This window comes from uncultured Microbacterium sp., assembly GCF_963524805.1.
Taxonomy (GTDB): Bacteria; Actinomycetota; Actinomycetes; order Actinomycetales; family Microbacteriaceae; genus Microbacterium.
On sequence record NZ_CAURGG010000001.1, the window covers coordinates 566,208 to 677,773 of the forward strand.

Consider the following 111,566-nt stretch of genomic DNA (forward strand, 5'->3'; position numbering starts at 1 on the left):
GACCGGCACCGCGGATGTCGCCGGTCTCGATCTCCAGGTTCGGGATCGATTCCGCCCGGGCGCCATCGGTCAGCACCAGGTTGCGGTTCGCCTCGTACGAGTCCGTCCCCACCGCCTCGGGACCGATCAGCACATCGCCGATCCAGACGCTGCGGGCGCCCACGCCCTGCAGCGCGCCCTTGTAGAGCACGTCGCCGCGGGTGTCGGGCCCCTTGTGGAAGAGGTAGACCTGACTCTCGAGATGCTGGCCGGCGTCGGAGTACGACAGGCCGTACAGCTGACCCTGCGCTCCGGCGCCCGAAAGCTCCACGCTGGGGTTCACCCGGACGACGGCGCCGCCGAAGCTGACGACGAAGTGCCGCAGGGTCGCGTCGCGATCGACGCGGGCCTGGTGGGATGCCGCGTGCACGGCGTCATCGTCCCACTGCTGCACCGACACCACGGTGAGGTGGGCGCCGTCGCGCACGAGGATCTCGATGTTCTGCGCGTGCGCGGCAGTGCCGGAGTGGCGGAGCACCACGGTGCCGCGCGAATTGGGCATCGCCTCCAGGACGACGTGCGCGTGCGCAAGCCCGCCGGTGCCGACCAGATCGATCAGGACCGGGGCGTCGAGCTCCACGTCCTGCGGGATCCGCAGCAGCGGTGCGAGCTCCTCGTGCTTCCACGCGATCGCGCTCGGCAGGTCTTCGGGGGTGAAGAACTCGCCGCGCGGGGCATCGCCGACCCGCAGCGTGAGCTGTTCGACCTCGTCGGGCGCGGACACCGTGACATCGATCACGCCCGAGGGTGCTGTCTCGTCGCGCAGCAGCGCATCGATGCGATCGATCGGGGTGTGCTTCCAGTTCACCTCGCGGCCCGATGGGCGCTCGAACGCGGACGGGTCGTAGGAGCGCGGACGCTCGGAGCGGGTCTGGATCGGAGCCCAGTTGCCGTCGGTGTGCGCGGTGGAACCCGGCACGGTCGTAGGAGGCACCGTGGCAGGTGCCTGAGTGGCCGCCGTCATCTAGCCGACCGATCCTTCCATGCCCATTTCGATGAGCTTGTTCAGCTCCATGGCGTACTCCATGGGCAGCTCGCGGGCGATGGGCTCGATGAAGCCGCGAACGATCATCGCCATGGCCTCGTCTTCGGGCATCCCGCGACTCATGAGGTAGAACAGCTGCTCTTCGCTGACCTTCGACACCGTGGCCTCATGGCCGAGCTGCACGTCGTCGACGCGGATGTCGATCGACGGGTAGGTGTCGGACCGCGAGATCGTGTCGACCAGGAGCGCGTCGCAGCGCACGGTGTTGGCGGAGTGGTGGGCATTGGCGTCCACGCGCACCTCGCCGCGGTAGCCGGCGCGACCGCCACCACGGGCGATGGACTTGGAGACGATGGAGGACTGCGTGTACGGCGCCATGTGGATCATCTTGGCGCCGGCATCCTGGTGCTGGCCGGGGCCGGCGAACGCGACGGAGAGGGTCTCACCCTTGGCGTGCTCGCCGACGAGGAAGATCGACGGGTATTTCATCGTGACCTTCGAGCCGATGTTGCCGTCGATCCATTCCATCGTCGCGCCCTCGTGCGCGATCGCGCGCTTGGTGACGAGGTTGTAGACGTTGTTCGACCAGTTCTGGATGGTCGTGTAGCGGACTCGGGCGTTCTTCTTCACGATGATCTCGACGACCGCCGAGTGCAGCGAATCGCTCTTGTAGATCGGAGCCGTGCAGCCCTCGATGTAGTGCACGTACGAGCCCTCGTCGGCGATGATGAGCGTCCGCTCGAACTGGCCCATGTTCTCGGTGTTGATGCGGAAGTACGCCTGCAGCGGGATATCGACGTGCACTCCGGGCGGCACGTAGACGAACGATCCGCCCGACCACACCGATGTGTTCAGCGCCGCGAACTTGTTGTCGCCCGCGGGGATGACCGTGCCGAAGTACTCCTCGAAGAACTCCGGGTGCTCGCGCAGCGCCGTGTCGGTGTCCATGAAGATGACACCCTGCGCCTCGAGCTGCTCGTTGATCTGGTGGTAGACGACCTCGGACTCGTACTGCGCGGCGACGCCCGCGACGAGGCGCTGACGCTCGGCCTCGGGGATGCCCAGGCGCTCGTACGTGTTGCGGATCTCTTCCGGAAGCTCTTCCCAGGTGCCGGCCTGCTTCTCGGTCGATCGCACGAAGTACTTGATGTTGTCGAAGTCGATCTCGCTGAGGTCAGCGCCCCACGTCGGCATCGGCTTGCGCTCGAACAGCTGCAGACCCTTCAGCCGGGTCTTGAGCATCCATTCGGGCTCGTTCTTCAGCGTCGAGATCCCGCGCACGACGGACTCGCTCAGACCCCGCTGCGCAGCGGCCCCGGCGGCGTCCTCGTCGTGCCATCCGAACTCGTACTGTCCCAGGCTGGCAAGCTCCGGGCGGTCGATCAGAACATCCGACATCGTCACACTCTCCTCCGGGCCACAACGGTGTCATCCGCCCCGGCATTCCTGCTCCTCCGGTGGAGTTCCGAAGAGGGATGCCGCTCGGTGGGCCCAATCGCTGGCGCCGTCTTGCGCGCCTAGACTTGTCAGTGATGCTGAGCGCGACGCGCCCGCATCCGACCCTTTGATTCTACAGGGTTCCGCCGGCTCACCGTATGGCGGTGCTCTCGCCCGGACGCGTCCGGAGCGCATTCCCAGGAGGCGACACCCGATGCCCGTGGACTCCGCGACCCGTTCCCGGCCCGGGATTCTCGGACGGCTGTGGCAGTGGCTCCCCGCCACGGTCGACCGCCGCGTCATCGGGGCAGCGTGGGCGACGCTCGTCGTGCAGATCGGCATCGTCGGAACCGGCGGCCTCGTGCGTCTGACCGGGTCGGGCCTCGGGTGCCCCACCTGGCCCCGGTGCACCCCGGACTCGCTCGTGAACACGCCGGAGATGGGCATCCACGGCGTGATCGAATTCGGCAATCGGCTTCTGACGTTCGTCCTGGTCGTCGTGGCGATCGTGACGTTCCTGTTCGTCGTGCGGATGCGTCGCGAGCGCGGTGATCTGTTCTGGCTGGCGCTCGTGATCGGACTCTACGTGCCGGTTCAGGCGATCATCGGGGGCATCACGGTGCTGACGAACCTCAACCCGTACGTCGTCGGGCTGCACTTCTTCGCCTCCGTCGTGCTGGTCGCACTGTCCGCTGTCCTGGTGGCCCGCGTTTACGCGGTGCCCGGTCCCCGGGTGCGCGCCGTGCCCCGTTGGTACGCCGCGGTGTCGCACGCGACCAGCGCGCTCGTGCTCGTCGCAGTCGTCGTGGGCGTGCTGGTCACCGGGTCGGGTCCGCACGCCGGTGATGGCGGCGCGGCGCGCAACGGGCTGAACCCGGAGTTCATGCAGCACGTCCACTCCTGGCCGGCCTACGCCCTGCTGGCGGCGACGCTCGTCCTGGTGATCGGAGCGCGAGGCACGCCGGCGGCGCTGCGGCTGCGCCTGTGGACCGGTTTGCTCCTGGCGGTCGAGCTCGCCCAGGTCGGGGTGGGCCTGTGGCAGGCGCGCACCGGCCTGCCGATCGTGCTCGTGAACATCCACATGGTGCTGGCGGTGCTTCTCGTGGCCGCGATGACGGCTGTCGTGATGCATCTGACGCAGCCTGCAGGCATCGTCCAGGAAGACCCCGCGTACGCTGGTTCGGTTGAGTCCGCACCGGCGATGCGCTGATCGGCACTCATAGCGCACTCATCGGAATCGCACACGTGCGACTCGGGAGCGCGCGGGATGCTGGTGCAAGCCGCGTCCCACCATCGCGTCCCGCAGCCCGTGTCCGGACCGACTTCACCCCGATCGAGGAGTTCTCGTATGACCGTTCGTCCCAGCCTTGTCCGCAGCATCCCGTTCTGGATCCTTCTCGTCGGCTCCGTGGCCACGATCGCCTTCGGCGCGTGGCTGTCCGTCACGACCCTGGGCACCATGTCGACGGCGCTGACCGCCGGCACCGCCACCCCGGTCGACGTGTACGTCGGCCAGGTCTGGGCGATCGTCGGAGGCATCCTCATCGCGACGGGCATCCTGGGTCTCGGCCTGGTGCTCGTGCTCGGCGTCCTGCGCTCCTTCGTGCCGGTCACCGACGTCGAGATCATCGAGGCCATGGACTGGTCCTCCGACGACGACGCAGCCGCAGACCTCGACCAGCCGGTCGCGGCCGCTGAGCCGACCGTCGTGACCGAGGATGAGCCCGTCGTGGTCGCGGAGTCCGCACCGCAGCGCTGATCCACGGCCCGCCGGTCCGGCGGGCGATCGAAGAGGGCGGGGGCCGTGTGCTCCCGCCCTCTTCGCGCGCTGGGTGCGGGTGCGGGCCGGTCGACCGAAGATACTTGCTGGATGGACCCGGTCGGAACGATCACCTGGATCGTGCTCTTCGTCATCACCACCGTCGCCGTCACCGGCGTGGTGGGGCGCCTCGGGTGGTCGGCACCGGTCGCGCTCGTGATCGTGGGCGGCGCCGTCTCGTTCATTCCGGCCGTGCCCGAAGTCGAAGTGCAGCCCGAGCTGATCCTGTACGGCATCCTGCCGCCCCTGCTGTTCGCCGCGGCGATCCGCACGTCGATCATCGACGTCCGCGCCCGCCGCGACAGCATCCTGCTCCTGTCCGTCGGGCTCGTCGCCTTCAGCGTCGTCACGGTGGGGTTGGCCGCCTTCGCGCTCATTCCCTCGATCACGCTGGCCGCCGCCTTCGCGCTGGCGGCCGTGATCGCCCCCACCGACGCGATCGCCGTCACGGCGATCGCCGGGCGCCTCGGACTGCCGCGGCGCGTGGTGACGATCCTCGAGGGTGAGAGCCTGCTCAACGACGCGACGGCCCTGGTCGCGCTCAACGCGTCGATCGCGGCCATCGTGAGCGTCGTCACCCCCGCCGAGATCGGACTGGACTTCGTGATCGCGGTCGTGGTGGGCGTGGGCGTGGGCGTGCTGACGGGTTTCGTCGTGTCGTGGGTCCGTTCGCGGCTGCACTCCCCCGTGCTGGATACGAGCCTGACGCTGGTCACGCCCTTCGCGGCGTTCCTGCTGGGACAGGTGCTGCACGGCTCGGGCGTTCTCTCGGTCGTCTTCGCGGGCCTCTACCTCGGCTACCGCGCGCCGACCGTGGCCTCGGCGGAGGCGCGGGTCGCGGAGCGGCTCAACTGGCGCACCGTGCAGTTCCTGCTCGAGAACGCGGTCTTCCTGTTCATCGGACTGAACCTGAAGGGCATCCTGCAGGGAGCCATCCAGACGGGGCCGGGGCTGTGGCAGACGGTCGGAATCTGCGCCGGCATCCTGCTGGCCCTCGTGCTGTCGCGCTTCGCGTGGGTCATGGCGACGACCCTCCTGTACCGCAAGGGTCCGCAGCGCCTGCGCGAGCGCAGCTGGCCGTGGCGCAACGGCGTCGCGGTCTCCGCCGCGGGGGTTCGCGGCGTCGTGACCCTCGCCGCGGTCTTCCTGCTGCCCGCCGAGACGCCCGAGCGCGAGTACCTTCAGTTCCTCGCGTTCGTGGTCGTCGTGGCGAGCCTCCTCGGGGGCCTTGCGCTTCCGAGCATCATCCGCTGGCTGAAGCTGCCCAAGCCGAGCTTCTCGCAGGAGCTGATCGAACGCCGACTGCTGATGGCCGAAGCGCGCCAGGCGGGCATCGACCTGCTCGACGCCCAGCCGGTCTCGGACGACGAGAAGCGGGTCGCCGATCTGCTGCGCACGGACGCCGGCTTCCTGGGCGAGACCCTCGACACGTACGGCCCGGATGCCTCGATCCCCCAGCTGGAGGTCAAGTACCGGCTGCGCCGCCGCATGCTGGAGGCCGAGCGCACCGCCGTGCTGACCGCCCGCAGAGAGGGCCGCTACCAGGAGCCGGCGATCGTCGCGGCGCTGCAGGCGATCGATGCCGAGGAGACGGCGCTGCGGGCGCAGTTCCCGCGCGAGCGCTGAGTCGCCGGCTCTCGATCAGAACGGCAGCAGCGGGTCGATCGCGATCGCGACGAACAGCAGCGTCAGGTAGGTGATCGATGCGTGGAAGACGCGCATCGGCCGCGGCTCGGTGCCGCGCACGGCGCGGGTGTAGAGCCGGTGCGACTCGTAGATGAACCAGCCGCCGAACACGAGCGCCGAAGCGGTGTAGACCAGGCCCATGCCGGCGACCGGGATCAGCAGCAGAGAGCACGCCACCGTCGCCCAGGAGTACAGGATGACCTGCAGCCCCACTTGCGACCCGGAGCGCGTCGCGCCGAGCATCGGCACGTCGACTTCGTCGTACTGCTCCTTGTACTTCATCGACAGCGGCCAGTAGTGCGGCGGTGTCCACAGGAACACCAGCGCGAACAGGATCATCGGTGTCCACGAGAGCGAGCCGGTCACCGCAGACCACCCGATCAGCACGGGGAAGCAGCCGGCGATCCCGCCCCACACGATGTTCTGCTCCGTGCGGCGCTTGAGGATCATCGTGTAGATCACGACGTAGAAGAAGATCGCGCCGGCCGACAGCACGGCTGCGAGCCAGTTGGTGGTCAGCCAGAGCCAGACGGTGGATGCCGCAGCCAGCGTCCAGGCGAACACCAGCGCGCCGCGCGGCGAGACTTCGCCGGTCACGAGCGGCCGGTTCACCGTGCGCTGCATGTGCGCGTCGATGTCGCGATCGAGGTACATGTTGAACGCCGCAGCGGAGCCGGCGCTCAGGGATCCGCCCAGCACGGTCGCGAGCACCAGCCAGATGTCGGGGAAGCCGCCCTCCGCCAGGATCATCACCGGGACGGTCGTCACCAGCAGCAGCTCGAGCACGCGGGGCTTGGTCAGCGCGACGTACGCGCGGATCGTGCGGCCGAGGGAGTGCGGGCGAGCCTCGGGGGCGGCGGATGCAGCGCCCGCCGTCATCGTGGTGTCCATCGCTCCCCGTTGTGAACTGCTCGACAGCTGGAATTCTGCCTTCGAGTCTATGGCATCGCCGCGGCGCGACTCCCTCGAGGATCGGATGTCAAGGGCCGTAACGCATCAACGGCGGCGAAGGCCGCTTCGGTATGCTGGGGACACGCGCGCCCCGCGCCGGCTGCTCCTCCCGAATTGCGACGCGGTCTGCGAAGTCGGGTGCACTCCCTCTGAGAAAGGCGGCCCGGTGTCGGAACTGCGTTGGGATGAAATCGATCGGCGCGCGGTGGACACCGCTCGCGTGCTGGCAGCGGACGCGGTCGAGAAAGTGGGCAACGGGCATCCCGGTACGGCGATGAGCCTCGCTCCGGCCGCCTATCTGCTGTACCAGCGCGTGCTGAACCACGACCCGGCCGACGTGCACTGGCCCGGACGCGACAGGTTCATCCTGTCCGCCGGCCATTCCTCGCTCACGCAGTACGTGCAGCTGTACCTCGGCGGGTTCGGGCTGGAACTGGACGATCTCAAGGCTCTGCGGACCTGGGGCTCGAAGACCCCGGGGCACCCCGAGTACGGCCACACCGACGGCGTCGAGATCACGACCGGCCCGCTGGGTCAGGGACTGGCCTCGTCGGTCGGGTTCGCGTATGCGGCGCGGTACGAGCGCGGCCTGTTCGACCCCGAGAGCCCGGCCGGGCAGTCGCCGTTCGACCACTTCATCTACGTGATCGCCGGCGACGGCGACCTGCAGGAGGGCGTGACCTCGGAAGCCTCCTCGCTCGCGGGTCACCAGGCGCTGGGCAATCTGATCGCGATCTACGACTCGAACCAGATCTCGATCGAGGACGACACGGACGTCGCCTTCACCGAAGACGTCGCGAAGCGCTACGAGGCCTACGGCTGGCAGGTGCAGGTCGTGGACTGGAAGAAGACAGGTCAGTACGTCGAGGACGCGGCCGAGCTGTTCGCCGCCCTCGAGGCAGCGAAGGGCGAGACCTCCCGGCCGTCGCTGATCATCCTGCGGACGATCATCGGCTGGCCTTCCCCGGGCAAGCAGAACACCGGAAAGATCCACGGCTCGGCCCTCGGCGCTGACGAGCTGAAGGCGACGAAGGAGGTGCTCGGCTTCGATCCCGAGCAGAGCTTCGTCGTCGCCGACGACGTGCTCGCGCACACCCGCGCACTGGGTGAGCGCGGCGCCGCCGTCCACGCGGCATGGCAGGAGCGGTTCGACGCGTGGGCGCAGGCCCACCCCGAGCGCAAGGCGCTGTGGGACCGCATCACGGCGCGAGAGCTGCCCGAGGGCATCGCGGAGGCGCTTCCGATCTTCGAGGCCGGCAAGGAGGTCTCCACCCGCGCCGCTTCCGGCACGGTGATCAACGCGCTGGCCGCTGAGCTGCCCGAGCTGTGGGGAGGCTCCGCCGACCTCGCCGAGTCCAACCTCACGACGATCAAGGATGCGAAGTCCTTCATCCCCGAGCAATGGTCCACGCACGAATGGTCCGGAGATCCGTACGGCCGGGTGCTGCACTTCGGCATCCGCGAGCACGCGATGGGCGCGATCGTCAACGGCATCGTGCTGCACGGCCCGACCCGGGCGTTCGGGGGCACCTTCCTGATCTTCAGCGACTACATGCGCCCCCCCGTGCGGCTCGCGGCCCTCATGAACATCCCGTCGATCTTCGTGTGGACCCACGACTCGGTGGCGCTCGGCGAAGACGGCCCGACGCACCAGCCGATCGAACAGCTGGCCGCTCTGCGCGCGATCCCCAACTTCACGGTCGTGCGTCCCGGCGACGCGGCAGAGACGGCCGTGGTGTGGCTGGAGATGCTGCGCCGTCACGCCGGTCCCGCCGGCATCGCGCTGACCCGTCAGAACATCCCCGTCTTCGCACGCGGAGACGGCGAGGCCGACGGCGAGACCTTCGCCACGGCCGACCTTGCGGTCAAGGGCGCCTACGTGCTGGCGGAAGCCCCGAACGGCACACCCGATGTGATCCTCATCGCGACCGGCTCCGAAGTGCAGCTGGCCGTCGCGGCGCGCGAGACGCTCGCCGCCGAGGGCGTGAATGCGCGCGTCGTCTCGGCGCCGTCGCTGGAGTGGTTCGACGAACAGGATGCCGCCTACCGCGAGTCGGTGCTGCCCAGGGCGGTCACCGCCCGCGTGTCCGTCGAGGCGGGAATCGCCCTTCCCTGGCGCGGCCTCATCGGCGACCGGGGGCGCAGCGTCTCGATCGAGCACTTCGGCGCGTCGGCCGACTACAAGACCCTGTTCCAGAAGTTCGGCGTGACAGCCGAGGCCGTCGTCGAGGCGGCCCGTGAGACTCTCAAGGAGAACGCATGAGCACCCCCACCGCCCACCTCGTCGCTGAGGGCGTCAGCATCTGGCTCGACGACCTCTCCCGCCAGCGCATCATCACCGGAAACCTCGCCGACCTCATCGTGACCCGCAACGTGAGCGGAGTCACGACGAACCCGACGATCTTCGCCGGCGCCATCGGCTCCGGCTCCGATTCGTACGCCGGTCAGATCCACGAACTCGCCGCGCACGGCGCGAGCGCCGACGAGGCGATCTTCGCGATCACCACCGACGACGTGCGGGCCGCAGCCGACGTCTTCCGCCCCGTCTACGACGCGACCGACGGCGTGGACGGCCGGGTCTCGATCGAGGTCTCCCCCGATCTCGCGCACGACACCGAGGCGACGATCGCCCAGGCCAAGGAACTGTGGGCGACGGTCGACCGCCCCAACGTCCACATCAAGATCCCGGCCACCAAGGCGGGGCTTCCCGCGATCACCGAGGTGATCGGTTCGGGGATCTCGGTCAACGTGACCCTCATCTTCAGCCTCGAACGCTACGCCGCCGTCATCGACGCGTACCTCGCGGGCATCGAGCAGGCTCAGGCTGCCGGCCTGGACGTGTCGAAGATCCACTCTGTCGCCTCGTTCTTCGTCTCGCGCGTGGACACCGAGGTCGACAAGCGCATCGCCGCGATCGACTCCGACGCCGCCGCCACCCTCAAGGGCCTCGCGGGCATCGCCAACGCGCGCCTGGCATACGAGCTGTTCGAGAAGGAATTCGCGACGGCGCGCGCCACGGCCCTCACGGACGCCGGTGCCCGGGTGCAGCGGCCCCTCTGGGCGTCGACCGGCGTCAAGGACCCGGCCCTGCCGGACACGCTCTACGTCACCGAGCTCGTCGCACCCGGGACCGTCAACACGATGCCCGAGAAGACCCTCGAGGCGACCTTCGACCACGGCGTCATCGCGGGCGACACGGTCACCGGTGCCTACGCCGGCGCGCACGAGGTGTTCGACCGCCTCGCCGCCGCGGGGATCGACATCGCCGATGTGACGCAGGTGCTCGAAGACGAGGGAGTCGAGAAGTTCATCGGCTCCTGGCACGAGCTGCAGGAGACCGTCGCCACCGCCCTGAAGACTGCCGCCTCCGGCGCAGCCTCGGGGTCGGACCGGTGACCTTCGACATCCATCTGACCGGTCACGTCAAGGCGGTCGTCGAAGAGACGCTGCCCGGCCTGATCGCCGACCTCGTGGCCTCGGGGATCACCGCGGGCGACGCGTCGCTGTGGGGTCCCGCGGCCGAGGACGAGGCATCCCGTCGTCTCGGATGGGTCCAGGCGGTCTCGGTGTCCGCTCCGCTCGTGCCCGAGATCGAGGCGCTGCGCGCTGAGCTCGTCGCCCGCGGAGTCACGCGTGTCGTGCTGGCGGGGATGGGCGGATCGTCCCTCGCGCCCGAGGTGATCGCCCAGACCTCCGGCGTGCCGCTGGTGATCCTCGACTCGACTTCTCCGAGCCAGGTGCTCGCGGCACTCGACGGCGACGCGGAGGCCGGAGGCCTGGAGCAGACCGTCCTGGTCGTCTCGTCCAAGTCCGGGTCGACCGTCGAGACCGACTCCGCCAAACGCGCGTTCGAGGCGGCGTTCCGCGACCTCGGGATCGATCCGCTCGAGCGGATCGTCGTGGTCACCGACCCGGACTCCCCGTTGGATCAGGGCGCCCGCGCGGACGGCTACCGCGTCTTCAACGCCGATCCGACAGTCGGCGGCCGCTACTCCGCCCTCACCGCGTTCGGTCTCGTCCCCGCCGGGCTCGCCGGTGTCGACATCGCCGAACTGCTCGACGAGGCGGAAGCCACGCTGCTCGAGGTCGCCATCGACAGTCCCGACAATCCCGCCCTCGTCCTGGCTGCGGCGATCGCCGGCCACTCCGGCACAGACCCTGCCGCCGCTCGGCGCGACAAGCTCGGTCTGGTCACCGACGGCACGCATATCGTGGGCCTTCCGGACTGGATCGAGCAGCTGGTCGCCGAGTCCACGGGCAAGGAGGGCACCGGCATCCTGCCCGTCGTGCTGCTGCCCGTCTCCCCCGAGGTCGAGAACCCGCCCGCCGATCTGCAGATCGTCCGCTTCGTCGACGAGGCGAACGCCTTCCACTTCCGCGAGCACCACCAGGGCGAGGTCCTCGTGAGCGGGTCGCTCGGAGCCCAGCTCGTCGTCTGGGAGTACGCCACGGCGATCGCCGGACGGATGCTGGGCATCAATCCCTTCGACCAGCCCGATGTCGAATCCGCCAAGGTCGCCACGCGGGGTCTGCTGGACGCGCGCCCCGAGCCTGCACCTCCCGCCTTCGCGGTCGACGGCGTCGAGGTGCGTGTCTCGGATGCCGCCCTCGCTGCCTCCGGGACGGTGGCCGGCGTCCTCGATGCCCTCTGGGCGCGGCTGCCGGAGAACGGATACGTGTCGATCCAGGCATACGCCGACCGGACGCGCCTGCCGCAGCTGCAGGGCCTGCGCGAGCTCGTGGCCGCCGACTCCGGTCGGCCGACCACCTTCGGCTGGGGACCCCGGTTCCTGCACTCGACCGGTCAGTTCCACAAGGGCGGTCCTGCCGTCGGCGTGTTCCTGCAGATCCTCGAGCAGACCGACGTCGACCTGGAGATCCCCGGTCGGCCGTTCACCTTCGGACAGCTGATCCAGGCGCAGGCCGCCGGCGACGCCGCGGTGCTCGCCGACCACGGACGGCCGGTCGTCACCCTCACCCTCACCGACCCCCAGGCCGAGGTGCTCACGCTCTTCGAAGCCGCCCAGTAGGAGCTTCCGCATGATGGTGCACTTCCGATGACCGTCCAGATCTCGCGCGGACACAACCCCCTGCGCGACGCCGACGACCACCGCCTCAACCGGATCGCCGGCCCGAGTGCGCTCGTGATCTTCGGCGTCACCGGCGACCTCTCCCGCAAGAAGCTCATGCCCGCGGTGTACGACCTCGCCAATCGCGGTCTGCTGCCGCCCGGGTTCGCGCTCGTGGGGTTCGCGCGTCGGGACTGGGAGGACCAGGACTTCGCGCAGGTCGTGAAGGACGCCGTCAAAGACCACTCGCGCACGGAGTTCCGCGAGGACACCTGGGAGCAGCTGCTGCAGGGGATCCGGTTCGTCTCCGGCGAGTTCGGCGATCCCGACGCGTTCCGCCGCTTGCGCGAGACCGTCGACAAGCTCGACGTCGAGCGCGGCACCATGGGAAACCACGCGTTCTACCTGTCGATCCCGCCGAAGGACTTCCCGATCGTCGCGGAGCAGCTGAAGGCTTCCGGACTCGTCGATGACACCGCCGACTCGGTCGAGCGCTGGCGTCGTGTCGTGATCGAGAAGCCGTTCGGACACGACCTCGCCTCGGCCCGGGAGCTGAACGACGCCCTGCGCTCCGCGTTCCCGACCGACTCGATCTTCCGCATCGACCACTATCTGGGCAAGGAGACGGTCCAGAACATCCTGGCCCTGCGTTTCGCGAACGAGCTGTACGAGCCGATCTGGAACGCCAACTACGTCGACCACGTCCAGATCACGATGGCCGAGGACATCGGGGTGGGCGGCCGCGCCGGCTATTACGACGGCATCGGCGCCGCACGCGACGTCATCCAGAACCATCTCCTGCAGCTGCTCGCCCTCACCGCGATGGAGGAGCCGATCTCGTTCGACGCGAAGAACCTGCGCGCCGAGAAGGAGAAGGTGCTCGCCGCCGTCAGTGTGCCGAAGGATCTCGCCCGGTCCACCGCGCGCGGGCAGTATGCCGGCGGCTGGCAGGGCGGCGAGAAGGTGCTCGGCTTCCTCGAGGAGGACGGGATGAACCCGGAATCCACGACCGAGACCTACGCGGCCATCACGCTGGAGATCAACACCCGCCGGTGGGCGGGCGTGCCGTTCTACCTGCGGACCGGAAAGCGGCTCGGACGCCGCGTCACCGAGATCGCCGTGATCTTCAAGACCGCCCCCGAGCAGCTGTTCTCCCGCAGCCAGACTTCCGGTCAAGGACAGAACGCGCTCGTGATCCGGGTGCAGCCCGACGAAGGCGTGACGATCAGGTTCGGCTCCAAGGTGCCCGGCGCCGGCGCCCAGGTGCGGGATGTGACGATGGACTTCGGCTACGGGCACGCCTTCACCGAGGCGAGCCCGGAGGCCTACGAGCGGCTCATCCTCGACGTCCTCCTCGGCGACCCGCCGCTTTTCCCCCGGCACGAAGAGGTCGAGCTGTCGTGGAAGATCCTCGACCCGATCGAGGAGTTCTGGACCTCCCAGGGCGGTCCCCTCGAGCAGTACGACCCGGGCTCCTGGGGTCCGGCATCCGCGGATGAGATGCTCTCCCGCGATGGACGCACCTGGAGGCGACCGTGATCGTCGATCTGCCCGACACGACAGTGAGCAAGATCTCCCGCTCGCTGGTCAGCGTGCGCGAGGAGGGCGGCGCTGTCGCGCTCGGGCGCGTGCTCACCCTGATCATCCTCACGCGCGAGGATGCGCTCGAAGAAGTCATCGAAGCGGCCAACGACGCTTCCCGCGAACACCCGATGCGGGTCATCGTGCTGATGATCGACGGCGTCGACGCCGACTCCCGGCTCGATGCGCAGATCCGCGTCGGCGGTGACGCCGGGGCGAGCGAGGTCGTGACGCTGCGGGCCTTCGGCGAAGCTGCCACCTCGAACCTCGAGAGCCTCGTGACGGGGCTGCTGCTGCCCGACGCCCCCGTGGTCGTCTGGTGGCCGAACGAGACGCCGGACTCCCCGTCGACGACCTCGATCGGCCGGATCGCTCAGCGCCGGATCACGGATGCCGCGACCAAGCCGGATCCCTCGGCCTGGGTTGCCGCCCTGGGAGAGAACCACGCCCCGGGCGACACCGATCTGGCTTGGACCCGTCTGACGCATTGGCGTGAGCAGCTGGCCGCCGTCTTGGACCAGCCTCCCTTCGACGCCGTCAGCGCTGTCGAAGTGCGCGGCGCTGCCACCTCGCCCTCGACCGCCCTGCTCGCGGCGTGGCTGCGGCTCATGCTCGACGTGCCGGTCGACTGGCGCTACCTGCCGTCGGACGAGTGGACGGACGGCATCAAGTCCGTGCGCCTGAAGCGCGACAGCGGGGACATCCTGCTGGAGCGCTCGTCGCCCGCGATCGCCTGCCTGACCCAGCCCGGTCAGCCCCAGCACGACCTGGTTCTCGCCCGGCGCACCCTGCGCGAATGCCTCGCGGAGGAGCTTCGGCGCCTCGATCCGGACGTCCTGTATGGTCGAGTGATCACCGAGGGCTGGGAGCTCTTGGAACCGGCGACGCAGGAGACGCATGGCTGAATCCACCATCGAGAAGCGCGTCGTGATCAGCACGGATCCGGCGTCGCTCGCCGAATCCGTCGCGGCACGCCTGCTCAATCGGATCGCCAAGTGCGGGTCCGACGGGAGCCTCGTGCACATCTCGCTCACGGGCGGTTCGATGGGCTCCGCGGTCCTCGCCGCCGCCGCGCGGCACCCCCGCCTGGGCCGGGTCGACTGGTCCCGCGTGCACGTGTGGTGGAGCGATGAGCGCTTCGTCTCGCGCGAGGACGCGGACCGCAATGAGAAGCAGGCGCGCGAGGCGCTGCTGGACGCGATCGACATCCCCGCGGAGAACATCCACGCGATGTCCGCGACCGACGACGGCCACGATCTGGATGCCGCCGCCGAGCGCTACGCCGCGGAATTGGCGCACTTCCCGCAGGAGGACGGCACTCCGTGGCCGTCCTTCGACATCTGCTTCCTCGGGGTCGGTCCCGATGGCCACATCGCGTCGCTCTTCCCGGATCGGCCCGAGATCCTGATCACCGATCGGGTCGCCGTCGCCGTCCGCGACTCCCCCAAGCCGCCGCCCGAGCGGATCTCGCTGACGCGCCCGGTCATCAACGGATCACGCCGAGTGTGGCTCGTGCTCTCCGGTGCCGACAAGGCTGGAGCGCTGGGACTGGCTCTAGCCGGCGCCAGCTATGCGAGCGTGCCGGTCGCGGGCGCCAAAGGCCGCCGGCGGACGATCTTCTTCGTCGACGAGGCCGCCGCCTCGCAGGTACCGCCGGAACTCATCGACCGGGAGTATTGAGTCTTCGCCTCAGCACTCCTGACCGACGCGCTCACTCGAGGCCGCGGCGCTCCCGCAGCTGCTTGAGAGCGTCGTCGAGGAGCTGTTCGGCTTCCTCTTCGGTGCGCCGTTCCTTCACGTACGCGAGGTGCGTCTTGTAGGGCTCCGTCTTGGCCAACGCGGGCGGGTTCTCCTTGTCGCGCCCGGCCGGGAGACCGGAGTGCGGGGAGTCGATCGTGTCGGGGATCTCCTCTTCGGGGATGCCGGCCGCGAAGTACCGCACGGTCTCGTTGCCCAGTGCGTCCCAGTACGAGATCGCGATGCGCTCGGCGTGGAAGCCGTGGTCCTGCTCGCCCATGGGGCCCGCACCGACGCGCGTGCCCCGGATCGCATTTCCGCCGGTCGCCATCAGACGGCCTGGAACTTCGTGATCAGGCCGAGGGCGACGATCGAAACGAACCACGCCAGCGCCAGGATGACGGTGAACCGGTTGAGGTTGCGCTCCGCCAGCCCGGAGGAGCCCAGCGCAGAGGTCATGCCGCCGCCGAACATGTCGGACAGGCCGCCACCGCGCCCCTTGTGGAGCAGGATGAGAAGGGTCAGCAGCAGGCTGGTGATGCCGAGGAGCACCTGCAGGACGAACTCGAGGATCTGCACAGATCTAAGCCTTTCACCGCGCCCGGACCGGGCGCACGATCTCCCAGTATAAGCGGGGTCAGACGCCGACGTGTTTCTGGAATCTGATGATCGCCGCGAATTCGTCAACCACGAGGCTGGCACCGCCGACGAGCGCTCCGTCGACGTCGGGCTCGCGCATGAAGCTGGCGATGTTGCCCGACTTCACCGAGCCGCCGTACAGCACGCGGGTTCTCTCGGCGGCATCCTGCCCCGACGTGGACGCGATGACAGCGCGCAGTGCAGCGCAGACCTCCTGCGCCTGCTCGGGTGACGCCACCTGACCGGTGCCGATCGCCCACACGGGCTCGTACGCCACGACGATCTCGGCGCTCGCGGGCACTCCCTCGAGCGCGACTTCCAACTGCCCGACAGAGATGGCAGTGGGTCCGGACGCTTCACGCTGCTCCAGCGTCTCCCCCACGCAGATGACGGGGACGAGGCCGTGGCGGAGCGCTGCCTGGACCTTCGCCGCGACCACCTCGTCGGTTTCGGCGTGGTACTGCCTCCGCTCGGAGTGCCCGATGATCACGTACGCGCAGTTGAGCTTCTTGAGGAACGCACCCGAGACTTCGCCCGTATAGGCGCCGGAGTCCTTGGTCGACAGATCCTGCGCTCCCAGCGCGAAGGGGATCTTGTCGGCGTCCAGCAGCGTCTGCACGGTCCGCAGGTCGGTGAACGGCGGGAAGAGCCCCACCTCCACGCTGTCATCCAGGTGCTTGGCCTCTTTGAGCGCCCAGTGCAGCTTCTGAACGAATGCGATCGCCTGCTGGTGGTCGAGGTTCATCTTCCAGTTGCCGGCGATGAACGGGATACGACCTTTTACTGCCATCCGAGGACCTCCAGTCCGGGGAGCTTCTTGCCCTCGAGGAATTCCAGGCTCGCTCCGCCGCCCGTCGAGATGTGTCCGAACTGGTCGTCGCGGAAACCGAGCTGGCGGACGGCCGCTGCCGAGTCCCCGCCGCCGACGACGCTCAGTCCGCCGACCTCGGTGAGCGCCTGAGCGACCGCCTTCGTGCCTGCGGCGAACGGCGCGAGCTCGAAGACTCCCATCGGGCCGTTCCAGAACACGGTGCGACTGTCGCGGATGACCTCGGCGAAGCGCGTCGCGGTGTCGGGTCCGATGTCCAGCCCGAGGCCGGAGGCGCCGAACGGGGTCTCCTCGATCGCATCGGCGGCAGTCACGACGTGCTCTGCGTCCGCGCCGAACTTCGAGGCCACGACGACATCGGTGGGAAGCACGATCTCGACGCCCGATTCCTCGGCCGTCGCCATGTACCGGCGGACCGTGTCGAGCTGGTCGGCCTCGAGCAGGCTCGCGCCGACTTTGTGACCCTGCGCGGCGAGGAAGGTGAACAGCATCCCGCCGCCGACGAGGAGCCGGTCCACGCGCGGCAGCAGATGCGAGATCACTCCGAGCTTGTCGCTGACCTTCGAGCCGCCCAGGACGACCGTGTACGGTCGCTCGGGATTCTCCGTCAGGCGGTCGAGCACGTCGAGCTCGGCGGCGATCAGCAGACCTGCCGCCGACGGGAGGATCTCCGCCAGGTCGTACACGCTCGCCTGCTCGCGATGCACCACGCCGAAGCCGTCCGAGACCAGGACGTCGCCCAGCTCGGCGAGCTCCTGGGCGAAGGCGCCGCGCTCCGCATCGTCCTTCGAGGTCTCTCCGGGATTGAACCGCAGGTTCTCGATGACGGCGACGTCCCCGTCCTCGAGGGCGGCGACCGCATCGTGCGCGGACTCCCCCACGGTGTCCAGCGCGAAGGCGACCGGCGTGCCGAGCAGCTCGGAGAGGCGCTGGGCGACCGGGCTCAGGCTGTACTTCGCATCCGGGGCGCCGTCGGGGCGGCCCAGGTGCGAGCAGACCACGACGCGGGCACCCTGGTGGATGAGGGCGTTGAGGGTGGGAAGCGACGCTCGCACGCGGCCATCGTCCGTGATGACGCCGTCCTTGAGGGGGACGTTGAGATCACAGCGGACGATGACCCGCTTGCCGGCGAGCGAACCCAGCGAGTCGAGGGTGCGCAGTGGCATGGTGAGCGCCTACAGGCGTTCGCCGACGTACTCGGTCAGGTCGACGAGGCGGTTCGAGTAGCCCCACTCGTTGTCATACCACGCGGAGACCTTGACCAGATTGCCGCTGACGTTGGTCAGCTCCGAGTCGAAGATCGACGAGTGGGGGTTGCCCTGGATGTCGCTCGAGACGATCGGGTCCTCGGTGTACTCGAGGTACCCGGCGAGCGCGCCTTCGGCGGCCGCGGTCTTGTAGACGGCGTTGACCTGGTCGGCGGTCAGTCCCTCGGTCGGCGTGACGATCGTCAGGTCGACGATGGAGCCGGTGGGCACGGGCACGCGGTAGGACGAGCCGCTCAGCTTGCCGTTCAGCTCAGGCAGCACGTGGCCGATCGCCTTGGCGGCACCGGTCGAGGCGGGCACGATGTTGATGGCGGCGCCGCGCGCGCGACGCAGGTCGCTGTGCGGGCCGTCCTGCAGGTTCTGGTCAGCCGTGTAGGCGTGCGCGGTCATCATGAAGCCGCGCTCGATGCCGAAGGCGTCGTTGAAGACCTTGGCGAGCGGGGCGAGGCAGTTCGTGGTGCACGACGCGTTCGAGATGATGACGTCGGTCTCGGGGTTGTAGTCGCCCTCGTTCACGCCCATGACGATCGTGACGTCATCGCCGGTGGCGGGTGCGGAGATCAGGACCTTCTTCGCGCCGCCGGCGACGTGCTTCTTCGCGTCCTCGGCCTTGGTGAAGCGGCCGGTGGATTCGATCACGATGTCGACGCCGAGCTCGCCCCAGGGGAGGTTCGCGGGGTCGCGCTCTTCGAAGACCTTGATCTTCTTGCCGCCCACGGTGATCGAGTCCTCGTCGTACGAGACGTCCTCGGTGAGCACGCCGCCCACGGAGTCGTACTTGAGCAGGTGCGCGAGGGTCTTGTTGTCGGTGAGGTCGTTCACCGCCACGATGTCGATGTCCGCACCCTGCGCGAGAGCCGCGCGAAGGAAGTTGCGTCCGATGCGGCCGAAGCCGTTGATTCCGATCTTGACAGCCACCGAAGTTCTCCTGAGATGTGTCGTGCGCGCGAGCGCGCTAATTGCGGTTGCAGACGATGGACAACGGCGTCCCGGCGGGGCTGTCCCGCCGGGACGCCACACTCGCTATGACAGTACCAGCAGGCCCGAAGTCTTCTCGCGGGCCACCTGGAGCCGCTGGGCGACGTTCTGCCAGTTGGCGATGTTCCAGACGGCGGTGACGTAGTCGGCCTTGACGTTGAGATAGTCGAGGTAGAAGGCGTGCTCCCACATGTCCAGCTGGAACACCGGCACGGTGCCCTGAGCGGTGTTGCTCTGCTGGTCGAACAGCTGCTGGATGATCAGCTGCTGCCCGATCGGGTCCCAGCTGAGCACCGCCCAGCCCGATCCCTGGATGCCCGTCGCGGCCGCGGTGAAGTGAGCCTTGAACTTGGCGAAGTCGCCGAAGAACTCGTCGATGGCCGCCTTCAGCTCGCCCTCGGGCTCGCCGCCTCCCTCGGGAGAGAGGTTCGTCCAGAAGATCGAGTGGTTGACGTGGCCGCCGAGGTTGAACGCGAGGTCCTTCTCGAGCTTGTTCACGTTCGCGAGGTTGCCGCTCTCACGCGCCTCGGCGAGCTGCTCCAGTGCCGTGTTCGCACCGGTGACGTAGGCCTGATGGTGCTTGTCGTGGTGCAGCTGCATGATCTTGCCGCTGATGTGCGGCTCCAGAGCCGCGAAGTCGTAGGGGAGGTCGGGCAACGTGTACTTCGCCATGTTCTCTTCTTCCTGTCGGCGCTGAGCCGATACTCCTCGGCGCAGCGAGAATGACGTGTCTCATCCTAGTAATCGGCAACGCGCAGCGCCTGGGGTTGCTTCCCGCGATGACGTGCCGTAGCGCCGGGTGCGCTCAGTCCTCGACACCGACCGGCACAGCCGCTTCCGTGTCGGGGATGCCGTCGGTCTCGGCCTTCTTGTCGGCCATCGCGAGCAGGCGGCGGATGCGGCCGGCCACGGCGTCTTTCGTCAGGGGCGGGTCGGCGTGGTGGCCGAGTTCGTCGAGGCTCGCATCCCGGTGCGCCAAGCGCAGCTCGCCGGCTTCGCGGAGGTGCTCGGGGACCTCCGGGCCGAGGATCTCGAGGGCGCGCTCGACGCGAGCGCATGCGGCGACCGCGGCCTGGGCCGAGCGGCGCAGATTCGCGTCGTCGAAGTTCACGAGCCGGTTCACTCCGGCACGCACCTCGCGGCGCTGGCGCATCTGGTCCCAGTCGCCTGCCGCGCGCTCGGCGCCCATCTGCGCCAGCGCGACGCGGATCGCCTCACCCTCCCGGACGACGACACGCGGGACGCCGCGCACTTCGCGCGCCTTGGCGGGGATGCCGAGCCGGTGCGCCGCGCCGACGAGTGCCATCGCCGCCTCCGGCGCGGGGCAGGTGATCTCCAGTGCGGCGGAGCGGCCCGGCTCGCTGAGCGTTCCGGCAGCGAGGAAGGCGCCACGCCAGATCGCCGCCAGGTCACCGCGCGACCCGGTGGTGAGCTTGTTCGGAAGACCGCGCACCGGCCGGCGCCGCTGGTCCAGCAGGCCGGTCTGACGCGCGAGGGTCTCCCCGCCCTCGATCACGCGGACGGCGTAATGACTGCCGTTGCGGGCGCCCGATCCCTGCACGTGCACCAGCTCAGGGCGCACGCCGTAGATCTCCATGAGGTCGCGGGCCACCCGGCGAGCGAGGAGGTCTGAGTCCAGTTCCGCTTCGACGGCGACGCGATTGGCGATCGAGTGGAGGCCACCGGAGAAACGAAGGAGAGAGGTCAGCTCGGCGACGCGAGCAGTGGGGCTCGGATCGCGCACGGCCGTCAGTTCAGCCTTCACGTCAGCGGTCAGCGACACGGGTCTCCTCGTCTGTGGGGGTGGAAGCAAGGGGTGGAACGAGCGTCCAGCCTACTCGCGAGCCCCGCTCACTCTCGACCCAGATCGCGGTGCTTGACGCGCACGGCGACACCCGGAAGGCTCGACAGCCGCGCGCTGAGCTCCCGGGCCATCACGACCGATCGATGCTTTCCCCCGGTGCAGCCGACGGCGACGACCGAGTGGCCCTTGTTCTCTCGCTGGTAGCCCGCGAGCACCGGCTCGAGCGCGGCGGCGTAGGAATCCAGGAACTCGGGCGCGCCCTCCTGGTTCAGGACGTAGTCGCGCACACGGGGGTCTTCGCCCGTCAGGGCGCGCAGTTCGTCGTTCCAGAACGGGTTCGGCAGGAATCGCATGTCGGCGACGAGATCCGCATCGGGCGGAAGGCCGTACTTGAAGCCGAAGCTCATGATCGTCACCGTGTGCCGAGCCGACCCTTCGGCCGAAAACATCTCGATCACCCGCGTCGCAAGCTGGTGGATGTTGAAGGACGACGTGTCGATCAGGACGTCGGCGCTCTCACGCACGGCTCGCAGCGCGTGTCGCTCGAGGAGGATGCCGTCGAGGATCGTACCGTCGCCCTGCAGCGGATGCGGACGGCGCACCGCCTCGAATCGGCGTACCAGGACCTCGTCCGAGGCGTCCAGGAACATGACGCGCAAGGGACGCCCCCGGCGGAGTGCGCGCGTGACCTCGGGCAGCTCGGCGAACAGGTCGCGGCCGCGAACGTCCACCACCACCGCGACGCGCGGGAGGGCGCTGGCCGCGAGGGCAGTGAGGTCCAGCAGCGGTCGCAGCATCTGCGGCGGCAGGTTGTCGACGACGTACCAGCCGAGATCCTCCAGGGCATCGGCGGCCGTCGATCGGCCCGCACCGGACATGCCCGTGACGATGAGCACCTCACCGGATTCGGCGCTCACCGTGGCACTCGCTGCGGCGCTCTCGTCGACGTTCGTCATCGCCACCCCCGTGTCGGTTTCAGCCTACCCACTGGTGAGGTGCGCATGAATCGCCGCGGCGAGCTTCGGCCCCACGCCGGGCAGCTCCGTGATCTCCTCGGGAGTCGCCCGCTTCAGCGCAGCGACGGAGCCGAAGTGACGGAGCAGCGCGCGGATGCGCGCCTCACCCAGCCCGGGGATCTCCGCGAGGACGCTCTGGATGTCGCGCCGCCGCCGGCGACGCTGGTGCGTGATCGCAAAGCGGTGGGCCTCATCGCGAAGGCGTTGCAGCAGATAGAGCGCCTCGCTCGTCCGCGGAAGGATCACCGGGTACTCCTCCCCCGGCATCCACACCTCCTCGAGGCGCTTCGCGATGCCGCACAGGGCGACCTCCTCGTGACCGGCGTCCGCCAGTGCGCGCGCCGCCGCCTCGACCTGCGGCTTGCCGCCGTCCACGACGAGCAGCTGCGGCGGATACGCGAAGCGCGGGCGTTTGCGGGTCGTCGTGACGGTGCCGTCCTCGGTGGGCTCGGGCTCCGGCTCGTCCTGCTCCTCGGGTCGGTCGAGGTACGCCAAGCGCCGTGTCAGCACCTGGTACAGCGAGTCGGTGTCATCGGTGGTCTCGGGCACGCCGAAGCTGCGGTACTGGTCCTTGCGCGGCAGGCCGTCCTCGAAGACCACCATGGATGCCACGACGTTCGTGCCACTGAGGTGCGACACATCGAAGCATTCGATCCGCAGGGGCGCCTCGGCGAGCCCCAGCGCCTCCTGCAGATCGGTGAGGGCCTGGGTGCGAGCGACGTAGTCGCTGGTGCGCCGGGTCTTGTGGATCATGAGCGCCTGCTGCGCATTCAGCGTCGCCGTCTTGAGCAGCTCGGCCTTCCGGCCGCGCTGGGCGACCTGGATCGAGACGAGCTTGCCGCGCCTCTCGCGCAGCCACTCCTCCAGGTCGGCCCCATCCTCCGGCATTGCCGGAACGAGCACCTGCCGCGGGATGTCGGCGGGTGGGGCATCACCGTAGGCCCGCTGCAGAACCTGGTCGACCAGGTCGCCGCCGGTGATGTCGAGCTCCTTCTCGATCGTGGTCGCCCGGACGCCGCGCACGCGGCCGCCCCGGATCACGAACTGCTGCACCGCAGCGCTGAGCTCGTCTTCGGCGATGCCGAACAGGTCGGCATCCGTGTCCTCCGCCAGGACGAGCGCGCTGCGGTTCAGCACGGCATCGATCGCCTGCAGCCGGTCGCGGTAGACCGCTGCCGCCTCGTAGTCCATGGCGGCGGACGCCTCGCGCATCCGCGCGTTCAGCTCCTTGGCAAAGCGCTGGTCTCCGCCGGACATGAACGCGACGAAGTCATCCACGATCGCACGGTGCTCCTCGATCGAGACCCGCATGGAGCAGGGGCCGCCGCAGCGACCGATCTGACCCGGGAAGCAGGGGCGGCCGCTGGCCATCGCCTTCTTGTACGACGCGTCACTGCAGGTGCGGATCGGGAAGACCTTGATCATCAGGTCGATCGTGTCGTGCACGGCCCACACCTTGGGGTACGGACCGAAGTACTTCGCTCCCGGGATGCGCCGGTTGCGGGTGACGATGACGCGCGGCGCCTCGTCGGCCAGCGTGATCGCCATGAACGGGTACGACTTGTCGTCCTTATAGCGGACGTTGAACGGCGGATCGAACTCCTTGATCCACATGTACTCCAGCTGCAGCGAGTCGACGTCGCTGCTGACGACGGTCCACTCGACGGATGCGGCGCTGGTCACCATGCGGCGGGTGCGCTCGTGGAGGGTGTGCAGCGGCGCGAAGTAGTTCGACAGTCGGGCCCGCAGGTTCTTCGCCTTGCCGACGTACAGCACGCGCCCCGCAGCATCCCGGAAGCGATAGACGCCCGGGTTGGTGGGGATCTCCCCCGGCCGCGGCTTGTAGGCGACGGTCGGGCGTGAGCTGATCTTCACCACCGGCGCTCAGCCGGCCTTGCGCACCGCGGCGACGCCGAGCACCTCCGCGAGGAACGCACCGGTGAAGCTGCCTTCGACCCGTGCGACCTGCTCCGGGGTTCCGGTGGCGACGATCTCGCCACCGCCGGATCCGCCCTCGGGGCCGAGGTCGATGATCCAGTCCGAGGATTTGATCACGTCGAGGTTGTGCTCGATGACGATGACGGTGTTGCCCTTCTCGACGAGGCTGTTCAACACCTCGAGCAAGCGGGCGACGTCCTCGAAGTGCAGGCCGGTCGTGGGCTCGTCGAGCACGTAGATGCTGCGGCCGTTGCTCCGGCGCTGAAGCTCGGTCGCGAGCTTCACTCGCTGTGCCTCGCCGCCGCTCAGGGTCGTCGCGGACTGACCGAGCCGGACATACCCGAGTCCGACGTCGACCAGGGTCTTGAGGTAGCGATGGATCGCCTGGATCGGCTCGAAGAACTCCGCGGCCTCGGCGATGGGCATCTCGAGCACCTCGGCGATGTTCTTGCCCTTGTAGTGCACCGACAGGGTGTCGCGGTTGTACCGCTTGCCGTGGCAGACCTCGCAGTCGACGTACACGTCCGGCAGGAAGTTCATCTCGATCTTGATCGTGCCGTCTCCGGAGCACGCCTCGCAGCGGCCGCCCTTGACGTTGAAGCTGAACCTGCCGGGCTGGTAGCCGCGCGCCTTCGCTTCGGGCGTCTCGCTGAACAGGGTCCGGACGCGGTCGAACACGCCCGTGTAGGTGGCCGGGTTCGACCGCGGCGTCCGACCGATCGGCGCCTGGTCGACGTGCACGACCTTGTCGAGGTTGTCCAGACCGGTGACGCGCGTGTGCTTGCCGGCGATGCGGCGGGCTCCGTTCAGGCGCGTGGCGAGGACTTCGTACAGGATGCCGTTCACGAGCGACGACTTGCCCGAGCCACTGACGCCGGTCACCGCCGTCATCACCCCGAGCGGGAAGTCGACGGTGACGTTGCGCAGGTTGTTCTCCCGAGCCCCGACGACGGTCAGCATCCGCTTCTTGTCGATGCGGCGGCGCTTCGTGGGGGTCGGGATCGAGCGACGGCCGGCGAGGTAGTCCCCCGTGATCGATCGCGTGTCGGTGAGCAGCTCCGACAGGGGGCCGGAGTGGACGACGTGGCCGCCGTCGACGCCGGCACGAGGTCCGATGTCCACGACCCAGTCGGCCGCGTGGATCGTCTCCTCGTCGTGTTCGACGACGATGAGCGTGTTACCGAGGTCGCGCAGGGTGAGCAGCGTCTCGATCAGGCGCCGGTTGTCGCGCTGGTGCAGTCCGATCGACGGCTCGTCGAGCACGTACAGCACGCCGGTCAGGCCTGAGCCGATCTGGGTCGCCAGGCGGATGCGCTGGGCCTCACCGCCGGACAGCGAGCCGGCCGAGCGGCTGAGACTCAGATAGTTCAGCCCGACCTGAAGCAGGAAGTTCAGACGCGCCCGAATCTCCCGCAGCACCTGTGCGGCGATCTTCGCCTCGCGGTCGGTCAGCTGCAGCTGAGCGAAGTACTCCTGCGCGTCGGCGAGGCTGAGGCGCGATGCGTCGGCGATCGAGTGCCCGTGCACGAGCACCGCGAGGACTTCGGGCTTGAGGCGGTCGCCGTTGCAGGCCAGGCACGGGACCTCCCGCAGGTACTCCGACCAGCGCTGCCGCTGCGAATCCGAATCGGCCTGGATGTACTGGCGCTCGATGTAGGGCACCACACCCTCGAACCCGGACGAGTACCGCATCTCGCGTCCGTAGCGGTTCTTCCACTTGACCGTGACCTTGTAGTTCTCGCCGCGCAGCACGGCATCCTGCACGTCGACCCGCAGGTCGCGCCACGGGGTGTCGAGCGAGAAGTTCAGATCGGCCGCGAGGCCCTCGAGCAGTCGCTCGTAGTACTGGAAGAGTCCCTTGCCCTGCGTCGTCCACGGGATGAGCACGCCCTCGCGGATCGATGCGTCCTCGTCGCCGAGCATCAGGTCCACGTCGACCGACATGCGGGTGCCCAGGCCGGAGCACGTGGGGCACGCCCCGAAGGGCGCGTTGAACGAGAACGTCCGTGGCTCGATCTCGGTCAGCTGCAGCGGGTGGCCGTTCGGGCACGCCAGCTTCTCGGAGAAGGACTGCCACGCGGCATCCCCCTCCTCGTCGACGAAATTCACCTGGACGATGCCGCCTGCGAGACCGATGGCCGTCTCGACCGAGTCGGTCACTCGGCTGAGGATCTCGTCGCTGGCGACGAGACGGTCGACGACCACGGCGATGTCGTGCTTGTAGCTCTTCTTCAGCACGGGCGGTTCGGCGAGCTGGATCAGCTCGCCGTCGACGACGGCGCGGGCGTAGCCCTTGGCCGACAGCTCCTTGAAGAGGTCGACGAACTCGCCCTTCTTCTGCGACACGACCGGGGCGACGATCTGGTACCGCGTCTTCTCGGGCAGTTCCATGAGCTGATCGGCGATCTGCTGGACGGTCTGACGCTGGATGACCTCACCGCATACGGGGCAGTGCGGCACACCGATCCGCGCCCAGAGCAGGCGCATGTAGTCGTGGATCTCGGTGATCGTGCCGACCGTCGAGCGCGGGTTGCGGTTCGTCGATTTCTGGTCGATGCTGACGGCCGGACTCAGACCCTCGATGAAGTCGACATCGGGCCGGTCGACCTGGCCGAGGAACTGGCGCGCATAGGCGCTGAGCGATTCGACGTATCGCCGCTGACCCTCGGCGAAGATCGTGTCGAACGCGAGGCTGGACTTTCCCGAGCCGCTCAGACCGGTGAAGACGACGAGGGAATCGCGCGGAATGTCGAGGTCGACGTTCTTCAGATTGTGGACCCGCGCACCCCGAACACTGAGTTTTCCGCTGTTGTTTCCGGGCAGGGCGACAGGGACGATAGGCACTACTCGATTGTAGGCGCGCCCTCAGACACGAGTCGCGGGGTTCGCCCGGAGCGCACGCCGTGGTAGGCCAGAACGAGGGATGCCGCGGGCACGAGCACCCGCGGCATACCTCGTTGCGTCCGGACTACTTGACGGTGACCTGCACTGTGTCGCTCTGCGACGGGCGGACGGTGTCGCTGCCCGAGTAGGACGCGCTCAGCTGGTGCACCCCGCTCGTGAGGCCGGAGAGCTTCACCTTGACTCGGCCTTCGTCATCGGCCGCGAGCGTCTCGGTCGCGACGACCTTGGTGCCGTCGTAGATCTTGACCTCACCGGTGACCGGGACGCCGCCCTCGGCACTGACGCGAACCGTGTACTGCACCGGCTGCTTCTTGTTCACCGTGGCCTTGTTGATGCTGCCCGTGATCGTGCTGTCGGCGCGATCGAAGGTCGTGATCGGCACCGTGACCGTGGTTCCGGTCGCCGCACCCGTGAGGATCAGTTCGGTCGCGCCGACCGGGGCGTCCGCCGGCAGCACCACCGAGACGGAGGCGGTGCCGTAGTCGTCGTAGATCGCGGTTCCGATGGTGTTGTCGACCGCGAAGCTGCCGAGCGTCTGACCACCGAGCGAGACGACGAGCTCGGCGTCCTTCACGTCTTCCGGAGTCGACATCGTCCATGACTTCACGGAGAACGCGACGGTCGATCCCAGCTCGTACGATGCCGGAGCTCCGCCGGGGAAGCTCACCTCCACCGCGCGCTGCGAGTAATCGACCGGCAGCGGTTCCGAGGACGCGAACGTGTCCATGTAGTCGACCATCGCCTGCAGATCAACCTTGCCGGTGTCGCGGCGGTTCGATCCGTTGGCGAATTCCCTGAAGTTGTCCCCGCCAGAGGCGAGGAAGGCGTTCACGCTTACGGAGTAGGTCGCCGCAAGGTCGATCGGAACGTCGTTCAGCCACATGCCTGTCACGGTTCCCCGCGGCGCGGTGTACGACGTCAGCGACTCATCCACGTTCGGCGTCGCCGGGTTGTCCAGCGGGGACTCCGTGACCGGTACCTGCGTGTACGTGTACTCGAATCCCTCGGAAGCGCCGAGGCGCAGGAACGGGCGGGTGGGAACGCGGTTGAGCGCGTCCCGCTGCCACTGCTGCTCGAGCACCGTCTTGATCTGCGCGCCCGTGAGCTGCAGATTGACGAGCGTGTTCGCGAACGGCTGCACATTGGCGGCCTGCCGATACGTCAGCGTGCGCGGATAGCTTCCGTCGCCGTCGTCCACGCCCCGCATGTCGTCACGCAGGCCACCAGGATTCATGAACGCGATCTGTGCCGCCCCCGACTCCGGCGCCTCTGTCGCCCACTGTTGGACTTCTGCGACAAGGTTGCCGAGAGTCGATTCGCCGCCGCGGTTGATCGTGGCCACGCCGGTTGCAGGGTCGATCACGGGGATCTGAGCGCGGTTGAACGCACCGCCGATCTCGCCCAGCGGGACCGCTCCGAGGACTTCGGCGTCGTCTTTGGCCTTCTGCACGATCTCAGCGACGCCGGCGTCCGGGGGGTAGATTCCCGTGGTGAGCGGCAGGATGCCCTGCGACTTCGCCGACACCACGCCGGTTGCCCCGTCGACGGTGAAGAGGAGCTGGTTGAGATTCGTCCCGTACTGACCCGCCGACACGACCGGGCGGTCGGTCACGGCACGACCCTCAGTCGCCCACTGCGCGACGGGGAACGAGCAGTTGTACGCGAGATGCGTGTGCCCGGAGACGATCGCATCCACATCAGGCGAGACGTTGTTGATGATGTCGGCCCAGGCGCCCGAATCGTCCATGGTTTCGCAGGTCGTCGAAGGCGCGCCTTCGTGCACCAGCATCACGACCAGATCGGCGCCACCGGCGACCAGAGCGGCCGCTTCCGCGTTGACGGACTGAACGATACCGGCGACGTCCAGCTCGGCGATTCCCGCAGGACTCACGAGGGCAGGCAGTTCCTCGGTCACTGCACCCACGAACCCGACCTTCACGTCGCCGAACTCCTTGATCCAGCTGGGCGCGACAGCCGGCTGTGGTGTCCCCTTGAGCTTGAGGTTCGCGGCGATGTACTCCCATTGCGCACCTCCATAGGGATTCGTGACCGCGTCGTACGGTGCCATGACGCGGTTGACGAGGTCGTCATAGCCCTGGTCGAGCTCGTGGTTGCCGACCGCGGACACTTCGAGGCCCGCTTCGTTGAGGGCGTCGATCGTCGGCTTGTCCGACTGGATGAAGGACTCGAAGGTCGAGGCGCCGATCAGGTCGCCGGCAGCGGCGAACACGGTGTTCGGATTCGCCGCGCGAAGCTGCTTGACCGCACCGGAGAGCACCGCCGCGCCGGCCGCGTTCGCGCCGTCCGCAAGAATCCGACCGTGGAAGTCGTTCGTGGCGATGATCTGGATCTGCGTGGGCGCGGCCTGCGCCGCCGGGGCGGCCACGGCGCCGGCGCCGAGCGCGATGACGATTGCGGCGGCGCCGAGAGCGAGCCGGCGACGGGTGGGGGGTGTTGCTGACCGAGATCGCATGAAGCATCCTCTGTGATCGGACCGATGGGGGAACGGCGATGCAGTGCTCGAGGTCGCGGCCGCCGGTTCGGCTACCGCATCGGGGGAATTGCGTCGCACTGCGATCGAGCCTATGAGCCCGCCGTGAGTATGCCAAGGGGTTGGCGCAGAGTTCACGCCTCCGCAATGAAACCGACACCGAGTCCGCTGCGCCCTGGAACTCAGTCCGGCATCCGACCTGCGAAGCGCACGAGTGCAGTGCGCAGGTCGCCGATCTCGGCGGCATCCATTCCGACGCGCTGCATGACGAGCCCCGGGACCTTCAGCGCGTCCTGCCGGAGCGCGACCCCCTCCTCGGTGAGCGAGATGTCCAGCACCCTCTCGTCGGTCGGTCGGCGCGTCCGCACCACGCGCCCCTGCGCCTCCAGCCTCTTGACCAGCGGCGAGAGCGTCGCGGGCTCCATGGCGAGCTCGCCCGCGAGCTCTCCCAGGGATCGCGGCGATCGCTCCCAGAGGGCGAGCATGACCAGGTACTGGGGGTGGGTCAGACCGAGCGGCTCGAGCACCGGCCGGTAGACGGCGACGACGTTGCGCGCCGCGGTGACCACGGCGAAGCAGAGCTGGTTCTCAAGGGCCAGGATGTCATCGGTCATGCGATCGATCATACCTGCACGAATATTTAGTACACTAATCACATGACCGAGAACAGGATGCCTCTCCGCGAGCGCGTGCGCGAGGCCGGCGGCTGGTACGCATGGATCAACACGAGGCTCATCCGGCTGGCCGGTCCGGCGGCGGTCGGCCCCTATGAGACGACTCCCCCGCCGACGGTCGCCGAGCGGGCGGAACGGGCGTGCCCGCTGTGCGGTGCGCCGATGACCGCGCACACTTTCGACCGATCGGGGCCGAAGCCCCTCATGCACTGCCCCTGACGCCGGACTCTTCTCGCTAGGCGTGCCCGGCGCGCTCCATGGCGCGCAGCTCCTTCTTCATGTCCTGCACCTCGTCGCGCAGCCGGGCGGCGAGCTCGAACTTGAGCTCCCCCGCGGCGGCCAGCATCTGGTTGGACAGGTCGAGGATCGTCGACTCGAGCTGCTCGGCCCCTTCGGCCGCGATGCCCTCGCGACGAAGCCGGGGCGTCGGGGACTTTCCCTTCCCCGACTTGAGCTTCGCGGCATCCCGCTTCGACATCATCGCCGCCGTGTCGGCGCCCTCGCGGGCGAGCACGTCGGTGATGTCTGCGATGCGCTTGCGCAGCGGCGTGGGATCGATGCCGTTCTCGAGGTTGTAGGCCACCTGCTTCTCGCGCCGCCGATCGGTCTCGCCGATCGCGGCCTTCATGGAGTCGGTGATCGTGTCGGCGTACATGTGCACTTCGCCGGACACGTTGCGGGCGGCTCGCCCGATGGTCTGGATGAGCGAGGTGCCCGAGCGCAAGAACCCCTCCTTGTCGGCGTCGAGGATCGCGACCAGCGACACTTCGGGCAGGTCGAGCCCCTCGCGCAGCAGGTTGATGCCCACCAGCACGTCGTAGACACCCGCTCGAAGCTCGGTCAGCAGTTCGACGCGCCGGAGCGTGTCGACGTCGGAGTGCAGATAGCGCACCCGAACGCCGTGCTCTCCGAGGAAGTCGGTGAGCTCCTCGGCCATCTTCTTGGTCAGGGTCGTGACGAGCACGCGCTCGTTGCGCTCGGCACGGACGCGGATCTCCTCGAGCAGGTCGTCGATCTGGCCCTTGGAGGGCTTGACGATGATCTGCGGATCGACCAGTCCGGTCGGACGGATGATCTGCTCGACCACTCCGTCGGCGATGCCCATCTCGTAGCGCCCCGGCGTGGCCGAAAGGTACACCGTCTGCCCGACACGGTCTTTGAACTCATCCCAGCGCAGCGGCCGGTTGTCCATCGCGCTCGGCAGGCGGAAGCCGTGCTCGACGAGCGTGCGCTTGCGCGACGCGTCGCCCTCGTACATCGCGCCGATCTGCGGCACCGTCGCGTGCGACTCGTCGATGACCACGAGGAAATCGTCGGGGAAGAAGTCCAGCAGGCAGTGCGGCGCCTCACCGGGCGCGCGTCCGTCGAGGTGGCGCGAGTAGTTCTCGATGCCCGAGCAGAAGCCCAGCTGCTGCAGCATCTCGAGGTCGAACGACGTGCGCATGCGCAGGCGCTGCGCCTCGAGCAGCTTGCCCTGCGACTCGAGCTCCTTCAGGCGCACCTCCAGCTCGGCCTCGATCGTTCCGATGGCCCGCTGCACGGTATCGGTGCCGGCGACGTAGTGCGATGCGGGGAAGATCGGAACCGAGTCCAGCTTCTGCACGACATCGCCGGTGAGCGGATGCAGCATGTACAGCGCCTCGATCTCGTCACCGAACAGCTCGATGCGGATCGCGTACTCCTCGTAGACGGGGATGATCTCGATCGTGTCGCCGCGGACTCGGAAGTTGCCGCGCGAGAAGTCGACGTCATTGCGGTTGTACTGCATCGCGATGAACTTGCGGATGAGGGCATCGCGGTCGTAGCGCTCGCCGACCTGCAGAGCGACCATGGCCCGCAGATACTCCTCGGGCGCGCCCAGACCGTAGATGCACGAGACGGTGGAGACCACCACCACATCGCGTCTGCTCAGCAGCGAGTTCGTCGTCGAGTGCCGCAGCCGCTCCACCTCGGCGTTGACCGAGGAGTCCTTCTCGATGAAGGTGTCGGTCTGGGGCACGTACGCCTCGGGCTGGTAGTAGTCGTAATACGAGACGAAGTACTCCACCGCATTGTGCGGCATGAGGTCGCGGAACTCGTTGGCCAGCTGGGCGGCGAGCGTCTTGTTGTGGGCGAGCACGAGCGTCGGTCGCTGCACCTGCTCGATGAGCCACGCCGTCGTCGCCGACTTGCCCGTTCCGGTGGCGCCGAGCAGCACGACGTCGGTCTCGCCCGCGTTGATGCGAGCCGCGAGATCGGCGATCGCCTGGGGCTGATCACCCGAGGGAACGTACTCGCTGACGACCTCGAACGGTCGCACGGATCGTGTCGTCTGCATCCCTCCAGATTAGGCGGGGGCTCCGACATCGAGGCCGGCGTTCGCGCTCAGCCGAAGCCGCCTCCGCCGTCGAAGCCGCCGCCGAACCCCCCGCCGTCGAAGCCGCCGCCGAAGGAGCCGCCGTCGTATCCGCCGCCGTCGAAGCCGCCGCCGAACCCGGACGCGTCGATGCCTCCCGCCGACCCCGGGTCGAAGGTGTCGCCGACCCAGCCCGGCTGATCGCCGATCATGAGCGAGCCGGCGCCGACCGTGAAATAGGCCGAGACCGAGCTGGTCAGCAGGAACTGATAGGCCACCAGGCTCATGACGCCCGTCTGCATCATCACGGCGCGGGGGTCGACATAGTTCGGGTCGGCGGTCGCGGTGGCCGTCCGCACGGAGGCCTCGGCCTCGGCATCCGGAGTTTCCGCGGACCCCCGGGCAGCGCGACGCTCCTCGGCCCGACGCACGAGCTTGGCCAGCAGACCGGGGTCGTCCTCGGATGCCGTGCGCTCGGCATCCGACATGAACGGGCGCAGTCGATCGAGCATCTCGCGGCGCTGCGACGCCGACAGGTCCGCGAACGCGCTCGCGTGCGCGCTCTCGATCACGCTTGCCGGCAGGGTGTTCAGCAGGTAGACGTACCGCGCGATCTGCTCTTCCTCGCTCGCGGCCGCGTAGGGGTTCTTCCGCCGTCGGAACTTCGTGAAGATTCCCACATCGCCCTCCCTCGCTGGTGGGGCCAGTTTACGTCCGCCGGGATGCTCTGGCCTGGATCAGTTCGGGCAAGCTGCCCCAGACGGCATCGGTTTGCGCGACGGTTCTCTCGAGTGGCCCGTCGGTGTCGATCACGACGTCGGCGATCCGCAGCCGCTCGTCGTCCGGGACCTGCGAGGCGATGCGTGCCCGCGCATCCGCATCGCTCATTCCGCGCAGCGAGACCAGCCGCGCGGCCCGCACGTCGGCCGGAGCGTGAGCGACGAGGATCAGATCCCACGGATCTTCGAGGCGGGCTTCGGCAAGGAGAGGGACGTCGTAGACGACGACGGCGTCCGCGTCCGCGGCGAACGCGTCGTGGAACCGGCGCTGAGACTCGACTCGGACGGCGGGGTGGACGATCGCGTTCAGCCGCTTCACGGCGGCAGCGTCGCCGAACACACGACCGCCGAGGCGCGCGCGATCGAGCGACCCGTCCGCGCCGAGCATGTCCGCTCCGAACTCCGCCGCGATCGCCTTCAGAACCGGTGAACCCGGGCCCTGCACGTCACGGACGACCCGATCGGCATCCACCACGACCGCCCCGTGCTCCGCGAGTCGACGCGCGATCGTGGACTTTCCCGAGGCGATGCCTCCGGTGAGTGCGACGAGTGGCATGCATCGAGGATGCCACGGACATGAGACGGCGAGAACCTCAGGCAGTCCTGAGCCCGGCCTGAGCCGGGCTTGAGCGGCCCGACCTACATTCGTATCAACCCGATGAAAGCGGATCCTCGGACGGCGTCTGAGGAAGGACGTGCGATGGCAGGCTCTGCTTCCGGTGCGGCGGGATGGCGATCGTGGGGGCGATCGCCATCCCACATCCCGCCCGGGGCGGCATGAGCGAGCCCGACCGCAGATTCCAGACCGCGTTCTGGGATATCCTTACCGACGTTCGGGCGCCGGCGATCCCCTCCGTCGCGCCGGAAGGTGCAACGGTGGAAGAAGAACGCGTCGCGGTCGTGGTCGAGGACGAAGCCGACATCCGATCGCTGCTGTCCGCCGTCCTGGCTCAGGCCGGTTTCACCGTTCACGGCGCCGCGAACGGCGAAGACGGCCTCGAACTCGTGCGGCTTCATCAGCCGCTGGTCACGACCCTCGATGTCAACATGCCCGGCATGGACGGCTTCGAGACGGCGAAGCGCATCCGCGCGATCAGCGCGACGTACATCGTCATGCTGAGCGCCCGCACCGAGGAGATCGACGCCCTCCAGGGCCTCGAGGCCGGCGCCGACGACTACGTCGCGAAGCCGTTCCGCCCGCGCGAGCTGCGTGCGCGGATCGACGCGATGCTCCGCCGCCCCCGACAGCACATCGCAACGGTCCCGACGACGCCCTCAGCCGTCGACCAGCCCGCCTCGACCGGGTGGCTCGAGCACCAGGGTGTGCGGCTGAACCCCGCCACCCGTATCGTCACGGTGGACGGGGCGGACCTGGACCTGACGCGCAGCGAGTTCGAGATCCTGGCCGATCTGCTGGGCTCGGGCCGCCGTGTACGAGCCAAGTCGGATCTGGCCCTCATGCTGCGCGGCGAGCAGTACACGGGGGTCGAATACGTCAGCGACAGCGACGCCCGTGCGATCGAGGTGCACGTGGCGAACCTCCGGCGCAAGCTCGGAGAGTCCCCCTCGCAGCCACGATGGATCGAGACGGTCCGGGGAGTCGGCTATCGCCTGACCGCCTGACTCCGGGATGCCGCTACTCGGCGTCCGCGATCAGCACCGAGGTGTCCACGTCCGTGGCCGCGCGTGTGGCCGCTTCGCGAGCGACCTCGGCGAGGCGCCCGGCGTCGTAGCCGACAGTGTCGCTGAGTGCCACGCCGACGCCGACCACGGGGATCACGGCGCCCGAGCCCATCACCATGCCGAAGTCGTCGAACAGACCGCGATAGATGACGGCAGCCTGGCGGCGCGCTTCGCGGGGCGTATCCACGAGCACGCCGACCAGCAGACCGCTCGGCCCGTCCTCGGCGACGAACGAGTTCGAGGGAGCGTGCCGGCGAGCACCCGTGCGCCAGGTCTCGGTGATGGCGCGCGCGACCTCGCTTCCGAACGCGGTGGAGATCTGCTCCAGATCTTCGACGCGCACGGCGATGACGCCGACGAGTTCCGATCGCCTCTGCGCGCGAGCGCACAGGTCGGCCATCGTGCTGTCGAAGACGTCGCTGGCGAGGATGCCGTCGCCCGAGCCGCCGGATGCAGAGGAGCTCAGATGACCGCGCATCGGAGCGCGCGACGCACGCAGGACGGAGGTGACCACGACGGCGACGATCGTCAGCACGATCGTCACGAAACTGGTGGCGATCGTGCCGAAGGCTTCCGTGAACAGAGCGCTGTCGGGGCCGGAGGTCAGGAAGGCGGTCGTGCGGGACACGTAGTAGAGCGACTGGAAGGCGAGCACGGCTGCGAGCACCCACGCCGTGCGGGACTCGCGCAGCTCGCCCCGCAGGCACTCGACCGCCCCGGCACCGGCGAACGCGAGCAGTGGGATGAACATCCACAGCGCCCCCGCCCAGTCGCCGCCGCCCGGTCCGGCGATGAAGACGGATGCCGCCGCCCCGGCGACCGCCGCAGCGACCAGGGCCGACGACCAGGCCATCGCACGGCCGTTGAACCGCCGGCATCCCAGCCACATGCATCCGGTGCCGGTGACGAACGCGGCGTTGCCGACCGCGACCGCCCACCAGGCCGCCTCGGGCGACTGGACCCAGATGATGTAGGCGAGCGTGGTCAGCATGCCGCCGAGGAACGCCAGGGCCCAGATGCGCCCCGCGCCCTCGTCACGCCGCAGCATCGTCTCGACGATGAAGAGGACTCCGCTGACGTTCACCACCACCGCGGTCGCCACCAGCACGCTGAACAGATCGAGCTCGAGCATCATGGTGCGTCCTGTCCTGCGGAATGAGCGGTCGCGGCGGATGCCGGCAGTTTGACGATGAACGTCGAGCCGACGCCCGGTGAGCTGTGCAGTCCGAGCTCTCCCCCGTGCGCGCGGACGATGTCGCGGCTGATGGCCAGGCCCAGGCCCGTCCCCGCGCGGCGCGTCGGACCCGCCTTGTAGAACCTCTGGAAGAGCTGCGCCCGCTCGTCCTCGTTCATCCCCACACCGGTGTCCCGAACGAGGATCCAGCTCGAGATGCCATCGCTCGTCGTTCCGAGGAAGACGGTGCCTCCGTCGCGGTTGTAGGTGATCGCGTTCGAGAGCAGATTGTCGACGACCTGGCGGATCCGCAGCGGATCGGCCCAGATCGTCGCCTCTTCCAGTCCCGTCGTGTCGATCGTGATCGCCCGACCCGCGGCGCGCGGTGCGAGGGCCTCGACCGAGGTCCGCACGATTTCACGTGCGTCCATCGAGATCGGGGTCAGGGAGGCCTGGACCGAGCGCGAAGAGCTCGACGCGGCCAGGATGTCGCCGATGATTCCGAGCAGTCGCTCGGCGTTGCGCTCCGCGATGTCCAGATCGGCGCGCAGGTGACCAGGCAGAGCGGGATCTTCGATCGCGAGGTCGAGGTAGCCGAGGATCGACGTCAGCGGTGTGCGCAGTTCGTGCGACACGGAGGCGACGAGCTCGTCGCGCGCCCGGAGCGCCGTGAGCTCCGCGGTCACGTCGCGCGAGACGACGACGGCGCCGGCATCGTGCCCCGACGAGTCGGTGAGGCGGCGAGCGGTGATGCTGAGGGCCCGCCGCGGGGCGGATTCCCTGCCGAACCACACCACCTGATCATCGAACGCCTCGCCTCGAAGGGCGCGATGCAGGGGCAGCTCGTCGGATGGGAGGGGTGTGATGCCGTCATCGCGGTACGCCGGGAGCTCGTCCGGGGATCCGCGCTCGAGCGCCGGATGCAGACGTCCGTCCGCGTCGTTGGCCACGGCGACCGTGCCGTCGGGCGCGATGCGGATGACGCCGAAATCGACGGCATCCAGCACTTCGGTCACCTCCTGCTCCTGGCGCCGGGTGCGTTCGAGCACCTGCCTCAGCAACTGGGCCTGCTTGGCCAGGAGCGTGCGCTGCGCATCGGAGCGGCGGGCCGCCAGATGACTCGTGGTCGCGACGGCGATCAGGACGAGCGGCATGAGCACCGTCGCGTAGGTGATCGACTGCTGGTTCACTGCGAGCAGGACGCCCACGATCCCGGCGACGGCGACGATGACCGCCGAGAGCCCCAGCAGACCGAACCCGGCGGCGAGCCAGATGGTCGGGAAGATCCACAGCAGACCGAGGGCCGATCCCGGAGCCGCCAGCTGCATCAGGGTGATCGCGACGATGTCGATCGCGGGAACCACCGCGACCCACCCGAAAGCCATGCGGTTCCACGGGATCACCAGCGTCGCGCCGGTGAGCACCAGGATCACCACGACCCCGGCGAACAGCATCACGGCGTCGCCGGGGAACGGCCCGATCGCGATCAGGATGCCGAGCACGAAGACGACCGAACCCAGCAGCAGCTGATTCAGCGTCGCCGTCCGCGCCCGCGTGCGGTCGCCCACCAGCACATTCGGCGTGGGTTCTGCGGCGGCCATACCGTGACGCTAATGGATGCCGCGCGCCGGCGCCCCTCTCGGCCCGGCGTCAGCTCGCCTGCAGCGCGACGGCCTCACTGATCCAGCGGGCGTGGAGGTCCCACGGCGCGAGGTCGCCGGCACGGACGGCGTCGATGTGAGCGAGGAGCCGGGGCGAGACGCGGAACCACTCCGTGCGATCGAACCGCTCCTGCGCGAACTGCTCGTGCCGGCGGTGCTCGAGGCGGCGGTCACCGCGTTCGAAGGCCAGAAGCTCGTCATGCCAGATGGCCGCGAGCCGCTGGCGCGGGTTCGCCGACGTGCCGATCTTCACGCGGTCGCCGTAGCGCACGTAGTACACGACGTCCACGCGGGGCGGGGGCAGCTCATGGTCGATGATCTCGCCATGGCGCCATTCGCAGACCGCGCACACCCACGCCGTCGGATATCGGATGCCGGTCCGGGATCCGCACAGCCGGCACGGCATGGGCAGAACGTCCGTCACGCCGAACATGCGGTCCGCCCACTCTCCTGCGACGGCCAGGTGACGCTCGCAGAGCGGCAGGGGGGCGTCCGCGGGCACCTCGTCGCGGCATCCGTCATCGGCTCGGCACGCTCGATCGGTAGGCACCCGCGAATACTACGGGCCGGCACCGACCTCCCCGCAGCAGGCGAAAGGCCGCCACCCGAAGGTGACGGCCTCTCGCTCTGTCAGAACAGTGTCAGGACAGTGTCAGATCAGCGACCCGAGAGCTTCTCGCGAAGCGCGGCGAGCGCCTCGTCGTCGGCAAGGGTACCGGCGGAGGAGCTGTCGGACGCGAACGAGCTCGACGCGGAGCTGGTCTCGGTCGGGGCGTTCGCCTCGGCCTCGATCGCCTTCGCGACGGCAGCCTTGTGCTGCTCCCAGCGAGCCTGGGCAGCGGCGTACTCCTGCTCCCACTTCTCGCGCTCGGCGTCGGAGCCTTCCTTCCACGCCTGGGTCTCGACGTCGAAGCCCTCGGGGTACTTGTACTCCCCGTTCTCGTCGTACTCGGTGACCATGCCGTACAGGGCCGGGTCGAACTCGGTGCCGTTGGGGTCGACCGACTCATTGGCCTGCTTGAGCGACAGCGAGATGCGACGGCGCTCCAGGTCGATGTCGATGACCTTGACGAAGACCTCTTCGCCGACCGAGACGACCTGCTCCGCGAGCTCGACGTGCTTGCCGGAGAGCTCCGAGATGTGCACGAGGCCCTCGATGCCGTCCGCCACGCGAACGAACGCACCGAACGGAACGAGCTTCGTGACCTTGCCCGGGGTGACCTGGCCGATGGCGTGCGTGCGGGCGAAGACCTGCCACGGGTCCTCCTGGGTCGCCTTGAGCGAGAGCGACACGCGCTCGCGATCCAGGTCGACCTCGAGGATCTCGACGGTGACTTCCTGACCGACCTCGACGACCTCGGAGGCGTGCTCGATGTGCTTCCAGGACAGCTCGGAGACGTGCACGAGGCCGTCCACGCCGCCCAGGTCGACGAACGCGCCGAAGTTGACGATCGAGGAGACCGTGCCCTTGCGGACCTGACCCTTGTGCAGGTTGTTCAGGAACGACGTGCGCGACTCGGACTGCGTCTGCTCGAGCAGCGCGCGGCGCGACAGGACCACGTTGTTGCGGTTCTTGTCGAGCTCCAGGATCTTCGCCTCGATCTCCTGGCCGAGGTACGGCGTGAGGTCGCGGACACGGCGCAGCTCGATGAGCGACGCGGGCAGGAAGCCACGCAGGCCGATGTCGACGATGAGGCCACCCTTGACGACCTCGATCACGGAGCCGGTGACGACACCGTCGGTCTCCTTGATCTTCTCGACGTCACCCCAGGCGCGCTCGTACTGAGCCCGCTTCTTGGACAGGATGAGCCGGCCTTCCTTGTCCTCCTTCTGGAGGACGAGGGCCTCGACCTGGTCGCCGACCTTGACGACCTCGTTGGGGTCGACGTCGTGCTTGATGGAGAGTTCGCGCGAGGGGATGACACCCTCGGTCTTGTATCCGACGTCGAGGAGGACCTCGTCGCGGTCGATCTTCACGACGGTTCCTTCGATGAGGTCGCCGTCGTTGAAGAACTTCAGGGTCAGTTCGACCGCGGCCAGAAAGTCCTCAGCAGATCCGATGTCATTGATGGCGACCTGCTTGGTGGCCGGGGCGGTCGTTGCGATAGTCATGTAGTGGGTTGTCCTTGTTGGGTTGGGTGTCGGGCGTGGGCTCCGGGCACGAGAATGCCCGATGCTTTCAGCGGTTGGATGTGAATTGCGATTGTCACGCGCGCACGGCAATGAAGCCACATGGGTGACATCTCAGAGTATCAGAACGCCTCGGTGCGCCGCATTATTTCGCGGCCGCCGACGGCTGCGGGCCGCGCAGGGCGCTCGGCGCCGTCAGTCGGAACGCAGCCCGGCGAGGAGCCGCTCCAGGCCGTACTCGAAGGCTCGGTCGACATCGCCGTCGAAGCGGAAGGAGCCCGACAGCTCCATGTTCACGAAACCGGTCGCCCAGGCGGTGAGCAGCCGCGCAGCATCCAGCGCATCATCTGCGCCGACCAGCTCGCTGGTCGATCGCATCAAGGGGATGCTCGCCCTCGCCATGGCCGGCGCGGCTCCGTCGACCGCGAACATCAGGCGGAAGCCTTCGGGATGCCGGTGGGCGAAGTCCCGGTAGGTCCGCGCAAGATCACTCAGCGAGCCGTTCGTGGCCTCCAATCGGTCGGCCAGGTCGTCGGCGGACGCTTCGGCCACCAGCGTCAAGAGGGCGTCGCGGTCGCGGACTCGCTTGTACAGCGACGGCGCTCGCACACCGACGCGATCGGCGACGGCCTGCATCGTCAGTTTGGCCGGACCCCCCGTTTCCAGGATCCGGCGCCCGGCGCCGACGATCTCGACGAGCGACGTGCGTTCGGGCGTCGGCATGCGGTCCTCCTCGGAGCAGCGGCTCATGGCTATTGACATAAGCTATCATGGCTACGTAGCATAGCCATCATCACCTGACCGAGGAGTCAGCCATGCAACTCGCCCCGCACCTGCATCGCATCGGCAACGACATCGTCGCCGCGTACCTGATCGAAGCCCCCGAGGGGATCACCGTCATCGACGCGGGGCTCCCGGGGCACTACCGGGATCTTCTCGCTGAGCTCGCCGCGATGCACCGGTCGCTCGAGGACATCCGGGGGATCGTGCTGACGCACGGCGACAGCGACCACCTGGGCTTCGCCGAGCGGCTGCGCGCCGAGCGCGGCGTGCCGGTGTACGTGCACGCCGCGGATGCGGATCGCGCGAAGGGCGGCGACAAGCCCAAGGTTGCGATGGGTCCGATGCGTCTGGGACCGACGGCGGGCTTCTTCGCCTACGCCCTGCGCAAGGGCGGCATGCGCACGCGCTACCTCACCGAAGTCGTCACCGTTCACGACGGTGACGTGCTGCCGCTTCCCGGTGCTCCGGTGGTGATCGGAATGCCGGGACACTCCCCCGGCAGCATCGCGGTGCTGGTGCCCGCCGTCCACGCTGTCTTCGTCGGCGATGGCCTGACGACGCGGCATGTGCTCACGGGCAGGGTCGGCATGCAGCCCGCCCCCTTCACCGACGAACCCGCGCTCGCGCTGGAATCACTCGATCGGCTCAGCAGCCTGGACGCCACGTGGGTGCTGCCCGGCCACGGCGCGCCGTGGCGCGGGCGGCCGGCCGATGTGGCTGCGGCGGTGCGCGCCGCGCGATGACCGACGGCCGGCCCTGCTCCGCACCGCTCAGCCGCGGAAGTCGTCCGGATCGACGTCATCGAGGAATCTCTTGAACTCATCGAGGCGCTCGCGGGCGATGTCGTCGGTCACGACGACCTCGTCGTCCGGGTCCTCGGCTTCATCCTCCTCTTCGTCCGACTCCGTGACGGTGTCGAGCACTCCGGCGTCCTGCATCACTTCCTCCGCGACCCAGATGGGCGCCTCCACCCGCGACGCCAGGGCGACCGCATCCGAGGGGCGCGCATCGACCAGACGCTCCCCCATGGGTGTGGAAAGCGCGACCTCGGCATAGAAGGTGCCCTCGTCGATGCGCGTCACCGCGACGCCGGTCACACTTGCGCCGACCGTGTCGAGCAGGGAGCGCATCAGGTCATGCGCCAGCGGGCGCGGGACTTCGGCGCCTTCCACCGCCACGAGGATCGATGTCGCCTCCTGCGCGCCGATCCAGATCGGCAGGATCCGTCCCTCGCCCGGGTTCTCGCCGAGCGGCTTCAGCAGGATGACATGCTGTCCGGTCGGGTCCAGGGCTACGCCGGCGACGCGAACGAGGATCATCTGATCTCCTCCCGGTCGGGACTGCGCAGTGCTGAGTGCTCGCGATTGGCATCGTAGTCCGCTGTCGCGCACTCGGTCAGAGGGTCGACGACAGTGTTCGAGCCCGACGGCGAGTCGCTGTGGAGGCGGGCACGCATCGCGTTCGAGGACTTCCTCCGCGCGGTGGCAACAGGGTGCGCGTCCGCGTTCAGCGCCGGCGCGACCCGTTGTCCTCGACGGGACGCAGTCGGGAGTGCACCATCGCCTGCCGGTACACCTCCCGCATGGTGCGCAGCGCGGCCGCCGTCGCCGCCTCGTCGGGTGACCATGCCGATGGACTCGTCGAACGGGCCGCGAAGACGTGGATGCCGCGGTCCCGCAGCACCGTCCGTGCCAGGTCGGGCGACGAGAGCCGGCCCGCGACGTACATCGACTCCTCGCCATGGGCGATGATCGCGCGCACGCGCGGCAGAAGGCCGATCAGTTCGAGAAGCGGTTTGGCGCCGGCATCCAGCTGATCGTGCGTGTGGCGACCGGCGTCTCGCCATGGGTACGCGTGCCACGGCATGATGTGCCGCGGCTGCAGGTCGATCTGCTCATACAGCAGCGCCATCCGCTCGGCCGAGGGATGATCGTCTTCGAAGGAGAACATGCCGGAGCCGACCTTCATCCGCGGCCGCGGTTCCGGCCGCGGGATCAGGACGACGATCCGCGCCTTGGTGATGTCGTGCTCGGCCGACACGTACGGCGGCCACTCGTCGGGCGCGCGACCTCGCTGCAAACGGGTGGCCAGATCATTGACGGGGAGGATCTGCAGCTCGTCGAGCCGCGACTCCTGCAGCCGGCGGTATCCGGGTTCCGCCATTCGACGCGCCATGGGGGGAAACTACACCCGCGCCTCAGAACGGCGCGTCCGCCTCCTCGTGCGGTCGGAAGACCGGAACTCTCCGCTCCGGCTCGACCACATATCGCCGTCCGGTCGGCGATGTCCACTCGATTGCGCCGCCGCCGCCGTCTACCTGGCGGACGACCCACCCGCCGTGATGTTTCACGATGTGGTGCCCCTTGCAGAGCGGGCTCAGGTTGTTCAGCGACGTGTCGCCCCCGTGCTCCCACGCGATCTGATGGTCGATCTCGCAGCGGGAGGCCGGCATCCCGCACCCTGGTCCGATGCACCGGTCGGCCCGCCATCTGACGAGTCTTCGCAGCGCAGGCGGAGGTCGGTACTGCTCGCGGCCGACCGAGAGCACCATCCCCGTCTCGGGGTGCGTGAGGATCCGCATCCAGCCGTCGGCCGCACCGCACAATTCGCGGGCACGGTGGAGCGGAATCGGCCCGACGCCTTCGACGGTCGCGGGAGCCGAGCCCGGCCGCAGCTGCTCCTCGAGGAGAGCCAGGGCCGGAACGGTCACCGCAACGGTCGAACGGATTCCGCGCGCCTCAGCGGGGTGCAAGAAGGTGTCACCCTCGATGAGGAGGTCCGACACGACATCAGCGCGCAGCTGGTCAAGGGTTCGCTTCTCGCCCTCTTGGGCGGCGAGAACTTTCGCCATCCTCGTGGCGCGTTCGAACACGGCACGCGCTTCGACGGCGGGGATGTACAGCATGATCCACGCCATCGCGTCGTCACCCGGATCGAGGACGACACGACGTCGATCCAGGGCCTGCTCGTGTCGGTCGTCCAGCGTCGCCGCGCGGACGGTCTCGACCAGGGCTCGCAATCGCCGGCGGAAGGCACCGAGGGGCTCCGACTCGGCGAGTTGCACGCCGCGCGCCAGCACACCCTCACGGAACTCCGGCTCGACGCCATCCAGCGTTTCGACGAGAATCTCGGCATGCCGCTCGCTCATCCGTGCGGCGCTGAACGAGTCGAGCACGGCCGGGTAACGGTGAACGAGCGCCTCCGACATCGTCATCATGCGACCAGCGGCGTTCTCGGTGATGCGCAGCGCGGCAGCGATCTCGAGACGGATGGATCGCTCGACGACATCTGTCAGGATGCGGCCGTGACGCGCGGCGTCCGCGAGCGCCTCGTGACGCAGCTCGTTGACGCGCAGCAGCGCCTGCGCTGCGCAGATCGTCTGCATGTGCACGACCTCGATGAGGTGGTCTACGGTGTCGGGGGCGTCCAGAGCGGCTTGCTCACGCGCCGCCATGACCGCCTCGCTGTCCTCGAACCCGGCCCCCCGCGGATCCAGGCCCTCCCACGCCGCGTCCGGACCCTGCGGGTCGGGCGGGATATCGGCGTCGATCGACATGCGTCTACTTTAGAACATACGTACGACATCAACCCTCCTCGCTCGCGGGTGCACGTCGCTTGCGCATCTGCGCCAGGGGAAGGGACAGACGGGGATTGCCCGTCAGACGATCCTCGTGCGCATCGAGGAATTCCCAGTACGCGCTGGTGAACTCCGACTCGCGAGCCTCGGCTGCGCTGCCCCACCAGGAGCCCATCTTCTGCAGGTAAGCGCCGCCGGACACATACGGCTTGCTGGCGACACGACCTCCGTCGGCGTATTGGCTCATGCCCTGGACGTTCGGCACCATCACCCACTCGTAGGCGTCCACGAACAGCGCCGAGAACCAGTCGTACACCGCACGGGGGGCGTAGCCCTGCAGCAGGAACCAGTTGCCGAGCACCATGAGTCGCTCGATGTGGTGGGCGTAGCCCCAGCGGTGCACTCGCTGAAGGACGGTGCGCACCGGGATCGGCAGATCATCCGGGATGCCGCGCCCGGTGTACCACCAAGCCTCGAGCTCTCGCGACAGCCCGAAGTGATTCGCATCGTGCAGCTCCGGCATCGCCCGATAGGCACCGCGCATGCACTCCCGCCAGCCGATCACCTGGCGGACGAACCCCTCGAGCGACGCGAGCGGCACACTGTCCTCCGCCTCCAGCGCGGCGGCCACGACCTCTTCCACGCTCAGCAGGCCGATGTTCAGCAGAGGAGAGAGCACTCCGTGGAACAGGAACGGCTCGCCGGCAGCCATGGCGTCCTCGTACCTGCCGAAAAGGGCGAGTCGATCCGCGACGAACTCCTTCAGCCACGCCCGCGCGGCATCGGGGGTCACCGGCAGCCAGAACTGGGCGGGATCGCCCGGCGCAGCGGGGAATCGCTCCGTCACCTCGGCGATGACTGCCCGGGTGATCTCGTCCGGCGCCACCATCCGCAGCGAAGGGACCTCCACGCCAGCGCGCGGCAGCGGCTCACGGTTGTCCGCGTCGAAGTTCCAGCGGTTGCCGGCGGGACGTAGACCATCCATCAGGATGCCGGTGCGCCGCCGCTGCCATCGATAGAAGTCCTCCATCCGGGCGCCCGCATGCCCGGTGAACCATTCGTCGACCTCGCGCGCCGGGGTGAGGAACAGACCGTCCGGATACACACGGGTGCGCATCCCCTCCGCGGCGCAGAACCTGTGCAGCCGTTCGTCGATTCCTCGGTCGGTTGCGCTCATCCACGCGAGGGCGTCGATGGCGTGCTCGCGCACGAGAGCACGCAGACCATCCATGAAGCCCACGTCTGCCGCAAGCGCGACGTGCTCCACCCGCACACCGGCGTGCCGGAGCCGGTCTGCCGTGTGACGCATCGCCGAGAGCAGGAGGACGATCTTGTGCGAGTGATACGGGCGCCGTCGGAAGGCGGCATCCGACTCGACGAAGACGATCAGGTCGATGTCCGCGTCGGTGTAGGCCGGATGATGCTCGAACTGCTGAGTCGCCAGCACGACGGCGGCCTTCATCGGTCAGCGCGCGTCGACTTCGGGGAGCACCAGCGGCAGCTCGCGGCCGCTGTCCCATGGCTCGGTCCAGCCGAGGCGATCGAAGAGCCCGTCGAGCAGCATCGCGGTGAATCCCCACACCAGGTGATCGCCGTCCCGCTTACCACGCCCATCGAGACGCGGCACCAGGAAGCCGGGCCCGCGCCACTCCTGCCCGCCGCGCCGGATCACGGTCACTCCCCGCTTCGCCGGATCGAGCAGATCAGCGACCGGCGCCCGGAAGACGGCGGCCGACTCCGCGACATCGACGACCCGCACCGGCGATGGATGCCGCCACCATGCGAGCACGGGAATCACGAGGTTCTGCGAGAACGCAAGCGGTACCGTCTCGAGCGCACCCAGCACCTCGACGCCCGACGCATCGAGTCCCGTCTCCTCGACCGACTCGCGAAGCGCGGCCGCGACGGGGCCATCGTCTTCGGGATCCAGGCGGCCTCCGGGAAAGGCGACCTGCCCCGGATGCGAGCGCAGGGTCGACGCGCGCTCAAGCAGCAGCACGTCGAGGTCGCGCGAGACGGCGTGCGCGTGCGCGGCATGGTCACTCGGCAATCCGTCCAGCACGCCGAAGAGCATGAGCACGGCCGACGTGCGCGGGGCGGTCGGGTCGGGCAGCGCCGCGAAGCCTTCGAAGCCGCGTCCTCCGCGACCGGCAGCCACCGCGTCGGCCAGGCCGACGAGCTCGTCCCGCGCGCTCTGCGGAGGCTGGTGGGCGGGCATCCCTTCAGGCTACGCCGGTCCGCCGACGCCCGGCCTCGCCGACAGCACGAGGCGAGGAAGTCGAAGCCGGTTCCTTCGGGACCCAGCCTGTTCTGCGTAGCATTCAGCCGTGCGCCACATCGCGTTCCTCCGCAACGTCAACCAGGGTCAGCGCGGTCACCCCTCGACCCGGGACATCCTCGACGCGTTCGCCGACGCGGGCGCTCACGATGCGGTGGCGTTCCAAGCCAACGGCACTGTCGTCTTCACCGCAGACGATCCGCAGACCGTGGTGGACGACGCCATGCAGGCGCTTGCGGCACGATCCGGCGTGGTACGCGACGCATTCTGGATGCCGCTGTCCGACATCACGGCGATCGTGGAAGCGCATGCCGGCCAGCCCGACGCAGCTCGTCGCGAACTCACGCTGCACGGCGGGGGCGTTCTCGACCGTGCCGACCCGCAGGTCTCGCGGATGGCGGCGCATCGCCGTTGCGAGATCGTCGATGCCGGCCCAGGGTGGATGGTGTCGAAGAATGAGGTCGACCGTGAGAGCAACGCGACGCCGGTCGCAGAGCTTGTCAGCGGCACGCGCGCGACGTCGCGGAGGCTCCCGACCCTCGTACGGCTGATCGACCGCTTCTCTCAGGCGGATCGAGCGACTCGGAGGATCTTCGCCATCGGTCTTCCGCGCCCCAGCTCGTCGACGAGCAGATCCAGATAGCGGATCTTCTGCATGAGCGGATCCTCGACGTCCTGCACGCGGACGCCGCAGACCGTTCCCGTGATCAGAGACGCGTTCGGGTTCAGTCGCGCGTCGGCGAAGAACTCGGCGAATGTCGTGCCGGCCGCGATGTGCTGGGCAAGCTCGGCGTCATCGAAGCCCGTGAGCCACTCGATCACCTCGTCCACTTCCGCCTGGGTCCGGCCCTTTCGTTCCGCCTTCGCGACGTAGAGCGGGTAGACCGCCGCGAAGCTGGTCGTGAAGATCCGGTGCATGCGGCGAGTGTAGCTCCGAGCGCAACTTCACAGGGAGGCCTGCTACGCTGGAGGTACCCAATCGGGTCACGCGTCGTCACCACTGCCTCCGCACAGATGCAGAGACTGGATCTACAGACACCATGACGCCTCGGACCGTCTTCGAGACATCCGCCTCCACCCTTCGAATCCCGCGCACGAGCGTCTGTATCGCCGCGCATCCCTGAAAGCACTTTTGACCCCCGTCACCATCCCCATGCCCCACACGCGGCAGCCGCTCGACTGGCGTCCCGCCGACGACGACGTGTTCGTCGCGACGGCCGCCGGCGAGTACGCCGGCTTCGTGTCGAGCACACCGCTCGGCCACGAAGCACACGGTGCGCGTGGCGAGCAGCTCGGCGTGCACCTCTCCGCGCATCTCGCGCGTGCCGCCGTCGCGGCATCCCTCACGCATGCCGCTCGAACCCCCGCGGGTCCCCCGCGCCTCAATCGTCCGCTCCGCACACTGCGGCGCGGCACCCCTGGTCGCTCACGCGGCCCGAAAAGTAAAAGGAATGACACGATGGCCACTGGCACCGTGAAATGGTTCAACTCCGAAAAGGGCTTTGGATTCATCGCCCCCGACGACGGTGGAGCCGACCTGTTCGCGCACTACACCGCGATCACCGCGAGCGGATACAAGGAGCTCACCGAGAACCAGAAGGTCGAATTCGAAGCGGAGCGTGGCCCGAAGGGCATGCAGGCCGCCAACATCCGGCCGCTCTGATCTTCTCCGAGTAAGGCGGGCACTGCCCACCTGACTGCGGAACGGATGTCGCCGACCCTCGGGTCGCGGCATCCGTTTCGTCGTTTTCGGAGGTCGTCGTGACCACGTGATAGCCACTCATCGCCGCGCCGCTCCCATGTAACGTTCAGGTAACGCACCGGATCTGTCCAGAAAAGACAGGAAGAGTCGGGGACTTGTGTCCTTCGAATGGACACCGTTGCGTCCTGCCCGAGGACGCGGAACACCCATACGGAACCGGTTTTATGCGCTCTCACACGTCCCCCACTCCTGGCCGTCGCACCCTCCGCACCGCCGCTCGGCGGTCTCGCCGACGCCCCGCCATCATCGCGACCGGTCTCGCACTGGCCGTCGTCGCCGCCGCCGGAACGGGCGTCGCCCTGCCGACGTCGCAGGCGCAGGCGCAGGCGGTCAGCGCGCCGCAGACCTTCGCCCTGGCGTCCTACTCCGTGTCGCTCGAGCCGGCTCCGTTCGGTGTCGGCGGCGACCGGACCTCGCGCGATGCGCGGGCGGCGCTGCTCGCCGCCAAGACGACGATCGCCTCCGCCGCCAAGGTGGCCACCGACATCCAGGCGTCCGGCCTGGACGTCGGCGTACCGGTGACGACGGTCGACACCGATCGCCTCGAAGCGGCCGTCGACCACCTCGAGGATGCGGCACTGCTGCCCGCACCGCTCGTGTCCGCGTTCAGCGCCAAGGTGACGGCTGCCGTCGAATCGGTGGACGAGGACGTCAACGGCCTTCGCGGCCGCCTCGACGCCGCGATCGCACTGAAGGCCGAACAGGAGGCCGCGGCACAGGCCGCCGCCGCCCAGGCCGCCGCTGAAGCAGCAGCAGCCCAGGCCGCCGCTGAAGCGGCCGCAGCCGCGGCAGCCGCCGAAGCCGAAGCCGAGCAGGCGTCCCAGGCGTCGTCGTCGTCGAACAGCAGCCCTTCCCCCGCCTACGCCGGTGCGGGCACGAGTGCGGGTGAGGCTCAGGCGATCGCCCGCGGGATGCTGGCCGGCTATGGCTGGGGAGACGACCAGTTCGGCTGCCTCGTCGCACTGTGGGACCGCGAGTCCGGATGGAACTCGCAGGCGTACAACTCCGGCAGCGGCGCATACGGCATCCCGCAGGCCCTCCCGGGCAGCAAGATGGCCACCGCAGGTGCCGACTGGCAGACCAATGCAGCGACCCAGATCTCCTGGGGCCTGGGCTACATCGCGGGCCGCTACGGCAACCCGTGCGGCGCCTGGAACCACTCCGAGTCGGTCGGCTGGTACTGATCGCCGCGGCGGGAGGATCTTCCGCCGCGCACTGACCTTCGAAGCGAACGCCCCGGGATCCGCCGATCCCGGGGCGTTCGGTCGTACGATCGACCATGGCGCACACGATGAGCACCGCAACCGTCGTCGCGATCGTCGGCGATCAGTCCGAAGAAGCCCTGGCCAGTCTGGGCGGCATCCGCGGTGTGGATGTGCTGTCCCTGCACGGAAGCGAGACGACGATCGCCACCCGGCGCATCGCGGCCGCAACGACGCCCTGGGTGGTCCATGACGCCGATCCGCTCGCGCACGTCGCGGCAGCGTGGGTCGAGCTCTTCGAGGAGCGCTCGACACTCGGAGCCCTGGAGGTGGAGGTGGAGACGGCGATCGCGCTCTTCGACAGAGGCTCGGCTCTCATGCCCGACTACTACATCGTCCTCGAACCGGAAGAGGCCCCCGACACCTGGCGACACTGGTGGTGCGGTGCGCTCGGACACCGGGCTCCGCAACGGGTGCTCACCTCGCACGCCCCGACCACGCCGCGGGATGCCGCTCTGCGCCGGCTTCTGAGCAATCTTCCCTCTTCGCGCCCATGGCCCGACCCCGCTTCGTGGCTCCCCCACCTTCCGTTCGAGATCCCCGACCGCGTCGGCCTGCGGGACGTCACGTGAGCGCTGCCCGCGAGCCCTGGCGGTGGGCGTGGACGGTGGCCCTTCCGGTCGGCGTTGCCGGCGCGATCCTCGGTCTGCTGCCCTGGCTCGCGTACGGCGCCCGGCTGCCGGCCCAATTGCTGTGGGATCGCGATGTCCGGCCCGAGGCCATGCCGTTCGCTCTGCTCCCCTTCAGCTTCGTCACCGTCATCCTGATCTTCTCGCTGCTGATCGTGGGGGCGGCGGCGGCGGGTATCGGCGGCCGGGCGTTGCGCGTCCGCGGATGGGGCCTCGTGCTGCTCGTTCTCGGGGTGCTGCTGGTTCAGGTGGGCGCGACGGTGCAGACCGTCGGCGCCGTGCGCGCCGGGCTGCAGGACCGCCTCGAATCGAACGTCTACGTGTTCGCGCTCGTGGCCGGGACGGGACTGTCGATCCTCGTCGGCCTCGTCGTGACGGTTCTGATCGCCGGAGCGCCGCGCGCCGGTGCGCTCATCGGTCTCACGATCGGCGCCATCGGGATGACCGCGTGGATGGGCCAGCTCATCGCACCGGTCGCCCAGGGCGACAGCGGTTCTGCGACCGCCGCGGTGATTCTGCCGTGGGTCGCACCGGTGCTGACGGGCATCGCGATCGCGTGGAGCGGGATCGACTCGGCGGGACGCGTCATCGCCGCCCTGGCTGCCCTGGTGCTCATCTGGGTCGCCCCCGCCGTGACGACCGCATTGTTCAATGCGCTCAGCAATCAGGTGCTCGTCCGTTCCTCCTCCGACGTGATCGACTACGCGATCGGGGTGTTCCAGGCGGCGCTGCTCACCCCGGACCTGGCTCTGCGCCCGATCCTCGCGACCGCTCTCGTCGCCGGCGTCGGGCTGGGGGTGCGAGCGCTCGTGACCCGCGCGCCACGGCGAGCACCGGCATCCGCCACGTCCGACTGATCACGGAACCCTGCGGCCGACCCATCCCGCCAGCAGGGCGTGGAGCAGGGGCAGCACCGACACGGCCATCAGCACGGTTCCGAAGACGGCGTCGTCGATGCGCAGGATCGCTCCGCCGATGAAGAGCGCTGCGAACAGCACCGCCGAGAGGACCCGGCGTGCGGTGCGCTCGAGACTTCCGATGCGCCGCTCGAGACGGGGGTTCTGCACCGAGACACGTCCCTGTTCGATGCGCGTCGTCAGGTCATCGAGCCGCTGGGGCAGCCGGGCGACCGTGCCGACGACGCTCACGGTCTGTCTGCCGAAGGCCTGGACGACGTTGCCCCCCTCCTGGCGGATCAGCTGGCCGGCGTAGGGTTCGACGGCGTCCCAGATGTTGAACGCCGGGTTGAGCGAGCTGCAGTTTCCGGACACCAGAGACATGGCCCGGATGATCAGCAGGAAGTTCTCGGGAAACTGGAACGGCAGGGACCGCACGACGTCGCCGAATTCGATCGCGAAGGCGCGGAATTCGCGCGGATCGACCTCCTGCAGCTCCGCGAAGCCCATCCCGCCGAACCGCGCGAACAGCTTGGTCATGGCCCGTTCCAGCTCGGCGGTGTCAGCCGACGGGAGAAGGACCCCCACTTCCCGGATGCCGTCGACCATGCCCTTGCCGTCCCGGGAGGCCGCGGCGATGAGCACGCGCCGGAGCCCGCGCCGCAGGCCCGGTGGCACCTCGCCCATCATCCCGAAGTCGATGAACGTCAGGTGCCAGGCCCGTCCGCCCTCGACCGCAGGTTCGTGGGGAGTGACGAAGATGTTGCCGGGATGGGGATCCGCGTGGAAGAAGCCGTCCTTGAAGAGCTGGTCGAACATCACCGAAGCGAACTCGATCGCCACCTCGGCCGGGTCGATGCCGGCCGCCCGCAGACCGTCCACGTCATTGATCTTGATCGCGGTCACATCCTCCAGCGTGAGCACCCGGCGCGTGGTGCGCTCCCAGACGATGGCCGGGACGCTGACCCGGCCGTCACCGGCGAAGTCCCGCTCGAACCGCTCGGCGTTGGCCGCTTCGTTCAGGTAGTCGATCTCCTCGAGGCTCGTCGCGGCGAACTCCTCGACGAGAGCGGGCGCGTCGACGCGGTCGGAGACGAGGCGGATGCGGCTCAGCCAGTCCCCGACCCGTCGGAGCGCGCGCAGATCGACATCGACGACCTGATCGATCCCCGGCCGCTGGATCTTGATGACGACATCGCGCAGACCGGTCTGCAGTGCGTCGTCATCCGAGAGCGTGGCGCGATGGGCCTGCCCCAGGGATGCTGCCGCGAGCGGGATCGGATCGACGAAGGTGTACGCCCGCTCCAGGGGCACACCGAGTTCAGCTTCCGCGAGCGCCCGGATGGCCTCGAACGGAACCGGAGGAACCTCGTCCTGCAGCCCCTCGAGCTCCTTGGTGATCTCCGGCGGCAGCACGTCGAGGCGGGACGACATGAACTGACCGACTTTGATCATCAGTCCGCCCAGATCGACTGCGAGGGCGTGGAACCGCCGCGCGAAGCGCTGCAGTCGAGCTCCCCTGCCGCGCGCCGACACTGCAGCCAGGCCGATGCGCGGCAGGAACAGCTCGAACCACCAGGTCTGGGCGAGGTACAGCGCGGCGAACCGCGTGATCCTGCGATAGCGGGCCCGCATGCTGCCGGCGTCGGTCATCGAATCTCCACGATTCCTTGGAACTCAGGGCCGACGCGCGGCACGCACCGCGGCGAACTGGCGAGGATCAGTCCTGGGCGAGGATCGAGAAGATCTTACGGCGCGCGTCATCCAGCACCGCGATCGCCTCCTTGACCTGCTCGGGGCTTCCCGAGCGCCCGACCTGCGCCACGGCCTGGGCGAGATCGATGCCCGCCTTGGGCAGCGCGCTCGCTCGGCCGCTGCGTCCGCCCTCCCTCGAGCTCGAGCTCTCCCACGGCGCCGACTTCTCGGCCGCGGCGTCCGCCACTTCACGGCCTTCGGGGGTCAGCGAGTAGGTCTTCCGGCCACCGGCCTCCTCGGCCTTGATCAGACCCTCATCGGCCAGCAGCTGGAGCGTCGGGTACACCGACCCGGGACTCGGCTTCCAGCTTCCGCCGCTGCGCTCCTCGATCTGCTGGATGATCTGGTACCCGTGCATGGGCTTCTCGGCAAGGAGCCCGAGCACCGCCGTGCGCACATCTCCCTTACCCATGCGGGTGCCGGCGCCCCCGCCGACGCGCTGCTCGAACTGGCCGCGCAGCTGCTCCATCGCCTCCCACAGACCTGTCATCGGCCAGCCCTGACCGGAGCCTCGCGTGCTCCCGCCGGCATTGCCGCCGAACCAATCGCCCATGTTCGAACCGCTCATGATGACCTCCTTCGCGCCGTTGCCCGGTCGGCTCAGCGATACTCAACGATATATCGTTCAGATGCGGCCGGCGCGGGTTATGGGGATGCTTTCAGGTTCAGCCCGCGGACGGACCGTCAGGCCGACGTGCTGAACCGCTCGGCGGACGCGACCTGCTCAGCCACCCGCCGCAGCGCCAGCAGCAGCGGTTCCACGATCACCGAGCCCAGCACCACGTAGCGGACTGCGGCCTCGACAGACTCGGTCGGTACGCAGGCGATCTCGGCGTCGGCGAGGCGACGGATCGAATCCAGGTACACGGGCATCACCTCGGCTGGAACCTCGAAGCCGGCCCGCTCGATGCGGTGCAGTGCGCGCGCGACGCCGGCGAGCACGTGATCGTCGCACAAGCCCGGCCGCCATCCGAGTCCCGCCACCAGCCGCTCGGCGTCGGACAGGTCCAGCAGGTCGTCGGCGGCCGGGGTCACCGCAGCGTGGGCAGCGCCCAGAAGGTCATGCGCGGCGGCCGGAGGGTCATCGAGCGCCGTCAGCACCTTGCGGGTCTCCGCGATGGACACGCCGGATTCGATCAGGGCGCGCACCACCCGCAACCGCTGGACGTGCCGGTCGTCGTATGACGCCTGCGTGGGTGAGCTGCGCTCGCCCTCCGCAAGAAGACCCTCACGCAGGTAGTACTTGATCGTCGGCACCGCGACGCCGGTGCGCTCCGCCAATTCCGAGATCCTCATGCCTCACCCCTTGACTTCGATAGTAGTGCTATCCAATATGGATAGCACTACTATCTAGGAGTCGTCATGAGCAGAGTCATCGCCGGTCGCAACACCCACAGCTACGACGGCGAACTGGTCGTCTTCCACATCGGCATGCAGATCAACAAGTGGTGGCGGCCCGATGTCTGGATGCCGGTCTTCCGCGCCATGCCCGCGATGCTGCGCGAGCTCAGCGTGGAGCCGGAATCCGGCTTCCTCGGCTACGAACTGCTGCTCGGGTCCGGGGGTCCGTATGTTGTGCAGTACTGGTCCTCGATCGACAAGCTCTACGCCTACGCATCCGAACCGGCGCAGCAGCACCGCCCGGCGTGGTCACGCTTCAACAGGGCGGCGCGCAAGGCACCGGGCGCCGTGGGCATCTGGCACGAGACGTTCCTCGTGGAGCGTGCCGAGAGCGTGTACGTGTCGACGAAGCCGATGGGCCTGCCCAAGGCCACCCGGCTCGTCCCGATCGCCCGAAAGCATGATCGGGCTCCGGCTCGATTCGTCGACGGCAGGACGGCTGCTGTCACGACGGGCTAGGCTCCTCGAACCCCTCCACCCTCTCCACCGGCTGGCGCAGGATGGTCCGCAGCTTGGCGGGGTCGGCCCGGCGCGGGTCGCTGAGGTAGATCTCGTGATGACGCCCGGTCATGCGCAGGCTCCGGGACGGGATGACCTCGCGATGCAGTCGGTCCAGCGCCGGACCCTCGTCATCGTAGGAACCCACGTGCAGCAGCTGCAGACACGGGCCTTCGTGAAGCGTCTCGAGTCGGAGCCGGTGCACCATCGGACCCTGCGACGCCGCAGCGGCACGCGCGTAGTGGTCATCGGTGATCCAGTCGGGCGTCAGGATCATGGCGGTCCAGTCCCACTGGGACTTGTCGCGGCGGTAGGTGAAGCTCGTCATGTCCTCCGCCCACCAGAGGGCCTCGAGGGGCATCACGACGTAGTCCCTGTCCATTTCCTTCTTGCTCATGAACTTCAGCGGATAGGCCACCGAGTACAGCGTCTCGACGGCCTCCGCGTAGACCGGAGTGTTCGGATCACCGTGTCCGTCGATCATCAGATAGCGCAGCGGCGGCACGTCGATCATGTCCCAGGAGCCGGTCGCAGCCCGATACCCCGGCAGCTCCTTCTTGAGGTCGATCTTCATCGCGACCCGCGCCGCCCGCGCGCGACCTGCGCGGCGATGAGCCGCCAGCCGACCAGACCGAGCAGCAGCGCAAGCGTCGCGACGATGATGAAGGGCACCGCGATCCCCTGTCCGGATGCCGCCCGCAGCAGCATCCCGCCGATCACGGTCGCGGCCCACACGCCCACGCCCGTCCGCAGCGGAGCAGCCGGAGCACGCCATGCCCGGGTGACCAGCCACCCGACGGCGAGTCCGGCCAGGAACGGCCAAGCGGTGCGCCAGAGTCCGCCGAGGACGTCGGAATCGTGGCTTGCGCGGCCCAGCGCGGCGAATGCGATCACGAGGACGACATCGAGCACGAGCGCGAGGAGGATCGCCCGCGTGCCCGGCCGAGTGATGGATGAGCCGGCGGTCATCCGAGTGTCGCCGAGGGAGCGATGTGCGGGGTCAGCGCCTCACGCTCGTCGAAGACGAAGCACTCACCGGTCCAGTGCTCACCGCCGACCGCGTCGAAGTACCCGAGGATCCCGCCCTCGAGCTGCAGGGCCTCGATGCCCTGTTCCCGCAGATAGAGGGCGGCCTTCTCGCAGCGGATGCCGCCCGTGCAGTAGGTGACGACGGTCTTTCCCTCGAGGTCGGCGCGGTGGGCGGCCACGGCGTCCGGAAAGCGGCTGAAGCGGTCGATGCGCCAGTCGATCGCGTTCGCGAAGGAACCGTAGCCGACCTCGAATGCGTTGCGGGTGTCCAGCAGCACGAGATCGCGACCGTCATCGTCGCGGCCGTCGTCGATCCAGCGCCGCAGCGTCGCGGGCGCCACGGCCGGCGCCCGACCGGCAGCGGGGCGGATCGTCGGGTGGTCCATGCGGATGATCTCGCGCTTGACCTTCACGAGCATCCGGCCGAACGGCTGCCGCTCCGACCAGCTCTCCTTGGCCGTGAGGGCGTCGAAGCGCGGGTCCTCGCGCAGTTCGGCGAGGAAGCCGCGAAGCCGCGTCTCATCGCCGGCGAGAAAGAGGTTGATCCCCTCTTCGGCGAGCAGGATCGTCCCTTTCAATCCCGCACGGCCCGCTCGTTCTCGGACGACACCGCGCAGAGCGTGCGGGTCGTCGAGGCGTGTGAACAGGTACGCCGATACGTTGAGGACGGAAGGCACCGCACCAGCGTACGTGCAACGCGGAACGGTGCGCCTGCACATGCATTGACCGGCGACCACAGCGGGTCTAGGGTGAGCGCCAGAATCGCCGGCCCGTTGGGGCGCGCCGGCGTTTCCGACGAAGTACCCGAACGGAGTCGTCATGCCCTCGCGCCGCCCTCGTCTCACCCTCGCCATCTCGACGGTGGCCCTTCTGGCGGTCATCGCCACCACGGCGATCGCCGCGCCGGCGATGGCGGCACCACCGCCTGACAAGGGCAAGCCGAGCCCGACCGCAAGCCCGACACCGGACCCATCCCCCAGCGAGCCGGCCCCGGCTCCCAGCGATCCGGCCCCGGCCCCCAGCGAGCCCGCCCCCGCACCCAGCGAGCCCGCCCCAGCGCCGTCGGAGCCCGCACCGACGCCGACGACACCATCGCCCGCACCCTCGCAGCCTGCCCCGGCACCGTCGGACCCTGCACCCGCGCCGTCTCAGCCTGCGCCGGCGCCATCGGAGCCGGCACCCGCACCGGGCGCCAGGGCATTGATCACAGCCGCGGTCGCCTATCCGCGGGTGATGGCAGCGGCAGGCGATTCGATCACGCTCGCCTACAACTCAGCGGGGTACGGCTCGTTCCCGCAATACAGCTGGTCGACCGGGACCGCCTCAACACTCAATTCCCTGAAGCAGCGGCTGCAGAGCGCATCCGCGACGACGATCACGGGTGTGAATGTCGCTCAAGTCGGGGCGAACTCGGGAAACCTCACTGTCCAGGTGACCTCCGCGGTCGCCGCCAGTGCCGATTATCTGACGGTTGAGATCGGGGCAAACGACGCGTGCACGCCGACGGTCGCGGGAATGACGGATACCGGGGTCTACCGGACGCGCATCGCCGCGGCGTTGACGCAGTTCCTCGCTGCGAAGACCGACAGCAAGGTGTTCGTGGCCAGCATCCCGAATCTGTATCGCATGTGGTCGCTCTCCAAGGGCAAGTTCGGTGCCCGCTTCATCTGGGCAACGGCGAAAATCTGCCAATCGATGCTGGCAAACCCGACCAGTACCAACAGCACCGATGAGAATCGCCGCCAAACGGTTCAGGCGCGCGTGACCGCCTACAACACGATCCTGCAAGAGGAATGTGCCAAATTCGCGGGCCGCTGCACGTTCGACAACAACGCGGTGGCGAACTACCAGTTCACTTCGACGCACATCTCCACCGCTGATTACTTCCATCCGAGCGTCGAGGGTCAGCGCGTGCTCGCCACGATCACCTGGGCGGCCAACCCGTACAAGTGAGTCCTCGCCCTACACTCCGAAGGGTGAGTTCAGAAGTCGTCAGTGCGTACCTCGATCGGACACCGGAGGCCGCCAGAGCTGCGCTGGCCGAGCTGTGCCGCATCGTCGCGGACAGCGACCCGCGCGTTCGCGCCGAGATCAAGTGGAATGCTCCGAGCTTCACGATCGATGACCACTTCGCGACCACCGGACTGCTGAAGGCGGGCGGGATCCGCCTCGTGCTGCACACGGGGTTGCGGCGGAAGGGACCGCCCCGCGCCGTCGTCATCGACGACCCGGAAAAGCTGCTGGACTGGAGGGATGCCGACCGAGCGGTCGCCGTCTTCGCCGACGCGGACGACGTCCGTCGCAACGAGCCGGCGCTGGTCGTGATCCTGACTCAGTGGATCGCTCAGACGCAGCGGCTGACGTCGTGAGTCCGATCGAGCCCGGGCGCTACCGGCACTTCAAGGGTCGGCTCTACGAGGTGATCGGGACGGCCCGCCACACCGAGACCGAGGAGGAGTTCGTGGTCTACCGCGCGCTCTACGGCGAGGGCGGGCTCTGGGTGCGACCGCGTTCCCTGTGGGACGAGCACGTGGAACGGGACGGCTACGCCGGACCCAGATTCGTCAGGACCGACTGAGGGCCGATCGTTCCGCGCACGGCACGCACAGCGTCGCGGCCGGAAGCAGCAGGAGGCGTCCGCTCGGAATCGGGGCACCGCACGAGGCGCACGCGCCGTACGTGCCGTCCGCGATCCGATCCCGAGCCGCATCGAGCTCTGCCAACTCACGCTCGGCGTCTGCCCGCTGCCCCTCGGCGCGCGACCACTCGGTCGACAGGGTCGAGCCCTCCGGGTCGTGCTCGTCGTCATCGTTCGCGTCGCTGCGGGCGACGCGGATGCCGCTCAACTGGGCCTCGATCGCGACCAGACGCGCCGCCGCCTCGCGACGGCGGTCATCGATGACCCTCGTGACGTCGGCGGAACTCACGCGATCGCCTCGGCGATCGGCACCTCGCCGCCGTTGAATCGGATCGTGCGGCCGATCGTCGCTGGCTCGTGCAGCGTCGCTGCCACCACCGCCGCGACGTCGGCGCGGCTGACCGAACCGGACTCGGCCGCATCGACGTCGATCCGCCCGGTCGGCGCGCCGAGCGTCAGCGCACTCGGGCCCAGCACCGTCCACGACAGGGCGCTCGAGCGCAGGTGAGCGTCGGCCGCGGCTTTGGCCTCCGCGTACGCGAAGAAGGAGTTCTCGGCCGGGACTTCGTGATCTCTGCGCGCTCCGAAGTACGAGACCATCACGTAGCGCGTCACGCCCGCCGATGCCGCAGCATCCATCGACCGGATGGCAGCGTCGCGATCGACGGCGTACGTGCGCTCCGGGCTGCCGCCGCCCGCTCCTGCCGACCAGACGACCGCGTCGTAGCCGGTCACGAGTTCGGCCAGCTGATCGACCGACAGCTGCTCGACATCGGCGATGACCGGCGCCGCTCCCGTCTGCTCGACATCGGGTCCGTGCGCGGCATTGCGGATCACGCTCGCGACCTCGTCGCCGCGCCCGACGAGCAGGGGGGCCAGCAGCAGCGCGACCTTGCCGTGACCGCCGATGATCAGGATCCGTGACATGTGTGCCTCCGTGCTCGATTGCCCTCAACGCTACGCGCCGGGCCCGACGGCCGGTCAGGAGTACGCGACAAGCGAAGCTACTGCGCTCGCCCGGCGAGCGCTCGGGCGATCTGGTTGATCTGGTCCGGACCGACCCGGCAGCAGCCGCCGACCAGGCGTGCACCTCCGTCGACCCACCCGCCGGCGGAGGCCGCAATGGCGGATGCCTCTCCCGACCACGTCCGCGCACCGGCGTGCCACATCTCGCCGCTGTTCGGATAGGCGACTCCGGGGCGCCGCCCACCCAGGGCGGTGAGGGCGGCGCCCACCTCGGCCGTGTCGCAGCAGTTGACGCCGATGGCGACCACCTCGGGCAGGGCGGCGGCCAGGGCGAATGCCTCGGCGAGCGACTCGCCCGAACGCAGGCGACCGTCGGCCACCGTCACGCTCACCCATGCCGGAACACCCACGTCGACCAGTTCGGTGCACAGCGCTTCGAGTTCGGCCAGCGACGGGACGGTCTCGATGGCGATGGCGTCGGGTTCGGCTGCCACCAGCGCGTGCAGCCGCGGCCGGTGCCATTCGCGCAGCTGAGTCACATCGAGGCCGTAATCGCCGGTGTACTCGCTCCCGTCGGCGAGGGACGCGCCGTACGGGCCCACGGATGCCGCCACCCAGGCCTCTTCGGGAGTGAGCCCGCTGTCGGCTCGGGCCTGCCGGGCGAGCTCCACGCTGCGCACCAGCAGATCGTCGGTACCGCTGCGATCGACACCCGCCTCTTCCAGTGCGGCGTAGCTGACCTGATACGACGAGCTGATCGCGACCCGTGCTCCAGCGGCGAAGTACTCGGCGTGAGCGCGCCGGATGGCATCCGGCTCGTCGAGGAGGAGCCGGGCCGACCACAGGGAGGACGAGAGGTCGCGGCCGTGTGCCTCCAGCAGTGAGCCGAGGCCGCCGTCCAGGACGACCGGACCGTCGGCGAGGGCATCGGCGAAGGAGCTCACCGCGTCAGTCTAGGCAGGCGCGAGCCCCACCCCGGTGCGCGCTACGCATTGCCTATGAGCTGAATGTGAGGGGCCGATTCTTAGCGTGACCTCAGAATCGGCGCTCCACGATGAGGTCATGACCACTCTCGCACCGCGCACCCGGCCCGTCGGTGCAACGGCCATGCCCGCGAGGGCCGCCGTGCACCGCACACCGCGCACCGCGATCTGGCACGCCGCCGCGACCGCCGTGATCTGGCTGACGAGCCTGTTCGTCGTGGCCCTGTGGGTCATCGGGGGTGGGATCACCGCAGCCCTGGGATTCAACGCCGAGACCCTCACAGCCCTGGGCCGCCTCACGGGCCTCGTCTCGGCGAACCTGCTGCTGTATCAGGTGCTGCTCATGGCGCGGATCCCCCTGTTCGAGAAGGGCTTCGGGCGGGATTCGATGACCAGGATGCATCGCTTCGTCGGATTCTGGTCTTTCTGGCTGATGGGCGCGCACATCGCACTGCTGGTCCTGGGGTATGCGGCCACCGCGGCGATCAACCCGCTCGTCCAGCTGTGGGAGTTCGTCTGGGACTACCCCGGCATGCTGCTGGCCACAGTCGGCACCGGCTTCATCCTGCTCGTGGTCGCGACCTCCATCCGCCGCGCCCGCCGAAAGCTGCGGTACGAGTCCTGGCACCTGCTGCACCTGTACGCGTACCTCGGTGTGGGCCTGGCCCTTCCCCATCAGCTGTGGACCGGTGCGGATTTCCTGTCCTCTCCGCCGGCGACCCTCTATTGGTGGACGCTGTGGGGCGCGGCGGCGGCATCCGTCCTCATCTTCCGCATCGGCGTTCCCCTCGTCCGCTCGGCACGCCACGGCATCCGCGTCTCGTCCGTCCAGCGCGACGGAGACAGCGGGGTCACCGTTCTGATGACGGGGAGGGCGATCCCCCAGCTCGGCGCACGGGCCGGCCAGTTCTTCATCTGGCGGTTCCTGGACGGAGCCGGCTGGACCCGCGGTCACCCCTTCTCGCTCTCCGGCGTTCCGGGTTCGCCCGGGCTGTCGATCTCGGCGCGGATCAGCGGCGACGGCACCCAGCGACTCACCCGGCTGCGCCCCGGCACGAAGGTGCTGATCGAGGGCCCGTACGGCCACATGACGGGCGATGTCCGAAAAGGAACCAAGCTGCTGATGATCGGCGCCGGCGCCGGGGTCGCGCCGCTCGTGTCGCTGCTCGAAGAACAGCCCTACGCTCCGGGCGCCGCCACCCTGGTGACGCGCGACCACACCGACGGCGACGCGCTGCGCCGGGACGCGATCCGCAACCTGGTCGCCCACCGCGGCATGGTGCACGCGCCCCTGTCCGGCCCCCGCAATCCCGGCCCCTCGTCGTGGCTCTCCGCCGGTCACGGCGCATGGCGGGGGCCGGACCTGATCCGCTACCTCGCGCCCGATCTCGAGGCCTATGACGTCTTCGTCTGCGGCCCCGTGCCGTGGATGGCCTCGGTCATCGGGGACCTCCGGCGTGCCGGCGTCGCGACCGACCGCATCCACTCCGAAGCATTCACCATCTGAGCTCGGCCGGCATCCAGGAGCAGACCATGAAGAAGATCATCTACACCGTCCTCGCTACGATCAGCGGCCTCGTGCTCATCTTCAGCTACCGCACGTCGCTGGACGCGGTGCCGCCCATCGCGACGACCGATCCTGCGGCATCCACCGGCACCGCGGCTGTGCCGTCGACGAGCGACGACGAGTCGTCGGAATCCTCCGGCGATGACGAATCCGCCGAGGGGTCCGCGGGCAGCTCCGCCGGCTCCGGCTCGTCGGGCACGACCGCCACGACGGCATCGGGCATGACGGACGGCACGTATACCGGCGGGGCGGCGAACACGCGCTACGGTCCCGTCCAGGTGCAGATCACCGTGTCCGGCGGCGCCATCGCCGGCGTGCAGGTTCTCGACTACCCGAACAGCGACCGCCGCGACCAGCAGATCAATCAGCGTGCACTGCCGATCCTGGTCTCCGAGACGACCCAGACGCAGAGCTCCCAGATCGACATGGTCTCGGGCGCGACCTACACGAGCCAGGGCTACATCTCCTCGCTGCAGAGTGCGATCGACCAGGCGAACGCGTGATGAGCGCGCGGTCGGGTCTGCACCGCTCGGTGCGGGTCCAGGAGATCATGGGGATGCCGATCAGCATCCACGTCCTGAGCGAGACCGGCAGCCTGGGCACCGCGACCGCTCAGGCGATCGAGGACTGCTTCGCCGAACTCCGGGAGGTGGACCGCGTCTTCTCGACCTATCGCGGGGATTCCGACATCCGGCGCATCGCCCTCGGAAAGCGGGACGTCGCCGAGGCCCACCCCTGGGTGGCGGACGTGGAGGCGGCGTGCCGGGCTGCCGCCGTGGAGACCGGCGGGCTCTTCTCGGCGACCTGGCAGGGCTGGTTCGACCCGACCGGCTACGTGAAAGGCTGGGCGGTCGAGAGCGCCGCCCGCCGGCACCTCGCACCCCTGCTCATCGACGTCTCGGCGGTGGGAATCAACGCCGGCGGCGACATGCAGCTGTTCACGGCGCCCGGCGCCGACTGGTGCTGGTCGGTGGGGATCGCCGACCCTCAGAAGGCAGGGCGGATCATCGCGACGCTCGACGTGCGCAACGGCGCAGTGGCGACCTCGGGGACGGCAGAGCGGGGGGCTCACATCATCGACCCGCGCACCGGCGAGGCCGCGCGAGGGGTCCTCAGCGCCTCGGTCGTGGACGACAGCCTCGCGCGCGCGGACCTCTGGGCCACCGCGGCCGTCGTCGCCGGATTCGAGGACCGGTCGTGGGTGCAGCACGCCGGTACGCGCACCGGCATCCTCGTCGCGGACGACGGCCGGGTCACCCGCTGGCTGGAGGGCACCGGCGTGGATGTCGTGCCGGCCGGCGTCCTGATCTGAGCTCAGCCCGCGAGGGGCAGGCGCAGGACGAAGGTCGTACCGGCATCCGAGGTGCTCTCGACCGCGACGCTGCCGCCCGCGCGCACCGCCACATCGCGCACGAGCGAGAGCCCGAGTCCGAAGCTGCGCCGCCGCCCGCTCTCGGCCGAGCGGGCGAAGCGCTCGAAGACGGCGTCGGGGGCGATCCCTCGGATACCGCCCCCGAGGTCGGCGACGCGGATCGCGGCTGCGCCGTCCTCCACGGTCGTGGTCACGGTGACCGCCGATCCCGCCGGCGAATGCTGCACGGCGTTGTCGACCAGGGCGATCACCAGGCGCACCAGCGTGACGGGCGGCAGGGCTACGGTCGCCGGCTCTCGGGAGCTGACCACCAGGGCCACTCCTGCCTCATCGGCGAGCGGGCGCAGGGACTCGGCGGCGGAGGTGACGGCGTCGAGGACGGATGCCGGTCCCCCGGCCACCTCGCCGCCCTCGGCCGCCAGCAGCAGGTCGTTCAGCACATCGGTCATCATCGCGGCGTCGCCGCGCAGGTCGAGGATCGTCTGCGCGACCGGCTCACCGCGATCGTGCCGACGCTGCAGCAGTTGGATGCGGCTCGACAGTGTGGTCAGCGGAGTGCGCAGCTCATGCGAGGCGTCGGCGACGAAGTTGCGCTGCAGGCGGAGCGCCTCAGCGAGCGGGCGCACCGAGCGGCGTGCACCCAGCCACGCGACCAGCGCGAGCAGGAGCACGCCGAGCACGCCGAGCACCACCACCCACGGCAGGATCTTGTCGGCGTCGATCACGAAGTCATCGTCGGACCCGGCGTGCTCCGGAAGGCCCAGATGCTCAGCACGCTCCGGCCGGCGATTGAGGAGGATCACCGCAAGCAGCACGGCGACGCCGCCGGCGATGACGACCGCAGATGCGACGCCGACGTACACGCCGATCGACAGCGCGGCGCGCTGCACCCGGCGGCGGTCGTCCTGCTCGCTCACCGGCCCGCCCTCACCGCTGCGCTCATGAGGGCCTGCCCGCCCGGTAGCCGCGGGCCCTGACGGTCTCGATCATGTCGCGCGTCGACTTGCGGCGGATGTAGTGCACGTAGGTGTCGACGGAGCTGGTCGTCTCGCCGTCGCGGAACACCGAGGCGAGGATCTCCTCGCGGCTGAAGACATGCTCGGGGCTGCCGCTCAGCAGCTCGAGCAGCGCACTCTCGGTCGCCGTCAGGGCGATCCGGTACCCGGTCGGGTCGTACAGAGCCTGCGAGGCCGGTGTGAACGTCCACTCGCCGAGCGGACGTCGATCTCCGTCGGCGTGGAAAGCCCGCCGCAGAGCGCGCAGCCGAGCGAGCAGCTCGTCGTAGTCGAACGGCTTGATCAGGTAGTCGTTCGCTCCGCTGTCCAGACCCGACACGCGATCCTCGACCGAGCCGAGGGCGGTCAGCATCAGCACCGGCGTCGTGATGCGAGCCGTTCGCACGGCCCGGATGAAAGCCACTCCGTCCATGCCGGGCAGCCGTCGGTCCACGACCATGACGTCGAACCTGCCGTTCAGGGCGAGGCGCAGCCCGTCTTCGCCGGTCGCGGCGTGGGTGACTTCGTACGCGTCCGAGAGGACTTCGACCGTCATGGCGGCGATGTCCGGGTCGTCTTCGACGTAGAGCAGCGCCCCGCGCTCGCCGGGGCCGATCTGCGACACACGCGCCCCCTTCCGACCCGGCGCCGCCGCTTCGGCGCGACGCTCTGGGGAGAGCCTAGGACCGGTCCTGATGCGCCGCCTGAGACACGATCGGCTATCGCGCTCGACATTTCCGGCGCCCACCGCCGCGATGGCTGGTTGACTGGAGTGATGGCGGACGTCGCGATGTTCCCTCTCGGCTCGGTGCTCTTCCCCCACACGCCCCTGGCGCTGCGGATCTTCGAAGAGCGCTACCTGGTCATGCTCGGCCGGCTGCTCGACGACGAAGACCCGCAGTTCGGCGTGGTCCTGATCGAGCGGGGCAGCGAAGCCGGCGGCGGCGACCAGCGCTTCGACATCGGCACGATGGCGCGGATCACCAACGTCATGGCCGGAGAGCGCGACATCCACCTGATCGCCGTCGGAGGCTCGCGGGTCGAGGTGAGTCATTGGCGAGACGACGAGCCGTACCCCACGGCGACCGTGCGGGAACTGCCGACGCTCGTGTGGGATGACGCCCTGACGCCGCTGCGCAACGAGGCGGAGCGCATCGTGCGGCGGGTGCTGTCGCGCGCGGCAGAATACTCCGAAGTGCAGTGGGATCCGAACATCGAGCTGTCCGATGACCCGCTCGAATCCAGCTGGCAGCTCGCCGCCATCGCTCCCCTCGGGCAGCTCGACCAGTTGCGGCTGCTGCGCTCGACGACCGCGGGCGGTCTGCTGCGGGAGCTGATCGACCTGACTCTGGGCGCCGAGCCCGTCCTGACGGCCACCGCGGACGACGCGGCGTTCGACGAGGCGCTGGTCAATCTGCTGGAACAGGATGCCGCCGAGAACGAGCCCGGCGGCGAAGGCACCGACGACCAGGCGGAACCGGATGTCGGACCGGATGGACGGCCGCCGGCGGCCTGAGTGCTACCAGCCCATCGTTCCGGGCTCGCCCTTGAAGGGTCCCGCGATGTCGGAGGTCACCCAGCCGCCGTAGAACCCGCCGGGCTGCGGGGCGACCTCTTCGCCGTCCACCGTGCAGCGGTCCATCCTCCCGGCGTAAACGGCGACCCGGTCGGCGAGCAGGCCGTAGCCGGGCGACGGGGTGGGGTAGTTCCACGCGGCGCCCGGCGCGGTGCCCGCGCCGCCGATCACGTCGAAGTAGCGCGCGGAGCCCTTGAATTCGCAGAAGGACGACCCCCGCGCCGGGACGAGCGCGCCCTCGGCGAACGCGGACATCGGCACGTAGTAGACCGGTGGGTGACTGGTCTCGAGCACCCGCACGACGTCCGTCGTGTCGACGATCCGCTGCCCGCCGAACTCGATCGTCACGCGACGGTCGACGGCTTCGATGCGCGGAGGGCGCGGATAGTCCCAGACCGATTCCTGACCGGGAGCGACGGGATGGGGAGCGGGATGTGCCATCCCTTCACGCTACGGCCGTTCGCGCGGCCGAGGGTCGGCGTCGAGGTAGAACCAGCGGCCGCGCACCCGTGCGAAGCGACTGCGCTCGTGCAGCTCTCCCTCGGTGCCTCCGGATCGCTGCGCCCACCCGGCGCGGAACTCCACGACACCCGTCGCATCCTCCTGACCCCCGCCCGCGGCATCCACGATCTCCAGACGCGTCCAGCGGACTTCGGGATCGACGTCGATGTCGTCGGGACGCGTTCGAGGGTGCCAGGTGCGCGTCAGGTGCCCGGCGTCGCCGAGCCAGAACGCGGTGTAGCGGGAACGCATGAGACGCTCGGCCGTCGGCGCATCGGCGCCGGCGATCACCGAGCCGCAGCATCCCCCGAACGCGTCTCCGCTCCCGCACGGGCACGGCGCTGAGTCGTCCAGCCGCCGCGGGCGTCGCGAAGCGGCGCTGCCGAAGCTCATGCGGCGGCCTCGGCGCGCTCGGCGACGATCGCGCGCACAGCCGCCCGGCCCGCCCTGTTGGCTCCGACGGTGGACTGCGACGGGCCGTAGCCGATCAGGAAGAGGCGCGGCTGGTCGAGGGCGCGTCCGTCCGCAACGCGGATGCCGCCCTCCGGCGTGCGCAGGCGAAGGGGTGCCAGGTGGTCGAGCGCGGGCCGGAAACCGGTCGCCCAGAGGATCACGTCCGCCGCGACCAACGACCCGTCCGGCATGCGGACGCCGTCCTCCTCGATCGAGGTGAACATGGGATGCCGGACCAGCACGCCGCGCGCCTGCGCGTCCCGCGCCCAGGGCGTCCAGTGCATCCCCGTCACCGAGATGACGCTGCCGGGCGGCAGCCCTCGCCGCACCCGATCCTCCACCCCCGCGATCGCGGCGACGCGCGCCGGGATGTCGAACGCCTCATCCGACCAGTCCGGCTCCCGGCGCGTCACCCAGAAGGTCTCCGCCACGTGCGCGATCTCATCCAGCAGCTGGACGGCGGAGATGCCGGCGCCGACGACGACCACGCGCTGACCTGCGAACTCGTCGGCCGACACGTAGTCGGCCACGTGCAGCTGCCGCCCACCGAACCGCTCCTGCCCGGGATAGTGCGGCCAGAACGGCCGGGTCCACGTGCCGGTGGCGTTGATGACCGAGCGCGCAGCCCACCCGCCGGCATCCGTATCGACGAGCAGACGGCCGTGCGGATCATCGTCGGCGCGGCGAACCGCGGTGACGCGCACCGGGCGCCGCACCGCCAGATCGAATTCGTCCTCATAGGCACGAAAGTAGGGCGGCAGCACATCGCGGCTGGACTCCCCCGGGTCCGCGGCCGGGACCGGGTAGCCCGGCAGCTCGTGGATTCCGTTCACCGTCGCCATCCTGAGGGACGACCAGCGATGCTGCCAGGCGCCTCCGGACGCCGAGTTGGCATCGAGGACGACGAAGGTGTCGGCCTGCGCTCCGCCCCGGTCGACGGGCACAAAGCCGCGTCGCCGCAGGTGATACGCGGCCGAGAGCCCGGCCTGCCCCGCGCCGATCACGACGACGTCGACCGGTGCGTGCTCCACGTCACCATCCAACCGCGGCCGGCGGGCGGGGATTCCCCCGGAATGCGCGTTCCGGGCCGGGCTGGTAGCGTGCCGCGTACCGACGGGGGCCGCGATGGCGCGGCCGCACACGAGGAGAGCACCGTGACAGACGTGAAGAGCACACCCCCGGCAGCAACTCAGCCCCGCGAGGAGTGGACCGGTCAGGTCGGTTTCATCCTCGCGGCGATCGGCTCTGCGGTCGGGCTCGGCAACATCTGGCGCTTTCCCGGCGTCGCCTATGAGAACGGCGGGGGCGCATTCCTCATCCCCTATCTCGTCGCGCTCATCACAGCCGGCATCCCGATCCTCTTCCTCGATTACGCGATCGGCCACCGCTTCCGCGGCTCAGCGCCCACCGCGTTCCGCCGGCTGAGCGGGGGCAGGCGGTGGATGGAAGGGCTCGGCTGGTTCCAGGTGGCGATCGCGTTCGTCATCGGCCTCTACTACACCGCGGTCATCGCCTGGGCTCTGAGCTACTTCGTGTTCTCGTTCGACCTGCGCTGGGGCGATGATCCCGCCGCGTTCCTCGTCGGCGATTACCTGCAGACCGGCGATCCCGGCTTCAGTCTCGAATTCGTGCCCGGGGTGCTCATCCCTCTGGCGCTCGTCTGGCTGGCCGCGATCGTGGTGCTCGCCCTGGGCGTGGCCAGGGGCCTGCAGCGGGTCAACGTCATCTTCCTGCCGCTGCTGGTCGTCGCATTCCTGATCCTGGTGGTGCGCGCGCTGTTCCTCGACGGCGCCGCAGAAGGGCTCAATGCGCTGTTCACTCCCGATTGGGCGGCCCTGGGCGACCCGAACGTGTGGATCGCCGCGTACAGCCAGATCTTCTTCTCGCTCTCCATCGCGTTCGGGATCATGATCACGTACGCGTCGTACCGGCGGCGGCGCTCGAACCTGACCGGACCCGGCCTGGTCGTGGCGTTCGCGAACTCGTCCTTCGAGATCCTGGCGGGCATCGGCGTCTTCGCCACGCTGGGCTTCTTCGCCTTCCAGCAGGGCATCGAGGTCTCGGAGCTGGAAGGGCTGACCGGAGTCGGGCTGTCGTTCATCACCTTCCCCGCGATCGTCTCGCAGATGCCGGGCGGGGCGATCTTCGGCATGCTGTTCTTCGGGTCGCTGACGATGGCGGGTTTCACCTCGCTCATCTCGGTGCTGCAGGTCGTGTCGGCCGCGGTGCAGGAGAAGTTCGGGCTGACCCCGCGCGCTGCGGCCCTCGGGGTCGGGGTGGTCTCGGCTGTGCTGTCGGTGCTGCTGTTCTCGACGACCACCGGCCTGCTCGCGCTCGATGTCGCCGATCAGTGGGCCAACAACATCGGAATCGTCGCCTCAGCCGTGCTGGCGACCGTCCTGGTGATCTGGGTGCTGCGCCGCGGCCCGGAGCTGCGCTACCACTTGAACGCCGTCTCGACCTTCCAGGTCGGCCGCGTCTGGGTCCTGCTCGTGGGGGTGCTCGCCCCCATCGTCCTCGGCTACATGCTCATCCAGCGGATCATCGTGCTCATCGTCGAGGGATACGCCGACATGCCCGGCTGGTACCTGCTGGCGATCGGATGGGGCACGATCGCGTTCATCGTGGTGGTCGCGATCGTGCTGCCGCTGATGCGCTGGCGCCGATCGCCGGACGACTTCACCTCGTGGCCGCCCTTCCCGCCGGAGGCCTCGGCCACGGCGAGCGCGTCGGATCGATCGGAGGTGTCGTCATGACCCCGATCGCGATCGCGTTCCTGATCCTCGCGATCACCGTCGTCTGGGGCGGTCTGGTCGCGAGCACGCTCTACCTGCGCAGCCGGCCCGAGCGCACGACGTATCCGTCAGGCGACATCGATGACCACCGCGAAGACGACGCGCCGGTCATCCGCGACACCTGATGGCCCCGGTCCTGTGAACGATGCGGGCTGACGCGCTCAGTTCAGGGCGCGCGTGGTCGCCGGAATCACCCCGTCGGCGTACAGGTCGCCCGCGACGTCCTGCAGCGCCGTGAGCGCGACCCGCTGCGTCATCGGGCCGTACGAGATGCGGGCGACGCCGAGCGCCTCGTACTCCGCGGCCCGCAGCGCGCCGGGCAGCCCGATCACGCTGATCTTGCGGTGCCCGATGCCCTCCACGAGCTGCTGCGTGACTTCCGCGTTCAGGATGCCGGGAACGAAGACCAGGTCGGCGCCGGCATCGAGGTAGGCGCGGCCCCGCGTGATCGCGTCGGCGATCGACTCGGCGAGCGGGCGGTCGCCGGCGCGGACGAAGGCGTCGGTGCGCGCGTTGAGCACGAACGGCACGCCTTCCGCCTCACCCGCCGCGATCACGGCCTTCACCGCCGCGACGGACTCATCGAGCGAACGCAGGCGGTCCTCCATGTTCGCGCCGACCACTCCCGCCGCGATCGCACGCCGTGCCGTCTCACCCGGGTTTCCGAACCCGGAGTCCAGGTCCGCCGACACCGGCAGGTCGGTGGCCGAAACGATGCGGCTCACCATGTCGAGCATGAGCTCGAGAGGGATCTTCTCGCCGTCCGCGTAGCCGAATGTGGCGGCGATCGAGTGGCCCGCCGTCGCGAGCGCCCGGGTCTGCGGCAACGCCGCCACGGCTTTGGCGGATGTCACATCCCACACGTTGACGACGCGGAGGATCTCCGGTCTCGCGTGCAGTGCGGCAAGGGTCTGGGCTTTGTCCTGCTGAGTGGTCATCGTTCCACGCTAGCCTCACTTCTCCACGCGAGGGTCCGCCCGCGAGCAGGCCTACGCTCGTCGCATGAAGCTGACCGCCGGCATCCGAGCAAACCAGCGAAGTCCGATCCTGCAGGTCGCCAAGTCCGCCATCGCCACCGCTGCCGCCTGGCTGATCGCCGGTGCCCTGATCCCCGGTCCGCCGCCCGTGTTCGCCGCCATCGCGGCGCTGCTGGTCGTTCAGCCGAGCCTGAACCAGTCGCTGACCAAGGCGGTCGAGCGCAGCGTCGGTGTGATCGCCGGCGTGGTGATCGCCTCGCTCCTGGGCATCGCCTTCGGCGGCGGCACGTGGGTGATCCTGCTGGCGACCGTTGTGGCGCTTCTGGTCGCGTGGGCTCTGAAGATGACCGCCGGCACCGCGAACCAGGTCGCGATCAGCGCACTGCTCGTGCTCGCGCTGGGAACGGCGACGCCGTCCTACGCGCTGGACCGGGTGCTCGAGACGCTTATCGGAGCGGTGATCGGCATCCTGATCAATCTCGCGCTCGTCCCGCCCGTCGCGGTTGCGCCCGCTCACGATGCCGTGCTGGCGCTCGCCGACGAGGTGGCGGATTCCCTCGAGCGCCTCGCCCGCGCGCTCGAGGCGCCGCAATCACCGGGGGATCTGAACGGCCTGCTCGTCGAGGCGCGTTTGATGAAGCCCATGCGGGATGCGGCAGAGCGGGCGATCGATGTCGGCGCGGAGTCGCTGTCACTCAACCCGCGGGGCCGCCGCCATCGTGAAGAGCTGGCCGCGACCGGTGCGCTGCTGGAGCGCCTCGGGCCGATCGTGACCCAGACCGTCGGCATGACGCGCGCCTTCTGCGACCACTACGACACGACGCTCGCCGACGAGCCGACCGTGCTGGCGATCGCGGAGCAGCTGCGCAGGGCGGCTCACGACGTCCGGCTGGATGCGCGGAGGATGGATGCCGCGGCCGGCGTCGTTCCGCCGGGGTCTGACGAACCGGCGGCGCTCACCGCACCGCTCGCCGTGCGGGCCCCGTCGCGCAATCACTGGGTGCTCATCGGCTCGATGCTCGAGGACCTCCGCCGCATCCACGAGTCGCTGCGGGAGTCGGCGGCCTAGCGGACGTGCGCTACTTGCCGACCTCGACCGTGAAGGTCACGTCCTCGATGCCTCCGTCGGAGTTGGAGAGCACCACTTCGGTCCTGCCCTCGGCCAGCGCCTTGACACCGGGATTGAAGGTCGCGCCACCCTCTTCGTAGCCCTTGACGAATTCGGCGACGCCGGCATCGGCGACCTTCCCGCTGTAGCTGTCGACCGCCAGATCGCCGGTGTTGATGTTGAGCACCTGCCCGACGACGAGTTCGACGATCTCGCCCTCGAGGTCGCCGGCGGACATGGTCACCGGCGCGATCACCGGGGTGCTGCTCTGCGCGCACGCGCTCAGGCCGACCGCGAGCGAGAGCACCGCCGCGACGCCGATCAGTTTCGAGACCTTCACGCGGTCAGTATGACAGCGCCGTGCGCCGCCCGACAGCACCGCGGGGTGTGGATAAGTCCGGGGCTGCCGCGCCGATCGCGGCTACCGTGGGCGGATGGTTTTCCGGGTCGTCGCCGCCGCACTCGCCGTCGCGGTGGTGCTGGGCACGGCGACCGCGTGCCAGCCCGAGCCCGCGCCGTCGCCGTCGAGCGGTGCTTTCGCCACCGAAACCGAAGCGTTCGCTGCCGCGGAGGAGACGTACCGGGCCTACGTCGACGCGCTGAACCAGGTCGATCTGAGCGATCCGGAGACGTTCGAGGCGGTCTACGCCTGGACAACGGGTGATGCGAACGCCGAGGCGCGTAGGTCGTTCAGCGAAATGCATGCCGACAGATTGTCAGTCTCTGGCGAGAGCGTGCCAACAATTGTCCGGCCGCGAGTGTGGGGCGCTGGTGAGGACTCTGAGATACAGGTCGCTGTTTGCCTCGACGTCTCACGGGTCACTTTGACGAACGAAATCGGTGAGTCGGTCGTCAGCGAAGACCGCCCCGACGTGCAGAGCATGCTCGTCACGATGACCGATTCCAACGTTACGGACACGAGATGGATCATCAGCGAGTTTGCCGGCCGCGAAGGCGAGCCTTCATGCGCTTGAAACACCTCCTCCCTATTGCGGCCGCACTAGCCGCCGGAACGTCGATTCTGGTCGCCCAACCAGCCGCTGCAGCAGACAATTGCGATTTCACCGGGTGGCAGAGTGAGTGCTCCGTCTCGAACTCCGGCGAGCAGGTCGACATCGGAGCCAGCATCGGCAATCCAGGCCCGCCCTCGAGCGGCGAGAACTGGCAGCCCGGCGAGTTCACGCCCACCGAGCCTGCGGCGCCCGAGAACGACTGCATCATGCCCGAGCGCTGCGGCGGGTACCTCGTCATCATGCCGCCCGATGTCACGGCGGCCGACCTGGCATCCTTCCGCCCCACCCGCCCATCGCTCACCGGCGAACCGGCCGGGTTCGGGATCGTCGGAGCTCCGACCAACGTCGTGGCCGCGGCATCCGAGCAGTACCTCACGGGCCCCCTCCTCGGCTGGGACGTGACGGTGCGATTCGTGCCGGCGGGCTTCGTGTTCGACTACGGCGACGGGTCGACGGCCCGCTCCGCGACGGGCGGGGCGAGCTGGTCCTCCCTCGGCCAGGCGCAGTTCACTCCGACCGCGACGAGCCATGCCTACCGCGAGCGCGGCATGTATCCGGTCAGTGTGACCGTGCAGTACGCGGCCTCCGTCGACTTCGGATCCGGCACGTGGCGCCCCGTCACCGGATTCGTCACGGCGTCGACCGGGGGTTACGACGTCCAGGTCGTGGAGGCGCGCACCGCCCTGGTCGACAAGACGTGCCTCGAGAACCCCGGCGCCCCCGGCTGCTGACCATTCCGTCTCTCCCACGAGCGCAGGAAACCGGCCGGAGGGAGGACTTTTCGCGCCCGAGCCTCCGACCTTCGGCCGGTCTCCTCATCTCGGCAGACGCACACCGCCGTGGCAGGATGAGCCCGTGACCGACCGCCTCATGCTGCTCGACAGCGCCTCGCTGTACTTCCGCGCGTTCTACGGCGTGCCCGACACGGTGAAGGCGCCGAACGGCATGCCGGTGAACGCGGTGCGCGGCTTCCTCGACATCATCACCCGGCTGGTCACGACCTACGAGCCCACGCACCTGATCGCCTGCTGGGACGACGACTGGCGACCGCAGTGGCGCGTCGACCTCATCCCGACGTACAAGACCCACCGAGTCGCCCAGGTCACCGCCGTCGGACCCGATGTCGAAGTCGTCCCCGATCCGCTCCAGGTGCAAGTGCCGCTCATCCGGCAGACGCTCGCAGCCCTCGGCATCCCGATCGTCGGCGCCGCCGAGCACGAGGCCGACGATGTCATCGGCACTCTTGCGACCACGGCCACGATGCCGGTGGACATCGTCACCGGCGATCGCGATCTCTTCCAGCTGGTCGATGACTCGCGCGAGGTCCGCGTGATCTACACCGCCCGCGGCATGAGCAACCTCGAGATCGTCACCGACGCGACTGTCGTCGGCAAGTACGGCGTGCTTCCGACCCAGTACGCCGACTACGCCACGATGCGCGGCGACGCCTCCGACGGACTGCCCGGTGTGGCCGGCGTCGGCGAGAAGACCGCGGCCACCCTGCTCGCCGCGCACGGCGACCTGGCGGGCATCATCGCGGCCGCCGAGGCCGGCCAGGGCATGTCGGCCGGCATCCAGAGCAAGATCCTGACATCGCTCCCCTATCTCGCCGTCGCGCCCACGGTCGTCGAGGTCGTGAAGGACCTCCCCTTGGAGGACGTCGACTCGCTCCTGCGTCCCGTCAGCGCGGACGGACGACGGGATGCCGCGGCTCTGGCCGACCAGTGGGGGCTCGGCACCGCGATGACACGCATCCTCGACGCGTGGGACTCCGCCCAGGCCCGCTGAGCGGACGCCGGAAGTACTCCCCGGGGAGTACGGCACGCCTTCCCCGGGCAGACGAATCGCTCAGATTCCCGGGCGTACGATCGAGCGCATGCCGGATCAGCGCTGGGACGATTCCGGGCCGCGATTCCGGCCGTCCCCCGCGCTCACCCTCCTCCTGCCGGTGGCGGTCGCGTTCCTCGTTCAGGTGACGGCGACGATCGGCCTCTCCGTCTGGCTGCACGTGCCGCTCCGCTTCGCCGCCGCCAGCACGGCCCTGGCTGCCGCATCCGCTCTGGCCCTGCTCGCGGCGCGCCGCTTTCCCGGACCGACGGTCGCGGTCGTGGCAGCGCTGACCCTGGCCGACCTGTTCGTGCCCCCCGATGCGTCCCCGCCCTTCATCGCCCTCGCGTTCGCCATCATCGGGGCGGTCGTGCGCGGCGCGCGTCTCTGGGCGCTCGTCTCGGTCGGCACGGCATGGCTGATCGCGCTCGCCGCGCTGGGCTTCGTCGACGCGAGAGTGCACCCGTTCCGGATCGTCGCCACGACGATCGGCCTGGCCGCATGCTTCGCGATCGGCGAGGCGATCCGGCGTCGGCTCGATCGCGGCGCAGAGTTCCGCGCGCGCCTGCAGGAGCGCCGCCGGACGGCCGAGCAGGACGAGCGCACCCGCATCGCGCGCGAACTGCACGACGTGCTGGCACACTCGCTCAGCCAGATCGCGGTGCAATCGGGCGTGGGGCTGCACCTGTTCGACCGGGAGCCCGAGCGCGCCCGCGAGGCTCTCGCGAACATCCGCGCCCTCAGCGCGACCGGCCTGGATGAGGTCCGCGGCGTGCTGTCGTTCCTGCGCGGCGATGAGGCGTCGCCCCGCACCGCGCCCCTCACGCCCCAGCCCCAGCTCGCGGACCTGAAAGCGCTCGCGACGCAGCGCACCGGCCTGGGCCTGGCCGTGACGCTCGACGACCGGCTGCAGGGGGATTTCCCCGCGAGCGCCGTCCAGACCACGGCCTACCGGATCGCACAGGAGGCGCTGACCAACATCGTCCGTCATTCGGGCGCGTCGACGGCCACGATCACGCTCGAGCGGCGCGGTGATCAGGGTGATGAGCTCGTCGTCACGGTGGAGGACGACGGCACGGGTCTCGTACCGGGCGGCAGCGAAGGCGCCGGCATCCGCGGCATGCGCGAGCGAGCCGAACTCGCGGGCGGTGTGCTGACGATCTTTCCGGGTGATCGCCTCGGCACGGCCGTCACGGCGCGACTCCCGTGGGCAGGTGCCTCGTGATCCGCGTCGCCCTCGCCGATGACCACCAGCTCGTGCGGGCCGGTTTCCGCGCCCTGCTCGATTCGGAACCCGACATCCGGGTTGTCGTCGAGGCGTCCGGCGGGGAGCAGCTGCTGCGGGAGATCCGGCGGACGGCGGTGGATGTCGCCCTGCTCGACATCCGGATGCCGGACGGCGACGGCCTGTGGACGACCGAGCAGATCGCGGCCGACCCGACCCTCGGCGGTGTGCGCGTCGTGATCGTGACCACGTTCGAACTGGACGAGTACGTCGCGCGCGCGATCCGCGCCGGTGCGAGCGGTTTCCTGGTGAAGGACACCGAGCCGGTCGAACTCATCCGCGCCGTCCGCGTGGTGGCCGGCGGCGATGCGCTCCTCTCGCCGGGCATCACGCGGCGCCTCCTCGAACGCGCCGCGATCGGCATGAGGGATGCCGCCGACCCCCGGCGACTGGAAGGCCTGACGGAGCGCGAGACCGAGGTGCTGCGCCTGGTCGGTCAGGGTCTCACGAACGACGAGATCGCCCAACGGCTGTTCGTCTCCCCGCTCACGGCGAAGACCCATGTCTCGCGCATCATGCAGAAGCTGCACGCCCGCGATCGCGTGCAGCTGGTCGTCACCGCGTACGAGACCGGCCTCGTGGCCCGCGGCTGGCAGTAGCTGTCCCGTTCGCGGTACTCCCCCGGGAGCATCCGCATTCGCTCCCCCGGCCGGACGCGCGGATGCCGCCTGCCCCGTTGACTCGAGGTATCGGTTCCGGCGCCGCTCGGCGCCGCGGATCACGACCGAGAGGAAAATCATGTCCACGACCCTTGCGACCCTCGCTGCGGGCCACACCATCGGAGCCCACCTGAACGGCGCTCACTTCGTCGGCGGCTGGCCCGGCTTCGGCTGGTGGTTCCTGCTGATCCCGCTGTTCTGGATCCTGCTGTTCGCCCTCTTGTTCGGCATCTTCGGGCGTCGCTGGCGTCGCGGCGCGATGGAGAACGGCTACGGCCCGCAGGGGCGGCTGAACCCGTCGCGACAGGCCGAGGTGACTCTGGCCGAGCGCTTCGCGAAGGGGGACATCGACGAGGTCGAGTACCGCGCCCGCCTCGAAGTGCTGCGTGCGAACGCGGCGGCCGCGAGCTGATCCGTCAGCAGTGGCGGCGAGCCGTCCGCACGCGCGGGCGGCTCGCCGGCGCGCTTCACCGGCGGCGAGCGGCGACCCCGGCCCCCAGCAGGCCCGCGCTGTAGATGATCGTGAGCCCGACGAGCAGCGCGAGGGCCGCGGACCACCCTCCGGTCAGCTCGTGCAGCCCTCCGATCAGCGGAGCGCCGAGCGCGCCGATCGCGTAGCCGCCGCCCTGGACGAGCGCCGACATCCCCGCCGCCTCCCCGTCGGTGCGCGAGACCGTCACCAGCGTGGTGAAGATCACGACGAACCCTCCGGCGTGCCCGATGGCGCCGATCGTGAGCCAGAGCCAGGTCAGCTCGGGTGCGACCAGCATGCCGACCGTGAGGATGATCCACGAGATGCAGATCGTCAGCGTCGGCACGATCGCCGGCGTGAAGCGCGCCAGCAGCGGGACGAGGAACGCACCGGCGATGCCCGCTCCCTGGAACAGCGAGGCGAGCGCGCCGGCCGCAGAGGGATCCAGTCCCAGCTCATCGGCCGTGATCGTGGGCAGCCACGTCGAAAGCCCGTAGTAGATGCCGCACTGGATCGCGAAGGCGATCAGCAGCAGCCAGGTGACCGGGCGCCGGGCGATCGAGCGCTCCCTGCCCCCGCGCGCCACGACCGGCAGCGGGCCCGTGATGGTCGCCGGGTCGATCTCGCGCACGCCGGCGGTCCCCGTCGGCTCACCGCCGGAGTACCGCTCGCCCCACCGATCGCCCTTCCGACGCGCGCGGCGCAGGTGAGCGGACCAGAGCACGATCCCGGCGACCGTGAGCACCGACCAGGTGAGCAGCGCCGCCGGCCAGCCGATCCGCGACGCGAGCGGCACGGTGAGCAGCGAGGTGAGCAGGGAACCGGCGTTCAGCGTCGCCACGTAGGCCGCCGTCACGAGGCCCACCCGCGCCGAGGGCACGTCGCGCCGGATGATCACGGGGATCACGACGTTGCCGATCGTGACGGCCGCGCCGATCACGAACATCCCGGTGAGCATCCATCCGAATCCCGGGACGGCGCGGATGAAGGTCCCGAGCAGAACGCCGCTCAGCGACAGCAGGAGGGCCAGCTCCGCCCCCGCCCGGCGGATGAGCAGGGCGGCGAGCGGAGTCATCAGGGCGAACATGAGCACCGGTGCGGTCGTGAGCAGTCCGGCCGTCGCCGATCCGATGCCGTAATCCGCTTCGATGTCGCGCAGCACCGGTGTCGGAGCGACGATCGGGCCGCGCATGCTGAGGGCTGCCACCAGCACGCCGACGATGACGAACCACGGGATGCCGCGAGCCGGGGCTCGCGGAGGGATCGGGGTCACCGCTTCCGACCGGTCCACTCCCGCAGCCTCGCCAGCGGCCAGGTCGTGACGATCCGCTCGGCCGGCACCCCGGCGCGCTCCGCGCGTTCGGCGCCGTAATCCAGCAGCGACAGCTGTCCGGGGGCATGCGCGTCCGAGTCGATCGAGAACAGGCACCCGGCAGCGAGGGCGATGGCGATGAGCTCGTCGGGCGGGTCCTGGCGCTCGGGTCGCGAATTGATCTCGACGGCGACGCCGTGCTCGGCGCACGCCGCGAACACGGCTTTCGCGTCGATGGCCGAGGGGGGCCGCGTGCCCCGCGATCCCTCCACGAGCCGCCCGGTGACATGCCCGAGCACGTCCACCCGGCCGCTCGAGACGGCGCGCACGAGGCGACGGGTCATCGGCGCCCGCTCCATCCGCAGTTTGGAGTGGGCGGACGCGACCACGATGTCGAGTTCGTCCAGAAGGGCGGGCTCCTGGTCCAGGCCGCCCTCCTCGAGGATGTCCACCTCGATGCCCGAGAGCAGGGTGAAGCCGTCCCCGCTCATTCCCGCCACGATCTCGAGCTGCGCACGCAGGCGCTCGGGCGACAGGCCGTTGGCGACGCGCAGGCGCGGCGAATGGTCGGTGAGGGCGAGGTACTCGTGACCGAGCGCCCGCGCCGCGTCCACCATGAGGTCGATCGAGGTGAGGCCGTCCGACCATTCGCTGTGGCTGTGCAGGTCGCCGCGCAGCAGGGCGCGCAGGCTCGATGACCGCTCCACGCCGGCCCGGGCGCGCAGATCGACCAGGTATGCGGGCTCGCCGCCCTGCAGCGCCTCCTGGATCACCGCGAAGGTCGAATCGCCGATGCCCTTGCGGCGGCGCAGCGTCGCGGCATCCTGAAGCTGCTCGTCGGTCAGCCCCGCGATCGCGTCCGCCGCCGTGCGGAACGCCTTGGATTTGTACCGCGACGAGCGCTCGCGCTCGAGCAGGGTCGCGATCTCGGTCAGAGCGTCATGCGGATGCATCGTCGCACTCCTCCCTCGGGTCCTCAGGCGTCAGGCGAACGAGCGGGTCGTCTCGACCCACGCGCCGAGCTTCTGCGCGGCGGCGCCCTGGTCGATCGCGGCCGCCGCGTCGTCCTTGGCTTCGGCCAGACGCTCGAGGATCGGCCGCTGCACCTGCGCGGCGTCCTGCGACAGCCGGAAGGCGACGATGCCGGCCGCCGCGTTCAGCAGCACGATATCGCGCACCGGGCCCTGCTCGCCCTCGAGCACGCGGTGCACGATCTGCGCGTTGTGCGCCGGGTCGCCGCCGAGCAGATCATCGATCTCGGCGAGCCGGATGCCGAGGTCACGGGGATCCAGGTCGTGCTCGTGGACATCGCCGCGGCTGACCTCCCACAGGCGGCTGTGCCCGGTCGTGGTGAGCTCGTCGAGACCGTCGTCGCCGCGGAACACGAGCGCGGTCGCGCCGCGGGTGCGGAACACCCCGGTGATGAGCGGCACGCGGTCCAGCTGCGCGACCCCGACCGCATTGGCCTCCGCGCGTGCGGGGTTGCACAGCGGACCGAGGAAGTTGAAGACCGTCGGCACCCCCAGCTCGGCCCGCGTCGGCCCCGCATGCCGGAAGCCCGGGTGGAACGCGGAGGCGAATGCGAAGGTGATGCCCGCGCGATCGAGCGTCTCGGCGACCTGCTCCGGGGTGATCGCGAGGTCGACGCCGAGGGCCGAGAGCACATCCGAAGATCCCGAGGCCGAACTGGCCGCCTTGTTGCCGTGCTTGACGACGGGGATTCCGGATGCCGCGGCGACGACGGCCGCCATCGTCGAGATGTTCACGGTGCCGAAGCGGTCGCCCCCGGTGCCGACGATGTCCAGGACGTTCGGGTCCACCGGCAGCGGCAGCGCCGCCTCCAGGATCGCGTCTCGGAAGCCCACGATCTCGTCGACGGTCTCGCCTTTGGCCCGCAGCGCGACCAGGAATGCGCCCAACTGGGAAGGCGTCGCCGACCCCGACATGATGCGGCGCATGGCCCATGTGGACTCCGAGACGCTGAGGTCCTGATCGCCCAGCAGGGTGGTGAGGATTCCCGGCCACGTATACAGCTCCGCCATAACGCAGAAGCCTAGTCGGGCCGCCATCGGCCGATAGTTCGCCGTCGAGACAAATACGCACGCCCGGATGGGATCTTCACGCGCCCGTATCGGCCATAATGAAGGAGTGACGACCACGACAGCGACCTATTCGCAGGCCATGCGTTCCGTCAAGCGTCCCGACCCGGTCGCTGTCGGAACGATCGTGTGGCTCGGCAGCGAGGTGATGTTCTTCGCGGGGCTCTTCGCGATCTACTTCACCCTGCGCAGCACCTCCCCCGACCTCTGGGCGCAGGAGACGCAGCTGCTGAACATCCCGTACGCCACGGTGAACACGATCGTCCTCGTGCTCTCGTCGGTCACGTGCCAGATGGGCGTCTTCGCCGCCGAGCGCTTCCAGCCCTACTCGACGCGCAAGCGCGGGTGGCTGGGATGGGGCATGGTCGAGTGGTTCTGGCTCACGTTCGCGCTCGGCGCGATCTTCGTCTCGGGCCAGGTGTGGGAGTACGCCCAGCTGGTGACGGAGGGCATGCCGATCCAGGCCAACGCCTACGCGTCGGCCTTCTACCTGACCACCGGCTTCCACGCGCTGCACGTGACGGGCGGCCTCATCGCCTTCCTGCTCGTGATCGGCCGCGCCTACGCCGTCAGGAACTTCGGGCGCAAGGAGATGACATCCTCGATCGTCGTGTCGTACTACTGGCACTTCGTCGACGTCGTCTGGATCGCCCTGTTCCTCGTCATCTACTTCCTGAAATAAAGAGCTGGAGCTGATTCCCGACATGGCACGAGAGACCAAGCGCCGCTCGAACGGCCGCCGCAGCCCCTGGGCCGCGGCCGCCCTCATCGGCATCGGCCTCCTGATCACAGGTGGCGTGTACGCCGGCGCATCCGCAGCGATGGCGTCGACCGCCGACACCTCGGTGGCATCCGCCTTGACCGTCGAAGACGGCAAGAAGCTGTTCCAGGCCAACTGCGCGACCTGTCACGGATTGAACCTGCAGGGCTCCAGCGAAGGTCCCGCGCTGTACGGCGTCGGCGAGCTCGCCGTGGAATTCCAGGTCTCGACCGGACGCATGCCGCTGCAGGCCTCGGCGCCCCAGGCTCCGCAGAAGCCCGCGCAGTTCACCGAGGAGCAGATCCTCGCGATGGCCTCGTGGGTGCAGTCGCAGGCCCCCGGCCCGACTTTCCCGACCGAAGAGACGATCGACGGCCAGGGCGACGTCGCCCGCGGCGCGGAGCTCTTCCGCGTGAACTGCGCGATGTGCCACAACGTGGCGGCGGCCGGCGGTGCGCTGACCGAAGGCAAGTACGCCCCGGGGCTGGGGAAGACCAGCGCCCTGCACATGTACGCGGCGATGGTCACCGGCCCGCAGAACATGCCGGTCTTCAACGACCTGACGCTCACGCCCGAGGACAAGCGCGACATCATCTCGTCACTGCTGTTCCTGCAGCAGAACGAGTCGCCCGGCGGATTCTCGCTCGGCTCGCTCGGCCCGGTGTCCGAGGGCCTGTTCATCTGGATCTTCGGCATCGGCGGCCTGATCGCCATCACCGTGTGGATCACGGCGAAGTCCAACTGATCGATTCGACCACAGCAACGAACGAGGATCACCATGGCACACGAGGACGACCCGCTCGAGCATGAAAGGGCTTCGTGGAAGCCCTCGCCCGGGCTCGCCGTCGCGGTTTCGGACCCGGTGCAGCCCCCGGCGCTTCCGCCTCATCGCGAACGGATGACGGACAAGGACCCCGTCGCCATGAAGCACGCGGTCCGCACCGTCTACACGCTGTTCTACCTCTCGGTCGCTGCGAGCATCTGGGCCATCGCCGCCTACATGCTCTTCCCGATCGAGAGCGGCGCGATCGTCGACATCCGCAACAACAACCTCTTCATCGGACTCGGCATCGCTCTGGCGCTGCTGGCGATCGGCATCGCGGCCATCCACTGGTCGAAGGCGATCATGGCCGACAAGGAGTACATCGAGCCGCGTCACGCCACTCGCGGTCGTGACACGACCCGCGTCGGTGCCGCTCAGGCCTTCGCCGTCGCGAACGAGGAGTCCGGTTTCGGCCGTCGCATCCTGATCCGCAACGGACTGATCGCCGCCGTGGTCGCATCGGTCGCGCCGGCCATCGTGCTCTTCCGCGGTCTCGCCCCGGAGGGCGAGAACCCGGTGGAGCTTCTCGAGACGACCATGTGGACCGAGGGCATGCGTCTGGCCCACGACCCGGAGGGCACGCCGATCCGCGCCGCCGACGTCACTCTCGGCTCGGCGGTGCACGTCATCCCGCAGGCGCTGGCCGAGCTCGATCACGCCGATGGATACCTCGAGCAGAAGGCCAAGGCCATCGTCCTGCTCATGCGCCTGCTGCCCGAAGACCTGAATGAGACGCCGGAGCGCGCCGACTGGTCCTACGACGGCATCGTCGCCTACTCCAAGGTGTGCACCCACGTCGGGTGCCCCGTCGCCCTGTACGAGCAGCAGACACACCATCTGCTGTGCCCCTGCCACCAGTCGCAGTTCGACGTGGCAAACGGCGCTGCGGTCATCTTCGGGCCCGCAGCGCGTCCCCTGCCGCAGCTTCCGATCACGATCGACGATGAGGGCTACCTCATCGCTCGCAGCGGCTTCACCGAACCAGTAGGCCCGAGCTTCTGGGAGCGACATTGAGTACCGGATCCCACCCCACTGAGAACGTCACCCTCGAACCGGCGGTAGACGAGAACGCGTCGATGCCGACGGGCAAGAACGGCGGACCGCTGGGCGGCCGCTTCCTGGGTGCGACGGCGAACTACATCGACGAGCGCACCAGCCTCTCCGGCATGGTCAAGGAGCTCGGTCGCAAGATCTTCCCGGACCACTGGTCGTTCATGCTCGGCGAGATCGCGTTGTGGAGCTTCGTGGTCGTGCTGCTGTCCGGCACGTTCCTGACGTTCTTCTTCCAGGCGTCGATGGTGCCCACCCACTACACCGGCGCGTTCCTGCCCATGCGCGGAGTCGAGATGTCGGCGGCGCTGGATTCGTCGCTGACGATCTCGTTCGACCTCCGCGGCGGCCTTCTCGTGCGCCAGATCCACCACTGGGCCGCTCTGGTCTTCGTCGCCGGCATCGGCGTGCACATGCTGCGCATCTTCTTCACCGGAGCGTTCCGCAAGCCGCGCGAGCTCAACTGGGTCATCGGCTTCGTGCTGTTCATCCTCGCGATGGGCGAGGGCTTCACCGGTTACTCGCTTCCCGACGACCTGCTGTCGGGCAACGGCCTGCGCATCATCGACGGCATGATCAAGGGCATCCCCCTGATCGGCACCTGGACCTCGTTCCTGCTGTTCGGCGGGGAGTTCCCCGGCAACGCGATCGTCGGACGCCTCTACACGCTGCACATCCTCCTGCTGCCCGCGATCCTGGTCGCGCTGCTGGTCGTGCACCTGATGCTGATGGTGATCAACAAGCACACGCAGTTCGCCGGCCCCGGCCGCACGAACAGCAATGTCGTCGGCTACCCGATGATGCCGGTCTACATGTCGAAGATGGGCGGCTTCCTGTTCATCACGTTCGGCGTGATCGTCCTGATCGCCTCGCTGTTCACGATCAACCCGATCTGGAACTACGGCCCCTACGACCCCTCACCCGTGTCGGCAGGAACCCAGCCGGACTGGTACATCGGATTCGCCGACGGCGCGCTGCGTCTGGTGCCGCCGGGCTGGGAGTTCGTCTTCCTGAACCACACGTGGTCCTTCAACATCCTCGTGCCGCTCGTCGGTCTGGGACTGTTCATCGTCGTCGTCCTCCTCTACCCCTTCATCGAGGCGTGGATCAGCGGCGACAAGCGCGAGCACCACATCGCCCAGCGTCCCCGCAACGCAGCCACGCGGACGGCGATCGGCGCAGCGGGCGTCACGTTCTACGCGGTCCTCTGGGCCGCCGCATCCTCGGACATCATCGCCACGCACTTCTATCTCACGATGGAGGGCGTGATCCACACGCTGCAGGCGCTGCTGGTGATCGGCCCGATCATCGCCTACTTCGTCACGAAGCGCATCTGCATCGCGCTGCAGAAGAAGGATCGCGAGATCGCGCTGCACGGGTATGAGTCCGGCCGCATCGTCCGCCTGCCCGGCGGCGAGTACATCGAGGTGCACCAGCCCGTGGACGAGTACGAGCGCTGGAAGCTCGTGGACAACGAGACGTACGAGCCGCTCGTCGTGCGGCCCAACGCACAGGGTCGCATTCCCTGGTACGAGAAGATCCGTGCCGTGGCATCTCGCTCGCTGTTCGAGGATCGGCTCGCTCCCCTCACGCAGACCGAGATCGACGAGGCCGTCGCGCACCAGCACCACGAGCTGGAGCACATCGCGACCGAAGAGGACCTCGAGCTGCAGGGTGCCCACGAGCGGGCGGGCGTCCCCGACGCGCCGCACGTCCCCATCGACGACGGTCGCCACTCCGAGACGGCCGTGCGCCCCTCGAACGTGATCATCGCCGAAAGAGACGCGCCGCAGAAGGGTCGCAAGCCCGGATCCGACTGATCTCGGCAGTATTCCGACGGCGCCTGGCGCTCCTCCCGCGGAGGACGCCAGGCGCTTCGTCGTAGCGTGGAGACATGACCGATGCTCTCGCCTACTTCTCCGCCAAGCTCGCCCACGAGACCGACGCCTCCGACGTGTACGCGGCTCAGAAGGCCGGCGAGTCCTTCGTCCTCGTCGACGTGCGCAGTGACGAAGCGTGGGCGCAGGGACGCGTCTCGGGCGCGATCCACCTGCGTCGACAGGACATCGCCGCGCGTGCGACATCGGAGCTGGATGCCGCGGTGCCGGTGATCGTCTATTGCTGGAGCCCCGGCTGCAACGCCGGAACGAAGGCGGCGGTCGAATTCGCCCGGCTCGGTTTCTCGGTCAAGGAGATGATCGGCGGCTACGAGTACTGGGTACGCGAGGGTCAGCCCACCGAGAACGACCAGGGCCCGCTCCCCCGGACATTCGATGACCAGGTGATGGTGGTCCGCACGCCTGCACTGAGCTGACTCAGCCGTCGAGCTCCTCGCGGAACCGCTGTGCCGCGGCACCGAGGAAAACCGGGCCATCCGCCAGCCCGCGCTCGGAGACGTCCTCGACATCGCTCACGATCGCCGTCGCGTTGTCTCGCGTGTCGGCCCGCAGAGCCGCTTCGACGAGCGCGATCGCGGCCTCCTGCGGCGACGCAGCCTGACTCATGATCCGCCGGATCTCTGCGTCGGAGAGGTAGTCGGTGATGCCGTCGCTGCACAGCAGCCACCGATCGCCGGCTTCTGCGTCAGCCTCGACGACGCGGACGGCGTCGTCCTCCGCGCCCGCGAGCGAGGCGGTGATCATGTTGCGGCGGGGGTGCGTTGACGCCTCCTCGGCGGCGATCAGTCCGTGCTCCACCAGCGCCTGCACGAACGAGTCGTCCCGCGTCTGCTGCGCCAGCGCTCCGTCTCTCAGCCGGTAGGCGCGGGAGTCGCCGGTGTGGGCCAGCAGCAGCCGGTCCTGCGATGAGGTGAAGATGCCCGTGAAGGTCGTCGCCATTCCGACGAGCGAGCTGTCGCGCTGCGCATGCGCGCGCAGGTCCCAGTTCGCTTCCCGGATGCGCACGGCAAGGGAGCCGGCATCCGGAAGCGACATGCGGCCGGCGACCAGGCGATGGATGAGCGCGGCGGAGGCGAGGTCGCCCGAGGGACCACCGCCCACGCCGTCGGCGACCGCGGCGCCCCAGGAGGCGATGAAGGCCGCATCCTGGTTCACCCTGCGGTGAGCGCCGACGTCGGACGCACCACCACAGCTCAGCCGAATCGGCACGGCGCGAGGCGGATCAGCGGGCGAAGTATCCGCGGTAGTACTCGTACACCCAGCCGACGATCGCCACGGCGAAGACACCGAGTCCGATCGGGAAGAGCCATACGCCGACCGCGAGTCCGAGCATGCCGAGGGCCGCCGAGGATGCGAGCACGATGGGCCACCACGACCACGGGCTGAACTCGCCCAGTTCGGGATCGCCGTCGTCGATGTCGGCCGTCAGGACGTCCTCGGGCAGCTCGCCGCCCTGAGCGGCGTGCACGCGTCCGACATAGAACGCGATCAGCGCCGACATCAGGCATGCGAACAGCAGGGCCACCGTGCCGACGGGCTCCAGGCCCGTGTGCCACGCCTGGTCAGGGCTGGTGACGCTCGCCCACACCGTGTAGACGACGGCCATCAGCAGGAAGAAGCCCGAAAGCAGCCACCACAGTCCGGTATTGGCGCGCACCTACTTCACCTTTCCCTCGTCGAGATCGACGACCGGGGCGGCAGGGGCGTCCTTCGCCGGGCCGACGCCCACCGGGATGCCGGCCTCGGGGTGGTTGAGATCGAACGCGGGCCGCTCGCTGCGGATGCGCGGAATCGAGGTGAAGTTGTGCCGCGGCGGGGGGCAGGAGGTCGCCCACTCCAGCGACGCCCCGTATCCCCACGGGTCGTTCACGGTGATCCGCGGCGCCTTGCGCGCCGTGATCCACACGTTGAACAGGAACGGGATCATCGAGGCGCCGAGGATCATGGCGCCGGCGGTCGAGAGCTGATTCATCCAGGTGAACCGATCTTCGTCGGCGTAATCCGCGTAGCGTCGCGGCATGCCCTGCACCCCCAGCCAGTGCTGGATGAGGAAGGTCATGTGGAAGCCGACGAACAGCATCCAGAAGTGGATCATCGCGAGGCGCTCGTCGAGCATCTTGCCGGTGAACTTGGGCCACCAGAAGTAGAAGCCGGCGAACATCGCGAACACGACGGTGCCGAACACGACGTAATGGAAATGCGCCACGACGAAGTAGGAGTCGGACAGGGGGAAGTCCAGCGGCGGCGATGCGAGGATGACGCCGGTGAGACCGCCGAAGACGAACGAGACGAGGAACCCGAGGGCGAACATCATCGGAGTCTCGAACGTCACCGACCCTCGCCACATCGTGCCGATCCAGTTGAAGATCTTCACCCCTGTCGGCACCGCGATCAGCATCGTCATGAGGGCGAAGAACGGCAGCAGCACCGCGCCGGTCACGTACATGTGGTGAGCCCACACGGCGACCGAGAGCGCAGCGATCGCGATCGTCGCGTAGACGAGGGTCTTGTAGCCGAAGATCGGCTTGCGGCTGAACACCGGCAGGATCTCGCTGATGATCCCGAAGAACGGCAGCGCGATGATGTACACCTCGGGGTGCCCGAAGAACCAGAACAGGTGCTGCCACAGCAGCACGCCGCCGTTCGCCGGGTCGTAGATGTGCGCGCCGAGCACCCGGTCCGCGGCCGCAGCCAGGATCGCGGCGGCCAGCACGGGGAACGCCATCAGCACCAGGATGCTCGTGACGAGGGTGTTCCACGAGAAGATCGGCATCCGCCACATGGTCATGCCGGGGGCGCGCATCGTGATGATCGTGGTGATGAAGTTCACGGCACCCAGGATCGTGCCGAAACCGCTCATGCCCAGCCCGAGCATCCAGAGGTTGCCTCCCACGCCTGGGGAGAAGCTCGCATTGGCCAACGGCTGGTACGCGAACCATCCGAAGGCGGCCGCTCCCTGAGGGGTGAGGAATCCGGCGACGGCGATCGTCGAGCCGAACAGGAACAGCCAGAACGCGAAGGCGTTCAGACGCGGGAAGGCCACGTCCGGCGCACCGATCTGCAGCGGCATGATGACGTTCGCGAACCCCGCGAAAAGGGGCGTCGCGAACATCAGCAGCATGATCGTGCCGTGCATCGTGAACAGCTGGTTGTACTGCTCCTTGGTCGGGATGATCTGCATTCCCGGCTCGAACAGCTCCGCACGCATGATCAGCGCCATCACACCGCCGAGCATGAAGAACAGCACGGAGGCGATCAGGTAGAGGTAGCCGATCGTCTTGTGGTCAGTGGAGGTGATCCACTTGACGACGATGTTGCCCTTCTGGTCGACGCGCGACGAACTCAGCAGCGCCGCCTGGCGGGGCGGAAGGGTCGTCGGGCGGCCCGGCGAGGACTCCTGCAGCGGAAGCGTGGTCGCCATGATCACTCGTCTCCTTCGGGGCTCGCGCCCGTGCCCGGCTCGTTCTGCAGCCTGTCGTACGCGTCGTTGATGTCGCCGGTCTGGCCCGCAGCCTCGAGCGAGGCCAGATAGTCCTCGTACTCGGCTTCGCTCACGACCTTGACGTTGAAGAGCATGGCCGAGTGGTACTCGCCGCAGAGCTCGGCGCACTTGCCGGCGTAGGTGCCCTCACGGGTCGGCGTGAACGACCAGTAGTTGTCACGCCCGATGTACATGTCCTTCTTGTACAGGAAGTCGATGACCCAGAAGGAGTGGATCACGTCGCGCGACTGCAGCAGGATCTTCACCGACTTGTCGACGGGAAGGTACAGCGTGGGCAGCTTGTCCTGATCGACGTCGCCGTTCGCGGCCGGCTGGGCCTGCACCCCGATCGTCCAGACGGCGTCGGAGCCGTCCTCTTCCTGGCCGTTGTACTGGAAGTCCCACGCCCACTGCTTGCCGATCGCGACGATGGAGACGTCGGGGTCCTCGGTCTGCGTCTCCAGGATGGTCTGATCGCGTGCCGTGAAGGCGAAGAAGCCGATCACCAGGATGAGCGGCACGACCGTGTAGAAGATCTCGATCGGCATGTTGTAGCGCAGCTGGACGGGCAGTCCGACCTGGCCCTTGCGGCGGCGGTAGGCGATGGCCGCCCAGCCCATCAGGCCCCACGTGATGATGCCGACCGCGAGCAGGACGATCCAGGAGTTGACCCATAGGCCGGCGACCATGTCGGTGCGATTCGTCGCGGGCGTTCCGTCCTCGACGAAGCCCGGCAGATATCCGTGCAACTCCGTCGGGGTGCATCCGGCGAGGATGACAGCCGTTGCGATCCCGACGGGGAGAACAGCCCAGCGGAGGCGGCTTTTCGGGGGCACGGTGCACCTTTCCGGGTCGCGATTGTGACATCGCCAGTCTAGGGCAACCTCGCGGCGGACTCAGGCCATCCGCACAGGTTGCGTGGGTCGATCTCGGCGGGCAAAAGCGGGCCCGGACGCTCCGAAACGGGAGGCCGGGCCCAGCTCGCGGAGCCGGTCCGCTCAGGCGAGGACCGGCTCAGTGGAAGCTGTCGCCGCAGGCGCAGCTTCCCGCCGCGTTGGGGTTGTCGATCGTGAAGCCCTGCTCCGAGATCGTGTCCTTGAAGTCGATCTTCGCACCGTCGAGATAGGGCACGCTCATGTCGTCGACGATGACTTCCACGCCGCCGAAGTCGACGGTCTTGTCGCCGTCGAGATAGCGCTCGTCGAAGTAGAGCTGGTAGATCAGACCGCTGCATCCGCCGGGCTGGACGGCGACGCGCAGACGAAGGTCGTCGCGTCCTTCCTGCTCCAGGAGGCTCTTCACCTTCTGCGCGGCGGCTTCGGTCAGTCCGACTCCGTGCTCGACGGTCTGGTCGGTCGACAGTGCAGTGTCGGTCATGGCACTCCTCCGGACGGGCCGCGAAAGCGGCGGGATGCTTCGATTCTACGCCCGGCTGCCCTCTCCAGGCTCCGCGCGACGCGAGCTACCGGGCCCCGCCGCGCGCGTCGAGCTTCTCGAGCAGCAGCGCTTCGGCGAGCACCGCGTGACGGAAGGTCTCCAGGTGCAGCGATTCGTTCGGGCTGTGCGCCCGGGCGTGCGGGTCCTCCACGCCGGTCACGAGGATCTGGGCCTCGGGGAACTCCCGCACCAGATCGGCGATGAAGGGGATCGAGCCGCCGACGCCGATCTGCACCGGCGCGACGCCGTACGCCTCGTCCATGGCCTCCAGAGCCTGCCCGACGGCCCAGCCGCTCGTGTCGACGAGGAATGCGTCCCCGTAGTCCTGGTCGCTGAAGGACAGCTGCGCCCCGAACGGCGCGTGCGCGCGCAGATGAGTCTCGATCGCCGCGTACGCGTCGCGCGCGGGCTGGCCCGGGGCGACCCGGGCGCTGATGACGACCGCGATCTCGGGGCTCAGGGTGTTCGACGCGTTCGCGACGCTCGGCGCGTCGATCCCCGTCACCGTGATCGAGGGCTTGTTCCAGATGCGGCCGAGGATCTCGCCGCGCCCGATCGGGCTGACTCCCGCCGGGAGCCCCGCCTCGTCGCGCAGTGTCTCCTCGCCGTAGGCCGGGGTCTCGGCATGCCTCTCCACGAGCCCGTCCACCGCCACGGCGCCCTGGTCGTCCCACAGGGTCGAGAGCAGCTTGACCGTCGCCATCATCGCGTCCGGCACCGCTCCGCCGAACATGCCGGAGTGCGACGCGTGATCCAGCGTGCGGATCCGCATCGTGAATCGCGTGTTGCCCCGCAGCGATACGGTCAGCGCGGGCGTCCGCGCATCCCAGTTGCCCGAGTCCGCGACGACGATCACATCGGCGCGCAGCGCATCGGCGTTGTCGGCGAGGAACTGAGCGAACGAGCGCGACCCGGCCTCCTCCTCACCCTCGATGAACAGCGCGACACCGAGATCGAAGTCCGGGCCGAGCGCCTCCGTGAGCGCCCGCAGCGCGGCGACGTGCGCCATCACGCCGGCCTTGTCGTCGGCCGCCCCGCGTCCGTACAGTCGTCCGTCGCGGACGGTCGGCTCGAAAGGCGCCGACTCCCAGAGCGCCTCGTCGCCGACCGGCTGCACGTCGTGGTGGGCGTACAGCAGGATCGTCGGGCGGCCGTTGCGAGCGGCGCGCGTGGCCAGCATGGCCGGATGTCCGATCTCGTCGGTGCCGGGGATCGCGGCGCGGCGGATCTCGACGGTCTCGAACAGCCCCAGGTCCTCGACGAGGGCGGCGACCGCCTCCGCGCTGCGCTGCACTTCGGCGCCGTCGAAACCCGGAAACGCGATGGACGGAATGCGCACGAGGGTGCCGAGGTCGGCGAGGGCGGCGGGGATGCCGGATGCGGCGGCGTCGCGCACGGCATCCTGTCGGGAAAGGTCACTGGTCATGCGGGTAATCTTAAGGTGCTTCCCGAGAGAGACACCGAGGTTCCATCGTGGCCAAGACTCCCCCAGCCCCCGTTCCCGCAGACGTGCCCGCCGAGACGGCGGCCGGCGGCAAGGGCCGTGCGACTCCGACGCGCGCCGAGCAGGAAGCGGCGCGGAAGCGGCCGCTCGTCGCCGACACGAAGGAGGCGAAGGCCCGCGCGAAGTCCGAGATGGCCGCTCAGCGCGAGAAGGCCCGCATCGGCATGGCCGCCGGCGAGGACAAGTATCTGCCGGTGCGCGACAAGGGGCCGCAGCGCAAGTTCGTGCGGGACTTCATCGACTCGGGCTGGCACCTGGGTGAGGCCGTCATGCCGGCGATGGTGCTGGTGATCCTCGCGACCTTCATTCCGATCCCGGCGATCCAGTACTACTCGTTCATCGGCCTGTGGATCTTCATCCTCTTCGTGATCGGCGACATGGTCATCACCGCGATCCGGGTCAAGCAGGCGGCGCGCAAGAAGTTCGGCGAAGAGCGGACCGAGAAGGGCCTGGGCTGGTACGGGGCCATGCGCATCATCCAGATGCGCTTCATGCGCCTGCCCAAGCCGCAGGTCAAGCGCGGCCAGCGGCCCGTCTGACCCCGGCCCGCGTGATCAGCGCGGGGCGGCCAGCCCCCGATTGATCTGTCGCCCCCAGAGCGGGCCGCGGTACAGGAACGCCGTGTAACCCTGCACGAGGTTCGCGCCGGCCGCGAGGCGCTCCTGCACGTCGGCAGCGGTCTCGACGCCGCCCGCGGAGATCACGACGAACTCCCTCGGCACGGCCGCGCGCACCAGCCGGAGCACCTCGAGGGCGCGCAGCTTGAGCGGAGCGCCCGACAGTCCGCCCGCCCCTGCCGCGGCGACGACCGCCGAGTCGGTGAGAAGCCCGTTGCGCTCGATCGTCGTGTTGGTCGCGATGAGACCGGCGAGGCCGAGCTCCACGGCCAGTCGTGCCACGGCATCCACCTCGTCGTTCGGCAGATCGGGGGCGATCTTGACCAGCAGAGGGGTGGCACCGGCGGCATCGCGGACCGACACCAGAAGGGGTCTCAGCGTCTCGACGGCCTGAAGTCCGCGCAGGCCCGGGGTGTTGGGCGAGGAGACATTGACGACCAGGTAGTCGGCAAGAGGCGCGAGCAGGGCGGCGCTGCGCACATAGTCGGCCGTCGCATCCTCGACCTCGACCACTCGGCTCTTGCCGATGTTCACCCCGATGACCGCGTCCGTGCGGTGCCGGCGCAGTCGCTCGAGCCGCCGGGCGGCCGCCTCGGCTCCCTGATTGTTGAATCCCATGCGGTTGATGACCGCGCGGTCGGGGATCAATCGGAACAGGCGCGGGCGCGGGTTGCCCTCTTGAGGGATGGCCGTGATCGTGCCGACCTCGATGTGGCCGAACCCCAGCGCGTGCAGTCCCCTGACCATGCGGACGTCTTTGTCGAATCCCGCGGCGACCCCGAACGGGGAATCGAACGAGAGACCCAGCGCGCTCGTTTCCCGCCGGCGCGCCGGACGGGTGAGCGCGCGAGCCGCCCATGAGAACGGCGGGATGCCGAGAAGGCGGATCACGATGACCGCGGCATGATGGGCGGTCTCGGGGTCCATTCGAGCGAGGACGGTCCGGAACAGGAGGGGATACATCTCCCCCAGGCTATCGGCTGGCCGCGTCAGGACTCGGCTGCCGCCTCGGCGTCGGCGGGGGCGTGGTCGGCTCGCAGCTGGCCGATCGCCGACTCGAAGTCCTCGAGGGAATCGAAGGCCTGGTAGACGCTCGCGAAGCGCAGGTAGGCGACTTCGTCGAGCTCGCGCAGCGGGCCGAGGATCGCCAGTCCGATCTCGTTCGTGTCGACCTGCGACGAACCCGTCTGGCGCACGGCCTCTTCGACCTTCTGCGCGAGGACCGCCAGGTCGCCCTCGGTCACCGGCCGGCCCTGACAGGCCTTGCGCACGCCCGACATGACCTTCTCCCGACTGAAGGACTCGATCACGCCCGAGCGCTTGATGACGTTCAGGCTCGCGGTCTCGATCGTCGAGAACCGGCCGCCGCATTCGGGACACTGTCGACGACGCCGGATGCTGAGGCCGTCGTCACTGGTGCGCGAATCGATGACGCGCGAGTCGGGATGGCGGCAGAACGGGCAATGCATGGCCTGGACAGACTACGCCAACCGGCTACGAGGCGGGCCGGTCGTCGAAGCGCGCCTGGACCGCTTCGCCGTGGGCGGGCAGATCCTCGGCCTCGGCCAGCGTCACGACCGCGTCGCGGACCTGCGCCAGCGCCGTCCGGTCGTACTCGATCACCTGCTGCGGGCGCAGGAACGTCGCCGCCGACAGACCTGAGGCGTAGCGAGCCTGCCCTCCGGTGGGCAGCACGTGGTTGCTCCCGGCGAGGTAGTCACCGAGGCTCACGGGCGTGTCCGGGCCGACGAAGACCGCTCCCGCGTGCACGAACGCCGCGGCATCGGGCCGGACGAGGTGAAGCTCAAGATGCTCGGGGGCGTAGGCGTTGCTGAACGCCGTGGCTGCGGCCAGGTCGTCGACCAGGACGATGCCCGACTGCGGACCGGCCAGGGCGACCGCGACGCGCTCGGCGTGGCGGGTGCGTGCAGCCATCGGCCCGATCTCGGCGGAGACCGAGTCCGCGAGGGCCACCGAGGCCGTGACGAGGACGGCGGAAGCCTGCTCGTCGTGCTCGGCCTGGCTGATGAGGTCCGCCGCGATCAGGCGCGGGTCGGCGGAGTCGTCGGCGACGATCATGATCTCCGTGGCGCCGGCCTCGGAATCGGTGCCGACGACGCCCGCCACGGCGCGCTTGGCGGCGGCGACGAAGTTGTTCCCCGGTCCGGTCACGACATCGACCGGATCGAGATCGAGCGTCGGCACGCCGTAGGCGAACGCACCGATCGCTCCGGCGCCGCCCATCGCGTACACCTCCGCGACGCCCAAGAGCCGGGCCGCCGCGAGGATGACGGGGTGCACGCGCCCGCCGTGTGCACGCTGGGGAGGGGAGGCGAGGGCGATCTCCGCCACCCCGGCGACCTGCGCCGGAACGACGTTCATCACCACGCTCGACGGGTAGACCGCCTTGCCGCCGGGAACGTACAGCCCGACGCGGCGCACGGGCTGCCAGCGCTGGAAGACGCGGGCGCCCGGAGCGAGCTCGGTCATGGTCGCGGGCGGCACCTGCGCGGCCGAAGCCAGGCGCACGCGCGCGATCGCCTCCTGGAGCGCCGCGCGGACGCGGGGGTCGAGCGCGGCGAGCGCCTCATCCAGGTGCGCGGCAGGAACCCGGATGTGGTGGCCGGACGCCCCGTCGAACCGCTCGGCCTGGTCGCGCAGCGCCGCTTCCCCGTCCGCAGCAACGTCCGCGACCAGTCCTGCGGCGATCGTGAGCGCCTCGGCGCGTGCGGCGGTCGCCCGCGGGACGGCGGCCAGCCATTCGGCCGCGGAGTGCGCGCGACCGCGCAGGTCGATCGTGCGGAGCATCCGACTCAGCCGCGCGTCACGCCGGAGACGTCGTGCAGGTAGCCCACACGTCCGTCTTCGTGGCGCACGACGAAGACCTCACCGCGGTCTTCGAGCACGAGGGCCCACGCGGTGGGACCCACCCGGAAGATCGGCACTCCGCGGTCATCGACCACGTCGCGCTCCTCGGGTGACAGCGCCCAGAAGGCCTGGTGGCCGGACTGCGGCTGAACCTGGGGCTCGGCATCCACCGGCTCGAAAGTGTCGCGGGTCTGCGCGGGGGTCCAGGCGTTCTGCTCGGTCGTGGCAGCCTGCCCGTACGCACCGCCGGCGTATGCCGCGACGGGGTAGGTGTCGTGCTGATCCGTCTGAGTGTGCTCGGCTCCGGCGAAGCCCGCCGCGTCGTGGTTCGGCTGGGTCTCCTCGACCGGTCGCGCCGGGCGGGGCGGGCGCGTCGACACGGGCCGGATGGGACGGGCATTGCGGTGCGCGACGACCTCGCGGCGGCCGGCGAAGTCCTCGCGCAGAGCAGGGATCAACGGTGCGAAGACCGTGAGGACCACCCCGGCGAGCATCAGGAAGAACTCGACCCAGACGACCCAGCCGTAGATCCACACGCCGGTCTCGGCCGCGACGACCACATTGCGCCAGAGCATCGTGAGCCACACGACGGCCGATACCGAGAACGCCACGGAGGCGAACTGGTCGATCGCGAGGGAGCCGACGCGGCGGATGCCGTCGGGCGAGAAGCGGCGCAGGACGATGAGGAAGACCGCGACCGAAGGGAGGCCGATCGTGAGGATCCAGTCCAGCCCGTTGGTCCACACCGAGCCGCCGAACAGCAGCTGCGCCATCGCCTGCTCGCTCGCGACGGAGAAGAACGAGATGATGAACGCGATCAGCCACACGCCGACCAGGGCGACCTCGCGGACCGAGAACGGGCCGACGCCGTACTGGGGACGCTCGCCCGCCGCCGTGCCCGCGCCGATCGCCGTGACGTCGTCCGCGGTGCCGTGATCCTGCGTGACGTGGTCCGCCGTGCCGTTCTCCACCGTGCCATCGCCGACCGCGCCGTCGTTCAGCGTGTCGTTGTTCAGCGTGTGGTCGTTCGCTCGCTCGTCAGTCACGATCATCCCTTTCCTGCCGCTTCCGCGGCCCGCACCGTCCGATACTACCGGCGGCTCATGAGATGCCGATGAGACGTCGAGGACTCACGGACGGGTCATAGCGACATGGGCCGGCGCTTCTGCCGGCGCGGTCCGGGGATGCCTCAGCCGAGGCACTGCGGGCCGAGAAGCCCCTTCAATTCGCCGTACAGATCAGCCGTGACACGCACAGGGTGCGGCACCTCGAAGACCTTGGCCACCGACCCGACGTGCAGCTTCATCGTGACCTCGGTCTCGCCGCCGTGACGCTTGAGCGTCTGCAGAAGCTCTTCGATCGTGGCCTGGCTGGCGCGGCGTTCGGGCAGGACGAGCACGAGCGGACCCGTCGCGTCGGTGGCCCCGAGATCCGGTGTCATCGCCGAGACGGCGTGCAGGTTGAGACCGTCGTCGCGCCGCGAGATCCGCCCGCGCACGACCAGGATCGCATCGCCCTTGAGCATCGACTGGAACTCGGTGTAGGTCTTTCCCATGAACATGACTGTCACCTCGCCGTTGAAGTCCTCGACGGTGATGAGGCCGTACGGGTTGCCGCTGGATTTCGCGACGCGATGCTGCACGCTGGTGACCAGACCCGCCACCGTCACCTGATCGCCGTCGGCGAGGTCCTCCGAGGCGAGCAGATCGTGGATGCTGATCGAGGCGTGCTTCGCGAGGGCGATCTCCAGGCCCGCCAGGGGATGATCGGAGACATAGAGGCCCAGCATCTCGCGCTCGAACGCGAGCTTGTCCTTCTTGGTCCACTCCGGGCGATCCGGAACTTTCGCGGGCAGCGCCTCTTCGGTCTGGTCGTACAGACTGTCGAAGTCGAATCCGATCGCTCCGGTCGCCGCCTTGCGCTTGACCTCGACGGCGGCTTCGGTCGCGTCCTCGTGGATCTCCATGAGCGCCCGGCGGGTGGCGCCCAGCGAGTCGAACGCGCCGGCCTTGATGAGGGATTCCACCGTGCGCTTGTTGGCGACGTGCACGGGAACCTTCGTGAGGAAGTCGTGGAACGACTCGAACGCGGCGTCCTGGCGGGCGACGACGATGGAATCCACGACGTTCGTGCCGACGTTGCGGACCGCGCCGAGGCCGAAGCGGATGTCCTCGCCGACGGCGGCGAAGTAGCGGATCGACTCCCCGACATCCGGCGGGAGCACCTTGATCCCCATGCGGCGGCATTCGTTGAGGTACACCGCGAGCTTGTCCTTGGCATCTCCGACGCTCGTGAGCAGCGCCGCCATGTACTCGGCCGGATAGTGCGCTTTGAGGTAGGCGGTCCAGTACGCGATCAGCCCGTAGGCGGCGGTGTGCGCCTTGTTGAAGGCGTAGTCCGCGAACGACTCCAGCACCTTCCACAGCGCGTTCTGCGCGGCGGCGCTGTAGCCGTTCACGGTCATTCCGCCGAAGAAGTCCTCCTGCTGCTTGTCGAGCTCGGACTTCTTCTTCTTGCCCATCGCGCGACGCAGGATGTCCGCCTGACCCAGGCTGAAGCCCGCGAGCTTCTGCGCCGCGGCCATGACCTGCTCCTGATAGACGATCAGACCGTATGTGGTGCCGAGCACATCGGCGAGCGGCTCCTCGAGCTCGGGGTGAATGGGCTCGATCTGCTGCAGGCCGTTCTTGCGCAACGCGTAGTTCGTGTGCGAGTTGACGCCCATCGGGCCCGGTCGGTACAGCGCGAGCACCGCGGAGATGTCCTCGAAGTTGTCGGGCTTCATCAGGCGCAGGAGGCTGCGCATCGGCCCGCCGTCGAGCTGGAACACACCGAGGGTGTCGCCGCGGGCCAGCAGCTCGTACGAGGCCGGATCGTCGAGCGCGAGTTCTTCGAGCACGAGCTTCTCGCCGCGGTTGGCCGCGATGTTGTCGAGGGCGTCGTCGATGATCGTGAGGTTGCGAAGCCCGAGGAAATCCATCTTGATCAGGCCGAGCGACTCACAGGCCGGGTAGTCGAACTGCGTGACGATCTGACCGTCCTGCTCGCGCTTCATGATCGGGATGATGTCGATCAGGGGCTCGCTGGACATGATGACCCCGGCCGCGTGCACGCCCCACTGCCGCTTGAGGTTCTCCAGCCCCACGGCGGTGTCGAACACGGTCTTCGCCTCGGGATCGGTCTCGATGAGCGCGCGGAACTCGGAGGCCTCTTTGAAGCGGGGGTGGTCCTTGTCGAACATGCCCTCCAGCGGCATGTCCTTTCCCATCACTGACGGCGGCATCGCCTTGGTGAGCCGCTCCCCCATGCTGAACGGGAACCCGAGGACGCGTCCGGCGTCCTTGAGCGCCTGCTTGGCCTTGATGGTGCCGTATGTGACGATCTGGGCGACGCGCTCGTCACCGTACTTCTGGGTGACGTACTGGATGACCTCGCCGCGGCGCCGGTCGTCGAAGTCGATGTCGAAGTCGGGCATGGACACGCGGTCGGGATTCAGGAACCGCTCGAACAGCAGTCCGTGCTGGAGCGGGTCGAGGTCGGTGATGCGCATGGCGTAGGCCGCCATCGATCCCGCGCCCGATCCGCGGCCGGGGCCGACGCGGATGCCGTTCTCCTTGGCCCAGTTGATGAAGTCGGCGACCACGAGGAAGTAGCCCGGGAAGCCCATCTGCACGATGACGTCGGCTTCGAAGTCGGCCCGCGCGCGCACCTCTGCCGGGATGCCCGACGGGTAGCGCACGTGCAGGCCTCGCTCGACCTCCTTCACGAACCAGCTCTGCTCGGTCTCGCCCGGCGGTACCGGGTATCGCGGCATGTAGTTCGCGCTCGTGTCGAAGTGGATGTCGGCACGCTCGGCGATCGCCAGTGTGTTGTCGCACGCCTCGGGGTTGTCGCGGAAGATGTGGCGCATCTGCGCGGGCGACTTGAGATAGAACTCCTCGCCCTCGAATTTGAACCGCTTCGGGTCATCGAGGGTGGAGCCCGACTGCACGCACAGCAGCGCGGCATGGCTCTGCGCATCGTGCTGATGGGTGTAGTGCAGGTCGTTGGTGGCGACCAGCGGCAGGTCGAGCTCCTTGGCCAGGCGCAGCAGGTCGTTCATGGTGCGGCGCTCGATGTCGATGCCGTGGTCCATGATCTCGGCGTAGAAGTTGTCCTTGCCGAAGATGTCGCGGAACTCCGCCGCGGCCGCCTTCGCCGCGTCGTACTGGCCGAGACGAAGTCGCGTCTGCACCTCACCGCCCACGCAGCCGGTGGTGGCGATCACTCCCTTCGCGTAGGTCTGCAGCAGCTCGCGGTCGATGCGCGGCTTGAAGTAGTACCCCTCGAGCGACGCGTAGGACGACATCCGGAAGAGGTTGTGCAGGCCCTCGTCGCTCTCGGCGAGCAGTGTCATGTGGGTGTAGGCACCCGAGCCCGATACGTCGTCGTCGTTCTGGTCGGGGCTCCCCCACCGCACGCGCGCCTTGTCAGCGCGGTGGGTCCCCGGCGTGACGTACGCCTCCATGCCGATGATCGGCTTCACGCCGATCTCGGTCGCGGACTTGTAGAACTCGAAGGCGCCGAACGTGTTGCCGTGGTCGGTGACGGCGATGGCCGGCATCCCCTGCTTGCCTGCTTCTTCGATGAGCGGCTTGATGCGCGCCGCTCCGTCCAGCATCGAATATTCACTGTGAACATGAAGGTGAACGAAGGAATCGGCTGTCACGGATCGAGACTACCCGCGGGCACCGACGACGTCGGCCGGGAACGCCGAACGCGCCGCGCAGGTACCGTGGAAGCATGCCGACCCCGGATTTCATCCTCGAACTGCGCCGTCAGGTCGGGCACACGCCGCTGTGGCTCATGGGTGCGACGGCCGTCGTGATCCACGAGGGCAGCGTGCTGATGGGCCGTCGCACCGACAACGGAGCGCTGACTCCGATCACCGGCATCATCGACCCGCGAGAAGAGCCGGCCGATGCGGCCGCCCGCGAAGCGCTCGAGGAGGCAGGCGTGGTCATCGCGGTCGAGCGGCTCGCCTGGATCCACGTGATCCCGCGCATCACGTACGACAACGGAGATCAGACCGACTATCTCGATTTCACGTTCCGCTGCCGCTGGATCTCCGGAGAACTGCGGCCGCTCGACGGCGAGATGTCGGATCTCCACTGGTTCCCGGTCGATTCCCTCGACGAGCTGACGGACCTCGACACCGACATGCGCGAGCGGATCCGACGCGCACTCGCCGACGGTCCGGCCGACTTCGAAGGCGGTCGCTGACACCGGTCGGCCCCCGGATCCGGTCGCGCCTCGGTGTCCGAGACGACGGATCGCACCTTCCGGCATGCGCGCCACAGATTTGTACAACGTCGTAAAGATTTTCTTTACAACGTCGTAAACCGGGGATAGCCTGGCCGCGCGGAGCACCCCCCGGCGCTCGGTGACCATTCAAGGAGGAATAGTGATGAGAGCCTTGCAACCGTCCGACGAGACCGATGTCGTCTCGACAACACGCCGCGCGCGCCGGCGGAGCCGGGTCGGACGGCCGATCGCCGCGCTGACACTGGCATCGGCGATGGTCCTCGGATCGTCCGCCGTGGCGGCGAACGCGATCGATGTCGACTTCCCGCCCGGCCCGACCGTCGTGGCCGACCCCAACTCGCCGACCGGCTACACCGGTCACTTCGTGTACTGCAACCCCGACGCGACGAGCGTGCGATTCGTGGCCGACATCATGCTGCGCAATTGGGCGGACCCCACGGACACGAAGATCTACTCGCCGTTCGAATACAAGCCGGGCCTGATGCGCGGCGGCGGCGGCTACGACGTGGAGATGACGGACGTCGGCGACGACTGCTGGTACACGAGCGTCCCGCTTGCCGCGGGTGCCAACCAGTACTGGTTCTACGTCGACAACAACACCAACGCGTGGCTGGCCGACCCCGAGAACTCGCCCCTGTTCGCTCCGGACGGCATCGCGTTCCCCGGCCGGCGCGCCTTCAACAAGGTGTTCGTGCCGTACGACGAAACGAAGCAGAACTTCGCGCCACTCGCTGCGCGGCAGATCGAGCTTCCGCGCGAGGACTCGGCCAAGGGCACCTGGAGCTACGTCCCGATCGACATCCCGGGCCAGACCGGGCGCACGCTGGGCGTCTACCTTCCGCCGGACTACGACCCGAACCGCGCCGAGCCGTACAAGACGATCTACATGCAGCACGGCGGTGGCCAGGACCAGTCCGACTGGATGAACATGGGCGACGTGCCGGTCATCATGGACAACCTGCTCCAGGACGGCACCACCGAGCCCGCGGTCGTCATCACGACGAACACGAACTACCTCGGACCCGTCGGCAACCAGGCCGTGCAAGGGGACGCGTACCCGAACCTGCGCAACGTCGTGATCCCGTTCGTCGAGGCGAACTACAACGTCTCGACCGAGCCGATCGAGCGGGCCTTCGCGGGTCTGTCCGCGGGAAGCTTCGTTACGCAGAACCTGATCAGGGATGACGCCGACCTGTTCGGCTACTGGGGCCCCTGGAGCGGCGGCGTGAGCGTCCCCGCTTCGACGCCGGACCTCGCGGCCCCGTACATCCTGTACGGCGGAGGGGCATGGGACTTCGGTCTTCCCAACGCGGGGGCGGTGGCGGCGCTGGATCAGGTCGCCTTCGTCGAGAACTCCGTGGTCGCAGGTGCGCACGACTTCAACGCGTGGAACCAGCTGTTCACGATCTTCGCGAGGGACTACCTGTGGCAGCCCGAGGCGTTCATCGCGGATGAGATCAACGCGCTGAAGACGGCCGTGGCCGGGACGACCCTGAACAAGGGAAACATCAACGCGCTGACGGTCAAGCTCGACCAGGCCTACAAGCTCGTCGAGAAGGATGACAACGCCGGTGCGGTCCAGGTTCTGACCGGGCTCCGCGACCAGGTGAACGCCTTCACCGGCAACGGCAAGCTGACCGCCGAGCAGTCGGCCGCGATGGTTCCGACCATTGAGCAGCTGATCTTCAACCTCGGACACTGGCAGTAGTTCGCTCCCGCGAGGGGCTGTCGGCATCGTTTATGCCGGCAGCCCCTCGTCATGCGCCGCTCACCGCAGGTCGAGCCGCATGAGAACCCGCTGAAATCCATTGAGCACCGAATCGGTGTCGGACGCCTTCGTGAACCCTGCGCGCTCGAACAGCCGGCGGGTGCCCACGTATGCCATCGTCAGATCGACCTTCGCCCCGTCGTTGTCGACGGGGTAGGCCTCGATCGCCGGCGCACCGGACGCTCGGGCGAAGTCGATCGCTCCCCGGACCAGGGCATGGGAGATGCCTCTGCCGCGGTGCCCGGGCCGCACCCTGACGCACCACAGCGACCACACGTCCAGGTCGTCGACGTGAGGAATCCTGCGATTCGTCGCGAACGTCGTGTCGGCGCGGGGGTGCACCGCCGCCCACCCGACCACTTCGTCACCGTCATACCCGAGCACGCCCGGAGAACCCTGCTTCGTGATCTCGGACGCTTTGCGGCCCCGGGCGGTGCCGGTGAGGGATTGATTCTCTTTCGACGGGATGCGGTAGCTCAGGCACCAGCACACGCTGGCGTCTTCGCGTTTGGGGCCGAGCATGGTTCGAACGTCGGCGAAATCCGTGGCCGGGCGCACCTGGATGCTCATGGCGACATCGTGCCACCACCCTCCGACGCCGCACGCCCTCCTCGCCGAAACGGGCGGGAGGGCGTGCAGGTCGATCAGTGCGCCGTGCGGACGGTGCGCGGGAAGAGCAGCTGCGGAAAGCGCGCTCGCGGGAACCGGACGCGCGGCTGCTCGCGCACCGGCGTCGGCACGCACTCGGCGTTTCGTTCGGCGATCGCGCGGCCCTGCTCGGCGGCCAGTGCCAGCTCGTGCGCGCGGTGAACCGCAATGCGGCTCGCAGCGAATGTGATGTCGTTCATGATTCCCCTCCTCACGGGTGTTGTCCTCATGGAAGAGCGCGCGCGCCGCCGCGCGATACATGAACTGCTCCTAGTCCGCCCGCAGCACCTCGAGTGCGTGCGCCAGGTCAGCGGGGTACTCCGAGGCGAAGGTCACCCGGTCCCCGCCGGCCGGGTGCGCGAAAGACAGCTGGCGGGCGTGCAGCCACTGGCGGGTCAGGCCCAGGCGCGCGGCGAGAGTCGGGTCGCCACCGTACAGCGGGTCCCCGACGCACGGATGCCGGTGCGCGGCCATGTGCACACGGATCTGGTGCGTGCGCCCGGTCTCGAGGTGGATCTCCAGCAGCGCGGCCCGCCGGAATGCCTCCAGGGTTTCGTAATGGGTGACGGAGTCCTTGCCGTCAGGGGTGACGGCGAACTTCCACGACGACGAGGGATGGCGCCCGATGGGCGCATCGATGGTTCCGGTGAGGGGGTCGGGATGACCCTGCACCACCGCGTGGTAGATCTTCTCGACCTCGCGCTCTTTGAACGCCCGCTTCAGCGCGGTGTAGGCGCGCTCGGTCTTGGCGACGACCATCAGGCCGCTCGTGCCGACATCGAGGCGGTGGACGATGCCCTGCCGCTCCGCGGCTCCCGTCGTCGCGACGCGGATGCCTCCCGCGGCCAGTGCGCCCAGCACCGTCGGACCCTCCCAGCCCACCGAAGGGTGAGCCGCGACACCGGAGGGCTTGTCGATGACCACGATCTCATCGTCCTCGTAGACGATTCCCAGATCAGGGACGGCAAGGGGAATCACGCGCGGCTCCTCCTTGGGCTGCCACGACACCTCGAGCCACGAGCCGCCGTGGAGGCGATCGGACTTGGTCAGCACGCGGCCGTCCATCGCCACGCCGCCGCCGTCGGCCACTTCAGCCGCGAAGGTCCGCGAGAAGCCGAGCATCTTGGCAAGGGCTGCATCCACCCTCGTCCCGTCCAGGCCGTCAGGCACGGGCAGCGAACGCGAGTCCATGTCAGAGATCCGCGTCGCGCCGCTGCTCACGGTCGCGCGGTGCGCCGGCATCCGGGTCCGCCACCGGGAACTCCCCGCCCTGGAAGCCGGTGACACCGCCGTCCGGGGGGAATTCATCGCCTTCGCCGAGCAGGGTGTCGTCCTTGCCCGCGCGGGCTTCTCTCGTGCCGTCGAGCTTGAGACCGATGAGCACCAGCAGGGCGACCGCGATCATCATCGTCACGATGAACATGTCGGCGACGTTGTAGATCGCCGGCATCATCCAGGGCGTGTTGATGAAGTCCACGACATGCCCGACGGGAAAGCCCGGCTCCCGCAGGGCGCGGTCGGTCAGGTTTCCGAGCACCCCGCCCAGCAGCAGGCCCAGGATGACCGCCCAGACACGGGACCGGATGCGCGTCGCGGCCAGCCAGATGATCACACCCGCGACCACGGCGAGAGCGATCGTGAAGATCCACGTCACGCCCTCGCCGAGGGAGAATGCCGCGCCCGGATTCCTGACCAGGTAGAAGATCAGGAAGTCCCCCAGCACCTTGACCGGTTGCTCGGGTGGCAGGTTCTGGATCGCGAGGTACTTGGTGAACTGGTCGGCGGCCAGCACCGTCGCCGCGAGGATCGCGACGATGGTGCCGGCCGCCGCCTTATGCAGGGGGGCTCGGCCTGTCAAAGGCCGGCCTAGAGACCGACGGCCGATACCGGGGTCGAGCCCGACGTCGCGCCCGTGGTCTCCAGGTCGCGGAGCTTGCCCTCGATGTAGCCGCGCAGCTGCGCGCGGTAGTCGCGCTCGAAGTTGCGAAGCTCCGTGATGCGGTTCTCGAGGCTCGCGCGCTCCTTGTCGAGGCGGGCGATCTCCTCGCGCCCCTTGGTCTCCGCATCCGAGACGATCGCGGTGGCTTGAGCCTGGGCATCGGCGATGAGCTTGTCGCGCTGGGCGATGCCCTCGGCGACGTGCTCGTCGTGCAGGCGCTGCGCAAGCTCGATGATGCCGGCGCTCGCGGCGGCCGGGGCGGCAGCGCCCTGGTCTGCGTCCGCGACGGGCGCGGCGATCGGAGCGGGAGCGGGCGCCTCTTCGACGGCGGCGGGCGCCGCGGCCGGAACCTCGGAGCCGGACTCGTACGCAGCGAGCTTCGCCTTCAGTTCGTCGTTCTCGGCGATGGTCTTGCGCCACTCCACGACGATCTCGTCGAGGAAGTCGTCGACCTCGTCCGGGTCGAATCCCTCCTTGAACCGGACGTGCTGGAACTGCTTGGTGACGACGTCATCGGGGGTCAATGCCATGGTGGTACCTCTTTCGAGCGCTCTGGTCGCTGGCCGATGTCGGGGGCCGCTCCGCCGATGTCCGGCGGTCGTACCAGGCAAGCATAGTCGCGGCTCACGAGCGTGTCGAAGGCCGCGGCCGGATGGCGTCAGCGCATGAACGCGCGTGTGACCGCGAGAAGCACGAAGCACAGGAGCATCGTCAGCGTGAAGCCGAAGTCGATGCCGATCCCGCCCACGCGCAGCGGCGGGATGAAACGCCGGAACATCCTGATCGGCGGATCGGTGACCGTGTAGACGATCTCCGCGGCCACCAGACCGGCACCCTTGGGCCGCCATTCCCGATTGAAGAACGGCACCCAATCCAGCACGAGCCGCACAAGCAGCACGATCACGAAAAGCAGGAGGAGGCTATTGAGGATCGTGGCAATCGCGCCAACGATATTCACAGCTCGATCGTATCAGCGTGGCGCGCTACCCCTGCGCGAATGGGACCGACTCCGGGTCGGCCTGTGCGACCGCGCCGTCGCCGGAGACGGCGACATTCTCGGGCGAGAGCAGGAAGACCTTGCTGGTCACACGCTCGATGCGCCCGTAGAGACCGAGAGAGAGTCCGCTGGCGAAGTCGATCAGACGGCGCGCGTCGGCATCGCTCATCTGGGACAGGTTGATGATGACGGGGATGCCGTCACGGAAGTTCTCGGCGATGACCTGCGCATCGCGGTACTGCTTGGGGTGGACGGTCAGGATCTCGCTGATCGCGGCCGGCGCGACCTGGCGCACGACCGTCGGCCGGTGCAGCGGGGTCACCGGCGCGGACTTCTCGACGGCTGCCGGCTTGCGGCCGGTCTGCTGGGGTTCGGGCTCTTCGTACACTTCTTCCTCATCCGCGAGGCCGAGGTACACCATGGTCTTCTTGAGCGGGTTCGACATCGCATCCTCCTGCGTTCTTCGCGCTGTTGCTCGTATTCCGAGGTTAACCGTGCGGGGGCCTGGGGCCCGTGATTGCCGACCCGATCCGCAGGTGTGTCGCACCTGCGGCGATGGCTTCGGCATAGTCCGCCGTCATTCCGGCGGAAATCCATGTGGCGGACGGCTCGATCGCGCGGACCCGAGCGGCGTACTGCGCCAGACGTGCGAAAGCGGGCGCCGGCTCTTCTCCGAGGGGAGCGACCGCCATGACCCCGCGCAGGCGCAGTGTGCGGCATCCGCTCACGACGTGGTCGGCGAGAGCATCCAGATCGGCGGGAGCGACACCGCCGCGCCCCGGGTCGTCGGTGAGATTGATCTGGATGAGCACGTCGAGCGTCGGCATGTCGGGGGTGGCCGCGGCATCCAGGGCGTCCGCGATCTTGATGCGGTCGACCGAATGCACGACGGATGCGGCGGCCCTGATCGCCTTCGCCTTATTGGTCTGCGCCTGCCCGATGAAGTGCCAGCGCATGCTCTCGAGCTCGCTCATGGCCGCCGCCTTCTCGGTGAGCTCCTGCTGCCGGTTCTCGCCCACGTCGCGCACGCCGAGCCCGTAGAGCTCCTGGACCATGGCCGCAGGGTGGAACTTCGTCACGACGATGCGCGTGATCGCACCGGGATCGCGGCCGGCCGCTTGTGCGGCGGCCACGATCCCGGCGTCGACCTCTGAGAGTCGGGCGGCCAGGCTCACCCTGATCCCGTCGACGCTCTTACTTCAGGAAGTCGGGGATGTCGAGGTCGTCATCGCCGAAAGCGGAGTCGTAGCTCGAGTCCGGCACGGCCGCTCCGACCGAGACGGTCTCGCTCTCGCGGATCGGCTCCTTGGCCGCGTCGACGGCCGGCGTGGCCGGCAGCACCGGCGCCGAGACGACGCGCGAGGCGCCGATCGGCTCCACGCGCAGAGTCGGCTCGCCGTTGTCGAACCCGGCCGCGATCACGGTGACGCGGACTTCGTCGCCGAGCGTGTCGTCGATGACAGTTCCGAAGATGATGTTGGCCTCGGGGTGAGCGGCCTCCTTGACGAGCTGGGCCGCGTCGTTGATCTCGAAGATGCCGAGATTCGACCCGCCCTGGATCGAGAGCAGCACGCCGTGCGCCCCCTCGATGCTCGCCTCGAGCAGCGGCGATTCCACCGCCAGTTCGGCGGCCTTGATCGCGCGGTCGGCGCCGCGCGCGGAGCCGATGCCCATGAGGGCCGAACCGGCGCCCTGCATCACCGACTTGACGTCGGCGAAGTCGAGGTTGATGAGTCCGGGGGTCGTGATGAGGTCGGTGATGCCCTGCACACCGGCAAGCAGCACCTGGTCGGCGGTGGCGAACGCCTCGATCATCGAGATGCCGCGGTCGCTGATCTCCAGCAGCCGGTCGTTCGGCACCACGATGAGGGTGTCGACCTCTTCCTTGAGCTTCGCGACGCCCGTCTCGGCCTGGCTCTGGCGACGACGCCCCTCGAACGAGAACGGCTTGGTGACGACACCGATCGTGAGCGCGCCGATGGACTTGGCGATCTTCGCGACGACGGGCGCGCCGCCCGTGCCGGTGCCACCGCCCTCACCCGCGGTGACGAAGACCATGTCCGCGCCGCGCAGGGCCTCTTCGATCTCTTCGGCGTGATCCTCGGCGGCACGGCGGCCCACCTCGGGGTCTGCGCCGGCACCGAGGCCACGCGTGAGCTCGCGTCCGACGTCGAGCTTGACGTCGGCGTCGCTCATCAGCAGCGCCTGCGCATCGGTGTTGATCGCGATGAACTCCACTCCGCGGAGGCCGAGGTCGATCATGCGGTTGACGGCGTTCACGCCGCCACCGCCGACGCCGACGACCTTGATCACCGCGAGGTAGTTCTGGTTCTGGCTCATGCCGGCCTCCGTCTTTCCTGCACCCTGGTCTGAAGCACCGGTATAACCTTCAACCTCTTCTAGAAGTTTAAAGAATTGCCCGGTATGCATTTCCTCTGGTCACGAAAGTATGCGGATGATGCCGCGCACTCGGGAGCGCCGCGGCGTGTCGCGACATCCTGCCCGGAACACGTTCGAAAGCCCGCGCGAGCGGTCTCAGCGGACCACGATGGCACTCGGCGATGACACGTCGTAGACGCTGACCGAGGCGGGCGGACGAGCGACCATCGCCTTCTCGAGCACGAGGGCCTTGAAGGCCGAATTCTCCGCGCTGCCCCACACGACCTGCGCGTTCGATCCGCCGAGCGTGAGCGTCACGTCGTCGGGCGTGGAGGCCGACACCGCCGTCACCTGATCGGCGATCGAATCCGGGAGCGACCTCATCACCTGGCCGATCGCCTCGAACGCGGCAGACCCCGTGCCGCCTCGGACGGTGACCAGCGGCCGGCCCGGCGCCGGTGTCTCGGTCGTCGAGAGGGCGACGCCTGCGGCATCCACGAGGGTGTACCCGGCGCGCGTCTGGATCAGGCCGATCGGCGTGCGCTCGACGATGCGCACGACGAGTTCATGCGGTGGGCGGGCTTCGAGCGAATACGACTCGACGATGGGGAAGGCGACGAGTGCGGCCTTGACCGCGCTCTCGTCGACGAGGGGCAGCGGCGTGCCGATCTGGTCCTTCAGCGCCGCCTCGACGGCCAGCGTGTCCAGCTGCTCGGAGCCGACGATGCGGATCTGCTCCACCGCGAAGAGGGGGCTGTAGGCCGCACCGAGCGTCGCGAGGATGAGCAGGACGACGGATGCCGCGCCCCCGAGCCACAGGAGGCGGCGGCGACGCTGCCGTCCGGTGAAGCGCCGGACTTCGGCCCGGAGTGCCCTGCGGCGGGCACGGGCGGCAGCCCAGACCTCACGCAAGCGGACGGGGTCGTCGTCGGCCTCCGGGACTCCTTGCGGGGGCACGACGTCCTCCGCAGCACCCGTGGTGGCGTCGGGAAGTCGAGTGGGTCGCTGCATGCCGACCGGGGAGGCGACGGCGAGCGGGATCACCGGCGCCGGCTCACCGAGGTGCGCGGCCTCCCTCGGCGTCTCGTCCTCCGTCGCCGGCGCCGGCTCAGCGGTCCGCGGTGCTGCCGCCCGCGCGGCGGGCGGAGAGGCGACGGTGCCCGCAGAAGGCGGAAGAGGCGTCGGCCGGCGCATCCGGCGCTACTCCGCCGCTTCGTCCGGGGCGACGGCCACGGCCGTCGCGGCCGGAGTTCGCGCCAGCGCGTCCAGCACCTGCGGGATGATCTGGTACACGTTGCCGCAGCCGAGCGTGATCACGTAGTCGCCTTCGCGGGCGACGGTCGCCGTGTAGTCGGCGGCCTGCTGCCAGTCGGGCACGTAGTGGACGTGATCAGGGTCGGCGAAAGCACCGGCGACCAGTCCCCCGGTGACGCCGGGCACCGGGTCCTCGCGCGCGCCGTACACGTCGAGCATCACCGTGTGATCCGCATGGCGCTCGAGCACCTCGGCGAACTCGCGGTACATCTGCTGCGTGCGCGAGTAGGTGTGCGGCTGCTGGATCGCGATGATGCGACCGTCGCCGATGACCGTGCGCGCAGCCTCGAGCGCTGCGGCGACCTCGGTCGGGTGGTGCGCGTAGTCATCGAACACGCTGACGCCGCGCGTCGTGCCGTGCAGCTCGAACCGGCGCACCGTGCCCTCGAAGCCCTCCACCGCCCGCACAGCCGGCTCGAGCTCGTGGCCGAGCGTGAGCAGGACGGCCACGGCGCCCGCCGCGTTGAGCGCATTGTGCGCGCCGGGCACGGCCAGGCGGGCATCGACGGAGGCGCCGCGGTGAGTGAGCGTGAACGAGACCGGCCCCTCGGTGCGGATGCCGCTGACCTTGAGATCTGCGCCGGCGGACTCGCCGAACGTGACCACGCGCGGGTGCGAGAGCCGTTCCGCCACCGTGCGGGCGCCGGCGTCGTCCGCCGAGATCACGACGGCCTCGCGCGCACGGTTGGCGAACTCGGCGAACGCGCCGATGAAGGCGTCGTCCGAGCCGTAGTGGTCGAGATGGTCGGGGTCGACGTTGGTGATCAGGGCGATCGAGGTGTCGTACAACAGGAACGTGCCGTCGGACTCGTCGGCCTCGATCACGAAGAGGTCGTCGGAGCCGGTCGCACTCGAGACGCCGAGCTGGGCGATCACGCCGCCGTTGACGAACGTGGGTCGCTCGTCCATCTCCTGCAGCGCGGTGACGATCATCCCCGTCGACGTCGTCTTGCCGTGGGCGCCGGCGACGGCGACCAGGCGCCGCCCGCCGATCAGCCAGTGAAGCGCCTGCGAGCGGTGGATCACCGGCATCCCGCGCTCTTTCGCCAGAACGAACTCGGGGTTCTCCGGCCAGATCGCACCTGTGTGGATCACGGTATCGGCATCGCCGAGGTTCGCGGCGTCATGTCCGACGTAGACCGTCGCTCCGCGAGCCTCGAGGTCTCGCAGCGCCTGGCTGTCGGCGCGATCGGACCCGGAGACGCGGATGCCGCGCTCGAGGAACATGCGGGCCAGGCCCGACATACCGGAGCCCCCGATGCCGATGAAGTGCGCGGCGCCGATGCTCTCGGGGATGGGGAGGCTGAGGTCGGGTCTGATCATGACCCGTCAATCCTAGGTTGGGCGACCTGGGAGCAGTCCCCGGCGCGCTGGTCGTCGCGCGCTCGCGCGGAGGTCAGAGAGCCGCGCCCCGGCAGGTGGCGAGGTCTTCGATCGACGTGGCATCAGGGCAATCGGTGTACCACCACTGCCCGCCGTAGCGGTCCATGCTGCCGTCGAGGTAGGCCTCCCACCCGCCGCCGGGGATAACGCGGTAGTACTCGGTGACGGGGTCGCCCTCCGTCGTGGGCCGGGTCACCGCGAGTTCAGCCCCTTCGGCCCCGGCCTCATCGAGGCAGTCCAGGTCGGCATCGGGGATCTCATCGCCCTGCGCGAGTGTGATCTCCCCGCACGAGGGCAGTTCGGCGCGGTCGGTGAACTGCGACGGCGTCGGGACCGAGCCCGGGGCCACCGGTCCGGCGGCGCAGCCGGCGGTGACCAGCACCGGCGCACACAGCGCGAGCATGATCCCGGCAACCCGCCCGCGTCTCACGGCCGCCCTCGGAGCGCCTCGTCGATCATGGCGACCACGTTCTGAGTGCCCGTGCGCGTGCCGACGGATGCCGCTGCCTGCGTCATCGCGGCACGCCGTGCCTCGTCGGCCAGCAGCGGCACGACCTCCGACCGCACACGGTCAGCGGTCAGTTCGGCATCCGGAATCACGATCGCCGCACCCGCGTGCACGGCGGACTGCGCGTTCAGAGCCTGCTCGCCGTTGCCGACGGCGTACGGAACGTAGACCGCGGGGATGCCGAGCGCGCTGATCTCGCTCACCGTCGCCGCGCCCGCGCGCGAGACGATGAGATCGGCCAGGGCGAACGCGAGATCCATGCGGTCGACGTAGCGGCGCATCGCGTAGCCGGTCACGCCGGGGTCACGCAGTTCCGAGCGCTCCCCCGTCACGTGGATCAGCTGCCACCCGGCCTCGAGCACGTCCTGCCACGCGGCACCGAACGCCTCGTTGAGCCTGAGAGCTCCGAGCGAGCCGCCGAAGACGAGAAGGACGGGGCGCTCGGAATCGAGGCCGAAGTACGCCGCGGCCTCCTCACGCAGGGCGGTGCGGTCCAGCTCGACGATCTCGCGGCGCAGGGGCATGCCGACCACGCGGGCGTTGCGGATCGGCGTGCCGGCGAAGGCCACGCCCACTCCGGCGGCCCGCCGGGCGCCGAGCGCATTCGCCATCCCCGGCTTGGCGTTGGCCTCATGCACCACCACCGGAACCCGCGCGCGGCGCGCGGCGACGTAGGCGGGCGCCGCTGCGTATCCTCCGAAGCCCACGACCACGTCCACTCCGCGGTCGCGGATGTGCGCGCGGACCTGCGCGATCGCTCGGCGGAACCGGACCGGAAAAGCCGCCGCCGCCCTGTCCGGACGCCGCGGGAAC

The 111,566-nt window shown here is 68.9% G+C and carries 114 protein-coding genes (2 of these 114 cut by a window edge); 42 read left to right on the forward strand and 72 right to left on the reverse strand.

Features of this window, described 5'->3' with window-relative positions; all coding sequences use genetic code 11:
- Together sufD and sufB are read right to left on the reverse strand one after the other, a co-directional pair.
- Positions 1 to 1,003: the 5' portion of a Fe-S cluster assembly protein SufD gene (sufD, locus tag RWQ91_RS02775; protein ID WP_314502494.1), read on the reverse strand. The gene continues 218 nt to the left of window position 1, outside the view; the window shows 1,003 of its 1,221 coding nt (coding positions 1-1,003); the start codon lies at positions 1,001 to 1,003; its stop codon lies off the left edge, out of view.
- Positions 1,004 to 2,422 (reverse strand): Fe-S cluster assembly protein SufB, encoded by a 1,419-nt coding sequence (gene sufB, locus RWQ91_RS02780; protein ID WP_314502495.1) that lies wholly within the window; start codon positions 2,420 to 2,422, stop codon positions 1,004 to 1,006.
- A gap of 253 nt (positions 2,423 to 2,675) precedes the next feature.
- On the opposite strand from sufB, the gene RWQ91_RS02785 reads away from it, so the two are divergent.
- The 3 genes from RWQ91_RS02785 (at position 2,676) to RWQ91_RS02795 (ending at position 5,906) form a co-directional block, all read left to right on the forward strand.
- Positions 2,676 to 3,671, forward strand: coding sequence for a COX15/CtaA family protein (locus tag RWQ91_RS02785; RefSeq protein ID WP_314502496.1), 996 nt, complete (start codon positions 2,676 to 2,678; stop codon positions 3,669 to 3,671).
- 138 nt (positions 3,672 to 3,809) lie between these two features.
- A complete protein-coding gene (locus RWQ91_RS02790) occupies positions 3,810 to 4,220 on the forward strand; it encodes a dinucleotide-utilizing enzyme (protein WP_314502497.1) in 411 nt (136 codons plus the stop codon).
- 111 nt (positions 4,221 to 4,331) lie between these two features.
- Complete coding sequence (locus tag RWQ91_RS02795; protein ID WP_314502498.1) at positions 4,332 to 5,906, forward strand: sodium:proton antiporter; 1,575 nt, start codon at positions 4,332 to 4,334, stop codon at positions 5,904 to 5,906.
- Between the two features lie 15 nt (positions 5,907 to 5,921).
- Here RWQ91_RS02795 and RWQ91_RS02800 read toward each other — a convergent pair whose 3' ends face one another.
- Positions 5,922 to 6,857 (reverse strand): heme o synthase, encoded by a 936-nt coding sequence (locus RWQ91_RS02800; RefSeq protein WP_314502499.1) that lies wholly within the window; start codon positions 6,855 to 6,857, stop codon positions 5,922 to 5,924.
- Positions 6,858 to 7,083: 226 nt separating this feature from the next.
- Between RWQ91_RS02800 and tkt the strand changes: the two genes are divergently transcribed.
- Genes tkt through pgl form a run of 6 tightly spaced genes read left to right on the forward strand, consistent with a single transcriptional unit; the run spans position 7,084 to position 15,247 of the window.
- Positions 7,084 to 9,180, forward strand: coding sequence for a transketolase (gene tkt, locus RWQ91_RS02805; RefSeq protein WP_314502500.1), 2,097 nt, complete (start codon positions 7,084 to 7,086; stop codon positions 9,178 to 9,180).
- The gene (tal, locus tag RWQ91_RS02810; protein WP_314502501.1) at positions 9,177 to 10,313 is read left to right on the forward strand and encodes a transaldolase; all 1,137 of its coding nucleotides are present in this window, start codon (positions 9,177 to 9,179) and stop codon (positions 10,311 to 10,313) included. The genes tkt and tal overlap by 4 nt, the downstream gene beginning before the upstream one ends.
- Positions 10,310 to 11,947: a glucose-6-phosphate isomerase gene (locus RWQ91_RS02815; RefSeq protein ID WP_314502502.1), complete on the forward strand. Its 1,638-nt coding sequence runs from the start codon at positions 10,310 to 10,312 to the stop codon at positions 11,945 to 11,947. Before tal ends, RWQ91_RS02815 begins: the two co-directional genes overlap by 4 nt.
- Positions 11,948 to 11,974: 27 nt before the next feature.
- Positions 11,975 to 13,525 (forward strand): glucose-6-phosphate dehydrogenase, encoded by a 1,551-nt coding sequence (gene zwf / locus RWQ91_RS02820; protein ID WP_314502503.1) that lies wholly within the window; start codon positions 11,975 to 11,977, stop codon positions 13,523 to 13,525.
- Positions 13,522 to 14,472 carry a glucose-6-phosphate dehydrogenase assembly protein OpcA gene (locus RWQ91_RS02825; protein WP_314502504.1) on the forward strand — a complete coding sequence of 317 codons (951 nt, stop codon included), beginning with the start codon at positions 13,522 to 13,524 and terminating at the stop codon, positions 14,470 to 14,472. Before zwf ends, RWQ91_RS02825 begins: the two co-directional genes overlap by 4 nt.
- Entirely contained in the window at positions 14,465 to 15,247 is a 783-nt protein-coding gene (pgl, locus tag RWQ91_RS02830; RefSeq protein WP_314502505.1) for a 6-phosphogluconolactonase, read from the forward strand. The genes RWQ91_RS02825 and pgl overlap by 8 nt, the downstream gene beginning before the upstream one ends.
- A gap of 31 nt (positions 15,248 to 15,278) precedes the next feature.
- On the opposite strand, the gene RWQ91_RS02835 is transcribed toward pgl, so the two are convergent.
- From RWQ91_RS02835 to RWQ91_RS02890, 12 genes are all read right to left on the reverse strand, one after another.
- Entirely contained in the window at positions 15,279 to 15,635 is a 357-nt protein-coding gene (locus RWQ91_RS02835; protein WP_314502506.1) for an RNA polymerase-binding protein RbpA, read from the reverse strand.
- Positions 15,635 to 15,883: a preprotein translocase subunit SecG gene (gene secG / locus RWQ91_RS02840; protein WP_292824341.1), complete on the reverse strand. Its 249-nt coding sequence runs from the start codon at positions 15,881 to 15,883 to the stop codon at positions 15,635 to 15,637. Before secG ends, RWQ91_RS02835 begins: the two co-directional genes overlap by 1 nt.
- Before the next feature lie 58 nt (positions 15,884 to 15,941).
- The gene (tpiA, locus tag RWQ91_RS02845) at positions 15,942 to 16,733 is read right to left on the reverse strand and encodes a triose-phosphate isomerase (RefSeq protein WP_314502507.1); all 792 of its coding nucleotides are present in this window, start codon (positions 16,731 to 16,733) and stop codon (positions 15,942 to 15,944) included.
- The gene (locus tag RWQ91_RS02850) at positions 16,724 to 17,938 is read right to left on the reverse strand and encodes a phosphoglycerate kinase (protein WP_314502508.1); all 1,215 of its coding nucleotides are present in this window, start codon (positions 17,936 to 17,938) and stop codon (positions 16,724 to 16,726) included. Before RWQ91_RS02850 ends, tpiA begins: the two co-directional genes overlap by 10 nt.
- Before the next feature lie 9 nt (positions 17,939 to 17,947).
- On the reverse strand, positions 17,948 to 18,958 hold the full coding sequence (gene gap, locus RWQ91_RS02855; RefSeq protein ID WP_314502509.1) for a type I glyceraldehyde-3-phosphate dehydrogenase: 1,011 nt from the start codon (positions 18,956 to 18,958) through the stop codon (positions 17,948 to 17,950).
- Positions 18,959 to 19,063: 105 nt separating this feature from the next.
- The gene (locus RWQ91_RS02860) at positions 19,064 to 19,690 is read right to left on the reverse strand and encodes a superoxide dismutase (protein ID WP_314502510.1); all 627 of its coding nucleotides are present in this window, start codon (positions 19,688 to 19,690) and stop codon (positions 19,064 to 19,066) included.
- 133 nt (positions 19,691 to 19,823) lie between these two features.
- Entirely contained in the window at positions 19,824 to 20,801 is a 978-nt protein-coding gene (whiA, locus tag RWQ91_RS02865; RefSeq protein ID WP_314502511.1) for a DNA-binding protein WhiA, read from the reverse strand.
- Positions 20,802 to 20,869: 68 nt separating this feature from the next.
- Positions 20,870 to 21,778, reverse strand: coding sequence for an RNase adapter RapZ (rapZ, locus tag RWQ91_RS02870; RefSeq protein ID WP_314502512.1), 909 nt, complete (start codon positions 21,776 to 21,778; stop codon positions 20,870 to 20,872).
- Positions 21,779 to 21,802: 24 nt separating this feature from the next.
- The gene (gene uvrC, locus RWQ91_RS02875; protein WP_399545738.1) at positions 21,803 to 23,713 is read right to left on the reverse strand and encodes an excinuclease ABC subunit UvrC; all 1,911 of its coding nucleotides are present in this window, start codon (positions 23,711 to 23,713) and stop codon (positions 21,803 to 21,805) included.
- A gap of 9 nt (positions 23,714 to 23,722) precedes the next feature.
- Positions 23,723 to 26,620, reverse strand: a complete 2,898-nt coding sequence (gene uvrA / locus RWQ91_RS02880; RefSeq protein WP_314502513.1) for an excinuclease ABC subunit UvrA — start codon at positions 26,618 to 26,620, stop codon at positions 23,723 to 23,725.
- Positions 26,621 to 26,744: 124 nt separating this feature from the next.
- Positions 26,745 to 29,153 (reverse strand): 5'-nucleotidase C-terminal domain-containing protein, encoded by a 2,409-nt coding sequence (locus RWQ91_RS02885; protein WP_314502514.1) that lies wholly within the window; start codon positions 29,151 to 29,153, stop codon positions 26,745 to 26,747.
- 200 nt (positions 29,154 to 29,353) lie between these two features.
- Positions 29,354 to 29,785 (reverse strand): MarR family transcriptional regulator, encoded by a 432-nt coding sequence (locus RWQ91_RS02890; protein WP_314502515.1) that lies wholly within the window; start codon positions 29,783 to 29,785, stop codon positions 29,354 to 29,356.
- A gap of 42 nt (positions 29,786 to 29,827) precedes the next feature.
- On the opposite strand from RWQ91_RS02890, the gene RWQ91_RS02895 reads away from it, so the two are divergent.
- Positions 29,828 to 30,064 (forward strand): hypothetical protein, encoded by a 237-nt coding sequence (locus RWQ91_RS02895; protein ID WP_314502516.1) that lies wholly within the window; start codon positions 29,828 to 29,830, stop codon positions 30,062 to 30,064.
- 16 nt (positions 30,065 to 30,080) lie between these two features.
- Here the strand turns inward: RWQ91_RS02895 and uvrB are convergent, their stop codons facing one another.
- The 3 genes from uvrB to coaE are packed head-to-tail and all read right to left on the reverse strand — an operon-like array spanning position 30,081 to position 33,515.
- Complete coding sequence (gene uvrB / locus RWQ91_RS02900) at positions 30,081 to 32,162, reverse strand: excinuclease ABC subunit UvrB (RefSeq protein WP_314502517.1); 2,082 nt, start codon at positions 32,160 to 32,162, stop codon at positions 30,081 to 30,083.
- Positions 32,163 to 32,209: 47 nt separating this feature from the next.
- Positions 32,210 to 32,860, reverse strand: a complete 651-nt coding sequence (locus RWQ91_RS02905) for a hypothetical protein (RefSeq protein ID WP_314502518.1) — start codon at positions 32,858 to 32,860, stop codon at positions 32,210 to 32,212.
- A 28-nt stretch (positions 32,861 to 32,888) separates the two neighbouring features.
- Positions 32,889 to 33,515 carry a dephospho-CoA kinase gene (gene coaE / locus RWQ91_RS02910; RefSeq protein ID WP_314502519.1) on the reverse strand — a complete coding sequence of 209 codons (627 nt, stop codon included), beginning with the start codon at positions 33,513 to 33,515 and terminating at the stop codon, positions 32,889 to 32,891.
- Positions 33,516 to 33,835: 320 nt separating this feature from the next.
- On the opposite strand from coaE, the gene RWQ91_RS02915 reads away from it, so the two are divergent.
- Positions 33,836 to 34,582: a response regulator transcription factor gene (locus RWQ91_RS02915; RefSeq protein ID WP_314502520.1), complete on the forward strand. Its 747-nt coding sequence runs from the start codon at positions 33,836 to 33,838 to the stop codon at positions 34,580 to 34,582.
- 13 nt (positions 34,583 to 34,595) lie between these two features.
- Here RWQ91_RS02915 and RWQ91_RS02920 read toward each other — a convergent pair whose 3' ends face one another.
- From RWQ91_RS02920 to RWQ91_RS02940, 5 genes are all read right to left on the reverse strand, one after another.
- Entirely contained in the window at positions 34,596 to 35,777 is a 1,182-nt protein-coding gene (locus RWQ91_RS02920; protein WP_314502521.1) for a hypothetical protein, read from the reverse strand.
- Positions 35,774 to 37,417 (reverse strand): ATP-binding protein, encoded by a 1,644-nt coding sequence (locus RWQ91_RS02925; RefSeq protein ID WP_314502522.1) that lies wholly within the window; start codon positions 37,415 to 37,417, stop codon positions 35,774 to 35,776. Before RWQ91_RS02925 ends, RWQ91_RS02920 begins: the two co-directional genes overlap by 4 nt.
- A gap of 49 nt (positions 37,418 to 37,466) precedes the next feature.
- Positions 37,467 to 38,027: a GIY-YIG nuclease family protein gene (locus tag RWQ91_RS02930; protein ID WP_314502524.1), complete on the reverse strand. Its 561-nt coding sequence runs from the start codon at positions 38,025 to 38,027 to the stop codon at positions 37,467 to 37,469.
- A 107-nt stretch (positions 38,028 to 38,134) separates the two neighbouring features.
- Entirely contained in the window at positions 38,135 to 39,589 is a 1,455-nt protein-coding gene (rpsA, locus tag RWQ91_RS02935; protein WP_314502526.1) for a 30S ribosomal protein S1, read from the reverse strand.
- 213 nt (positions 39,590 to 39,802) lie between these two features.
- Positions 39,803 to 40,330 carry a TetR-like C-terminal domain-containing protein gene (locus RWQ91_RS02940; RefSeq protein ID WP_314502527.1) on the reverse strand — a complete coding sequence of 176 codons (528 nt, stop codon included), beginning with the start codon at positions 40,328 to 40,330 and terminating at the stop codon, positions 39,803 to 39,805.
- Positions 40,331 to 40,422: 92 nt separating this feature from the next.
- Here RWQ91_RS02940 and RWQ91_RS02945 point away from each other — a divergent pair, with 92 nt between their 5' ends.
- Positions 40,423 to 41,133: an MBL fold metallo-hydrolase gene (locus RWQ91_RS02945; RefSeq protein WP_314502528.1), complete on the forward strand. Its 711-nt coding sequence runs from the start codon at positions 40,423 to 40,425 to the stop codon at positions 41,131 to 41,133.
- Between the two features lie 27 nt (positions 41,134 to 41,160).
- Here RWQ91_RS02945 and RWQ91_RS02950 read toward each other — a convergent pair whose 3' ends face one another.
- From RWQ91_RS02950 to RWQ91_RS02970, 5 genes are all read right to left on the reverse strand, one after another.
- Entirely contained in the window at positions 41,161 to 41,709 is a 549-nt protein-coding gene (locus RWQ91_RS02950) for a bifunctional nuclease family protein (protein WP_314502529.1), read from the reverse strand.
- A gap of 187 nt (positions 41,710 to 41,896) precedes the next feature.
- Entirely contained in the window at positions 41,897 to 42,565 is a 669-nt protein-coding gene (locus RWQ91_RS02955) for a hypothetical protein (protein WP_314502530.1), read from the reverse strand.
- 22 nt (positions 42,566 to 42,587) lie between these two features.
- Positions 42,588 to 43,946, reverse strand: coding sequence for a DUF222 domain-containing protein (locus tag RWQ91_RS02960; protein ID WP_314502532.1), 1,359 nt, complete (start codon positions 43,944 to 43,946; stop codon positions 42,588 to 42,590).
- A gap of 28 nt (positions 43,947 to 43,974) precedes the next feature.
- Positions 43,975 to 45,429 carry a cryptochrome/photolyase family protein gene (locus RWQ91_RS02965; protein WP_314502533.1) on the reverse strand — a complete coding sequence of 485 codons (1,455 nt, stop codon included), beginning with the start codon at positions 45,427 to 45,429 and terminating at the stop codon, positions 43,975 to 43,977.
- A 3-nt stretch (positions 45,430 to 45,432) separates the two neighbouring features.
- Complete coding sequence (locus RWQ91_RS02970; RefSeq protein ID WP_314502534.1) at positions 45,433 to 46,185, reverse strand: CoA pyrophosphatase; 753 nt, start codon at positions 46,183 to 46,185, stop codon at positions 45,433 to 45,435.
- A 109-nt stretch (positions 46,186 to 46,294) separates the two neighbouring features.
- Here RWQ91_RS02970 and RWQ91_RS02975 point away from each other — a divergent pair, with 109 nt between their 5' ends.
- On the forward strand, positions 46,295 to 46,888 hold the full coding sequence (locus tag RWQ91_RS02975; RefSeq protein ID WP_314502535.1) for a DUF1697 domain-containing protein: 594 nt from the start codon (positions 46,295 to 46,297) through the stop codon (positions 46,886 to 46,888).
- On the opposite strand, the gene RWQ91_RS02980 is transcribed toward RWQ91_RS02975, so the two are convergent.
- Entirely contained in the window at positions 46,810 to 47,163 is a 354-nt protein-coding gene (locus RWQ91_RS02980; RefSeq protein WP_314502536.1) for a DUF2200 domain-containing protein, read from the reverse strand. The genes RWQ91_RS02975 and RWQ91_RS02980 overlap by 79 nt on opposite strands.
- 541 nt (positions 47,164 to 47,704) lie before the next feature.
- Here RWQ91_RS02980 and RWQ91_RS02985 point away from each other — a divergent pair.
- The 4 genes from RWQ91_RS02985 (at position 47,705) to RWQ91_RS03000 (ending at position 50,755) form a co-directional block, all read left to right on the forward strand.
- Entirely contained in the window at positions 47,705 to 47,908 is a 204-nt protein-coding gene (locus tag RWQ91_RS02985; RefSeq protein ID WP_292828951.1) for a cold-shock protein, read from the forward strand.
- A 263-nt stretch (positions 47,909 to 48,171) separates the two neighbouring features.
- Entirely contained in the window at positions 48,172 to 49,191 is a 1,020-nt protein-coding gene (locus RWQ91_RS02990; protein ID WP_314502537.1) for a lytic transglycosylase domain-containing protein, read from the forward strand.
- Positions 49,192 to 49,298: 107 nt separating this feature from the next.
- Positions 49,299 to 49,841, forward strand: coding sequence for a hypothetical protein (locus RWQ91_RS02995; protein ID WP_314502538.1), 543 nt, complete (start codon positions 49,299 to 49,301; stop codon positions 49,839 to 49,841).
- Complete coding sequence (locus tag RWQ91_RS03000) at positions 49,838 to 50,755, forward strand: hypothetical protein (protein WP_314502539.1); 918 nt, start codon at positions 49,838 to 49,840, stop codon at positions 50,753 to 50,755. Before RWQ91_RS02995 ends, RWQ91_RS03000 begins: the two co-directional genes overlap by 4 nt.
- Here RWQ91_RS03000 and RWQ91_RS03005 read toward each other — a convergent pair whose 3' ends face one another.
- The 3 genes from RWQ91_RS03005 to RWQ91_RS03015 form a co-directional block, all read right to left on the reverse strand.
- Positions 50,756 to 52,447: an AarF/UbiB family protein gene (locus RWQ91_RS03005; RefSeq protein WP_314502540.1), complete on the reverse strand. Its 1,692-nt coding sequence runs from the start codon at positions 52,445 to 52,447 to the stop codon at positions 50,756 to 50,758.
- A 67-nt stretch (positions 52,448 to 52,514) separates the two neighbouring features.
- Complete coding sequence (locus RWQ91_RS03010; RefSeq protein ID WP_314502541.1) at positions 52,515 to 53,117, reverse strand: PadR family transcriptional regulator; 603 nt, start codon at positions 53,115 to 53,117, stop codon at positions 52,515 to 52,517.
- A gap of 116 nt (positions 53,118 to 53,233) precedes the next feature.
- Entirely contained in the window at positions 53,234 to 53,845 is a 612-nt protein-coding gene (locus RWQ91_RS03015; protein ID WP_314502542.1) for a MerR family transcriptional regulator, read from the reverse strand.
- Positions 53,846 to 53,911: 66 nt separating this feature from the next.
- On the opposite strand from RWQ91_RS03015, the gene RWQ91_RS03020 reads away from it, so the two are divergent.
- Positions 53,912 to 54,409: a DUF4188 domain-containing protein gene (locus RWQ91_RS03020; protein WP_314502543.1), complete on the forward strand. Its 498-nt coding sequence runs from the start codon at positions 53,912 to 53,914 to the stop codon at positions 54,407 to 54,409.
- On the opposite strand, the gene RWQ91_RS03025 is transcribed toward RWQ91_RS03020, so the two are convergent.
- Genes RWQ91_RS03025 through RWQ91_RS03035 form a run of 3 tightly spaced genes read right to left on the reverse strand, consistent with a single transcriptional unit; the run spans position 54,396 to position 56,154 of the window.
- On the reverse strand, positions 54,396 to 55,022 hold the full coding sequence (locus tag RWQ91_RS03025) for a GyrI-like domain-containing protein (protein ID WP_314502544.1): 627 nt from the start codon (positions 55,020 to 55,022) through the stop codon (positions 54,396 to 54,398). The two genes, RWQ91_RS03020 and RWQ91_RS03025, sit on opposite strands and share 14 nt — an antisense overlap.
- Positions 55,019 to 55,417: a DUF3054 domain-containing protein gene (locus tag RWQ91_RS03030; RefSeq protein ID WP_314502545.1), complete on the reverse strand. Its 399-nt coding sequence runs from the start codon at positions 55,415 to 55,417 to the stop codon at positions 55,019 to 55,021. The genes RWQ91_RS03025 and RWQ91_RS03030 overlap by 4 nt, the downstream gene beginning before the upstream one ends.
- Positions 55,414 to 56,154 (reverse strand): sulfurtransferase, encoded by a 741-nt coding sequence (locus tag RWQ91_RS03035; protein WP_314502546.1) that lies wholly within the window; start codon positions 56,152 to 56,154, stop codon positions 55,414 to 55,416. Before RWQ91_RS03035 ends, RWQ91_RS03030 begins: the two co-directional genes overlap by 4 nt.
- Before the next feature lie 556 nt (positions 56,155 to 56,710).
- Between RWQ91_RS03035 and RWQ91_RS03040 the strand changes: the two genes are divergently transcribed.
- Genes RWQ91_RS03040 through RWQ91_RS03050 form a run of 3 tightly spaced genes read left to right on the forward strand, consistent with a single transcriptional unit; the run spans position 56,711 to position 58,055 of the window.
- The gene (locus RWQ91_RS03040) at positions 56,711 to 57,430 is read left to right on the forward strand and encodes an SGNH/GDSL hydrolase family protein (RefSeq protein ID WP_314502547.1); all 720 of its coding nucleotides are present in this window, start codon (positions 56,711 to 56,713) and stop codon (positions 57,428 to 57,430) included.
- 23 nt (positions 57,431 to 57,453) lie between these two features.
- A complete protein-coding gene (locus tag RWQ91_RS03045) occupies positions 57,454 to 57,846 on the forward strand; it encodes a DUF1801 domain-containing protein (protein WP_314502548.1) in 393 nt (130 codons plus the stop codon).
- A complete protein-coding gene (locus RWQ91_RS03050; protein WP_314502549.1) occupies positions 57,843 to 58,055 on the forward strand; it encodes a DUF1653 domain-containing protein in 213 nt (70 codons plus the stop codon). Before RWQ91_RS03045 ends, RWQ91_RS03050 begins: the two co-directional genes overlap by 4 nt.
- Here RWQ91_RS03050 and RWQ91_RS03055 read toward each other — a convergent pair.
- From RWQ91_RS03055 to mmuM, 3 genes are all read right to left on the reverse strand, one after another.
- Positions 58,042 to 58,404 carry a TraR/DksA family transcriptional regulator gene (locus tag RWQ91_RS03055; RefSeq protein WP_314502550.1) on the reverse strand — a complete coding sequence of 121 codons (363 nt, stop codon included), beginning with the start codon at positions 58,402 to 58,404 and terminating at the stop codon, positions 58,042 to 58,044. The two genes, RWQ91_RS03050 and RWQ91_RS03055, sit on opposite strands and share 14 nt — an antisense overlap.
- A complete protein-coding gene (locus RWQ91_RS03060; protein WP_314502551.1) occupies positions 58,401 to 59,042 on the reverse strand; it encodes an NAD(P)H-binding protein in 642 nt (213 codons plus the stop codon). The genes RWQ91_RS03055 and RWQ91_RS03060 overlap by 4 nt, the downstream gene beginning before the upstream one ends.
- A 77-nt stretch (positions 59,043 to 59,119) precedes the next feature.
- Positions 59,120 to 60,025 carry a homocysteine S-methyltransferase gene (gene mmuM / locus RWQ91_RS03065; RefSeq protein WP_314502552.1) on the reverse strand — a complete coding sequence of 302 codons (906 nt, stop codon included), beginning with the start codon at positions 60,023 to 60,025 and terminating at the stop codon, positions 59,120 to 59,122.
- A 118-nt stretch (positions 60,026 to 60,143) separates the two neighbouring features.
- On the opposite strand from mmuM, the gene RWQ91_RS03070 reads away from it, so the two are divergent.
- The 3 genes from RWQ91_RS03070 to RWQ91_RS03080 are packed head-to-tail and all read left to right on the forward strand — an operon-like array spanning position 60,144 to position 62,943.
- Positions 60,144 to 61,571 carry a ferredoxin reductase family protein gene (locus RWQ91_RS03070; protein WP_314502553.1) on the forward strand — a complete coding sequence of 476 codons (1,428 nt, stop codon included), beginning with the start codon at positions 60,144 to 60,146 and terminating at the stop codon, positions 61,569 to 61,571.
- 26 nt (positions 61,572 to 61,597) lie between these two features.
- Positions 61,598 to 62,134, forward strand: a complete 537-nt coding sequence (locus RWQ91_RS03075) for an FMN-binding protein (RefSeq protein WP_314502554.1) — start codon at positions 61,598 to 61,600, stop codon at positions 62,132 to 62,134.
- Positions 62,134 to 62,943, forward strand: coding sequence for an FAD:protein FMN transferase (locus tag RWQ91_RS03080; protein ID WP_314502555.1), 810 nt, complete (start codon positions 62,134 to 62,136; stop codon positions 62,941 to 62,943). Before RWQ91_RS03075 ends, RWQ91_RS03080 begins: the two co-directional genes overlap by 1 nt.
- Positions 62,944 to 62,945: 2 nt before the next feature.
- Here the strand turns inward: RWQ91_RS03080 and RWQ91_RS03085 are convergent, their stop codons facing one another.
- Both RWQ91_RS03085 and RWQ91_RS03090 read right to left on the reverse strand, forming a co-directional pair.
- Complete coding sequence (locus RWQ91_RS03085) at positions 62,946 to 63,920, reverse strand: HAMP domain-containing sensor histidine kinase (RefSeq protein WP_314502556.1); 975 nt, start codon at positions 63,918 to 63,920, stop codon at positions 62,946 to 62,948.
- A gap of 22 nt (positions 63,921 to 63,942) precedes the next feature.
- Complete coding sequence (locus RWQ91_RS03090) at positions 63,943 to 64,623, reverse strand: response regulator transcription factor (RefSeq protein ID WP_314502557.1); 681 nt, start codon at positions 64,621 to 64,623, stop codon at positions 63,943 to 63,945.
- A gap of 150 nt (positions 64,624 to 64,773) precedes the next feature.
- Between RWQ91_RS03090 and RWQ91_RS03095 the strand changes: the two genes are divergently transcribed.
- On the forward strand, positions 64,774 to 65,514 hold the full coding sequence (locus RWQ91_RS03095) for an LON peptidase substrate-binding domain-containing protein (RefSeq protein WP_314502558.1): 741 nt from the start codon (positions 64,774 to 64,776) through the stop codon (positions 65,512 to 65,514).
- A 3-nt stretch (positions 65,515 to 65,517) separates the two neighbouring features.
- Here RWQ91_RS03095 and RWQ91_RS03100 read toward each other — a convergent pair whose 3' ends face one another.
- The 3 genes from RWQ91_RS03100 to RWQ91_RS03110 are packed head-to-tail and all read right to left on the reverse strand — an operon-like array spanning position 65,518 to position 67,559.
- Positions 65,518 to 66,015 (reverse strand): DUF427 domain-containing protein, encoded by a 498-nt coding sequence (locus tag RWQ91_RS03100; RefSeq protein ID WP_314502559.1) that lies wholly within the window; start codon positions 66,013 to 66,015, stop codon positions 65,518 to 65,520.
- 9 nt (positions 66,016 to 66,024) lie between these two features.
- Positions 66,025 to 66,468: a YchJ family metal-binding protein gene (locus tag RWQ91_RS03105; RefSeq protein ID WP_314502560.1), complete on the reverse strand. Its 444-nt coding sequence runs from the start codon at positions 66,466 to 66,468 to the stop codon at positions 66,025 to 66,027.
- Complete coding sequence (locus tag RWQ91_RS03110) at positions 66,465 to 67,559, reverse strand: NAD(P)-binding domain-containing protein (RefSeq protein ID WP_314502561.1); 1,095 nt, start codon at positions 67,557 to 67,559, stop codon at positions 66,465 to 66,467. The genes RWQ91_RS03105 and RWQ91_RS03110 overlap by 4 nt, the downstream gene beginning before the upstream one ends.
- A gap of 123 nt (positions 67,560 to 67,682) precedes the next feature.
- Between RWQ91_RS03110 and RWQ91_RS03115 the strand changes: the two genes are divergently transcribed.
- Positions 67,683 to 69,284 carry a sodium-dependent transporter gene (locus RWQ91_RS03115; protein ID WP_399545757.1) on the forward strand — a complete coding sequence of 534 codons (1,602 nt, stop codon included), beginning with the start codon at positions 67,683 to 67,685 and terminating at the stop codon, positions 69,282 to 69,284.
- Entirely contained in the window at positions 69,281 to 69,448 is a 168-nt protein-coding gene (locus tag RWQ91_RS03120) for a methionine/alanine import family NSS transporter small subunit (RefSeq protein WP_314502562.1), read from the forward strand. The genes RWQ91_RS03115 and RWQ91_RS03120 overlap by 4 nt, the downstream gene beginning before the upstream one ends.
- 36 nt (positions 69,449 to 69,484) lie before the next feature.
- On the opposite strand, the gene RWQ91_RS03125 is transcribed toward RWQ91_RS03120, so the two are convergent.
- Complete coding sequence (locus tag RWQ91_RS03125; protein ID WP_314502563.1) at positions 69,485 to 70,261, reverse strand: isocitrate lyase/phosphoenolpyruvate mutase family protein; 777 nt, start codon at positions 70,259 to 70,261, stop codon at positions 69,485 to 69,487.
- A gap of 64 nt (positions 70,262 to 70,325) precedes the next feature.
- Between RWQ91_RS03125 and RWQ91_RS03130 the strand changes: the two genes are divergently transcribed.
- Complete coding sequence (locus tag RWQ91_RS03130) at positions 70,326 to 71,369, forward strand: FUSC family protein (protein ID WP_314502564.1); 1,044 nt, start codon at positions 70,326 to 70,328, stop codon at positions 71,367 to 71,369.
- Between the two features lie 10 nt (positions 71,370 to 71,379).
- Here the strand turns inward: RWQ91_RS03130 and RWQ91_RS03135 are convergent, their stop codons facing one another.
- Complete coding sequence (locus RWQ91_RS03135) at positions 71,380 to 71,748, reverse strand: hypothetical protein (protein ID WP_314502565.1); 369 nt, start codon at positions 71,746 to 71,748, stop codon at positions 71,380 to 71,382.
- 94 nt (positions 71,749 to 71,842) lie between these two features.
- Here RWQ91_RS03135 and RWQ91_RS03140 point away from each other — a divergent pair, with 94 nt between their 5' ends.
- The 6 genes from RWQ91_RS03140 (at position 71,843) to RWQ91_RS03165 (ending at position 76,604) form a co-directional block, all read left to right on the forward strand.
- Positions 71,843 to 72,382, forward strand: coding sequence for a hypothetical protein (locus RWQ91_RS03140; protein ID WP_314502566.1), 540 nt, complete (start codon positions 71,843 to 71,845; stop codon positions 72,380 to 72,382).
- Positions 72,373 to 73,152 carry a hypothetical protein gene (locus tag RWQ91_RS03145; protein ID WP_314502567.1) on the forward strand — a complete coding sequence of 260 codons (780 nt, stop codon included), beginning with the start codon at positions 72,373 to 72,375 and terminating at the stop codon, positions 73,150 to 73,152. The genes RWQ91_RS03140 and RWQ91_RS03145 overlap by 10 nt, the downstream gene beginning before the upstream one ends.
- Before the next feature lie 124 nt (positions 73,153 to 73,276).
- The gene (locus tag RWQ91_RS03150; protein WP_314502568.1) at positions 73,277 to 74,209 is read left to right on the forward strand and encodes a 5'-3' exonuclease; all 933 of its coding nucleotides are present in this window, start codon (positions 73,277 to 73,279) and stop codon (positions 74,207 to 74,209) included.
- Between the two features lie 88 nt (positions 74,210 to 74,297).
- Positions 74,298 to 75,473, forward strand: coding sequence for a sensor histidine kinase (locus RWQ91_RS03155; RefSeq protein WP_314502569.1), 1,176 nt, complete (start codon positions 74,298 to 74,300; stop codon positions 75,471 to 75,473).
- Entirely contained in the window at positions 75,470 to 76,132 is a 663-nt protein-coding gene (locus tag RWQ91_RS03160) for a response regulator transcription factor (RefSeq protein WP_314502570.1), read from the forward strand. Before RWQ91_RS03155 ends, RWQ91_RS03160 begins: the two co-directional genes overlap by 4 nt.
- 139 nt (positions 76,133 to 76,271) lie before the next feature.
- Complete coding sequence (locus RWQ91_RS03165) at positions 76,272 to 76,604, forward strand: hypothetical protein (RefSeq protein ID WP_314502571.1); 333 nt, start codon at positions 76,272 to 76,274, stop codon at positions 76,602 to 76,604.
- A 55-nt stretch (positions 76,605 to 76,659) separates the two neighbouring features.
- On the opposite strand, the gene RWQ91_RS03170 is transcribed toward RWQ91_RS03165, so the two are convergent.
- From RWQ91_RS03170 to trpD, 3 genes are read right to left on the reverse strand one after another with little or no spacing between them, the layout of a single operon-like run.
- Entirely contained in the window at positions 76,660 to 77,955 is a 1,296-nt protein-coding gene (locus tag RWQ91_RS03170; protein WP_314502572.1) for an MFS transporter, read from the reverse strand.
- Positions 77,934 to 78,929 (reverse strand): PHP domain-containing protein, encoded by a 996-nt coding sequence (locus tag RWQ91_RS03175; protein WP_314502573.1) that lies wholly within the window; start codon positions 78,927 to 78,929, stop codon positions 77,934 to 77,936. The genes RWQ91_RS03170 and RWQ91_RS03175 overlap by 22 nt, the downstream gene beginning before the upstream one ends.
- A gap of 30 nt (positions 78,930 to 78,959) precedes the next feature.
- On the reverse strand, positions 78,960 to 80,018 hold the full coding sequence (trpD, locus tag RWQ91_RS03180; protein ID WP_314502574.1) for an anthranilate phosphoribosyltransferase: 1,059 nt from the start codon (positions 80,016 to 80,018) through the stop codon (positions 78,960 to 78,962).
- Positions 80,019 to 80,157: 139 nt separating this feature from the next.
- On the opposite strand from trpD, the gene RWQ91_RS03185 reads away from it, so the two are divergent.
- The 5 genes from RWQ91_RS03185 (at position 80,158) to RWQ91_RS03205 (ending at position 85,022) form a co-directional block, all read left to right on the forward strand.
- Entirely contained in the window at positions 80,158 to 80,757 is a 600-nt protein-coding gene (locus RWQ91_RS03185) for a heme-copper oxidase subunit III (RefSeq protein WP_314502922.1), read from the forward strand.
- Positions 80,758 to 80,779: 22 nt separating this feature from the next.
- Positions 80,780 to 81,580 (forward strand): cytochrome c, encoded by an 801-nt coding sequence (locus RWQ91_RS03190; RefSeq protein ID WP_314502575.1) that lies wholly within the window; start codon positions 80,780 to 80,782, stop codon positions 81,578 to 81,580.
- 33 nt (positions 81,581 to 81,613) lie between these two features.
- The gene (locus tag RWQ91_RS03195) at positions 81,614 to 82,672 is read left to right on the forward strand and encodes a Rieske 2Fe-2S domain-containing protein (protein ID WP_314502576.1); all 1,059 of its coding nucleotides are present in this window, start codon (positions 81,614 to 81,616) and stop codon (positions 82,670 to 82,672) included.
- Between the two features lie 62 nt (positions 82,673 to 82,734).
- Positions 82,735 to 84,528, forward strand: a complete 1,794-nt coding sequence (locus RWQ91_RS03200) for a ubiquinol-cytochrome c reductase cytochrome b subunit (RefSeq protein WP_314502923.1) — start codon at positions 82,735 to 82,737, stop codon at positions 84,526 to 84,528.
- A 74-nt stretch (positions 84,529 to 84,602) separates the two neighbouring features.
- Complete coding sequence (locus RWQ91_RS03205; RefSeq protein WP_314502577.1) at positions 84,603 to 85,022, forward strand: rhodanese-like domain-containing protein; 420 nt, start codon at positions 84,603 to 84,605, stop codon at positions 85,020 to 85,022.
- Between the two features lies 1 nt (position 85,023).
- Here the strand turns inward: RWQ91_RS03205 and RWQ91_RS03210 are convergent, their stop codons facing one another.
- From RWQ91_RS03210 to RWQ91_RS03235, 6 genes are all read right to left on the reverse strand, one after another.
- Positions 85,024 to 85,815, reverse strand: a complete 792-nt coding sequence (locus tag RWQ91_RS03210) for a protein phosphatase 2C domain-containing protein (protein WP_314502578.1) — start codon at positions 85,813 to 85,815, stop codon at positions 85,024 to 85,026.
- Positions 85,816 to 85,828: 13 nt separating this feature from the next.
- Positions 85,829 to 86,263 (reverse strand): cytochrome c oxidase subunit 4, encoded by a 435-nt coding sequence (locus RWQ91_RS03215; protein WP_314502579.1) that lies wholly within the window; start codon positions 86,261 to 86,263, stop codon positions 85,829 to 85,831.
- Positions 86,264 to 88,027, reverse strand: coding sequence for a cytochrome c oxidase subunit I (gene ctaD, locus RWQ91_RS03220; RefSeq protein ID WP_314502580.1), 1,764 nt, complete (start codon positions 88,025 to 88,027; stop codon positions 86,264 to 86,266). It abuts the gene before it with no gap.
- Between the two features lie 2 nt (positions 88,028 to 88,029).
- Positions 88,030 to 88,923: a cytochrome c oxidase subunit II gene (gene coxB / locus RWQ91_RS03225; protein WP_314502581.1), complete on the reverse strand. Its 894-nt coding sequence runs from the start codon at positions 88,921 to 88,923 to the stop codon at positions 88,030 to 88,032.
- Positions 88,924 to 89,101: 178 nt separating this feature from the next.
- Positions 89,102 to 89,464, reverse strand: coding sequence for an iron-sulfur cluster insertion protein ErpA (gene erpA / locus RWQ91_RS03230; RefSeq protein ID WP_314502582.1), 363 nt, complete (start codon positions 89,462 to 89,464; stop codon positions 89,102 to 89,104).
- 85 nt (positions 89,465 to 89,549) lie between these two features.
- On the reverse strand, positions 89,550 to 90,950 hold the full coding sequence (locus RWQ91_RS03235; RefSeq protein ID WP_314502583.1) for a dipeptidase: 1,401 nt from the start codon (positions 90,948 to 90,950) through the stop codon (positions 89,550 to 89,552).
- A gap of 47 nt (positions 90,951 to 90,997) precedes the next feature.
- Between RWQ91_RS03235 and RWQ91_RS03240 the strand changes: the two genes are divergently transcribed.
- On the forward strand, positions 90,998 to 91,567 hold the full coding sequence (locus tag RWQ91_RS03240; RefSeq protein WP_314502584.1) for a DUF3043 domain-containing protein: 570 nt from the start codon (positions 90,998 to 91,000) through the stop codon (positions 91,565 to 91,567).
- Positions 91,568 to 91,582: 15 nt separating this feature from the next.
- On the opposite strand, the gene RWQ91_RS03245 is transcribed toward RWQ91_RS03240, so the two are convergent.
- The 5 genes from RWQ91_RS03245 to dnaE form a co-directional block, all read right to left on the reverse strand.
- Positions 91,583 to 92,608, reverse strand: coding sequence for a quinone-dependent dihydroorotate dehydrogenase (locus RWQ91_RS03245; protein WP_314502585.1), 1,026 nt, complete (start codon positions 92,606 to 92,608; stop codon positions 91,583 to 91,585).
- A gap of 26 nt (positions 92,609 to 92,634) precedes the next feature.
- Positions 92,635 to 93,114 carry a transcriptional regulator NrdR gene (gene nrdR / locus RWQ91_RS03250; RefSeq protein WP_314502586.1) on the reverse strand — a complete coding sequence of 160 codons (480 nt, stop codon included), beginning with the start codon at positions 93,112 to 93,114 and terminating at the stop codon, positions 92,635 to 92,637.
- 25 nt (positions 93,115 to 93,139) lie between these two features.
- Entirely contained in the window at positions 93,140 to 94,453 is a 1,314-nt protein-coding gene (gene hisD, locus RWQ91_RS03255) for a histidinol dehydrogenase (RefSeq protein WP_314502587.1), read from the reverse strand.
- A 5-nt stretch (positions 94,454 to 94,458) separates the two neighbouring features.
- Complete coding sequence (locus RWQ91_RS03260; protein ID WP_399545766.1) at positions 94,459 to 95,565, reverse strand: hypothetical protein; 1,107 nt, start codon at positions 95,563 to 95,565, stop codon at positions 94,459 to 94,461.
- Positions 95,566 to 95,702: 137 nt separating this feature from the next.
- Entirely contained in the window at positions 95,703 to 99,221 is a 3,519-nt protein-coding gene (gene dnaE, locus RWQ91_RS03265) for a DNA polymerase III subunit alpha (RefSeq protein WP_314502589.1), read from the reverse strand.
- Positions 99,222 to 99,295: 74 nt separating this feature from the next.
- Between dnaE and RWQ91_RS03270 the strand changes: the two genes are divergently transcribed.
- Together RWQ91_RS03270 and RWQ91_RS03275 are read left to right on the forward strand one after the other, a co-directional pair.
- Positions 99,296 to 99,775, forward strand: coding sequence for an NUDIX domain-containing protein (locus RWQ91_RS03270; RefSeq protein ID WP_314502590.1), 480 nt, complete (start codon positions 99,296 to 99,298; stop codon positions 99,773 to 99,775).
- 184 nt (positions 99,776 to 99,959) lie between these two features.
- Positions 99,960 to 101,525: an alpha/beta hydrolase-fold protein gene (locus tag RWQ91_RS03275; RefSeq protein WP_314502591.1), complete on the forward strand. Its 1,566-nt coding sequence runs from the start codon at positions 99,960 to 99,962 to the stop codon at positions 101,523 to 101,525.
- Between the two features lie 60 nt (positions 101,526 to 101,585).
- Here the strand turns inward: RWQ91_RS03275 and RWQ91_RS03280 are convergent, their stop codons facing one another.
- The 13 genes from RWQ91_RS03280 to murG all read right to left on the reverse strand — a co-directional run.
- Positions 101,586 to 102,155: a GNAT family N-acetyltransferase gene (locus RWQ91_RS03280; RefSeq protein ID WP_314502592.1), complete on the reverse strand. Its 570-nt coding sequence runs from the start codon at positions 102,153 to 102,155 to the stop codon at positions 101,586 to 101,588.
- 74 nt (positions 102,156 to 102,229) lie between these two features.
- Positions 102,230 to 102,433 carry a hypothetical protein gene (locus RWQ91_RS03285; RefSeq protein ID WP_314502593.1) on the reverse strand — a complete coding sequence of 68 codons (204 nt, stop codon included), beginning with the start codon at positions 102,431 to 102,433 and terminating at the stop codon, positions 102,230 to 102,232.
- Positions 102,434 to 102,503: 70 nt separating this feature from the next.
- Positions 102,504 to 103,424, reverse strand: coding sequence for an RluA family pseudouridine synthase (locus RWQ91_RS03290; protein WP_314502594.1), 921 nt, complete (start codon positions 103,422 to 103,424; stop codon positions 102,504 to 102,506).
- A 1-nt stretch (position 103,425) separates the two neighbouring features.
- Positions 103,426 to 104,091 carry a signal peptidase II gene (gene lspA, locus RWQ91_RS03295; protein ID WP_314502595.1) on the reverse strand — a complete coding sequence of 222 codons (666 nt, stop codon included), beginning with the start codon at positions 104,089 to 104,091 and terminating at the stop codon, positions 103,426 to 103,428.
- Positions 104,092 to 104,099: 8 nt separating this feature from the next.
- The gene (locus RWQ91_RS03300; protein WP_314502596.1) at positions 104,100 to 104,702 is read right to left on the reverse strand and encodes a DivIVA domain-containing protein; all 603 of its coding nucleotides are present in this window, start codon (positions 104,700 to 104,702) and stop codon (positions 104,100 to 104,102) included.
- Positions 104,703 to 104,830: 128 nt separating this feature from the next.
- Positions 104,831 to 105,130: a YggT family protein gene (locus RWQ91_RS03305; protein ID WP_314502597.1), complete on the reverse strand. Its 300-nt coding sequence runs from the start codon at positions 105,128 to 105,130 to the stop codon at positions 104,831 to 104,833.
- Between the two features lie 25 nt (positions 105,131 to 105,155).
- Complete coding sequence (locus RWQ91_RS03310; protein WP_314502598.1) at positions 105,156 to 105,614, reverse strand: cell division protein SepF; 459 nt, start codon at positions 105,612 to 105,614, stop codon at positions 105,156 to 105,158.
- A gap of 43 nt (positions 105,615 to 105,657) precedes the next feature.
- Positions 105,658 to 106,344, reverse strand: coding sequence for a YggS family pyridoxal phosphate-dependent enzyme (locus RWQ91_RS03315; RefSeq protein WP_314502600.1), 687 nt, complete (start codon positions 106,342 to 106,344; stop codon positions 105,658 to 105,660).
- Positions 106,345 to 106,363: 19 nt separating this feature from the next.
- Complete coding sequence (gene ftsZ / locus RWQ91_RS03320; RefSeq protein ID WP_314502601.1) at positions 106,364 to 107,509, reverse strand: cell division protein FtsZ; 1,146 nt, start codon at positions 107,507 to 107,509, stop codon at positions 106,364 to 106,366.
- 195 nt (positions 107,510 to 107,704) lie between these two features.
- Complete coding sequence (locus RWQ91_RS03325; RefSeq protein WP_314502602.1) at positions 107,705 to 108,742, reverse strand: FtsQ-type POTRA domain-containing protein; 1,038 nt, start codon at positions 108,740 to 108,742, stop codon at positions 107,705 to 107,707.
- Between the two features lie 6 nt (positions 108,743 to 108,748).
- Positions 108,749 to 110,185 (reverse strand): UDP-N-acetylmuramate--L-alanine ligase, encoded by a 1,437-nt coding sequence (murC, locus tag RWQ91_RS03330; RefSeq protein ID WP_314502603.1) that lies wholly within the window; start codon positions 110,183 to 110,185, stop codon positions 108,749 to 108,751.
- 73 nt (positions 110,186 to 110,258) lie between these two features.
- Positions 110,259 to 110,675, reverse strand: a complete 417-nt coding sequence (locus RWQ91_RS03335) for a hypothetical protein (protein WP_314502604.1) — start codon at positions 110,673 to 110,675, stop codon at positions 110,259 to 110,261.
- Positions 110,672 to 111,566, reverse strand: the 3' portion of a protein-coding gene (murG, locus tag RWQ91_RS03340; protein ID WP_314502605.1) for an undecaprenyldiphospho-muramoylpentapeptide beta-N-acetylglucosaminyltransferase. 185 nt of this gene lie beyond the right edge of the window; the window shows 895 of its 1,080 coding nt (coding positions 186-1,080); its start codon lies off the right edge, out of view — the gene reads right to left on this strand; its stop codon occupies positions 110,672 to 110,674. The genes RWQ91_RS03335 and murG overlap by 4 nt, the downstream gene beginning before the upstream one ends.

What these genes read in the sequence shown, in the direction of transcription:
- sufB (WP_314502495.1), bottom strand. Translation starts at nt 2,422, where the DNA reads ATGTCGGATGTTCTGATCGACCGCCCGGAGCTTGCCAGCCTGGGACAG.
- RWQ91_RS02785 (WP_314502496.1), top strand. Translation starts at nt 2,676, where the DNA reads ATGCCCGTGGACTCCGCGACCCGTTCCCGGCCCGGGATTCTCGGACGG.
- RWQ91_RS02790 (WP_314502497.1), top strand. Translation starts at nt 3,810, where the DNA reads ATGACCGTTCGTCCCAGCCTTGTCCGCAGCATCCCGTTCTGGATCCTT.
- RWQ91_RS02795 (WP_314502498.1), top strand. Translation starts at nt 4,332, where the DNA reads ATGGACCCGGTCGGAACGATCACCTGGATCGTGCTCTTCGTCATCACC.
- RWQ91_RS02800 (WP_314502499.1), bottom strand. Translation starts at nt 6,857, where the DNA reads ATGGACACCACGATGACGGCGGGCGCTGCATCCGCCGCCCCCGAGGCT.
- tal (WP_314502501.1), top strand. Translation starts at nt 9,177, where the DNA reads ATGAGCACCCCCACCGCCCACCTCGTCGCTGAGGGCGTCAGCATCTGG.
- zwf (WP_314502503.1), top strand. Translation starts at nt 11,975, where the DNA reads ATGACCGTCCAGATCTCGCGCGGACACAACCCCCTGCGCGACGCCGAC.
- pgl (WP_314502505.1), top strand. Translation starts at nt 14,465, where the DNA reads ATGGCTGAATCCACCATCGAGAAGCGCGTCGTGATCAGCACGGATCCG.
- RWQ91_RS02835 (WP_314502506.1), bottom strand. Translation starts at nt 15,635, where the DNA reads ATGGCGACCGGCGGAAATGCGATCCGGGGCACGCGCGTCGGTGCGGGC.
- tpiA (WP_314502507.1), bottom strand. Translation starts at nt 16,733, where the DNA reads ATGGCAGTAAAAGGTCGTATCCCGTTCATCGCCGGCAACTGGAAGATG.
- RWQ91_RS02850 (WP_314502508.1), bottom strand. Translation starts at nt 17,938, where the DNA reads ATGCCACTGCGCACCCTCGACTCGCTGGGTTCGCTCGCCGGCAAGCGG.
- RWQ91_RS02860 (WP_314502510.1), bottom strand. Translation starts at nt 19,690, where the DNA reads ATGGCGAAGTACACGTTGCCCGACCTCCCCTACGACTTCGCGGCTCTG.
- rapZ (WP_314502512.1), bottom strand. Translation starts at nt 21,778, where the DNA reads ATGACGAACGTCGACGAGAGCGCCGCAGCGAGTGCCACGGTGAGCGCC.
- RWQ91_RS02885 (WP_314502514.1), bottom strand. Translation starts at nt 29,153, where the DNA reads ATGCGATCTCGGTCAGCAACACCCCCCACCCGTCGCCGGCTCGCTCTC.
- RWQ91_RS02890 (WP_314502515.1), bottom strand. Translation starts at nt 29,785, where the DNA reads ATGACCGATGACATCCTGGCCCTTGAGAACCAGCTCTGCTTCGCCGTG.
- RWQ91_RS02895 (WP_314502516.1), top strand. Translation starts at nt 29,828, where the DNA reads ATGACCGAGAACAGGATGCCTCTCCGCGAGCGCGTGCGCGAGGCCGGC.
- uvrB (WP_314502517.1), bottom strand. Translation starts at nt 32,162, where the DNA reads ATGCAGACGACACGATCCGTGCGACCGTTCGAGGTCGTCAGCGAGTAC.
- coaE (WP_314502519.1), bottom strand. Translation starts at nt 33,515, where the DNA reads ATGCCACTCGTCGCACTCACCGGAGGCATCGCCTCGGGAAAGTCCACG.
- RWQ91_RS02920 (WP_314502521.1), bottom strand. Translation starts at nt 35,777, where the DNA reads ATGATGCTCGAGCTCGATCTGTTCAGCGTGCTGGTGGCGACCGCGGTG.
- RWQ91_RS02925 (WP_314502522.1), bottom strand. Translation starts at nt 37,417, where the DNA reads ATGGCCGCCGCAGAACCCACGCCGAATGTGCTGGTGGGCGACCGCACG.
- rpsA (WP_314502526.1), bottom strand. Translation starts at nt 39,589, where the DNA reads ATGACTATCGCAACGACCGCCCCGGCCACCAAGCAGGTCGCCATCAAT.
- RWQ91_RS02940 (WP_314502527.1), bottom strand. Translation starts at nt 40,330, where the DNA reads ATGCCGACGCCCGAACGCACGTCGCTCGTCGAGATCGTCGGCGCCGGG.
- RWQ91_RS02945 (WP_314502528.1), top strand. Translation starts at nt 40,423, where the DNA reads ATGCAACTCGCCCCGCACCTGCATCGCATCGGCAACGACATCGTCGCC.
- RWQ91_RS02950 (WP_314502529.1), bottom strand. Translation starts at nt 41,709, where the DNA reads ATGATCCTCGTTCGCGTCGCCGGCGTAGCCCTGGACCCGACCGGACAG.
- RWQ91_RS02955 (WP_314502530.1), bottom strand. Translation starts at nt 42,565, where the DNA reads ATGGCGCGTCGAATGGCGGAACCCGGATACCGCCGGCTGCAGGAGTCG.
- RWQ91_RS02960 (WP_314502532.1), bottom strand. Translation starts at nt 43,946, where the DNA reads ATGTCGATCGACGCCGATATCCCGCCCGACCCGCAGGGTCCGGACGCG.
- RWQ91_RS02965 (WP_314502533.1), bottom strand. Translation starts at nt 45,429, where the DNA reads ATGAAGGCCGCCGTCGTGCTGGCGACTCAGCAGTTCGAGCATCATCCG.
- RWQ91_RS02970 (WP_314502534.1), bottom strand. Translation starts at nt 46,185, where the DNA reads ATGCCCGCCCACCAGCCTCCGCAGAGCGCGCGGGACGAGCTCGTCGGC.
- RWQ91_RS02980 (WP_314502536.1), bottom strand. Translation starts at nt 47,163, where the DNA reads ATGCACCGGATCTTCACGACCAGCTTCGCGGCGGTCTACCCGCTCTAC.
- RWQ91_RS02985 (WP_292828951.1), top strand. Translation starts at nt 47,705, where the DNA reads ATGGCCACTGGCACCGTGAAATGGTTCAACTCCGAAAAGGGCTTTGGA.
- RWQ91_RS02990 (WP_314502537.1), top strand. Translation starts at nt 48,172, where the DNA reads ATGCGCTCTCACACGTCCCCCACTCCTGGCCGTCGCACCCTCCGCACC.
- RWQ91_RS02995 (WP_314502538.1), top strand. Translation starts at nt 49,299, where the DNA reads ATGAGCACCGCAACCGTCGTCGCGATCGTCGGCGATCAGTCCGAAGAA.
- RWQ91_RS03005 (WP_314502540.1), bottom strand. Translation starts at nt 52,447, where the DNA reads ATGACCGACGCCGGCAGCATGCGGGCCCGCTATCGCAGGATCACGCGG.
- RWQ91_RS03010 (WP_314502541.1), bottom strand. Translation starts at nt 53,117, where the DNA reads ATGAGCGGTTCGAACATGGGCGATTGGTTCGGCGGCAATGCCGGCGGG.
- RWQ91_RS03015 (WP_314502542.1), bottom strand. Translation starts at nt 53,845, where the DNA reads ATGAGGATCTCGGAATTGGCGGAGCGCACCGGCGTCGCGGTGCCGACG.
- RWQ91_RS03020 (WP_314502543.1), top strand. Translation starts at nt 53,912, where the DNA reads ATGAGCAGAGTCATCGCCGGTCGCAACACCCACAGCTACGACGGCGAA.
- RWQ91_RS03025 (WP_314502544.1), bottom strand. Translation starts at nt 55,022, where the DNA reads ATGAAGATCGACCTCAAGAAGGAGCTGCCGGGGTATCGGGCTGCGACC.
- RWQ91_RS03030 (WP_314502545.1), bottom strand. Translation starts at nt 55,417, where the DNA reads ATGACCGCCGGCTCATCCATCACTCGGCCGGGCACGCGGGCGATCCTC.
- RWQ91_RS03040 (WP_314502547.1), top strand. Translation starts at nt 56,711, where the DNA reads ATGGCAGCGGCAGGCGATTCGATCACGCTCGCCTACAACTCAGCGGGG.
- RWQ91_RS03060 (WP_314502551.1), bottom strand. Translation starts at nt 59,042, where the DNA reads ATGTCACGGATCCTGATCATCGGCGGTCACGGCAAGGTCGCGCTGCTG.
- RWQ91_RS03070 (WP_314502553.1), top strand. Translation starts at nt 60,144, where the DNA reads ATGACCACTCTCGCACCGCGCACCCGGCCCGTCGGTGCAACGGCCATG.
- RWQ91_RS03075 (WP_314502554.1), top strand. Translation starts at nt 61,598, where the DNA reads ATGAAGAAGATCATCTACACCGTCCTCGCTACGATCAGCGGCCTCGTG.
- RWQ91_RS03080 (WP_314502555.1), top strand. Translation starts at nt 62,134, where the DNA reads ATGAGCGCGCGGTCGGGTCTGCACCGCTCGGTGCGGGTCCAGGAGATC.
- RWQ91_RS03095 (WP_314502558.1), top strand. Translation starts at nt 64,774, where the DNA reads ATGGCGGACGTCGCGATGTTCCCTCTCGGCTCGGTGCTCTTCCCCCAC.
- RWQ91_RS03100 (WP_314502559.1), bottom strand. Translation starts at nt 66,015, where the DNA reads ATGGCACATCCCGCTCCCCATCCCGTCGCTCCCGGTCAGGAATCGGTC.
- RWQ91_RS03105 (WP_314502560.1), bottom strand. Translation starts at nt 66,468, where the DNA reads ATGAGCTTCGGCAGCGCCGCTTCGCGACGCCCGCGGCGGCTGGACGAC.
- RWQ91_RS03120 (WP_314502562.1), top strand. Translation starts at nt 69,281, where the DNA reads ATGACCCCGATCGCGATCGCGTTCCTGATCCTCGCGATCACCGTCGTC.
- RWQ91_RS03125 (WP_314502563.1), bottom strand. Translation starts at nt 70,261, where the DNA reads ATGACCACTCAGCAGGACAAAGCCCAGACCCTTGCCGCACTGCACGCG.
- RWQ91_RS03130 (WP_314502564.1), top strand. Translation starts at nt 70,326, where the DNA reads ATGAAGCTGACCGCCGGCATCCGAGCAAACCAGCGAAGTCCGATCCTG.
- RWQ91_RS03140 (WP_314502566.1), top strand. Translation starts at nt 71,843, where the DNA reads ATGGTTTTCCGGGTCGTCGCCGCCGCACTCGCCGTCGCGGTGGTGCTG.
- RWQ91_RS03145 (WP_314502567.1), top strand. Translation starts at nt 72,373, where the DNA reads ATGCGCTTGAAACACCTCCTCCCTATTGCGGCCGCACTAGCCGCCGGA.
- RWQ91_RS03155 (WP_314502569.1), top strand. Translation starts at nt 74,298, where the DNA reads ATGCCGGATCAGCGCTGGGACGATTCCGGGCCGCGATTCCGGCCGTCC.
- RWQ91_RS03165 (WP_314502571.1), top strand. Translation starts at nt 76,272, where the DNA reads ATGTCCACGACCCTTGCGACCCTCGCTGCGGGCCACACCATCGGAGCC.
- RWQ91_RS03175 (WP_314502573.1), bottom strand. Translation starts at nt 78,929, where the DNA reads ATGCATCCGCATGACGCTCTGACCGAGATCGCGACCCTGCTCGAGCGC.
- trpD (WP_314502574.1), bottom strand. Translation starts at nt 80,018, where the DNA reads ATGGCGGAGCTGTATACGTGGCCGGGAATCCTCACCACCCTGCTGGGC.
- RWQ91_RS03185 (WP_314502922.1), top strand. Translation starts at nt 80,158, where the DNA reads ATGCGTTCCGTCAAGCGTCCCGACCCGGTCGCTGTCGGAACGATCGTG.
- RWQ91_RS03190 (WP_314502575.1), top strand. Translation starts at nt 80,780, where the DNA reads ATGGCACGAGAGACCAAGCGCCGCTCGAACGGCCGCCGCAGCCCCTGG.
- RWQ91_RS03195 (WP_314502576.1), top strand. Translation starts at nt 81,614, where the DNA reads ATGGCACACGAGGACGACCCGCTCGAGCATGAAAGGGCTTCGTGGAAG.
- RWQ91_RS03200 (WP_314502923.1), top strand. Translation starts at nt 82,735, where the DNA reads ATGCCGACGGGCAAGAACGGCGGACCGCTGGGCGGCCGCTTCCTGGGT.
- RWQ91_RS03205 (WP_314502577.1), top strand. Translation starts at nt 84,603, where the DNA reads ATGACCGATGCTCTCGCCTACTTCTCCGCCAAGCTCGCCCACGAGACC.
- ctaD (WP_314502580.1), bottom strand. Translation starts at nt 88,027, where the DNA reads ATGGCGACCACGCTTCCGCTGCAGGAGTCCTCGCCGGGCCGCCCGACG.
- erpA (WP_314502582.1), bottom strand. Translation starts at nt 89,464, where the DNA reads ATGACCGACACTGCACTGTCGACCGACCAGACCGTCGAGCACGGAGTC.
- RWQ91_RS03235 (WP_314502583.1), bottom strand. Translation starts at nt 90,950, where the DNA reads ATGACCAGTGACCTTTCCCGACAGGATGCCGTGCGCGACGCCGCCGCA.
- RWQ91_RS03245 (WP_314502585.1), bottom strand. Translation starts at nt 92,608, where the DNA reads ATGTATCCCCTCCTGTTCCGGACCGTCCTCGCTCGAATGGACCCCGAG.
- nrdR (WP_314502586.1), bottom strand. Translation starts at nt 93,114, where the DNA reads ATGCATTGCCCGTTCTGCCGCCATCCCGACTCGCGCGTCATCGATTCG.
- hisD (WP_314502587.1), bottom strand. Translation starts at nt 94,453, where the DNA reads ATGCTCCGCACGATCGACCTGCGCGGTCGCGCGCACTCCGCGGCCGAA.
- RWQ91_RS03260 (WP_399545766.1), bottom strand. Translation starts at nt 95,565, where the DNA reads ATGATCGTGACTGACGAGCGAGCGAACGACCACACGCTGAACAACGAC.
- RWQ91_RS03270 (WP_314502590.1), top strand. Translation starts at nt 99,296, where the DNA reads ATGCCGACCCCGGATTTCATCCTCGAACTGCGCCGTCAGGTCGGGCAC.
- RWQ91_RS03275 (WP_314502591.1), top strand. Translation starts at nt 99,960, where the DNA reads ATGAGAGCCTTGCAACCGTCCGACGAGACCGATGTCGTCTCGACAACA.
- RWQ91_RS03280 (WP_314502592.1), bottom strand. Translation starts at nt 102,155, where the DNA reads ATGAGCATCCAGGTGCGCCCGGCCACGGATTTCGCCGACGTTCGAACC.
- RWQ91_RS03285 (WP_314502593.1), bottom strand. Translation starts at nt 102,433, where the DNA reads ATGAACGACATCACATTCGCTGCGAGCCGCATTGCGGTTCACCGCGCG.
- RWQ91_RS03290 (WP_314502594.1), bottom strand. Translation starts at nt 103,424, where the DNA reads ATGGACTCGCGTTCGCTGCCCGTGCCTGACGGCCTGGACGGGACGAGG.
- RWQ91_RS03300 (WP_314502596.1), bottom strand. Translation starts at nt 104,702, where the DNA reads ATGGCATTGACCCCCGATGACGTCGTCACCAAGCAGTTCCAGCACGTC.
- RWQ91_RS03310 (WP_314502598.1), bottom strand. Translation starts at nt 105,614, where the DNA reads ATGTCGAACCCGCTCAAGAAGACCATGGTGTACCTCGGCCTCGCGGAT.
- ftsZ (WP_314502601.1), bottom strand. Translation starts at nt 107,509, where the DNA reads ATGAGCCAGAACCAGAACTACCTCGCGGTGATCAAGGTCGTCGGCGTC.
- RWQ91_RS03325 (WP_314502602.1), bottom strand. Translation starts at nt 108,742, where the DNA reads ATGCGCCGGCCGACGCCTCTTCCGCCTTCTGCGGGCACCGTCGCCTCT.
- murC (WP_314502603.1), bottom strand. Translation starts at nt 110,185, where the DNA reads ATGATCAGACCCGACCTCAGCCTCCCCATCCCCGAGAGCATCGGCGCC.